General features: G+C 67.9%; 104 protein-coding genes, 1 tRNA gene and 1 other RNA gene (1 of these 106 running past the window's edge). 44 read left to right on the top strand and 62 right to left on the bottom strand.

What is annotated here, in order from left to right:
- The first annotated feature begins 118 nt into the window (after positions 1-118).
- Positions 119-364: a DUF1194 domain-containing protein gene (locus DDE23_RS20135; protein WP_107754889.1), complete on the top strand. Its 246-nt coding sequence runs from the start codon at positions 119-121 to the stop codon at positions 362-364.
- Here DDE23_RS20135 and DDE23_RS20140 read toward each other — a convergent pair.
- Positions 356-1,108, bottom strand: a complete 753-nt coding sequence (locus DDE23_RS20140) for a DUF4336 domain-containing protein (protein ID WP_107754890.1) — start codon at positions 1,106-1,108, stop codon at positions 356-358. The two genes, DDE23_RS20135 and DDE23_RS20140, sit on opposite strands and share 9 nt — an antisense overlap.
- 65 nt (positions 1,109-1,173) lie before the next feature.
- Positions 1,174-2,754 (bottom strand): lysine--tRNA ligase, encoded by a 1,581-nt coding sequence (locus DDE23_RS20145; protein ID WP_107754891.1) that lies wholly within the window; start codon positions 2,752-2,754, stop codon positions 1,174-1,176.
- A 106-nt stretch (positions 2,755-2,860) separates the two neighbouring features.
- Between DDE23_RS20145 and DDE23_RS20150 the strand changes: the two genes are divergently transcribed.
- On the top strand, positions 2,861-3,283 hold the full coding sequence (locus DDE23_RS20150; RefSeq protein ID WP_107754892.1) for a tellurite resistance TerB family protein: 423 nt from the start codon (positions 2,861-2,863) through the stop codon (positions 3,281-3,283).
- A 22-nt stretch (positions 3,284-3,305) separates the two neighbouring features.
- On the opposite strand, the gene DDE23_RS20155 is transcribed toward DDE23_RS20150, so the two are convergent.
- From DDE23_RS20155 to DDE23_RS20175, 5 genes are all read right to left on the bottom strand, one after another.
- Entirely contained in the window at positions 3,306-4,418 is a 1,113-nt protein-coding gene (locus tag DDE23_RS20155) for a hypothetical protein (protein ID WP_107754893.1), read from the bottom strand.
- A gap of 52 nt (positions 4,419-4,470) precedes the next feature.
- Positions 4,471-5,967, bottom strand: coding sequence for a D-alanyl-D-alanine carboxypeptidase/D-alanyl-D-alanine endopeptidase (dacB, locus tag DDE23_RS20160; protein ID WP_238150069.1), 1,497 nt, complete (start codon positions 5,965-5,967; stop codon positions 4,471-4,473).
- 151 nt (positions 5,968-6,118) lie between these two features.
- Positions 6,119-6,715 carry a nicotinate-nucleotide adenylyltransferase gene (locus DDE23_RS20165; protein ID WP_107754895.1) on the bottom strand — a complete coding sequence of 199 codons (597 nt, stop codon included), beginning with the start codon at positions 6,713-6,715 and terminating at the stop codon, positions 6,119-6,121.
- A gap of 72 nt (positions 6,716-6,787) precedes the next feature.
- A complete protein-coding gene (locus tag DDE23_RS20170) occupies positions 6,788-8,326 on the bottom strand; it encodes a trimethylamine methyltransferase family protein (RefSeq protein ID WP_107754896.1) in 1,539 nt (512 codons plus the stop codon).
- A gap of 91 nt (positions 8,327-8,417) precedes the next feature.
- A complete protein-coding gene (locus DDE23_RS20175) occupies positions 8,418-9,308 on the bottom strand; it encodes a LysR substrate-binding domain-containing protein (protein ID WP_157958093.1) in 891 nt (296 codons plus the stop codon).
- Positions 9,309-9,414: 106 nt separating this feature from the next.
- Here DDE23_RS20175 and DDE23_RS20180 point away from each other — a divergent pair, with 106 nt between their 5' ends.
- The 13 genes from DDE23_RS20180 (at position 9,415) to DDE23_RS20235 (ending at position 20,564) form a co-directional block, all read left to right on the top strand.
- Positions 9,415-11,454, top strand: coding sequence for an NADH:flavin oxidoreductase (locus tag DDE23_RS20180; RefSeq protein WP_107754898.1), 2,040 nt, complete (start codon positions 9,415-9,417; stop codon positions 11,452-11,454).
- Between the two features lie 223 nt (positions 11,455-11,677).
- Complete coding sequence (locus DDE23_RS20185) at positions 11,678-12,721, top strand: aldo/keto reductase (RefSeq protein WP_107754899.1); 1,044 nt, start codon at positions 11,678-11,680, stop codon at positions 12,719-12,721.
- A gap of 7 nt (positions 12,722-12,728) precedes the next feature.
- Positions 12,729-13,139, top strand: coding sequence for a hypothetical protein (locus tag DDE23_RS20190; protein ID WP_107754900.1), 411 nt, complete (start codon positions 12,729-12,731; stop codon positions 13,137-13,139).
- A 38-nt stretch (positions 13,140-13,177) separates the two neighbouring features.
- Positions 13,178-13,572, top strand: an RNA gene (rnpB, locus tag DDE23_RS20195) — RNase P RNA component class A.
- 134 nt (positions 13,573-13,706) lie between these two features.
- Positions 13,707-15,236, top strand: coding sequence for an undecaprenyl-phosphate glucose phosphotransferase (locus DDE23_RS20200; RefSeq protein ID WP_107754901.1), 1,530 nt, complete (start codon positions 13,707-13,709; stop codon positions 15,234-15,236).
- Positions 15,237-15,353: 117 nt separating this feature from the next.
- Positions 15,354-15,521, top strand: coding sequence for a 50S ribosomal protein L33 (gene rpmG / locus DDE23_RS20205; RefSeq protein WP_068303983.1), 168 nt, complete (start codon positions 15,354-15,356; stop codon positions 15,519-15,521).
- A 257-nt stretch (positions 15,522-15,778) separates the two neighbouring features.
- Positions 15,779-16,780: a tryptophan--tRNA ligase gene (gene trpS / locus DDE23_RS20210; RefSeq protein WP_107754902.1), complete on the top strand. Its 1,002-nt coding sequence runs from the start codon at positions 15,779-15,781 to the stop codon at positions 16,778-16,780.
- 71 nt (positions 16,781-16,851) lie between these two features.
- Entirely contained in the window at positions 16,852-16,977 is a 126-nt protein-coding gene (locus DDE23_RS25770) for a hypothetical protein (protein WP_272947891.1), read from the top strand.
- 175 nt (positions 16,978-17,152) lie between these two features.
- On the top strand, positions 17,153-17,569 hold the full coding sequence (locus DDE23_RS20215) for a secondary thiamine-phosphate synthase enzyme YjbQ (RefSeq protein WP_107754903.1): 417 nt from the start codon (positions 17,153-17,155) through the stop codon (positions 17,567-17,569).
- Entirely contained in the window at positions 17,566-18,090 is a 525-nt protein-coding gene (locus DDE23_RS20220; protein ID WP_107754904.1) for a DNA-3-methyladenine glycosylase, read from the top strand. The genes DDE23_RS20215 and DDE23_RS20220 overlap by 4 nt, the downstream gene beginning before the upstream one ends.
- Positions 18,091-18,137: 47 nt before the next feature.
- Complete coding sequence (locus tag DDE23_RS20225; RefSeq protein ID WP_107754905.1) at positions 18,138-18,581, top strand: Rrf2 family transcriptional regulator; 444 nt, start codon at positions 18,138-18,140, stop codon at positions 18,579-18,581.
- A 3-nt stretch (positions 18,582-18,584) separates the two neighbouring features.
- Entirely contained in the window at positions 18,585-19,487 is a 903-nt protein-coding gene (locus tag DDE23_RS20230) for an NAD(P)/FAD-dependent oxidoreductase (protein WP_107754906.1), read from the top strand.
- Positions 19,488-19,634: 147 nt separating this feature from the next.
- On the top strand, positions 19,635-20,564 hold the full coding sequence (locus tag DDE23_RS20235; protein ID WP_107754907.1) for a class I fructose-bisphosphate aldolase: 930 nt from the start codon (positions 19,635-19,637) through the stop codon (positions 20,562-20,564).
- Between the two features lie 66 nt (positions 20,565-20,630).
- On the opposite strand, the gene DDE23_RS20240 is transcribed toward DDE23_RS20235, so the two are convergent.
- Together DDE23_RS20240 and pheS are read right to left on the bottom strand one after the other, a co-directional pair.
- A complete protein-coding gene (locus tag DDE23_RS20240; protein ID WP_238150070.1) occupies positions 20,631-22,076 on the bottom strand; it encodes an MORN repeat-containing protein in 1,446 nt (481 codons plus the stop codon).
- Between the two features lie 244 nt (positions 22,077-22,320).
- Positions 22,321-23,382, bottom strand: a complete 1,062-nt coding sequence (gene pheS / locus DDE23_RS20245; RefSeq protein ID WP_107754909.1) for a phenylalanine--tRNA ligase subunit alpha — start codon at positions 23,380-23,382, stop codon at positions 22,321-22,323.
- A 117-nt stretch (positions 23,383-23,499) separates the two neighbouring features.
- Here pheS and DDE23_RS20250 point away from each other — a divergent pair, with 117 nt between their 5' ends.
- Positions 23,500-24,678: a YbfB/YjiJ family MFS transporter gene (locus tag DDE23_RS20250; protein WP_107754910.1), complete on the top strand. Its 1,179-nt coding sequence runs from the start codon at positions 23,500-23,502 to the stop codon at positions 24,676-24,678.
- Between the two features lie 86 nt (positions 24,679-24,764).
- On the top strand, positions 24,765-26,132 hold the full coding sequence (locus tag DDE23_RS20255; RefSeq protein WP_107754911.1) for a GGDEF domain-containing protein: 1,368 nt from the start codon (positions 24,765-24,767) through the stop codon (positions 26,130-26,132).
- A 44-nt stretch (positions 26,133-26,176) separates the two neighbouring features.
- Here DDE23_RS20255 and DDE23_RS20260 read toward each other — a convergent pair whose 3' ends face one another.
- The 9 genes from DDE23_RS20260 to DDE23_RS20300 all read right to left on the bottom strand — a co-directional run bounded on the left by DDE23_RS20260 (position 26,177) and on the right by DDE23_RS20300 (position 37,649).
- Entirely contained in the window at positions 26,177-26,554 is a 378-nt protein-coding gene (locus DDE23_RS20260; RefSeq protein ID WP_107754912.1) for a hypothetical protein, read from the bottom strand.
- A 2-nt stretch (positions 26,555-26,556) separates the two neighbouring features.
- A complete protein-coding gene (rpoD, locus tag DDE23_RS20265; RefSeq protein ID WP_107754913.1) occupies positions 26,557-28,548 on the bottom strand; it encodes an RNA polymerase sigma factor RpoD in 1,992 nt (663 codons plus the stop codon).
- Positions 28,549-28,660: 112 nt separating this feature from the next.
- On the bottom strand, positions 28,661-30,631 hold the full coding sequence (gene dnaG, locus DDE23_RS20270) for a DNA primase (protein ID WP_107754914.1): 1,971 nt from the start codon (positions 30,629-30,631) through the stop codon (positions 28,661-28,663).
- 170 nt (positions 30,632-30,801) lie between these two features.
- Positions 30,802-31,704 carry a DUF4167 domain-containing protein gene (locus DDE23_RS20275; RefSeq protein ID WP_107754915.1) on the bottom strand — a complete coding sequence of 301 codons (903 nt, stop codon included), beginning with the start codon at positions 31,702-31,704 and terminating at the stop codon, positions 30,802-30,804.
- Positions 31,705-31,943: 239 nt separating this feature from the next.
- Complete coding sequence (prmC, locus tag DDE23_RS20280; RefSeq protein WP_107754916.1) at positions 31,944-32,771, bottom strand: peptide chain release factor N(5)-glutamine methyltransferase; 828 nt, start codon at positions 32,769-32,771, stop codon at positions 31,944-31,946.
- Between the two features lie 28 nt (positions 32,772-32,799).
- Positions 32,800-33,855 carry a peptide chain release factor 1 gene (gene prfA, locus DDE23_RS20285; protein WP_107754917.1) on the bottom strand — a complete coding sequence of 352 codons (1,056 nt, stop codon included), beginning with the start codon at positions 33,853-33,855 and terminating at the stop codon, positions 32,800-32,802.
- Positions 33,856-34,054: 199 nt separating this feature from the next.
- Entirely contained in the window at positions 34,055-36,154 is a 2,100-nt protein-coding gene (locus DDE23_RS20290; RefSeq protein ID WP_107754918.1) for an HlyD family secretion protein, read from the bottom strand.
- 293 nt (positions 36,155-36,447) lie between these two features.
- Positions 36,448-36,894 carry a tellurite resistance TerB family protein gene (locus tag DDE23_RS20295; protein ID WP_107754919.1) on the bottom strand — a complete coding sequence of 149 codons (447 nt, stop codon included), beginning with the start codon at positions 36,892-36,894 and terminating at the stop codon, positions 36,448-36,450.
- An 86-nt stretch (positions 36,895-36,980) separates the two neighbouring features.
- Entirely contained in the window at positions 36,981-37,649 is a 669-nt protein-coding gene (locus tag DDE23_RS20300) for a GntR family transcriptional regulator (protein ID WP_107754920.1), read from the bottom strand.
- A 163-nt stretch (positions 37,650-37,812) separates the two neighbouring features.
- On the opposite strand from DDE23_RS20300, the gene DDE23_RS20305 reads away from it, so the two are divergent.
- From DDE23_RS20305 to DDE23_RS20330, 6 genes are all read left to right on the top strand, one after another.
- A complete protein-coding gene (locus tag DDE23_RS20305; RefSeq protein WP_107754921.1) occupies positions 37,813-38,991 on the top strand; it encodes a pyridoxal-phosphate-dependent aminotransferase family protein in 1,179 nt (392 codons plus the stop codon).
- A complete protein-coding gene (locus DDE23_RS20310; protein WP_107754922.1) occupies positions 38,988-40,391 on the top strand; it encodes an FAD-dependent oxidoreductase in 1,404 nt (467 codons plus the stop codon). The genes DDE23_RS20305 and DDE23_RS20310 overlap by 4 nt, the downstream gene beginning before the upstream one ends.
- A 46-nt stretch (positions 40,392-40,437) precedes the next feature.
- Complete coding sequence (locus DDE23_RS20315; protein WP_107754923.1) at positions 40,438-41,508, top strand: type 2 periplasmic-binding domain-containing protein; 1,071 nt, start codon at positions 40,438-40,440, stop codon at positions 41,506-41,508.
- A 202-nt stretch (positions 41,509-41,710) separates the two neighbouring features.
- On the top strand, positions 41,711-43,669 hold the full coding sequence (locus DDE23_RS20320; protein WP_107754924.1) for a tripartite tricarboxylate transporter permease: 1,959 nt from the start codon (positions 41,711-41,713) through the stop codon (positions 43,667-43,669).
- A gap of 170 nt (positions 43,670-43,839) precedes the next feature.
- The gene (locus tag DDE23_RS20325) at positions 43,840-45,198 is read left to right on the top strand and encodes a DUF1800 domain-containing protein (protein ID WP_107754925.1); all 1,359 of its coding nucleotides are present in this window, start codon (positions 43,840-43,842) and stop codon (positions 45,196-45,198) included.
- Entirely contained in the window at positions 45,195-46,547 is a 1,353-nt protein-coding gene (locus tag DDE23_RS20330) for a DUF1501 domain-containing protein (RefSeq protein WP_107754926.1), read from the top strand. Before DDE23_RS20325 ends, DDE23_RS20330 begins: the two co-directional genes overlap by 4 nt.
- 43 nt (positions 46,548-46,590) lie before the next feature.
- On the opposite strand, the gene DDE23_RS20335 is transcribed toward DDE23_RS20330, so the two are convergent.
- From DDE23_RS20335 to DDE23_RS20370, 7 genes are all read right to left on the bottom strand, one after another.
- Entirely contained in the window at positions 46,591-47,040 is a 450-nt protein-coding gene (locus DDE23_RS20335) for a hypothetical protein (RefSeq protein ID WP_133239597.1), read from the bottom strand.
- Positions 47,041-47,591: 551 nt separating this feature from the next.
- Positions 47,592-48,692 (bottom strand): tyrosine-type recombinase/integrase, encoded by a 1,101-nt coding sequence (locus DDE23_RS20340; protein WP_107754928.1) that lies wholly within the window; start codon positions 48,690-48,692, stop codon positions 47,592-47,594.
- A 163-nt stretch (positions 48,693-48,855) separates the two neighbouring features.
- Entirely contained in the window at positions 48,856-49,431 is a 576-nt protein-coding gene (locus DDE23_RS24960; protein WP_133239598.1) for a hypothetical protein, read from the bottom strand.
- A gap of 431 nt (positions 49,432-49,862) precedes the next feature.
- Entirely contained in the window at positions 49,863-50,255 is a 393-nt protein-coding gene (locus DDE23_RS20350) for a twin-arginine translocation signal domain-containing protein (RefSeq protein ID WP_107754930.1), read from the bottom strand.
- Complete coding sequence (locus DDE23_RS20355; RefSeq protein ID WP_107754931.1) at positions 50,252-50,440, bottom strand: hypothetical protein; 189 nt, start codon at positions 50,438-50,440, stop codon at positions 50,252-50,254. Before DDE23_RS20355 ends, DDE23_RS20350 begins: the two co-directional genes overlap by 4 nt.
- A gap of 1,147 nt (positions 50,441-51,587) precedes the next feature.
- Positions 51,588-53,690, bottom strand: coding sequence for a YecA family protein (locus DDE23_RS25655; RefSeq protein WP_133239599.1), 2,103 nt, complete (start codon positions 53,688-53,690; stop codon positions 51,588-51,590).
- Between the two features lie 314 nt (positions 53,691-54,004).
- Positions 54,005-54,892: a LysR family transcriptional regulator gene (locus DDE23_RS20370; RefSeq protein WP_107754934.1), complete on the bottom strand. Its 888-nt coding sequence runs from the start codon at positions 54,890-54,892 to the stop codon at positions 54,005-54,007.
- Between the two features lie 117 nt (positions 54,893-55,009).
- Between DDE23_RS20370 and DDE23_RS20375 the strand changes: the two genes are divergently transcribed.
- The 3 genes from DDE23_RS20375 to DDE23_RS20385 all read left to right on the top strand — a co-directional run bounded on the left by DDE23_RS20375 (position 55,010) and on the right by DDE23_RS20385 (position 57,598).
- Complete coding sequence (locus tag DDE23_RS20375) at positions 55,010-55,879, top strand: SDR family NAD(P)-dependent oxidoreductase (RefSeq protein WP_107754952.1); 870 nt, start codon at positions 55,010-55,012, stop codon at positions 55,877-55,879.
- Complete coding sequence (locus tag DDE23_RS20380) at positions 55,879-56,736, top strand: SMP-30/gluconolactonase/LRE family protein (protein ID WP_107754935.1); 858 nt, start codon at positions 55,879-55,881, stop codon at positions 56,734-56,736. Before DDE23_RS20375 ends, DDE23_RS20380 begins: the two co-directional genes overlap by 1 nt.
- A 229-nt stretch (positions 56,737-56,965) precedes the next feature.
- Positions 56,966-57,598 (top strand): tyrosine-type recombinase/integrase, encoded by a 633-nt coding sequence (locus tag DDE23_RS20385; RefSeq protein WP_107754936.1) that lies wholly within the window; start codon positions 56,966-56,968, stop codon positions 57,596-57,598.
- A 320-nt stretch (positions 57,599-57,918) separates the two neighbouring features.
- On the opposite strand, the gene DDE23_RS20390 is transcribed toward DDE23_RS20385, so the two are convergent.
- The 11 genes from DDE23_RS20390 to pheT all read right to left on the bottom strand — a co-directional run bounded on the left by DDE23_RS20390 (position 57,919) and on the right by pheT (position 69,553).
- Positions 57,919-59,175: an ATP-binding protein gene (locus DDE23_RS20390; protein ID WP_107754937.1), complete on the bottom strand. Its 1,257-nt coding sequence runs from the start codon at positions 59,173-59,175 to the stop codon at positions 57,919-57,921.
- Positions 59,176-59,558: 383 nt separating this feature from the next.
- On the bottom strand, positions 59,559-60,545 hold the full coding sequence (locus DDE23_RS20395) for a GlxA family transcriptional regulator (RefSeq protein ID WP_107754938.1): 987 nt from the start codon (positions 60,543-60,545) through the stop codon (positions 59,559-59,561).
- A 398-nt stretch (positions 60,546-60,943) separates the two neighbouring features.
- Positions 60,944-61,186: a hypothetical protein gene (locus DDE23_RS20400; RefSeq protein WP_133239600.1), complete on the bottom strand. Its 243-nt coding sequence runs from the start codon at positions 61,184-61,186 to the stop codon at positions 60,944-60,946.
- A gap of 136 nt (positions 61,187-61,322) precedes the next feature.
- Positions 61,323-62,864, bottom strand: coding sequence for a phage/plasmid primase, P4 family (locus DDE23_RS20405; RefSeq protein ID WP_107754940.1), 1,542 nt, complete (start codon positions 62,862-62,864; stop codon positions 61,323-61,325).
- Positions 62,857-63,264 (bottom strand): hypothetical protein, encoded by a 408-nt coding sequence (locus DDE23_RS20410; RefSeq protein WP_107754941.1) that lies wholly within the window; start codon positions 63,262-63,264, stop codon positions 62,857-62,859. The genes DDE23_RS20405 and DDE23_RS20410 overlap by 8 nt, the downstream gene beginning before the upstream one ends.
- Before the next feature lie 156 nt (positions 63,265-63,420).
- Entirely contained in the window at positions 63,421-64,197 is a 777-nt protein-coding gene (locus DDE23_RS20415) for a hypothetical protein (protein WP_133239601.1), read from the bottom strand.
- An 11-nt stretch (positions 64,198-64,208) separates the two neighbouring features.
- Positions 64,209-64,547 (bottom strand): hypothetical protein, encoded by a 339-nt coding sequence (locus tag DDE23_RS20420; protein WP_107754943.1) that lies wholly within the window; start codon positions 64,545-64,547, stop codon positions 64,209-64,211.
- 111 nt (positions 64,548-64,658) lie between these two features.
- Positions 64,659-65,219: a hypothetical protein gene (locus DDE23_RS20425; protein WP_116548259.1), complete on the bottom strand. Its 561-nt coding sequence runs from the start codon at positions 65,217-65,219 to the stop codon at positions 64,659-64,661.
- Positions 65,220-65,722: 503 nt separating this feature from the next.
- Positions 65,723-65,799, bottom strand: a tRNA-Pro gene (locus DDE23_RS20430).
- A 66-nt stretch (positions 65,800-65,865) separates the two neighbouring features.
- Complete coding sequence (locus tag DDE23_RS20435) at positions 65,866-66,903, bottom strand: DMT family transporter (protein ID WP_107754945.1); 1,038 nt, start codon at positions 66,901-66,903, stop codon at positions 65,866-65,868.
- A gap of 232 nt (positions 66,904-67,135) precedes the next feature.
- A complete protein-coding gene (gene pheT / locus DDE23_RS20440) occupies positions 67,136-69,553 on the bottom strand; it encodes a phenylalanine--tRNA ligase subunit beta (RefSeq protein ID WP_107754946.1) in 2,418 nt (805 codons plus the stop codon).
- Between the two features lie 166 nt (positions 69,554-69,719).
- Between pheT and DDE23_RS20445 the strand changes: the two genes are divergently transcribed.
- Positions 69,720-70,109 (top strand): hypothetical protein, encoded by a 390-nt coding sequence (locus DDE23_RS20445; RefSeq protein WP_202863301.1) that lies wholly within the window; start codon positions 69,720-69,722, stop codon positions 70,107-70,109.
- A gap of 55 nt (positions 70,110-70,164) precedes the next feature.
- The gene (locus tag DDE23_RS20450; RefSeq protein WP_107754948.1) at positions 70,165-70,587 is read left to right on the top strand and encodes a hypothetical protein; all 423 of its coding nucleotides are present in this window, start codon (positions 70,165-70,167) and stop codon (positions 70,585-70,587) included.
- Positions 70,588-70,618: 31 nt separating this feature from the next.
- Here the strand turns inward: DDE23_RS20450 and DDE23_RS20455 are convergent, their stop codons facing one another.
- Positions 70,619-71,389 (bottom strand): DUF1013 domain-containing protein, encoded by a 771-nt coding sequence (locus DDE23_RS20455; protein WP_107754949.1) that lies wholly within the window; start codon positions 71,387-71,389, stop codon positions 70,619-70,621.
- A gap of 137 nt (positions 71,390-71,526) precedes the next feature.
- Here DDE23_RS20455 and DDE23_RS20460 point away from each other — a divergent pair, with 137 nt between their 5' ends.
- From DDE23_RS20460 to DDE23_RS20475, 4 genes are all read left to right on the top strand, one after another.
- Positions 71,527-72,177, top strand: a complete 651-nt coding sequence (locus DDE23_RS20460) for a ribonuclease T2 family protein (protein WP_107754950.1) — start codon at positions 71,527-71,529, stop codon at positions 72,175-72,177.
- Positions 72,138-73,361 carry an L-2-hydroxyglutarate oxidase gene (gene lhgO, locus DDE23_RS20465; RefSeq protein WP_238150071.1) on the top strand — a complete coding sequence of 408 codons (1,224 nt, stop codon included), beginning with the start codon at positions 72,138-72,140 and terminating at the stop codon, positions 73,359-73,361. The genes DDE23_RS20460 and lhgO overlap by 40 nt, the downstream gene beginning before the upstream one ends.
- 68 nt (positions 73,362-73,429) lie before the next feature.
- Entirely contained in the window at positions 73,430-74,542 is a 1,113-nt protein-coding gene (gene dinB, locus DDE23_RS20470; protein ID WP_107754951.1) for a DNA polymerase IV, read from the top strand.
- Positions 74,543-75,251: 709 nt separating this feature from the next.
- A complete protein-coding gene (locus tag DDE23_RS20475) occupies positions 75,252-76,778 on the top strand; it encodes a Hint domain-containing protein (RefSeq protein WP_116548260.1) in 1,527 nt (508 codons plus the stop codon).
- A 348-nt stretch (positions 76,779-77,126) separates the two neighbouring features.
- On the opposite strand, the gene DDE23_RS20480 is transcribed toward DDE23_RS20475, so the two are convergent.
- A complete protein-coding gene (locus tag DDE23_RS20480; protein WP_107751645.1) occupies positions 77,127-77,681 on the bottom strand; it encodes a 5-formyltetrahydrofolate cyclo-ligase in 555 nt (184 codons plus the stop codon).
- The gene (gene mgtE, locus DDE23_RS20485; RefSeq protein WP_107751646.1) at positions 77,678-79,117 is read right to left on the bottom strand and encodes a magnesium transporter; all 1,440 of its coding nucleotides are present in this window, start codon (positions 79,115-79,117) and stop codon (positions 77,678-77,680) included. Before mgtE ends, DDE23_RS20480 begins: the two co-directional genes overlap by 4 nt.
- 114 nt (positions 79,118-79,231) lie before the next feature.
- Here mgtE and guaD point away from each other — a divergent pair, with 114 nt between their 5' ends.
- Positions 79,232-80,521 (top strand): guanine deaminase, encoded by a 1,290-nt coding sequence (gene guaD, locus DDE23_RS20490; RefSeq protein ID WP_107751647.1) that lies wholly within the window; start codon positions 79,232-79,234, stop codon positions 80,519-80,521.
- A 50-nt stretch (positions 80,522-80,571) separates the two neighbouring features.
- Here the strand turns inward: guaD and DDE23_RS20495 are convergent, their stop codons facing one another.
- Together DDE23_RS20495 and DDE23_RS20500 are read right to left on the bottom strand one after the other, a co-directional pair.
- Positions 80,572-81,354, bottom strand: coding sequence for a Bax inhibitor-1/YccA family protein (locus DDE23_RS20495; protein ID WP_107751648.1), 783 nt, complete (start codon positions 81,352-81,354; stop codon positions 80,572-80,574).
- Between the two features lie 123 nt (positions 81,355-81,477).
- Positions 81,478-81,702, bottom strand: a complete 225-nt coding sequence (locus tag DDE23_RS20500) for a DUF1127 domain-containing protein (RefSeq protein WP_107751649.1) — start codon at positions 81,700-81,702, stop codon at positions 81,478-81,480.
- A 122-nt stretch (positions 81,703-81,824) separates the two neighbouring features.
- On the opposite strand from DDE23_RS20500, the gene DDE23_RS20505 reads away from it, so the two are divergent.
- The gene (locus tag DDE23_RS20505; protein ID WP_107751969.1) at positions 81,825-82,709 is read left to right on the top strand and encodes a LysR family transcriptional regulator; all 885 of its coding nucleotides are present in this window, start codon (positions 81,825-81,827) and stop codon (positions 82,707-82,709) included.
- Positions 82,710-82,712: 3 nt separating this feature from the next.
- Here the strand turns inward: DDE23_RS20505 and DDE23_RS20510 are convergent, their stop codons facing one another.
- Positions 82,713-83,678 carry an NADPH:quinone oxidoreductase family protein gene (locus DDE23_RS20510; RefSeq protein WP_107751650.1) on the bottom strand — a complete coding sequence of 322 codons (966 nt, stop codon included), beginning with the start codon at positions 83,676-83,678 and terminating at the stop codon, positions 82,713-82,715.
- A 489-nt stretch (positions 83,679-84,167) separates the two neighbouring features.
- On the opposite strand from DDE23_RS20510, the gene DDE23_RS20515 reads away from it, so the two are divergent.
- Together DDE23_RS20515 and DDE23_RS20520 are read left to right on the top strand one after the other, a co-directional pair.
- Positions 84,168-84,530, top strand: a complete 363-nt coding sequence (locus tag DDE23_RS20515) for a helix-turn-helix domain-containing protein (protein ID WP_107751651.1) — start codon at positions 84,168-84,170, stop codon at positions 84,528-84,530.
- Between the two features lie 93 nt (positions 84,531-84,623).
- Entirely contained in the window at positions 84,624-85,442 is an 819-nt protein-coding gene (locus DDE23_RS20520) for an inositol monophosphatase family protein (RefSeq protein WP_107751652.1), read from the top strand.
- A gap of 75 nt (positions 85,443-85,517) precedes the next feature.
- Here the strand turns inward: DDE23_RS20520 and rplT are convergent, their stop codons facing one another.
- Together rplT and rpmI are read right to left on the bottom strand one after the other, a co-directional pair.
- On the bottom strand, positions 85,518-85,883 hold the full coding sequence (rplT, locus tag DDE23_RS20525) for a 50S ribosomal protein L20 (RefSeq protein WP_107751653.1): 366 nt from the start codon (positions 85,881-85,883) through the stop codon (positions 85,518-85,520).
- A gap of 17 nt (positions 85,884-85,900) precedes the next feature.
- Positions 85,901-86,101, bottom strand: coding sequence for a 50S ribosomal protein L35 (rpmI, locus tag DDE23_RS20530; protein ID WP_107751654.1), 201 nt, complete (start codon positions 86,099-86,101; stop codon positions 85,901-85,903).
- A gap of 227 nt (positions 86,102-86,328) precedes the next feature.
- Between rpmI and DDE23_RS20535 the strand changes: the two genes are divergently transcribed.
- A complete protein-coding gene (locus DDE23_RS20535; RefSeq protein WP_170121830.1) occupies positions 86,329-86,790 on the top strand; it encodes a hotdog fold thioesterase in 462 nt (153 codons plus the stop codon).
- Here DDE23_RS20535 and DDE23_RS20540 read toward each other — a convergent pair.
- Complete coding sequence (locus DDE23_RS20540) at positions 86,787-87,017, bottom strand: hypothetical protein (protein ID WP_107751655.1); 231 nt, start codon at positions 87,015-87,017, stop codon at positions 86,787-86,789. The genes DDE23_RS20535 and DDE23_RS20540 overlap by 4 nt on opposite strands.
- 30 nt (positions 87,018-87,047) lie before the next feature.
- Complete coding sequence (gene pyk / locus DDE23_RS20545; protein WP_107751656.1) at positions 87,048-88,490, bottom strand: pyruvate kinase; 1,443 nt, start codon at positions 88,488-88,490, stop codon at positions 87,048-87,050.
- A 233-nt stretch (positions 88,491-88,723) separates the two neighbouring features.
- Here pyk and DDE23_RS20550 point away from each other — a divergent pair, with 233 nt between their 5' ends.
- From DDE23_RS20550 to DDE23_RS20560, 3 genes are all read left to right on the top strand, one after another.
- Complete coding sequence (locus tag DDE23_RS20550; protein WP_107751657.1) at positions 88,724-89,038, top strand: DUF1244 domain-containing protein; 315 nt, start codon at positions 88,724-88,726, stop codon at positions 89,036-89,038.
- 222 nt (positions 89,039-89,260) lie between these two features.
- Positions 89,261-90,412, top strand: a complete 1,152-nt coding sequence (locus tag DDE23_RS20555; RefSeq protein WP_107751658.1) for a calcium-binding protein — start codon at positions 89,261-89,263, stop codon at positions 90,410-90,412.
- Positions 90,413-90,564: 152 nt separating this feature from the next.
- Complete coding sequence (locus DDE23_RS20560) at positions 90,565-92,010, top strand: calcium-binding protein (RefSeq protein ID WP_107751659.1); 1,446 nt, start codon at positions 90,565-90,567, stop codon at positions 92,008-92,010.
- Positions 92,011-92,092: 82 nt separating this feature from the next.
- Here the strand turns inward: DDE23_RS20560 and DDE23_RS20565 are convergent, their stop codons facing one another.
- The 5 genes from DDE23_RS20565 to DDE23_RS20585 form a co-directional block, all read right to left on the bottom strand.
- A complete protein-coding gene (locus tag DDE23_RS20565) occupies positions 92,093-92,956 on the bottom strand; it encodes a D-amino-acid transaminase (protein ID WP_107751660.1) in 864 nt (287 codons plus the stop codon).
- A 51-nt stretch (positions 92,957-93,007) separates the two neighbouring features.
- On the bottom strand, positions 93,008-93,736 hold the full coding sequence (locus tag DDE23_RS20570; protein WP_107751661.1) for a metallophosphoesterase family protein: 729 nt from the start codon (positions 93,734-93,736) through the stop codon (positions 93,008-93,010).
- Complete coding sequence (dgcA, locus tag DDE23_RS20575) at positions 93,733-94,695, bottom strand: N-acetyl-D-Glu racemase DgcA (RefSeq protein WP_107751662.1); 963 nt, start codon at positions 94,693-94,695, stop codon at positions 93,733-93,735. The genes DDE23_RS20570 and dgcA overlap by 4 nt, the downstream gene beginning before the upstream one ends.
- A 108-nt stretch (positions 94,696-94,803) precedes the next feature.
- Positions 94,804-95,805: an N-acetyltransferase DgcN gene (dgcN, locus tag DDE23_RS20580; RefSeq protein ID WP_107751971.1), complete on the bottom strand. Its 1,002-nt coding sequence runs from the start codon at positions 95,803-95,805 to the stop codon at positions 94,804-94,806.
- Positions 95,806-95,945: 140 nt separating this feature from the next.
- Positions 95,946-96,560, bottom strand: coding sequence for a methyltransferase family protein (locus DDE23_RS20585; protein ID WP_107751663.1), 615 nt, complete (start codon positions 96,558-96,560; stop codon positions 95,946-95,948).
- A gap of 192 nt (positions 96,561-96,752) precedes the next feature.
- Here DDE23_RS20585 and DDE23_RS20590 point away from each other — a divergent pair, with 192 nt between their 5' ends.
- Complete coding sequence (locus tag DDE23_RS20590) at positions 96,753-97,712, top strand: L-malyl-CoA/beta-methylmalyl-CoA lyase (protein ID WP_107751664.1); 960 nt, start codon at positions 96,753-96,755, stop codon at positions 97,710-97,712.
- An 87-nt stretch (positions 97,713-97,799) separates the two neighbouring features.
- Here the strand turns inward: DDE23_RS20590 and DDE23_RS20595 are convergent, their stop codons facing one another.
- The 3 genes from DDE23_RS20595 to DDE23_RS20605 are packed head-to-tail and all read right to left on the bottom strand — an operon-like array spanning position 97,800 to position 99,613.
- Positions 97,800-98,186, bottom strand: coding sequence for a DUF1801 domain-containing protein (locus DDE23_RS20595; protein ID WP_238150072.1), 387 nt, complete (start codon positions 98,184-98,186; stop codon positions 97,800-97,802).
- The gene (locus tag DDE23_RS20600) at positions 98,179-98,769 is read right to left on the bottom strand and encodes a GyrI-like domain-containing protein (protein ID WP_107751665.1); all 591 of its coding nucleotides are present in this window, start codon (positions 98,767-98,769) and stop codon (positions 98,179-98,181) included. Before DDE23_RS20600 ends, DDE23_RS20595 begins: the two co-directional genes overlap by 8 nt.
- On the bottom strand, positions 98,762-99,613 hold the full coding sequence (locus tag DDE23_RS20605; RefSeq protein WP_107751666.1) for an AraC family transcriptional regulator: 852 nt from the start codon (positions 99,611-99,613) through the stop codon (positions 98,762-98,764). Before DDE23_RS20605 ends, DDE23_RS20600 begins: the two co-directional genes overlap by 8 nt.
- A 114-nt stretch (positions 99,614-99,727) precedes the next feature.
- On the opposite strand from DDE23_RS20605, the gene DDE23_RS20610 reads away from it, so the two are divergent.
- Positions 99,728-102,175 carry a DEAD/DEAH box helicase gene (locus tag DDE23_RS20610; RefSeq protein ID WP_192883745.1) on the top strand — a complete coding sequence of 816 codons (2,448 nt, stop codon included), beginning with the start codon at positions 99,728-99,730 and terminating at the stop codon, positions 102,173-102,175.
- 5 nt (positions 102,176-102,180) lie between these two features.
- Here DDE23_RS20610 and DDE23_RS20615 read toward each other — a convergent pair whose 3' ends face one another.
- From DDE23_RS20615 to DDE23_RS20650, 8 genes are all read right to left on the bottom strand, one after another.
- Positions 102,181-103,431 (bottom strand): NAD(P)/FAD-dependent oxidoreductase, encoded by a 1,251-nt coding sequence (locus tag DDE23_RS20615; protein WP_107751667.1) that lies wholly within the window; start codon positions 103,429-103,431, stop codon positions 102,181-102,183.
- 125 nt (positions 103,432-103,556) lie between these two features.
- Positions 103,557-105,035 carry an amidophosphoribosyltransferase gene (gene purF, locus DDE23_RS20620; RefSeq protein WP_107751668.1) on the bottom strand — a complete coding sequence of 493 codons (1,479 nt, stop codon included), beginning with the start codon at positions 105,033-105,035 and terminating at the stop codon, positions 103,557-103,559.
- A 111-nt stretch (positions 105,036-105,146) separates the two neighbouring features.
- Positions 105,147-105,767, bottom strand: coding sequence for an FMN-binding negative transcriptional regulator (locus DDE23_RS20625; protein WP_107751669.1), 621 nt, complete (start codon positions 105,765-105,767; stop codon positions 105,147-105,149).
- 81 nt (positions 105,768-105,848) lie between these two features.
- Positions 105,849-107,015: a hypothetical protein gene (locus DDE23_RS20630; protein WP_107751670.1), complete on the bottom strand. Its 1,167-nt coding sequence runs from the start codon at positions 107,013-107,015 to the stop codon at positions 105,849-105,851.
- An 88-nt stretch (positions 107,016-107,103) separates the two neighbouring features.
- Positions 107,104-107,607: a 30S ribosomal protein S9 gene (rpsI, locus tag DDE23_RS20635; RefSeq protein WP_107751671.1), complete on the bottom strand. Its 504-nt coding sequence runs from the start codon at positions 107,605-107,607 to the stop codon at positions 107,104-107,106.
- 2 nt (positions 107,608-107,609) lie between these two features.
- A complete protein-coding gene (gene rplM, locus DDE23_RS20640; RefSeq protein ID WP_107751672.1) occupies positions 107,610-108,074 on the bottom strand; it encodes a 50S ribosomal protein L13 in 465 nt (154 codons plus the stop codon).
- Between the two features lie 148 nt (positions 108,075-108,222).
- Complete coding sequence (locus tag DDE23_RS20645; RefSeq protein WP_107751673.1) at positions 108,223-108,990, bottom strand: YiiX/YebB-like N1pC/P60 family cysteine hydrolase; 768 nt, start codon at positions 108,988-108,990, stop codon at positions 108,223-108,225.
- A gap of 4 nt (positions 108,991-108,994) precedes the next feature.
- Positions 108,995-109,819: an SseB family protein gene (locus DDE23_RS20650; protein WP_107751674.1), complete on the bottom strand. Its 825-nt coding sequence runs from the start codon at positions 109,817-109,819 to the stop codon at positions 108,995-108,997.
- 263 nt (positions 109,820-110,082) lie between these two features.
- Between DDE23_RS20650 and DDE23_RS20655 the strand changes: the two genes are divergently transcribed.
- On the top strand, positions 110,083-110,742 hold the full coding sequence (locus DDE23_RS20655; protein ID WP_107751675.1) for an ABC transporter ATP-binding protein: 660 nt from the start codon (positions 110,083-110,085) through the stop codon (positions 110,740-110,742).
- Positions 110,720-111,854 carry the 5' portion of a KpsE/RkpR family capsule polysaccharide export protein gene (locus tag DDE23_RS20660; RefSeq protein WP_107751676.1) on the top strand. It continues 653 nt past the right edge of the window, so only the first 1,135 of its 1,788 coding nucleotides appear in the window; its start codon is at positions 110,720-110,722; its stop codon lies beyond the right edge, outside the window. Before DDE23_RS20655 ends, DDE23_RS20660 begins: the two co-directional genes overlap by 23 nt.

A 111,854-nucleotide genomic window follows, 5' to 3' on the forward strand; every position in this document is an offset into this window, starting at 1 on the left:
CGACGACGGCCGGTATCAGAGACCGACAAAACTTGAATACGGCGAGTGTCTTCGTGTGCGTCCATAAGGACACTCGATAAACGTTCTGCCCGCTCAACAGCCAGACGGCCCTCCGCGAATGCTTACCCAGCGCGTCTACGCGGCCGAGGATTTCAGCGCGATCACCGTCAACGGTCTGGCCATCGGCGCCCATGAATCGAGCGTCTTGCGCTGGTTTCGGGCCAATCTCCTGCACGGGCCGGGCGCCTTCGCCGAATACGCCCCCACGCATGAGGCCTTTGCCGAGACCTTCCGCCGCAAGCTGATCCGCGAATTGTCGGAGCAGTTCATCGGCGCCCTGCCCGACCGCCTGCCCTCAGGCTAGCCAGCGGAAGGCCCGCGTCAGTTCCGCCACGCCGTTCTCGGAATACCAGCGGCCATGCGCCAGGATCACCCGCTCGGGGCCCCAGTCGATCACCCGGGCGATGGCCTGCCGCGCCGCCTCGCGCCCCTTGCGGAAGGTGCGGCGCATGTCGATGGGCGCCTTGCCGTCGGGGTCGAGGTTGCCGGCCATGAACAGCAGCGGCACCATCCAGGCCGCGACCGCCCGGCGTTCGAAATTCTCGATCAGGTCGGTCAGGATCAGCGTCTCCGTCGGCCGGTGGAAGAAAACCGCCTCGTGATGCGCGGAACTGCCCGGGATGACCAACTGGTCGATGATCCCGGCCCATGCAGCGGGCGCCTCGTCCGACAGCTCGGCGTCGATGCGGATCGCCACGTCGCGCGAGGCGGCGCGCTCGCGGACCCCGGGCGCGGCATGGCAGCGGGCCTCCGGGTAAAGCGCCTGCCAGGCGCCGACGAAGGCGTAATGGATCCAGTTGGGCGCGATCAGAGTACGGACCGGGCCCAGCGCCCCAACCTCGGCCATCAGACCGGGATCGGGGGCGATGGGCGAATGCACCCAGAGCCCGCCGTCCGGCAGGCGGATGATGGTCATGCGGGTGGTGAAGGGCAGGCCGTAGAAACGGATCGGCGGGCCGTCGACGATCCAGACCTCCTCGGCCACCCGTTTCAGCACGTTGAGCGGGGCATAGGGCGGCGGCGGGGCGTGCGCGGGATCAAGGCTCATGCCCCGTCCTAACGCAAACGGGGAGGAAGGTCTCCCCTCCTCCCCCTGCTTTTTCGCAAGCGGCCTCAGGCGGCCAGCGCGCCCGACAGACCCTTCTCGATCAGCGCCACCGTCTCGGCCACGCCGTAAAGCGCGATGAACCCGCCAAAGCGCGGCCCTTCGGAGGCACCGAGCAGCACCTCATAGAGCGCCTTGAACCAGTCGCGCAGGTTCTCGAACCCGTGCTCCTTGCCGACCGCGAAGACCATGGTCTGCAGGGCCTCGGCGTCGAGCCCCCCGTCCCAGACCTTGAGCCGGGCGACCAGATCCTCCATCGCCGCGCGTTCCTGATCCGTGGGCAGGCGGAACACCCGCTTCGGCGCCACGAAATCGGCGAAATAGCGCACCGCGAAACCGGCCGCCTGATCGAGCTGCGGGTTGGCCTCGGGGCTGGCCTCGGGCGCGTAGCGCTTGATGAAGCCCCAGAGCCCCGCCGCATCCTTCGCCCCCGCCACCGAGGCGAGGTTCAGGAGCATCGAGAACGGCACCACCATGTCCGAGGCGGGCGGGTTGCCGCCGTGGATATGCCAGACCGGATTGGCCAGCTGCTGGTCCAGCGTCTGGCCGGGATAGGCGCGCAGCTGCTGGTGGTATTCGTCCACCGCCTTGGGGATCACATCGAAATGCATCCGCTTGGCGGTCTTGGGCTTCAGGAACATGAAATACGACAGGCTCTCGGTCGAGGCATAGGTCAGCCATTCGTCGATGGTCAGCCCGTTGCCCTTGGATTTCGAGATCTTCTCGCCGTTCTCGTCGAGGAACAACTCATAGGTGAAATGCTCGGGCTTCTTGCCGCCGAGGATCTCGCAGATCTTGTCATAGATCGGCGTGTTGGTGCTGTGGTCCTTGCCGTACATCTCGAAATCGACGTCGAGCGCCGCCCAGCGCGCGCCGAAATCGGGTTTCCATTGCAGCTTCACCTGACCGCCGGTGACCGGCAGCGTCCATTCGCGCCCGTCCTCGTCGTCGAAGGTGATGGTGCCCGCCTTGGCATTCACCTCCTTCATCGGAACATAAAGGACGCGCCCGGTCTCGGGGTGGATCGGCAGGAAGCAGGAATAGCTCTGCTGACGCTCCTCGCGCAGCGATTTCAGCATGACCTCCATGATCGCGTCATAGCGTTCGGCGGCGCGCAGCAGCACAGCGTCGAACTGGCCGGTCTTGTAGAACTCGGTCGCCGAATAGAATTCGTATTCGAACCCGAAGGTGTCGAGGAACCGGCGCAGCATGGCGTTGTTATGCCCGCCGAAACTGTCGAACTGCCCGAAGGGATCGGGCACCGAGGTCAGCGGCTTCTGGATATTGGCGCGCAGCATCTCCTGGTTCGGGACATTCTCGGGCACTTTCCGCATGCCGTCCATGTCGTCCGAGAAACAGATCAGCCGCGTCGGAATGTCCGAGATCACCTCGAAGGCCCGGCGGATCATCGTGGTCCGCGCCACCTCGCCGAAGGTGCCGATATGCGGCAGGCCCGAGGGGCCGTAGCCGGTCTCGAACAGGACATAGCCCTTCTCGGGTGCCTTCTTCTCATAGCGTTTCAGCAGGCGGCGGGCCTCTTCGAAGGGCCAGGCCTTGGAGGTCATCGCGGCGTCGCGCAGAGAAGTCATGATCACGATCCTGTGGCGGGGGGGATCCCCGTAAGACCCCGGCTTCCTATTGCCGCCCCCCGTCCCAGTCAATATTCTGTCTCCCATGACCGAAACAGGACCCCAGATGAACGAAGCCGCCCCCCCGATGTCGCCGCAGGATTCGCTCGTTGCGGTGATGCTCACGGTTTCCGTGGCCGATTCGGCCATCCGCACCGAGGAATTGCTGGCCATCGAGCAGGTGGTCAACCAGCTGCCGGTCTTCGCCGGCTATGACGCGGACCGCATCAAGATCGTCTCGCAGACGGTTTTCGACCTGATCGAGGAGGAGGACGGGCTCGACGCCCTGTTCGGCCTGATCCGCGCCGCCCTGCCCGAGCGGCTCTATGAGACCGCCTATGCGCTGGCCTGCGATGTCGCGGCCTCGGACGGGATGCTGCGGCAGACCGAACTGAGGATGCTGGAAGAGATGCGGCACGAGCTGAACCTCGACCGCCTGCACGCCGCCGCCATCGAACGGGGCGCGCGCGCCCGTTTCGCCCATCCCTGAGGGGGTTCAGGCCTGAGGGGGTTCAGGGCCGTGACCAGACCAGTGCCGGGGTGCCCTGCCCCGGCCCGTCGTTGATCGCGGCACCCGGCAGACGCTGACGCAGCAATGCCGCCAGCCCCGGGGCGCTGGTCAGCACCACCTCCTCCCCCGCCGCCAGACAGGAACGCAGCGCCCCGGCCAGCGCGTTGACGCCCGCCGGATCGCCCGGCGGCGCGGGGCTGAGCGCGCCGGGCAGCGCAGCCTCGGCCCCTGTCCGGCAATCCGGCCCCCCCGGCACATCGGGCAGCCAGAAGCCCGCCGATTGCACCTCGACCCCGCCTGCCAGCGCCCGCAGTCGCCGCTCGCCGCGGGCAAAGACCGCGTCCACCGTCAGCGTGACGCCGGGCAGAGCCGGGGCGAGCGCCGCGCGCACCGCCTCAGGCTCCCAGCCGCGGCCCAGCCCCAGGGTGAGCGCGCTGCCCGCCTCGGTGACCGACAGATCCAGCGTCTCGACCCGGGGCAGCCAGTCGCGCAGCACGGCGACGGCCGGGGCCAGCGTTCCGGGCGCGCCCTCCAGCGCGGTTTCCGAGCCATCGTCCAGATCGGCGATGCCCAGCGCCCGCGCCACATCCGCCGCCCCGATCCCCACGGGCAGCTTGCCCGAGAGCGTGACCCCGGTCTCGACCGCATAGGTCAGACGATAGGCGGGCGGTGTCAGATCATCCGCCACCGCCAGCGTGAAGTGCGCCTCGTAACCTGCGGGCAAGACGGCCAGAACCGCCCGGCGCAGCGCCTCGGCCTCGACCGGCGTGCGGGCGGTCCCGAGGATCGAGAGCAGCCGGTCGCGCAATTCGAACTGCCCGACCATCAGCAGCCGCAGCCCCGCCACCCCGGCCAGCGCCGCCCGGTCCCAATCGGGCGCGGGCGGCCCCTCAAGGCGCCGGGGTCCCTGCACCCCCTCGGCCGCCAGCGCCGCCAGCACCGCCCCGGGCACCACGCCCCGCGCGACGAAACCGCCGCGGCGGATGTTGATGTTCAGGACATAGGGCAAGGGCGGCGCCGGGCTCTCGGCCAGAAGCGTCCCCCCGCGACTGGTCGGCAGCCCCGGGGCAGCGGCACCAAGCGCCAGCATCATCAGCAGAATGACCGGACGCATCCCGACCCATCCGACGTTGCGCAGATCAAGCCCTCCCTGCGGCGCGCGCGGCTCAGCCGTGCAGCCCCGCCCAGCGCTCGATCAGATCCTGTTGCAAGGTCCGCGCCCGTCCGGTCCAGGCCCGCGCCCCGGCGGGACGCTCGCTTTCCTCGCTGCGGGTGCTTTCGCGTCGCGGCAGATCGGCGCTGACGATGGCAAAGGCGATGGGGCGCCCGCCCCGGGGCTGGGCATAACCCGCCAGGGCCGAGACGAAATCCAGCGTCCCGGTCTTGGCGCGGACCTCGACCGGGTGGTTGGTCTGCGGGCGGCCATTGGCATCGCGCATCTGGTGGTCGCGCAGCAGGCCCGGCAGGATCCCCTCGCGCCGCGCCGCCACCAGATAGGAAGCCATCGAGCGCACCGACACGCGCGAGGCCTCGGCCAGCCCCGAATGATCCTGCAGCGCCAGCCCCGAGGCGCCATAGCGCTCCGCCACCCAGGCATTGAGCCGTGCGGCCGAGGGCGCCAGCCCCTGCACCGCCCGCCCCTGCCGCAAGGTCGCGGCCAGCCCGGCGCATTCGGCGGTGATGTTGGTCGAATAGCGCAGCATGTCGCGCAACACGCCCGGCAGCGTCTCGGACCGATGCTCGGCCAGGATCTGCCCCGCAGGCACCGATTGCAGCCGGGGCTCTGGCAGCTGACAGCCGCGCGCTGCCAGCAGCATGCGGAACACATCGCCCGCATAGGCCGCGGGCCGGCGCACCGGCAACCAGCGCGAGCCCGACTGGTTCAGCGCCGAGGCAGCGACCGTCCAGCGCTCGCGCCCGCCGCGGCTGGCATAGGTATAGACCGGCAGGTCGCGCGACACCGCCTCGATGCCGATGACCGAGACCGGCGGCACCTCGCGGTCCGAGCGCGCGTCCATCGACAGCTGGGCCCGGCCATTCGCAACCTCCCAGCCGAAATAGACCCGGTTGAAATTGAGGTTCAGCCCGGCGATCCCGGGGTTGTAGCCCGCCGCGACCGGCTGTTCGGGGTCGATCTGCTCGATGGCGGGCAGTGCCTGATCGTCGACGATGAACCGTCCCTCGATCCGCCGCAGCCCGCGTTCCACCAGTTCCGCCGCCAGCCGCGCCAGATGGTCGGTCTGCAAGGTCGGATCGCCCCCGCCCCTGAGCACCAGATCGCCCCGGAGCGTGCCATTCTCGATCCGCGCGCCCGCCCCCGTCTCGACCCGGGTCGTGAAGCGGAATTCGGTGCCCAGCGTCTGCAACGCATACATCGTGGTCAGCGCCTTGGCGGTGCTGGCGGGCGGCACCCGCAGATCGGCGCGATGCTCCTCGATCACCGCGCCCGTCTCGGCATCGACGGCAATCACCGTGGTGTCGCCGGTCAGACCCGCGCGCTCCAGCACCGCGCTCAGCGCCCCGGTCGGCACGCTGCGCGCGGCCCCGGCCTCGGGCGCCAGCGCGGCGATCTGCGCCGACGCAGGCCGCGCAGGCGGGCGCGGGGATCGCAGCGGGGCTGTCGCCAGGACGGGGGTTGCGGCGCCGGCCAAAAGGCCTGCCAAAACGGATCTCCGGCTCAATGCCGATCGGTCGCGAAGCATTTCAATACCTTGACGTCAACCAATGCGTGTGGGTCCGCAACGGACCGCTTGCATCCATCTTACATGAAATTTCGTCGCGCAAATCGGTTAATCTGCGGCGCAAAGCGGGCGGTCACGGGGCATTTCGCCGCGCGCGCCGGATCGCGGTCGAGGATTCGGGCCGCATCGGCATGTCGAGATAAAGCCAGACCGGCGGCGCGATCCGCCCCAGCCGCTCGGCATCGCGGGCGGGCAGCCGTTCCAGCCGGAAGCGCTGCGCCGCGTGCGAATGCAGCGCCCGCATCCGCTGCCCGGGCCGGGCCAGCACGGCGACGGGCACCCGGGCCATGATCTCGGGCCAGCGGTCCCAGCTGTGGAACTGCGCCAGATTGTCCGCCCCCATCAGCCAGACGAAGCGCACCAGCGGATAGGCGCGCTGCAATTCCCTGAGCGTATCGGCCGTGGCCCGCGTGCCGAACCCCGCTTCCAGGTCGGTGACCTTCACCTTGGGGTGGCGCATGATCCCCCGCGCCGCCGCCATCCGCTCGGCCAGGGGCGCGGGCGGGTTCGGCTTCAACGGGTTGCCGGGGCTCACCAGCCACCAGACCTGATCCAGCCGCAGCCGCTTCAGCGCTTCCCGCGTCAGATGCACATGCCCGGCATGGGGCGGATCGAAGGATCCCCCCAGCAAGCCCACGACCTGACCCGGTGCCGCCCAGGGTTTTCCCATGCCAAACTCCCGCCTCTGCGGCGAAGATGGCCCGGATCGGCGGCGGCGCCAAGGGCTGCTGTCACGAAAAGGTCAATACCATTGGTCCGCAACGGCCTGTTTTCGCTGCCGAACGAAGTCTTTCAGCGCCTCGTCCAGCCCCTCGTCCAGCGCGGGCGCCTCGTAAGTGGCAAGCTTGCGCTTCCACAGCGTATTGGCCCGCGTCGCCGCATCCGTCTGCCCGGCCGCCTCCCATTTCTCGAAGGGCTCGTTGTCGGAAAGCTCGCTGTCCCAATAGGCCGTCTCGTAATGCCTGAGCGTGTGCTGGGTGCCGAAGAAATGCATGCCCGGCCCGGTCTCCTCGAACGCATCCATCGCCAGATCCTCGTCCCCGACCGGCACGCCCTTCAGGTAGGCATGCATCGCCCCGCAGAGGTCGCAATCCAGCACGAATTTCTCGTAGGACATCGACAGCAGCCCGTCGAGGAACCCGGCCGAATGCAGGACGTAATTCGCCCCGCATTGCACCGCCGCCAGCATCGACATCGTGCCCTCCATCATCGCCTGCGCATCGGGCAGTTTCGAGTTCGAGAAATTGCCCGAACACCTGAGCGGCAGGTTCAGCCGCCGCGCCAATTGCCCCACGACCATGGAGCCAATCGCCGGTTCCGGCGTGCCGAAGGTGGGCGAGCCGGACCTGAGCGCGGTCGAGGACAGGAAGTTCCCGAAGATCACCGGCGCCCCCGGCCGTTCCAGCTGGGTCAGCGCGCAACCGGCCATCGTCTCGGCCAGCGACTGGGCGATGGCGCCCGCGTTGGTCACCGGCCCCATGGCCCCGCCCAGGATGAAGGGCACGATCACCACGCCCTGATTGGCCCGGGCATAGGCTCTGAGGCCCCGGGTCATGGTCCCGTCCCACACGAGCGGCGAGTTGACGTTGAAATTGCCCATGATGACGCAATTCTGGTCGGTGAAGTCGCGTCCGAACAGCAGCCGCGCCATCTCGATACTGTCTTCGGCCCGTTCCTCGGCGGTGACCGAGCCCAGAAACGCCCGGTCGGAATACTTGATATGGGCATAGACCATGTCGAGATGGCGCTTGTTCACGGCGATATCCGTGGGCTCGCAGATCGTGCCGCCGGAATGGTGCAGCCAGGGGCTCGATTGCGCCAGCTTCACGAAATTCTCGAAGTCATGGAGCGTGCCGAAGCGCCGTCCCTTGTCCAGATCCATGACGAAGGGGCTGCCATAGGCCGGGGCGAAGACCACATTGCGGCCGCCGATCCGCACGTTGTTGGCGGGGTTGCGGGCGTGCTGGGTGAATTCGGCGGGTGCGGTTTTCAGGATCTCGCGCAACAGCCCCGGCGGGAACCGCACCCTCAGCCCGTCGACCTCGGCCCCTGCCCGGCGCCAATGGTCCAGCGCGACCGGATCGTCGCGGAAATCAATGCCGATCTCGGCCAGGATGCGGTCGGCGGTGGCCTCGATCCTGAGCAGGCTTTCCTCGCCCAGAATGTCATAGGTCGGGATCCCCCGCACGATATAGGGCGCGCGCAGCACCGAGGGCGCGGCGCGTTCGGCCCGGCGGGCGGCGCGGCCGGAGCGGGAACGGGGGGCTTCAGTCACGGTCATGGGGGCACCTGGCGCAAGGGGATGGCTCAGGCTAGACCCCCGCCCGCCCCCTGTGACGCGCAGAAATGCGCCCGCCATGAATGACCTGGGCTTATGCCTGCGCCGCCTCGAAGGCCCCGACCAGCCAATCGGTGAAGACCTGCGCCTGCCGGGAAGCCCGCCGCTGGGTCGGAACCAGCAGCATGTCGGCCTCGTCCGGCACCACTTCGGCGCTCCCCAGCCGCACCAGCCGCCCCTCGGCAAGATGGCCGCCGACCAGCGCCTGCCAGCCCAGCGCCACCCCCTCGCCGCCGATCGCGGCATAGATCGCGTCGGAATATTGCGTGAAGCGCAGCGCGCTCGGCCGGGTGATCGGCGGCAGGCCGGCCAGTTGCGCCCAGCGCCGCCAGCCCAGCCACGAGGGCTCGACCCATTCGCAGGCGATGAGCGGCAGCGATTCCAAGGGCTTGCCCGCCAGTGAGGGCGCGCAGACCGGAAACACCCGCTCGGGCAGCGCGGCGAGGCAACGCGCGCCCTCGACCGGCGGCTTGCCGTAATGGATCAACACATCCACCGCGTCGCGCCTGAGGTCAAATCCCGTGTCCTGCGAGACGAGCCTCAGTTGCACCTCGGGATGCGCGGCACGGAAGGCGGGCAGCCGGGGCAACAGCCAGAAATGGGTGAAGGCCAGCGTGGCCGCCACCGTCACCACCTTGCCCGCCACCGGCCGGCGGATGGTTTCCAGCGCCTCGGCCACCTGGTCGAAAGCCCCGGTCAGCGCCCGCGACAGCACCAGCCCCGCCGGCGTCAGCTCCACCCGCCGGTGGCCGCGCACGAAGAGGGGCATGTTCAGCTCGGCCTCCAGCAGCTTGATCTGGCGCGAGACGGCGGCCTGCGTCACGCCCAACTCCTCGGCGGCGCGGGTGAAGCCCATGAGCCGCGCCGCCGCCTCGAAAGTGGCCAGCGCCCCCAGCGAGGAAACCTCGCGCCGAAAACCCGCCATCTGCCGCCCCTCGCATAAGCCCCACTCATGGCAGTCTGGCGCGGATTTCGGCTTGAGGGAAGGGCCGCGCCGCGCCAGTCTGGCCGCAGACCAGCAAGGAAGCCTCATGTCCGCCGCCGACCCCCTGCTCCAGCCCTTTCAATTGAAGCACCTGACGCTCAGGAACCGCGTCTTCATCTCTGCCCATGAACCGGCCTATGCCGAGGACGGGATGCCCAAGGGCCGCTACCGCGCCTATCACGCCGAACGGGCCAAGGGCGGCGTGGCGCTGACCATGACCGCGGGCTCGGCCAGCATCTCGCGCGACAGCCCGCCGGTCTTCAACAACATCCTCGCCTGGAAGGACGAGGTGGTGCCCTATATCCGCGACCTGACCGATGCGGTGCACGAACACGGCGCGGCGGTGATGATCCAGATCACCCACCTCGGCCGCCGGACCCGCTGGGACAAGGGCGACTGGCTGCCGGTCCTCAGCCCCAGCCACGAACGCGAACCCGCCCACCGCGCCTTTACCAAGCAGATGGAGGACTGGGATATCGAGCGGGTGATCCGCGACTATGCCGATGCCTGCGAGCGGATGAAGGCGGGTGGCATGGATGGGGTCGAGTTCGAATGCTACGGCCATCTGATGGACCAGTTCATCTCGCCGCTGACCAACCACCTGCCCGCGCCCTGGGGCGGCGATCTGGACGCGCGGATGGCCTTTCCGCTGGCCGTGCTGACAGCCTGCCGCGAGCGGGTCGGCCCCGATTTCATCCTGGGCGTGCGCTATGTCGCCGACGAGCGCCTGCCCGGTGGCGTCGATGCCGCCGAGGGGATCGAGGTGGGCCGCCGCTTCAAGCAATCGGGCCTGGTCGATTTCCTGAACGTCATCCGAGGCCATATCGACACCGACCCGGGCCTGACGGATGTGATCCCGATCCAGGGCATGCCCTCGGCCCCGCATCTGGACATGGCGGGGGCGGTGCGCCAGGCGGTCGACGTGCCGATCTTCCATGCCGCGCGGGTGCCGGATGTGGCGACCGCCCGCCATGCCATCGCCGCGGGCAAGGTCGACATGATCGGCATGACCCGCGCGCATCTGACCGAGCCGCATCTCATGCGCAAGATCCGCGAGAAACAGGAGGACCGCATCCGCCCCTGCGTGGGCGCAAATTACTGCCTGGACCGGATCTATCAGGGGGGTCTGGCGCTTTGCATCCACAACGCCGCCTCGGGCCGCGAGGAGAGCCTGCCGCAGGCGATCCAGCCGGCCCCCGAGGCCAAGCACGTGGTCATCGTCGGCGCCGGTCCCGCCGGGCTGGAAGCCGCGCGTGTCGCCGCCGCCCGGGGCCACCGCGTGACGGTCTTCGAGGCCGCAGACCGGCCCGGCGGCCAGATCCGGCTGACCGCCCAGAGCCACCGCAAGAAGGAAATGATCGGCATCATCGACTGGCGCATGGCCGAATGTAGCGCCGCGGGGGTTAATTTCCGGTTCAATACCTATGCGGAAGCCGGGACGGTGCTGGCCGAAAACCCGGATATCGTGATCGTCGCCACCGGCGGCCTGCCGAACACGGAGATCCTGGAACGCGGCAACGACCTGGTGGTCAGCGCCTGGGACATCCTCTCGGGCGATGCCAAGCCCGGCCGCACTGTGCTGGTCATCGATGACGCAGGCGATCACGCCGGCATGCAGGCGGCTGAAATGATTGCTGAATCGGGCGCACGAGTCGAGATCATGACCCCCGACCGCGCCTTCGCGCCCGAGGTGATGGCGATGAACCTCGTCCCCTATATGCGCAGCCTGCAGGCCAGGGACGCGACCTTCACCGTCACCTGGCGGGTCACGGCGGTCGAGCGCGCGGGCAACCAGCTCAGAGCGGTGATCGGCAGCGACTACGGGCCGATGCGGCAGGAACGGCTGGTCGATCAGGTGGTGGTCAACCACGGCACGCTGCCGCTCGACGAGCTGTATCTGGCGCTGAAGCCGCTTTCGTCGAACCTGGGCGCGCTGGACCACGAGGCGCTGGTGGCGGGCCAGCCGCAGGCCCGGGTCGACAACCCCAAGGGGCGATTCACGCTGTGGCGGATCGGCGACGCCGTGGCCTCGCGCAACACCCATGCGGCGATCCTCGACGCGCTGCGGCTGATGGCGGTTCACTGAACGGACCGGGTCAGGGGGGCCGTCTGCCCCCCTCGCCCTGCGGGTTCACCCCCCGAGGATAGTTGAAGAACGAAGAGGGCGTCAGGGGGCGCGTTAACCTTAACGGTGGTCATCCGGCGACTCCCTCCGGCCCGCGGCGGCGCGGCACCGGGACCGCGCCGACGGCCGCCCCGCGCTTGCCTTTCGTCCTGTCGCCGCTAAGGTCCTGGGCAAAGGATGTTCCATGCACCAACTGACCCTCGGCCGCGACGGCCCCGCGATCCCCGATTTCTGCTTCGGCACCATGACTTTCGGCCGCCAGACGCCCGAGGCGGAGGCCTTCCGCCAGTTGGACATGGCACGCGAGCGGGGTCTCATCTTTCTCGACACCGCCGAGATGTACCCGGTCAACCCGGTCGAGGCCGGGACCCGCGGCCTGACCGAGGCGATCCTCGGCCGCTGGATGGCGGCGCGGGGCGGGCGCGAGGGGCTGGTCCTCGCCACCAAGGTGACCGGCGAGGGCAGCGCGGTGATCGAGGGGGGCGCGCCGCGGATCGACCGGGCGCGGCTGCGGGCGGCGGTCGAGGAGTCGCTCGGGCGGCTCGGCACCGATCATATCGACCTCTTTCAGCTGCATTGGCCGGACCGGGGATCCTATCACTTCCGCAAGCATTGGTCCTACAAGCCGGGCGCCGATGCCGCGGGGTTCCGCGCCCATGTCGAGGAGGTCCTGACCGAGGCGCAGGCGCTGATCGCCGAGGGCAAGATCGGGCGGCTGGGGCTGTCCAATGAAACCGCCTGGGGCCTGGCGCAATGGATCCGCGCGGCCGAGGAGCGGGGCCTGCCGCGCATCGCCTCGATCCAGAACGAATATTCCCTGCTGTGCCGGCTCTTCGACACCGATCTGGCCGAGGCGAGCGTCATGGAGGAAGTGCCGCTTCTGGGCTTCTCGCCGCTGGCCACCGGGCTGTTGACCGGCAAATACGCGGGCGATGTGACGCCCGAGGACTCGCGCCGCGCGCGCAACCCCGACCTTGGCGGACGGATCACGCCGCGGGTCTTCGAGGCCGTCGCCGCCTATCGCGGGCTGGCGCTGGACTGGGGAATGGATCCGGTGGTCATGGCGCTGGCCTGGTTCCGCAGCCGCCCCTTCACCGCGATCCCGATTCTGGGCGCGACGACGGCCGCGCAGCTGGAACAGCAACTGCCCGCGCTGGAGACCAATTTGCCAGAGGCGCTGGTCGCGGCCATCGACCAGGTCTACCGCGCCCATCCCCTGCCCTATTGAGCGGCCGATGCGGGGGGTTCTGATCGCGCTGCTGGTGGCGGGCTTGCTGGCCGGATGCCGGATCGCCGGGCCGGGTGGGGATGCGGCGGCGCCCGCGGACAGCGCGATCACCGAACAGGCCTTGCCGCCCCAGACCGAGGCGCCCGTGCCAGAGGCAGAACCCGAGCCCGAGCCCGCTTTTCTGGCCGAACAGCGCCGTCTTTGCGAGCAGGGCGGCGGGCAATTGGCGTTCCGGGGCCGCGGTGTCGTCGCCTGTCTGCGCCCGACCCGCGACGCTGGCCAGCGCTGTCAGGCCGCCGCCGATTGCGAGGGCCTGTGCCTGGCCCGCTCGGGCAGCTGCGCGCCGATCTCGCCGCTGTTCGGCTGTCAGGAGGTCTTCACCGCCCGGGGCCTGCGCGAGACGCTCTGCACGGAGTGATTGACGCGCCCGCGGGCCAAGCGTAGGACACCCCTCGCGCGGATGGCCGGACGGCCGCGGGTCCTCGGATCCGAGGAAAGTCCGGACTCCATGAGGCAACGGTGCCGGGTAACGCCCGGCCGGGGCAACCCGAGGGAAAGCGCCACAGAGAAGAGACCGCCCAAGCCGCAAGGCGCGGGTAAGGGTGAAACGGTGGGGTAAGAGCCCACCGCGGGACGGGCAACCGGACCGGCAAGGCAAGCCCCACCGGGAGCAATGCCGAATAGGGGCCTCGCGCGGGCATGATCGGCTCTCGCCGATATCGCCGCAGGGACGTCTCAGCCCAGAGGCCCGGGTTGGCAGCTCGACCCCGCCGGTAACGGACGGGGCAGATGAATGGCCGTCGAAGGGGGCAACCCCGGAACAGAATCCGGCTTACAGGCCATCCGCGCAAACCGGCTTTTCGTCGAATTCCAGCCAAATGCCACATTTGTGCCCGATGGCCTGCTTAGCGTTAAGGCGTTCAACGGGGGCTGGCCGCGATTCGGCTTGGCCCGGCCCTGTCATCGCAGGGTGGAAGGTGAGTTCATGTCCGAGACCGCATCGCGCAAACGCCTGTTCACCGAAGCCAACCGCCGCCGGCCCTGGACCGGCCGGGCGCGGCCGCGTCTTCTGGGCGGTCAGGCACAGGCCGCGGCGCAGCGGCTGAGCCGCCCGTCGATGAAGCCGCAGGTGCTGGGCTATCTGCAGTTCTGCGTCGATGTGCTCACCGTGGGACTGGCCGGGCGTCTGGCCTTCCCGCTGGTCGAGGAGGCGATCTTTTCCGACCTGCAACGGCTCGAGGTGATCTGGCTGGGCGCGCTCAGCGTGGCGCTGGTCGGCCGCATCGCCGGGGCCTATGGCTTTCGCTGCATGCGCAGCCTGTGGCGGGCGACGGCCACCGCGCTGGCCTCGCTGATTATCGGTCTGATGCTGTTGGCGGGGCTGCTCATCCTGGCGGGCCTGCCGCGCGGCATGGTCGAGGCCTGGATGCTCTTCTGGTTCATCGCCGCGGCCGGGTTCATGCTGACCTCCCGCGTGGCGATGGAATTGCGCATCGCCCATCTGGTGCAGACCGGGCGGCTGGAACATCGCATCGTGCTGGTCGGCGGCGGCGACACGCTGGAGCCCCTGGTGCGCGAGATCGACCGCGAGCGGCGGCGCGGCCGCAGGCTCTGTGCCTTTTTCGACGAACGGATGGACGACCGCTCGCCCGCCATGGTCGCGGGTCACCACAAGGCCGGGGATGTCGACGATCTGGTCGAATTCGCCCGTCTGGCCAAGATCGACACGGTCATCATCGCCATCCCCGCCGCCTCGCAACAGCGGATCCGCGAATTGCTGGGCCGGCTCTTCGTGCTGCCCGTGGATATCTGCGTGCTCGACGACGCCGAGATCCCGGAATTCTCGCGCAAGCGGCGCTCGCGCATCGGCCCGTTCAAGCTGATCGAGATCTACAAGCGCCCGATCGGCGGATTCGCCGCCGTGCAGAAACGGGCCTTCGACATCGTGCTGTCCCTGATCGCCATCGCCCTCTTTGCGCCGCTGATGCTGGCGGTGGGCATCGCGGTGCGGCTGGAAAGCCCCGGTCCCGCGCTCTTCCGCCAGAAGCGGCATGGCTACAACAACAAGCCCATCGAGGTGCTGAAATTCCGCTCGATGTACACCGACCAATGCGACCCCACCGCGGTCAAGGCGGTGCGGCGCGGCGATTCCCGCGTGACCCGGGTCGGGCGGTTCATCCGCCGTACCTCGATCGACGAATTGCCGCAGTTCTTCAACGTGCTGAAGGGCGATCTGTCGATGGTCGGACCCCGGCCCCACGCCCTGACCGCGCGCACCGGCGACATCGTCTATGACCAGATCACCGAGGCCTATTCGGCCCGCCACAAGGTCAAGCCCGGCGTCACCGGCTGGGCCCAGATCAGCGGCTGGCGCGGCGAGATGAACTCGCCCGAGAAGATCCGCGCCCGCATCGAGCATGACCTTTACTACATCGAAAACTGGTCGCTCTGGCTGGATCTGAAGATCGTTCTGCTGACACCCTGGAGCCTGGTCACCACGAAAAACGCCTATTGAGCGAAAACCCCGTCCCGGGCCCCATTCGCCCGTTGACTCTGGCGCTTCCATGCGTAAAAGGCGGGCTTCATAGGAATTCATCGGCAGCTGTTCGACTGCCGTGCGCAGGAGATACCGATGGCGAAGCCGACGACGATCAAGATCCGTCTGAATTCGACGGCGGGCACTGGCCACTTCTACGTGACCAAGAAAAACGCCCGGACGATGACTGAAAAGATGACCATCCGCAAATTCGACCCGGTGGTCCGTCAGCACGTGGAATACAAGGAAGGCAAGATCAAGTAAGATCCGCCTCCACTTCCGACTGGGGCCGTTCCTTCGGGGGCGGCCCTTTTCGTTTGCTCTGCCCCCCGATTGACGCCCTCCCGCCCGGGCGCTAGGACGGGCCCATGGAAAACACCCTGATCGTCGCATGCTTCTGGTGGCTGGCTCCCTGACAAGGCGGCCGGACCAGCAGATGTATCCCGAGGCCGCCGCTGGGGCGGCCTTTTTGTTTTCCTCGCGTCCCCCGCGGCCCTCTTCGTACCAAAGAGAAACGCACCATGGACAAACCCGTCATCCTCACCGGCGACCGCACCACCGGGCCGCTCCACATCGGCCATTACGCCGGATCGCTCGCCAACCGGCTGCGCTGTCAGCAGACGCATGAGCAATTCCTGCTGCTGGCCGATACCCAGGCGCTGACCGACAACGCCCATGACCCCGGCAAGGTGCGCCGCAACGTGATCGAGGTGGCGCTCGATTACCTCGCCGTCGGCATCGACCCGGCGCAATCGACGATCTGCCTGCAATCGCATCTGCCGGCGCTGGCCGAGCTGTCGATGCTCTACCTCAACTTCGTCACCGTCGCCCGGCTGGAGCGCAACCCGACCATCAAGGACGAGATCCGCGCCCGGGGATTCGGCCGCGACATTCCCGCGGGCTTCCTGTGCTACCCCGCCGCGCAGGCCGCCGACATCACCGCCTTCAAGGCCACCGTGGTCCCGGTGGGCGAGGATCAGGCGCCGCTGATTGAACAGACCAACGAGATCGTGCGCCGCATCAACGCCACTGCGGGCTGTCCGGTGCTGCCCGAGGCGCAGGCGGTGATCCCCGCCGCGGGGCGGCTGCCCGGCATCGACGGCAAGGCCAAGATGTCGAAATCGGGCGGCAATGCGATTGCCCTCTCGGCCTCGGCCGACCAGATCCGCAGCGCGGTGCGGGCCATGTTCACCGACTCCGACCACCTGCGCATCGAGGATCCGGGCCGGGTCGAGGGCAATGTCGTCTTCGCCTATCTTGACGCCTTCGACCCGGACCCCGACGGGCTGGCCGAGCTGAAGGCGCACTACCGGCGGGGCGGGCTGGGCGATGGCACCATCAAGGCCCGGCTCGAGGAGATCCTGCAGGCCCTGCTGGCGCCGATCCGCGCGCGCCGGGCAGAGCTCGCCACCGATCCGGGCTTTGTGGTCGAGGTGATCCGCCAGGGCACCGCCCGGGCCCGGGAACGGACCGAGGCGACGCGGCAGGAGGTGGTCGCGGCGCTGGGGCTCTTCCGGCTCTAGCCCCCCATGCGGAACCCGGCCCCCGGCTCGCGCGTTTTCCCCCATCGCAACCACTCTCAGGGAGAGAGAAAATGCCGAGCCAAGCCAAACCCGGATCGCAGACCAAGAAACCCGCCGAGGGCCAGCCCAAGGGCAAGGCCAAGATCATCTCGGAAGAGAACAAGGAAACCGGCAAGGGCAAGGGCGCCAAGCGCTGAGGCCCCGGTTCAGGGGCGGCGACGGGCCTTCCGCCGCCGCCTCCGAGCGGCTATGATAGCACAGGCATCCCCGGTGGGAGAGTGTTGACGAAATCTGAACGGCACAGAACAAGTCCCTGAATTCGCTGAACCCGCCACCCTGTCCCACACCTGGGACACTTGTTTCCGGCAGCCGATGCACAGCAGTTTCACCCTTCAGACCCAAGGCCCCGGCCTTTATGATCTCACCCCCCAGGTCGCCGCCTGGGTCGGCCGTTCGAAGCCCGACGAGGCGCTTCTGACGCTCTTCATCCGCCACACCTCGGCCAGCCTCCTGATCCAGGAGAACGCCGATGCGGATGTCCAGCGCGACCTCAAGACCTGGCTGAACCGGCTGGTCCCGCCCTCGAACGATCCCTCGATGCGCTGGATCACCCATACGCTGGAAGGCCCCGACGACATGCCCGCCCATATCAAGGCCGCGCATCTGCCGGTCAGCCTGCAGATCCCGGTGATCTCGGGCGAGATGGCGCTGGGAAGCTGGCAGGGGATCTATCTGGTCGAGCACCGGATGAAGCCCCACAAGCGGCAGGTCGTCGCCCTGTTGCGGTGAGCCTGGCCCTGCCCGCCCCTGCGCTGGCGCCCCTTTTGCTGGGCGCCAGCCTCACCGTCCGGGGCTGCACCGGCCGCATCGTCGAGACCGAGGCCTATACCCCGGACGACCCCGCCTCGCATTCCTTCCCCGGCCCGACCAGGCGCAACGCCGCCATGTTCGGCCCGCCGGGGCATGCCTATGTCTACCGGATCTACGGGCTGCACTGGTGCCTCAACGTGGTGGGCCTGCCCGGGCATGCCGTGCTGATCCGGGCGCTGGAGCCGCTGTCAGGGCTGGAGGCGATGCAGGCCCGCCGCGGTCCCGGCAAGCCGCTCTGCAAGGGCCCCGGCATGCTGGCCGAGGCGCTGGGGATCACCGGCGCGGATGACGCGCGCCCCTTCGACAGCGCCGATTTCAGCCTGACTCTGGACCCGCCCGAGGCCTACCTGACCGGCACCCGCATCGGCATCACCAAGGCCGCCGACTGGCCGCTGCGCTTCGGCCTCACGGGCTCGCGCCACCTGTCGCGGGGCTTTTGACGGCGGCCCCCTTGCCTTTCCCGACGAATCGTAATAGTTGAAGTTACATGAACCGCGACAGCCGCCTTTCCAACGTCCTTCACGCGCTCCTCCACATGGCGGAGCATGAGGGGCCGATGACCTCGGAAACCCTGGCCCTATGCATGCGCACCAATCCGGTGGTCGTGCGCCGGACCATGGGCCTTTTGCGCGACAAGGGCATCGTGGCCTCGGCCCGGGGCAAGGCGGGCGGCTGGACCATCGCCGCGGATCTGGCGCAGATCAGCCTGCGCGACCTCTACGACGCGTTGGGCGAACCGGCGATCTTCGCCATCGGCCACCGCAGCGACAACCCCGATTGCCTGGTCGAACAGGCGGTCAACGCGGCCCTGGGCGACGCTTTCGCCCAGGCCGAGGCGCAATTGATGACACGGTTCGGCGCCGTCTCTCTGGCCGATCTGGCCGAGGATTTTGCCCGGCGCCACCGACAGGTCCGACAACACAGGGATTGACCAATGTACGACGTGATCGTGGTAGGCGGCAGCTATGCCGGGATGGCGGCTGCGCTGCAATTGCTGCGCGCCAGACGCCAGGTGCTGGTGATCGACGCGGGCCAGCGGCGCAACCGCTTTGCCAGCCATTCGCACGGTTTCCTGACGCAGGACGGCGAGGATCCGGCGGTCATCGCCGCCACCGCCCGCGCGCAATTGCAGCGCTATCCCACGCTGTCCTGGCGCAAGGGTGCCGTGACCAGCGTCAGTGGCGCCAAGGACCGGTTCGAGGTCACAACCGAAGACGGCGAGCGTCTGGCCTCCCGCCGGGTGATCCTGGCCACCGGCCTTGCCGACACGCTGCCCCAGATCCCGGGACTGGCCGAACGCTGGGGCAAATCGGTGTTTCACTGCCCCTATTGCCACGGCTATGAGCTGGATTTCGGCCGCATCGCCCTGATCGCCAACGGGCCCGAGGCGATCCATCACGCCCCGCTCTTCACCGAGTTCGGTCAGGCGACGCTGCTGACCAACGCCCTCGTCCCGCTGGAGCCCGAGACCTGCCGCACCCTCACCGACCGGGGCCTGACGCTGGAGGGCCGGGCGATCCTCGAGGTGGCGGGCCCGCTGGAGGGGCCGGTCGAGGTGCGGTTCCAGAGCGGCGAGCCCCTCAGCTTCGCCGGCCTCTTCGTCGCCACCAAGACCCGGCCCGCCAGCCTGCCCGCCGAAGCTCTGGGCGTGGCGATGGAAGAGACGCCGATGGGCGTGCAATACCGCACCGACGGGTTCAAGGAGACGTCGATCCCCGGCCTCTATGCCTGCGGCGACGCGGCGCGCGTGCCGCATTCCGTCTCGCTGGCGGTCGGCGACGGGGCCTGGGCGGGGGCGATGGTGCACCGCTCGCTGGTCTTCGATCCCGCCCTCTGAGCCGCAAGTGGCGGGTTTCCGGCGCGGATTCCCGCCGCTGGCGCAGATTTTTGCGCCTGTGGGCGCTAACGTCCCGACGCCGCCATTGCCGCGTCACCAAGGCCCGCGTATCCAAGGCGCCAGCAGTCAATCCAAAGGGGACCCGCCATGCGCGCCACCAAAACCGTTCAGCGAATCCTGGCCAATTACGAGGGGGAAACCCCCGGCGTGAAGGCCAATCTGGCCCGCATGCTGATGGAGGGCAAGCTGGGCGGCACCGGCAAGATGATTATCCTGCCGGTGGACCAGGGTTTCGAGCACGGGCCCGCCCGCAGCTTCGCCCCGAACCCGGCGGGCTATGACCCCCATTACCATTACCAGCTGGCCATCGACGCGGGCCTCAGCGCCTATGCGGCACCCCTGGGGCCGCTGGAAGCGGGCGCCGACACGTTCGCCGGGCAGATCCCGACCATCCTGAAGGTGAACTCGTCCAATTCGCTGATGTCGTCCTCGGCGCCGAAGAACCAGGCGGTGACGGCCTCGGTGGATGACGCGCTGCGCATCGGCGCCTCGGCCATCGGCTTCACCATCTACCCGGGCTCGGACAGTGCTCTCGACATGTTCGAAGAGATCGTCGAGATGCGCAAGGAAGCCGCGGCCAAGGGCATCGCCACGGTGATCTGGTCCTATCCGCGCGGCGAGGGCATCTCGAAGGACGGCGAGACGGCGATCGACGTGGCGGCCTATGCCGCGCATATCGCGGCGCTCTTGGGCGCGCATATCATCAAGATCAAGCTCTCGACCGACCATGTCATGCAGCCCGAGGCCAAGAAGGTCTACGACAAGGAAGGCATCGACATCTCGACCCTGTCGGCGCGCGTGAAGCATTGCGTGCAATCCTCGTTCAACGGCCGCCGGATCATCGTCTTTTCGGGCGGTGCGGCGAAGGGCACGGACGCGGTCTATGACGACGCCCGCGCGATCCGCGACGGCGGCGGCAACGGCTCGATCATCGGCCGGAACTCGTTCCAGCGCTCGCGCGAGGATGCGCTGGCGATGCTGGGCAAGCTGGTCGACATCTACAAGGGCAAGGCCTGAGCCTTCCCGACACCATGCGAAAGGGGGCCGCGAGGCCCCCTTTTTTCATGCCGTGACCTGTGGGTGTCAGCCGCCGTTGCCCTCGGCCGGCGCGTCCGCGGCGGGCGCCGTATCCGGCTCGACCAGCACCCCCTGATCCCAGCGGCCCGAGACGATCTGCCCCGCGGCATAGGTCAGCCGACCCTGCCCCACGCGCTGGCCATCGACGAACTGGCCGACATAGACATCGCCCGTGGGATAGGTGGCGGTGCCCTGCCCCTCGATCCGGCCGCCGCGCCAGTCGCCGGTATAGGTGAAGCCATCGGCAAGGGTGATCGTGCCCTGCCCCTCGCGCTCGCCCCCCACGAAACCGCCCTCGTAACGGGTGCCGTCCGGGTAGGTCATGACGCCCTGCCCCTCACGCAGACCGGCCTCGAAGGCGCCGACATAGACCCGGCCATCGGGGTATTCCATGCGGCCCTGGCCCTGCGGCTGACCGGCGCGGAAGCTGCCTTCGTAGATCAGCCCCTCGGCCATGCGGGCGCGGCCCTGGCCCTCGATCCGGCCCTCGGACCAGGCGCCGGTGTAGCCGGTGCCATTGGCATAGGTGATGGTGCCCTCGCCATCGGGCACGCCGTCACGGAACCGGCCATCGTAGCGCGCGCCATCGGGGGCGGTCATCACGCCGGCGCCGGTGATGCGGTCGGCGACCCATTCCCCGGAATAGACATAGCCATCCGCCGTGGTCAGGCGGCCCCGGCCCTGGCGCAGGTCATCGACGAAATCGCCCTCGTAGATCGCGCCATCGGCCATGAGCAGGCGCCCCACGCCCTGCAGCATGCCCTGCACGAAGCTGCCCTCGCGCCGGTCGCCGCCGGGCAGCGTCAGGACGCCCGCGCCGTTGAGCATCCCCTCGGACCATTCGCCGTCATAGATCGTGCCATCGGGCCGCGTCAGCCGCCCCTCGCCATGCCGCTGATCGGCGAGCATGCCGCCGGTATAGACCGAGCCGTCCGGGTAGGTGATCGTGCCCTGCCCCTCGCGCAGGCCATGCTGCCACTCGCCATCGTAGCGCAGACCACCGGGGCGCTCCATCACGCCGCGCCCATGCGGCTGGCTGTCGTCGAAATTGCCCGTATAGACCACGCCCGTCACATAGCGCCGCGTGCCTTCGCCCATGATACGGCCCGCGTCCCAATTGCCCTCGTAGGACGAGCCATCGGCAAAGACCATGCGGCCCGCGCCATGGGGGCGTCCGTCCTCGAACAGCCCCTCATAGACCGAACCGTTGGGATAGCGCGCGGTGCCGGTGCCGGTGATCTGGCCGTGTTCCCACGAGCCGGTGTATTCGAACCCGTTGGGCAGCCGGTAGGTCCCCTGCCCGTGCTGCAGCCCGTCGAGGAAGGTCCCCTCGTAGATCCCGCCATCGGCGTATTGTCGGGTGATGACCTCGGACAGATCCTGCGACAGTGCGGGCCCCGCCGCGGGCAATGCGAGCGCGAGCATCAGGGCAGTGACGAGAGGTGCTTTCATGGTCCTTGCCATCGTGGCGCCCGGGAGGCTCCCCGCGGCGTCTCAAACCTAGTGTAAAGGCTGATGAAAAGACAAGCGGGCAGGCCGCGATTCACCGGTGCCCGGTCGGGAACCCGCCTGCCTGCCGGTGCAACCGGCCGGCCGAGCCCCGGTTCCTCTGGCGCCGCCCGCAGCAGATCCCGAAAACACCGCGGCCGCCCTTCGCAACGAGGGACGGCCGGGGAAGATCGGGTCGGAAGGCGGTTCAGCCCGCGTGAACGCTCGGCGCTTCCAGCGCGCCGAAGCCGTAATGCCTGAGCCAGCGCAGGTCCGATTCGAAGAAGGCGCGCAGGTCAGGGATGCCGTATTTCAGCATCGCCATCCGGTCGATCCCCATGCCGAAGGCGAAGCCCTGCCATTGGTCGGGGTCGATCCCGCCCGCGCGCAGCACCTTGGGATGCATCATGCCCGAGCCCAGCACCTCCAGCCAGCCATCGCCCTCGCCCACGCGCAGCTGCCCGTTGACCCAGGAACACTGGATATCGACCTCGGCCGAGGGCTCGGTGAAGGGGAAATGCGAGGCGCGGAAGCGGGTCTTCACCTTGGTGCCGAAATAGGCGGTGAAGAATTCCTCGAGCACCCACTTGAGGTTCGCCATCGAGATGTCGCGGTCGATGGCCATGCCCTCGATCTGGTGGAACATCGGCGCATGCGTCTGGTCCATGTCCATCCGGTAGACCCGGCCCGGCGCAATCACCCGGATCGGCGCGCCCTGCTCCTGCATGGCGCGGATCTGCACCGGCGAGGTATGGGTGCGCAGCACATGCGGCGGACGGTTGTCGCCGGGCGCGCGATGCATGAAGAACGTGTCATGCTCCTGCCGCGCCGGATGCTCGGGCGCGATGTTGAGCGCGTCGAAATTGTACCAGTCGGTCTCGATCTGCGGCCCTTCGGCCACGGCAAAGCCCATATCGGCGAAGATCGCCGTGCATTCCTCGGTCACCTGGCTGACCGGGTGGATCGTGCCGCGCGGACGGTGGCGGGCGGGCAGCGTGACGTCCAGCCACTCGGCCTTGAGCCGCTCGTCGAGCGCCGCATCCTCCATCGCCGCCTTGCGCGCGCGCAGCGCCGCGTCCAGCTCGTCCTTCAGGACGTTGAGCGCCTTGCCATAGGTCTGGCGCTCCTCGGGCGACATCTGGCCCAGCTCGCGCATCTTCAGGCTGATCTCGCCTTTCTTGCCCAGGGCAGCGAGGCGGACCTCCTCCAGCTGGGCGGCGTCGGCGGCACCGGCAATCCGGGCGAGATAGGTGTTGCGCAGGTCTTCCATCCGAGCCTCCTGAACTCCGCGCCCCTGCTATCCGTGACGTGGCGTGATTGCAAGCGCACAGCCTTGTTGCCGCGGGGGCGGCGGGCAAGAATGGCGCGGTTCGGGCAGGAGGATCCCATGACGCACCCATCCAAGGTTCCGGCCAATCCCTGGCTGGTGCTCGCGGGCCTGTCGCTGGGCGTGCTGGTGACCAACGGCTTCGGCCGCTTCGCCTATGGGCTGATCCTGCCGGCGATGCGCGCCGATCTCGACTGGACCTATGCTCAGGCGGGCTGGCTGAACACCGCCAATGCGCTGGGCTATATCGCCGGGGCCGTGGGCACCATGCTGGCGCTGAGGCGCCGCGGCCCGGCGGGGCTGTTTGCGCTGGGGCTGGCGGTGACGGCGGTGGCGCTGGTCGCGACCAGCGCCCTGCCCGCGCTCTGGTGGCAGAGCCTGTGGCGCTTCCTGACCGGGCTTTTCGGCGCGCTGTCCTTCTCTACCGCCGGGGCGCTGGCGGCGCGGCTCTGGGCCGACAACCCGCGGCTCAACGCGCTGGGGATCGCCATCCTCTTCGGCTCGGGCGGCGGCTCGGCCATCGTGCTCTGCGGCGCCACCCTGCCGCCGATGCTGGCCGCATGGGGCGACGGGTCCTGGCGCTGGGCCTGGGTGATCGTCGGCGTCCTGAGCCTGGCTATGGCGCCACTGGGCCTGTGGGCGGCGCGTCGCGCCCCCGTGCCCCCCAGGCGCGAGGTCAGCGCGCCGCCTCTGCCCTCCGGGCGGATGCTGGCGGAATACGCGGGCTACGCGGGTTTCGGGCTGGGCTATATCGTCTATCTCACCTTCCTCTCGGCCTGGATGAAGGAACAGGCCGCCTCGCCCCTGCAGGTGGCGCTGGTCTGGGTGCTGCTGGGCGGCTGCATCACCCTCTCGCCGATGCTCTGGCGGGGCGTCTTCGCTCGACATGCCTCGGGCCGGCCGCTGGCCATGGTCCTGAGCGGCATCGCGCTGGGCTCGGCCCTGCCGGTCCTCTGGCCCACGCTGCCGGGGCTGGTGGTTTCCGCCGTGATCTTCGGCAGTTGCGTATTCATGGCCCCCTCGGCGGTGACCAATTTCTCGCGCAAGAACCTCCCGCCCGAGAGCTGGGGCAGCGCCATCTCGCTCTTCACCGTGGTCTTCGCCGTGGCCCAGACCATCGGCCCCTATGCCGCGGGCGCATTGGGCGATCTGACGGGCAGCATCGGCACCAGCCTCCTCGCCGCCTCGGCGATCCTCCTGGCCGGCGCGGCGGTCGCGGCGCTGCAAAAGCCACTCTAGCCCCGCCGAGCCCGTTCACGGCATCTTAAGACGCCGCGTGTTCTCCTGATCCCCCACCGATGGGAGAGCTGAAGGGAAGCCTGCGCATGCCTGACCGGACGAGTGATCGCCTGCTCCAACTCGCGCCCTTCGTGACGATCGGGCTGGTCGTGGCCGGGTTGATCGCCAATCTGGCCGGCGGGCCGCGCCCGGGACCGGCCCTGTCGCTGCCGACCGCGCTGGCCTATGCCCTGCTGGCAATCCTTTGGCATCAGGACCTGACACGGCCCGCGCATCGGCGCCACCCGCGGCTGACCCTGATCCTGGCCCCGGCCATCGCCGCCCTCTGCCTGCTGACCCTCGCCGACCGCTGGACCGGGATCCTCGGCGGCACGCTCGACGCGGCGGTACGGACCGCCGAGCTGGGCCAGTTCGGCCTCAACGGCCATGTGTCGAGCAAATCGCTCCTCTTCATCGCCGCCTGCGCTCTTGCGCTCCTCGGCACGCGGCGCAACCGTCCTCTGGCGAGCCTGTTCGTGCTGGCGCTGCTGGCGATCTGCAACGTGGCGGTGGTCGATCTGGCGATGGCCGGGGCGCTGTGGGACCGCGAATTGTCGGTCTGGTCGACGCTGGCGGCCTTCACCCTGACGCTCGCCGCCACCCTGCGCCTGCGCGAGCGCAGCCTCTTCTCCCCCCTCTTCCTGCCCGGCCCCGCCGGCATGGCGCTGCGCCTCATGGCCGGGCTCTCGCTGGTCATGCCGATGCTGGCGGGCTGGATCTATGCCTATCTGATGGCCCCCAAACCGCAGGAGGTCGATCTCATCGCCAAGCTTCTCGGCGGGCTGGGCTGGGTGATGTTCCAGATGACCTTCCTTCTGGGCTTGATCATCGCCCGTCAGCTGCGCAAGACCGAAGCGACCGCGCAGCGGGACCCACTGACCGGGCTGCTGAACCGGGCCGGGATCGCCGCGGCAGTGCGGGGGGTCAAGGCGGATGTCGCGGGCGTCCTGATGACCGAGGTCGATGGCTTCGCCGGCCTGAACGACGCGCTCGGTAATCCGAGGGGCGAAACGCTCCTGCGCGATATCGCGGCGGCGATCCGGGCCGAGATGCCGGAAGACGACGCGATCATCGGCCGCCTGTGGAACGACGAATTCCTGATCGTCGTGCCGAACCTGGTGCTGCCCCAGCTGGAGCAGCGGGCCGAGGCATTGCGGCAGGCCGTCGCCCGCCTGCCGCCTCTGGCGACCGGCGAAGGGCTGCACCACCCTCGGCTCACGGTCGGCTGTGCGACCTACATTCCATCCAGAATGTCTTTCAACGCGCTGCTGAACGACGCCGACAGTGCCCTGCACTGGGTCACCACCGCCCGCCGCGACTGGTTCACGGAGGCGGAAGCGACGGATCAGGCCCCGCCTGCCTCCCCGCCGGAGGACGCAAGCGCGGTCCCCGCAGCGGCGGCCCGGGCGCGCTGAGGGCTAAGGGGCCTCGGCCATCAGGGTCTTGGCGCGGGCAGGCCTCAGCGCTGCGGCGCGCTCAGATGGGCGATCACCGCTTGCGCGGTCTCCGCGTCACGCACGCGGAGCGAGACTTCGCCCTTCGGCGTGACATGGGCCGTCGGGAAGGCGGCGCGCACGGCGTCGGTTTCGACCAGGCGGTCGCGGAACGCGGGCTTGCGGAAGTACCACAGCACCCATTCCTCGTTCAGCACGGCCGAGAAATACCAGAAATCCCCGTCCTCGATGCGCAATTCATGGGCGATGAAGCCCTTGGATGTCGCCCGCGCGGTCAGCCCGCCCGGATACTCGGCATGGGCGAAGGCGGTGAAAGCATCGCGCACGCCCCCCGCAGGGGCATGCGCGACATGGGTCTCGAAGTCGTCGGGATTGAGGAGCAAGGTCACTGATCCAGGAACGAGCGCAGCTTGCGGCTACGGCTCGGATGTTTGAGCTTCCGCAGAGCTTTGGCTTCGATCTGCCGGATCCGTTCGCGGGTCACGCTGAACTGCTGGCCGACCTCTTCGAGCGTGTGGTCGGTGTTCATGCCGATGCCGAAGCGCATCCGCAGAACCCGCTCCTCGCGCGGGGTGAGCGAGGCCAGAACCCGCGTCGTCGTCTCGCGCAGGTTCTCCTGAATGGCGGAATCGAGGGGCAGAACGGCGTTCTTGTCCTCGATGAAATCGCCAAGCTGGCTGTCTTCCTCGTCGCCGATCGGCGTCTCCAGGCTGATCGGCTCCTTGGCGATCTTCAGCACCTTGCGGACCTTGTCGAGCGGCATCTGCAGCTTCTCGGCCAGTTCCTCGGGCGAGGGCTCGCGGCCGATCTCGTGCAGGATCTGGCGCGAGGTGCGCACCAGCTTGTTCATCGTCTCGATCATGTGGACCGGGATACGGATGGTCCGCGCCTGATCGGCGATCGAGCGGGTGATGGCCTGCCGGATCCACCAGGTGGCATAGGTCGAGAACTTGTAGCCGCGACGATACTCGAACTTGTCGACGGCCTTCATCAGGCCGATGTTGCCTTCCTGAATGAGATCAAGGAATTGCAACCCGCGGTTGGTGTATTTCTTGGCAATCGAGATCACCAGACGCAGGTTGGCCTCGACCATTTCCTTCTTGGCCTGACGCGCTTCCTTCTCGCCCTTCTGCACCTGGCTGACGATGCGGCGGAATTCCGAGATGTCGACGCCGACGTAGCGGCCGACCTCGGCCATGTCCTCGCGCAGCTCGACCACCTTGTCGCCGTGCCGCTCGAACAGCGTCGCCCAGCCGCGGCCCTTGGCCTTGGCCATCCGGTCGCACCAGGTCGGGTCCAGCTCGTAACCGCGGTATTCGTCGATGAATTCGCGGCGGTTGATCCGGGCGGCATCGGCAATCTTCACCATCGCCGAATCGATGGTCATGATCTTCTTGTTGATGCCGTAGAGCTGGTCGATCAGCGCCTCGATCCGGTTGTTGTGCAGGTGAAGCGAGTTCACCAGCTCGACGATTTCCGAGCGCAGCTTCTGATAGGCGGTCTCTTCGGCGGCGGAAAAGCGGGCCTTTTCCTGCAGCGTTGCCTGCATCCGCTGATGCTGCATCTCTTCCAGCATGTCGTAGTCGCGGGCGATCTGGTCCAGCGTCTCCAGCACGCGGGGCTTGAGCGAGGATTCCATCGCCGCAAGCGACATGCTCGACTGGTCGAAATCGTCGTCGTCCTCGTCCGAACTGGAGATCGGATTGCCGTCGGCGTCGAGTTCGGGTTCCGCCCGGCGGGCCGCGCGCGGCTGGCCGTCGCTGTCGGCGCCACCGACGCCTTCGACCACCGGGCCGTCCTCGTCGTCGTCCAGCGCATTGCCGAAGGTCGCCTCGAGGTCGATGACCTCGCGCAGCAACACCTCTTCGGACAGGAGTTCGTCGCGCCAGATGATGATCGCCTGGAAGGTCAGCGGGCTTTCGCAAAGCCCGGCAATCATCGTGTTGCGACCGGCCTCGATCCGCTTGGCGATGGCGATCTCGCCCTCGCGGCTCAGCAGTTCGACCGAGCCCATCTCGCGCAGGTACATGCGCACCGGGTCATCGGTGCGGTCCAGCGTCTCGCTGCCGCCCGAGGCCACGACCAGTTCGGTCGAGCCCGAAGCGGTGGCTTCCGGCGCGTCGGGGGTTTCCCCCTCTTCGGCTTCTTCTTCTTCGACGACGTTGATGCCCATTTCCGAGAGCATGGACATGACGTCCTCGATCTGCTCGGACGAGACCTGATCCGGCGGCATCACCTGGTTGAGTTGCTCATAGGTGATGAACCCCCGCTCGCGTGCGGCGGCGATCATGCGCCGGACCGAGGCCTGGCTCATGTCGAGGGTAAATTCGCTGTCCTGATCTTCGGGCTTCGCGTCGTCGGTATCTTTGGCGACCATGGTTCCTCCGGGCAGGGGACGAGGCGTGATTCGGCTTTTTCACAGAGATAGCCCTTGGGCGGGCCGAATCACAGGGGGCGTGGCAAGATTCACTGATTCGGGGGCCGCCGACTCACGGCGGCCCGGGTCTTCGCTTCTTTTTCACCCAGACCTGGGCGTCGATAAGAGACTGAAGTTGCGCCGCAAGCTCGGCGCGGTCCTCGCCCAGATCGGTCGTTGATTCGTTGCTCGCACCGCGTCCGGCACGGTCCAGCGCCGCCGCCGTCTGGCCAAGCCGCCAGGTCAGCGTGTCGTCGGGGATGTCCTCGATCTCGGCGGCGAGTTCGTTCAGCTCGCGCTTGAGAGCGCGGCGCGAAAGCAACACCTGGAAGTCCTCGGTCAGGCAATTGCGCACGAAATCGGGCGCAACCTCGGGGCGCAGCATCGGTGCGATGGCCACATGCGGCAGCGCATGCAGTGTCGCCAGCGCCTCGCCCGCGCGCTCGGCCAGCACCTCGCGGCTGGGGGCCGGGTCCTCGTGTGCGGCGGCAAGCAGCACGGCCTGCAGGCGGCGGTGATCCTCGCGCCGGGGCTCCAGATCGACCAGCGGTCCGTCAAAATCGGTAATCAGGACGGGATGGGCGAACAGCGTGGCCAGGATCAGCGCCTCGCGCAGATCCTCGTCCGCGCCCTCGGCCCCGGCGGCCAGCAACGAGCCGCGGGTGCCGGGCAAGGGGGCGGTGGATCCCCCGCCCTTCTTGTCCCAGCCCTTCTTGTCCCAGCTGCCCTTGCGACCCGGACGGAACCCGCCGCCGCTGTCGCCGGAAAAGAGCGTCCGGCGCTGCTGGCGGAAATCCTCGGCGTAATGCTCGCGCAGGTTCGGGTCGGTGATGCGGTTCAGCATCTCGCGCAGGCGCCGGTCCAGCGCCGCGCGCCGTTCCGGGCTGTCGAAGACCTGGCCCTGGATCTCGCGGTCCCACAAGAGCCGGGCCATGGGCACGGCACGGTCGAGCACCGCCTTCATCGCGCCCGCGCCCTGCGCCTTTATCAGGTCGTCGGGGTCCTGCCCGCCGGGCAGCAGGGCAAACCGCAGCCCCTGCCCCGCCGTGACCAGCGGCAGCGCCAGATCGGCCACCCTGAGCCCGGCCCGCAGCCCTGCCGTGTCACCATCGAGCGCGATCACCGGCTCTTCATGGAGGCGCCACATCAGGCGCAGCTGATCCTCGGTCACCGCGGTGCCGAGGGGCGCCACCGCGCCCTCGAAGCCCGCGTTGACCAAGGCGATCACGTCCATATAGCCCTCGGCCACGATCAGCGGCTGGCCCTTGCCGGTGGCATTGCGGGCGGGCGCGTGGTTGAAGAGCGCGTTGCCCTTGTGGAAAAGCGGCGTCTCGGGCGAATTCAGATACTTGGCCCGCGCATTCGGGTCCATCGACCGGCCACCGAAGGCGATGCAGCGCTCGCGCCCGTCGCGGATCGGGAACATGATGCGGCCCCGGAACCGGTCATAGGGCGCGCCGCCGCCGTCGGGCGTGGCGCAGAGCCCGGCCTCGATAATCAGCTCGGGTGCGATCCCGGCCTGCGTCAGGTGCTGGAACAGCGCCTGCCGCTGATCGGGGGCAAAGCCGATCTCCCAGCGTTCGCGCTGCTGGGCGCTGAGCCCGCGCCGGTCGAGATAGGCCCGCGCCTCGGCCGCCTGGGCACCGTTCAGCTGCATGCGGTAGAAGCGGACCGCCTTTTCCATCACCTCGACCAGCGTGGTGCGCCGGTCGTCGCGCTGGCGCTGGCCGGGGTCGCGGGCGGGCATGGTCATCCCGGCCTCGCGCGCCAGCGTCTCCACCGCCTCCATGAAGCCGAGGTTCTGGGTTTCCTGAATGAACTTCAGCGCGTCACCCTTCGCCTGACAGCCGAAGCAATAGTAATAGCCCTTGCGGTCGTCGACGTGGAACGAGGCGGTCTTTTCATGATGGAACGGGCACGGCGCCCAGAGGTCGCCCTTGCCCTGGTTCGACTTCCGCAGATCCCAGGTCACGGCACGGCCGACCACCTGCGCGATGGACACGCGCGAGCGCAGTTCCTCCAGAAATCCGGGCGGCAGCGACATGAATTCCGGCTCTCGGGGTTGTTGGACCCATCATATAGGACGCGGCGGGCTGCCGCGCCACCATTGTGCGATCACGCTTTCCGCCGCGCCCTGCATCCGGGCCCCGGGGTGGCGGCAGAGGCTCAGGAAACGAACGGGGACCCGAAGGTCCCCGCAGCGTCCCGGTCCGGTCATTCCGCCGCCGCGTCGGGGGCGGGCTCGGTCGGTGCCTTGGGCTTGCGACTGCGCGGGGCGCGCGGCTTTTTCGGCGCGGCCGCGGCATCCGAGGGCGCCTCGGCTGCCGGAGCCTCGGGGACCTCGGCCTCGGGGGCCTTGGCTTCGGGAGCCTTGGGTTCGCGGACCCTGGGTTCACGGGCCCGGCTCTCGCGGGGCTGAGTTTCCCGGGCCTGAGCCTCGCCCGGAGCCGCCGTGGGCGCCATCACCTCGGGCTGGTCGCTGCGCCGCGATTCCGGCGTTTCGACCAGCATCGACTCGGGTTCGGCGGGGGCATCGTCGCGCGGATCGCTCGATTCGCGCTGCTGGCGGCGTTCCTCGAAGCGGCGGTTGCGCTCCTGCTTCCAGGACGGGCGCTGGTCACCCTCGCCTTCGCCACCCTCACCGCGCTGATCCCGCGGCTCGTTGCGGCGGTTCTGCTGGTTGTTCTGGTGGCCCTGGCCGCCGTTGTTGTTCTGGTTGCTGGCGTTCTGGCCGCCATTGTTCTGGCCGTTGTGGTTCTGGGCGTTTCCGCCCTGCCCACCGCCATTCTGGCCGTTGTTCTGGCCGCCGTTGCCGGGGTTCTGGCCGCCCTGGAACTGCTGGTCGCGCCGCTGTTCGGCCTCACGCGCCAGTTCGGCCTGGGCCTCGTTCAGCATGCGGGTGTAATGCTCCGCGTGCTGGAGGAAATTCTCGGCCGCGACCCGGTCACCCGAGAGCTGGGCATCCCGCGCGAGCACCGAATACTTGTCGATGATCTGCTGCGGAGTGCCACGCACCTTGCCCTCCGGGCCCGACGAATCGAACACCCGGTTGACGATGTTGCCCAGCGAGCGCGGACGGTTCTGTTTGGAGCGCGAACGTTTGTTCGATGGTCTCATGAAATCGAGTTCCGGCCTTGGTCGGGTCGCTTGACCCCAAGGCTTCGCCCGAAAGGGCGCGTCAGGGTCAGTCAGTCTGGATTAGCGTGCTCTGGGGCGAAGCGACAAGCGGTGCGACCACTCCCGGCACACCCCGGACTAACCACGCGCCCGGGATCGAGACAAGCCCGAAAGTGGAAAAAACCTGTGAACATCGGCGTCTTTTCGCACAAACGTGGCGGAAAAGGCGCAGAACCGGCCTAGCGGGGCCAATGCGCCGAAACCACGCGGTCACGGCCGTCGAAATCGGGGTGCAGGGCGATTCCCTGCAATCCGGCCGCCGCCATCAGCCCGGCGACCGCCGCGCCCTGGGTCGGCCCGATCTCGACCATCAGCCGACCGCCCGGGGTCAGATGCGCCCCGGCGCCCCGGGCAATGGCGCGATAGGCATCGAGCCCGTCGCCCCCCGGGGTCAGCGCCATCCGCGGCTCGCGCAGCACTTCGGGCGAAAGCTCCGCCATCTCGGCCTCGGCGATATAGGGCGGGTTCGAGACGATCAGATCGAACCGCCCCTCCACCGGCCCGAACCAGTCGCCCTGCCGGAACGCCGCGCGCGCGCTCAGCCCCAGGGTGGCGGCATTCCCCTCGGCCACGGCCAGCGCCGCGGGCGACAGGTCGCAGCCCAGCCCCCGCGCCGCGGGACGCTCGGCCAGCAGCGTCAGCAGGATCGCCCCCGACCCGGTGCCGAGGTCGAGGACCCGCGTGAAGGGCGCGCCCAGCGCCTCGGCGATCAGCGTCTCGGTCTCCGGGCGCGGGTCCAGCACATCGGCGGTGACGTGGAACCCGCGCCCCCAGAAGAGCCTGCGCCCGGTGATATGGCTGACCGGCTCGCGCGCCGCCCGGCGGGCGATGGCCTCCCCGAACGCCACCTGTTCCGCCCCGGCCGGATCGCGCAGGACCAGCGTCAGGCGGTCGGGCGCGATGCCCAGCGCATGGGCCAGCAGCAGCCGCGCATCGCGGGGCGCGTCGGCGATCCCGGCGGCGTCCAGCCGCTGGATGGCCTGCGCCAGCGCCTCGCGCAAGATCATCGGGCAATCCCTTGGAAACCCGGGGCGCTCATGCCTCCAGCTCCGCCAGCCGCTCGGCCTGGTCCTGGGCGATCAGCGGCTCGACGACACCATCCAGATCGCCGCCCAGGATCTGCGGCAGCGCATAGAGCGTCAGGTTGATCCGGTGATCGGTCAGCCGGCCTTGCGGGAAATTATAGGTGCGGATGCGTTCCGAGCGATCGCCCGACCCCACCTGCGCCTTGCGGTCGGCGGCGCGGGCATCGGCCTGCTTGCGGCGCTCCAGATCAAAGAGCCGGGCGCGCAGCACCTCCATGGCCAGACGCCGGTTCTGGTGCTGCGATTTCTCGGCCGAGGTGACGACGATGCCGCTGGGCAGGTGGGTGATCCTGACCGCCGAATCGGTGGTGTTGACGTGCTGGCCGCCCGCGCCCGAGGCCCGCATCGTGTCGATGCGGATGTCGCTGTCGGGGATCTGCAGGTCGACCTCGCTCGCCTCCGGCAGGACGGCGACGGTCGCGGCCGAGGTATGGATGCGCCCGCCCGATTCGGTGACCGGCACGCGCTGCACCCGGTGGACACCCGATTCGAACTTGAGCCGGGCAAAGACCCCCTCGCCCACCACCCGCATCACCGCCTCGCGCAGGCCGCCAAGCTCGGTCGCGGTCTCGGAAATCACCTCGCAGCGCCAGCCTTTCAGATCGGCATAGCGCTGGTACATCCTGAGGAGATCCGCGGCGAAAAGCGCCGCCTCCTCGCCGCCGGTGCCCGGCCGGATCTCCAGGATCGCGGGCCGCCCGTCGGCGATGTCACGCGGCAGCAGGGCGATCTTCAGCTCGGCCTCCAGCGCCGGGATCGTCTCGTCCAGCGCTGCCAGTTCCTCCTGCGCCAGCGCTTTCATCTCGGGATCGGCCAGCAGTGCCTCGGCCTCGGCCTTTTGCGCCAGCGCAACGCGCCAGGCGGCAATCGCCGCGACCACCGGCTTCAACCCCTGATATTCGCGCCCGATCTCGGCAAGCGCCGCGGGGTCGGCCCCGGCGGCGAGCTGCGCTTCGAGATACTCGAAGCGCCGGGTGATCTGGTCAAGCGTGTCACGGGGCAGCATGGGCCGGGTTTGCCGCCCAAGCCCCGGCGCGTCAAGGGGCCAGCCTGCCGCCTTCTTTGTTCCCTAAATATCCTCGGGGGTATCCAAAGGGGGTGGAAAACCCCCTTTGGCGGGGGGTGCGGGGGGCTGGCCCCCCGCCGCCGGTCGCCCGAGAAGCCCGCGCCAGCGGGGGCCGAGGGCGAAACCCCTCGGCGCCGCCTCACATCCCGGCCAGAGCCCGCAGCGCACCCCAGATCTGGCTCGATTGCACCGTGACCTCGGCCGTGCTGCCGACCGGCGCGGTCAGCGGGCGTTCGGGGCGGATCTCGACCCGGGCGTAGCGACCGGCGGCAAAGACATCGTCGTCGAGCCCGGCATAGCCCGGCCAATGCGGATCGAAACTCACCCGCTCGACGGTGCCTGCCATCGAGGTGCCATCGGCCAGCCGGATCCGCGCATGGTTGCCGACCGCGACCTCGCGCGCCTCGTTGCCCAGCAGCAGCGCATGCACGCTCGCCGCCTCACCGGCGGTCAGGACGGCCAGCGGCATGCCGGGGTCGACCCAATCGCCGTTGTGATGGTTGAGCGTCAGCACCGTGCACTCGCAGGGCGACAGGATCGGCGCGCCGGGCTGGCCCTCGCCGGGCGGAACCGGCATGGCGGCGAGTTCGGCGGCGATGACGGTGAGGCGCAGATCGGCGGCGTCGAGCGCGCGTGCATTCTCCTGCGCCGCGCCCTCGGTCTCGCCCAGCGCCGCCTGCACCGCGCGCTCGCGCAGCGTCTCGCGCTCGGCGCTGAGCGTCGCCTGTTCGGCCAGCAGCGCCTGACGGCGGCGGCCGGTCTCGGTCAGCGAGAAGTCGATATCGGTCTGGCGGATGGTGCCCAGACGCTCGCCCAGCGCCACGGCCCGGCCCTCGGTCACGCTCAGATCGGTGACGAAGCCGGCTTCGGGCGCCCCCATCTCGGTGGCGGCGACGGTGACCGCACCGAAGCGCGAGGCGATCGAGGATTGGGCGTTCCAATAGACCCCGCCCGCGATCAGCGCGGCCAGCGCCAGCGACAGCCTGAGGCCGATGGCAAAGCCGCTGCGGGGCTTGCGGGGGTCGGCTTGCGGCGCCTCGGCCACCGGCGCAGCGGCGGCGGCCGGGCTTTTCGGCTTCGGCTGCAGGACCGGCGAGGGATAGGGCCAGGCCTCGGCTTCGGGCTGACGGGGGGCAGGCGCGGGCGGCGGGGCGTAAGGCGGCGGCGGGGCGTAGTGTTGCGGAGCCTGGGGCGGCAGGGCGGCGTCGGTTTCCTCGAACATCTCGGCCAGCGCCCGGGCCTGATTGGCCAGCGCGTGTTCGGCGATGCGGCGCAGGACTTCGGCCTGCGCGGGTTCGAGGTCGATGAAGGCATAACGCGCCGGGCGCACGCCGGGATCGGTCTCGGCCGCGACCTGCACCTGCAGGGCCAGCCGCGTCACCCCCCGGGCGATCATCAGCGTCACGTCGGTGATCGGCGCCTCCTCGGCGCCCGGCAGCGGCGCGGCGAGGGTGAAGCCGTAGACGCTCCAGGTCTGGGTCGCGTATTCGAGGCCGCGGAAGGCCACCGCCATCGGCTCCCGCACCAGACCGGCGCCGCGCTGGGCGGCGGCACGGCGCGGTGAGGCGGGCTGGCGGGCAGCGCTGCGGGCTTCGGCCGCGTCGTTTTCCCAATCCTGCAGCGAGGCGCCGCGCGGAGCGGAGGACGCGGCAGAGGACGGGACCGCATGGCGAAACGGCGCCTGCTCGGCGAAGCTCGGGGCGGGCATGGCGCCGGGATAGGCGGCCTCGGCCTCGTATTCCGGCTCGAAGCCCGCTTCGGGCACGGAGCCCGGGTAGCTCGCCTCCAGCCCCGCGGGCTGGGCGGCCACGGCCTGCCCCCCGGCGTGGCGGTGATAGACCGGACCGGCGATGGCGTGGTCGTAGCCGGTGTCGCCCCCCACGGCCAATGCCTGGCGCTGGAAGCCGTAGCCGGGAATGTAATGCTCGACCGGGGCGCGCAGGGCCTCGGCCTGCGGTGCCTGCGCGACCGTGCGGACCATCGGGCGCGATGCGGCGAGGGGCTGCAGCACCGGATCGGGCGCCGTCAGGCGCGCGGCGATCTCCTGCTCGGCGCGTTCGGGGGTGCGGGGCGTTTCGGGCGCGCGGGCCACGGGCGCGGCGGCGCGGGGCGCCGGGGCGGGCTGTCGGCGCGGATAGACCGGCGGCTGCACGATGGGCGGCAGCTCGCGCGTCGGCCGGTCGGGCTTGGCGCCGCCCAGATCGAGGAAATCCTCGGGATCGAAGGGATCACGCCCCATGGCGGCCTCCGATCGCAAGGGGGGCAGAGGGGCGCAGCCCCCCCAGGCAGGGGCCCGCCATGCGCCGCCCGGTCAGGCACGGACCCTGGCGGAGGAGATGGATCGAAAGCGCGGCCATGCCCGAACTCGCCTCAAAGATGTGGAAGCCCGGGCGACTCACCCGGAATCGCTTCCCTGTTCATCTTGTTCTCGTCACCAATCGGGGCGAAATTGAGACACAGTATCGAAAAATGCGTGAACGATCCCGCAGGCATGGCCGATGTCGCCGCAGGGCCGAGCCCGGGGGATTGCGGTCAGCCCGCCGCCAGCCGGGCCAGAACCCGCTGGCGGCCCAGCGCGCTGTCATGGTCCGAAACGGCGAGCAAGGGCGCCAGACGGCGCAGCAGCGCGTCTTCCTCCGGGTCTCGGTCGCGGTCGATCAGCACGATCTCCCACAGCGCCTCCATCAGCCGGATGCGCTCGTCCTCTTCCATGGCGAATTTCACCACCCGGGTGAAGCGCACGATATCGGCGGCGGCGGCCTGTGCGGCCTCGCCCTTTTCGCACAGCAACTCGGCCTCGGGATGTTCGAGCCCGAACATGTGTTCCAGAAGCGCGACGACAGCGCGGCGCTCCTCGGGCTTGTATTGGTCGTCGGCGCGGGCGGCATCGACCAGCAGCGCGGCGACGGCGACATCGGCGGAAACCTCGGACCGCGGGGCGGCATCGGGACGGAACAGGCTGCGAAGGGCGTCAATCATGCCCCCAAGATGCGCGTTCCGGCCGCCGGGGACAAGCGCCCCCGCGACACGCCAGCGTGAGGCCCCTGCCCCGCCGGACCTGGCACCTAGGCGCGGGAGGACGGCAGCGTCTCCTGCAGAGAGCGCAGCTTGCCCTCCAGATGCGCGGCCAGCAGCTGCCCCAGCCCCTCGGCATCGCGGGCGGTGAGCGCCGCCAGGATCTCGCGGTGTTCCTCGATCGCGTGCTGCCAGCGGGTGCGGGACATGTTGGCCATGAAGCGCGCGCGCCGCACCCGGCCCGAGAGCGAGCGATGCGTGCCGATCAGCGCCTCGTTGCCGCTGCCCTGCAGGATCGCCTCGTGAATCGCCTGGTTGGTGCGGAAATAGGCGCTGATGTCGCCCGCCTCGTATTCGGCCTCCATCCGGGCCTGAAGATCGGCGATGGCGGCGATGCCCGCCTCGGTCATCCGGGCCGCGGCCTTGCGCCCGGCCAGCGATTCCAGCGCCATCAGCACCTCGAAGACCTCGGCCAGCCCCTCGGCGCTGATCTCGGCCATGCGCACGCCGCGGTTGGGCGTCCAGGTCAGCAGGCCTTCGGAGGCGAGCACCTTCAGCGCCTCGCGCAGCGGCGTGCGCGAGACGCCATAGGCACTGGCCAGCGCCTGCTCGTTCACCTTCTCGCCCGGCTTCAGCGGGCCTTCGGTGAAATAGCTGCGCAACTGCTCGACCAGCTGGTCATGGAGCGAGGGGCGGTGGATCGGCTGGAGCAAGGTCATCGGGTCCGCTGGGGCTGCGATCATTGTTTCCTGCATTTCCGGGCAAGACAAGGGGAGCCCGTCGCGAATTGAATGCTTGATTCTGTATTTTGAATACAATATGCACGATTCTCAGGGAAGACAAGACGATCCGGCCCGTTGCGGCCGGAGGGGGAGCCAAGACATGACCGGACGCCATCACCTGTTCATTCCGGGGCCCAGCGCCCTGCCCGATGACGTGATGCGGGCCATGGACCGGCCGACCATCGACCACCGCGGCCCGGCCTTTCAGGCGCTGGCCCATGACGTGCAGGACGGCCTGCGCTGGATCTTCGGCTGCGCGGGGCCGGTGGTGACTTATCCCGCGTCCGGCAGCGGCGCCTGGGAGGCGGCGCTGGTCAACACGCTGTCCCCGGGCGATCAGGTGCTGATGTATGAAAGCGGGCAATTCGCCAGCCTCTGGGCCGAGATCGCCGGGCGCCTGTCGCTCAAGGCCGAGATCCTGCCGGGCGACTGGCGCCGGGGCGCCGAGGCCCAGCGCATCGAGGACCGGCTGCGCGCCGATCCCGGGCACAGGATCCGCGCCGTCTGCGTGGTGCATAACGAGACCTCGACCGGCTGTACCGCCGACATTCCGGCGATCCGCGCCGCCCTCGACGCGGCCGGGCATCCGGCGCTGCTGATGGTCGATACGATCTCGTCCCTGGGCTCGATCCCCTACCGCGCCGATGACTGGGGCGTGGATGTGACGGTCGGCGGCTCGCAGAAGGGGCTGATGCTGCCGCCCGGGATTTCCTTCAACGCGCTGGGGCCGAAGGCGCTGGAGGCGGCGAAGACCGCCACCCTGCCCCGCTCGTACTGGGCCTGGGAGCCGGTGATCCGCCTGAATGCGGACGGCTTCTTCCCCTACACGCCCGCCACCAACACGCTGTTCGGCCTGCGCGCCGCGCTTGCCATGATGCGGGCCGAGGGGCTGGAGGCGATCTTCGCCCGCCACCGGCGCCTGGCCCGCGCGACGCGCGCCGCCGCCACCGCCTGGGGGCTGGAGCTGCAATGTGCGGTGCCGTCCGAATATTCCGCGGCCCTGACGGCGCTTCGGGTTCCCGAAGGCGCCTCGGCCGACCGGCTGCGTCAGGTGGCGCTGGCCTCGTTCGATCTATCCTTGGGTAACGGGTTGGGAAAACTCGCCGATCGCGTGTTCCGCATCGGCCACCTCGGGCATCTCAACGACCTGTCGCTGATCTCGGCGCTGGCGGGGGTGGAAATGAGCCTTGGCCTCGCCGACATCGCCCACCAGCGGGGCGGCGTGGCGGCGGCCATGGGCGTCATGGCCGAGGCACAGCGGCAGGGAGAACCGGCATGAGAACGCATCGTCTGGTCCGGGAAATCCCCGTCGAAAGCCGTTATGACATCCTGGTGGCGGGCGGCGGCCCGGCCGGCACGGCGGCGGCCATCGCCGCCGCGCGGCTGGGCGCCCGGGTGCTGCTGGCCGAGGCGCAGGGCTGCATGGGTGGCATGGGCACCTCGTCCTATGTCACCACTTTCGGGCCGATGGGCGACGGCGAGAAGGCGCTGGTCGGCGGTTTCTGCCGCGAGCTGGTGGAATCGATGCACCAGCGCGGCTATCTCGGCCCCGGCGTGACGCCCGATTTCTGGCACAAGCATTACAACCGCTGGATCCCCTTCCACCCCGAGGGGCTGAAGCGCCTTCTGGACGAAAAGGCCACCGAGGCGGGTGTCGACGTGCGCTATTTCACCCGGGTCATTGATTGCGAGACGGACGGCCAGCGGATCACCGGCGCCGTGCTGAGCAATGTCGAGGGCTATAGCTTCGTCGAGGCAGGCGCCTTCATCGATTGCACGGGCGATGCGGCGCTGTCGGCGCTGGCCGGGGCGGAATGCAAGGTGGCGGGCATCGACTGGCCCGATACCGCACCCGGCACCCTCTGCTCGCTGGTGGGCGGGGTCGACTGGGACGACCCGGCCTATCAGGGCGGGGTCGAGGCGATGGATGCGGTGAAGCTGCGGGTCCGCAAGGAGATCCTGCCGCAGGCGGTGGCGGACGGCCATTTCTCGGAACATTTCCGCTTCATCCCCGGCATGAACAAGCTGGGCGAGAGCATCGCCAACATCAACGCCGGCCATGTCTACGGGCTGAACGGTCTGGACAGCCAAAGCCTGTCCGAGGGGATGATGCGCGGCCGGGTCGTGGCGCAGGAGTTCGTGGATTTCTACCGCAAATACGTGCCGGGCTGTCAGGATATCGAACTGGTCTCGACCGCGCCGGTGATGGGCGTGCGCGACACGCGGCGGATCGTCGGCGAATTCACCCTGACCATCGAGGATTATCAGGCCCGCCGCCAGTTCCCCGATCAGGTCTGCGTCTACAACCGCCCGCCTGACAATCACCCGACGAACACCTCCGAGGCCGAATTCGAGCGTTTCAAGCGCGATTTCGAGGGCAACGGCAAGCTGGACCGCGGGGCCTCGGTCGGGATCCCCTATTCGATTCTGGTGCCGAAGGGGTGGGAGAACCTCTGGGTTGCCGGGCGCTGCCATTCCAGCGGGCACGCCGTCCACGGCTCGATCCGGGCGCAATCGGCGGCCTATATGATGGGTCAGGCGGCGGCGACGGCGGCCAAGCAATCGCTGGAGACGGGGCAGCCCGGCTGCGATCTGGATACCGAGGCGCTGGTCGGGCGCCTGCGCGCGCAGGGCTGCTACCTGCCGCAGACCGAGCTGAGCAAGACGATGACGCGCTGAAGGCAAGAATCACCCGCAGGGGTGAGGCATAAGGGGAGGAGACCACATGCCGAGAACTACCGTACTGGCCGGTCTGGCCGCGCTGACGCTGGGGGCGCCCCCGGCGCTGGCCGAGGACCGCTACGAAGGCGAGACGATCCGCATCGTCATCAACCTTGGTGCCGGGGGCTCGACCGGGGTGATGGCGCAGCTCTTCGCCAATCACTGGGCCGACCATATCCCCGGCAACCCCGATTTCATCGTCCAGCCGGTCACCGGCGGGGCCCAGATGGCCGGCATCATCGAGGCCCGCAACGCCCGCCCCGATGGCCTGACGCTGGCCTGGGTCAGCTGGTCGGGCCCGACCCGCGCCATCGGCCCGGCCTCGCAGAACGTCGACTGGTCGGATTTCGAGGTGATCGCCGGGATGGGCGTGCCGACCATGGCCTATATGCGCAACGACGTGGGCGGCGCCACGGTGACCGGCCCCGCCGATCTGCCCGGCCTCTCCGGGCTGCAGCTGGGCGGCTACCGGCCGGGCTCGTATCTCGACCTCATAGGGCGGATGTCGCTGGACCTGCTGGGGATCGAGTATGGCTACACCACCGGTTTCGGCGACGGGTCGAGCATCGTGGCGGCGCTCCAGCGCGACGAGGTGAATTTCCACGTCACCCCGGCGGGCAATTACTTCGGCGGGATCGAGGACAACGTGGTCGGCGCCGGGATCGGCCTGCCCTTGTGGTATTACGAACTGGCGGGGCCGGATGGCCAGCCGGTCGGGCTGGAGGGTTTCGGCGACATGCCGAGCTTTCGCAGCGTGGTCGAGGATCTGACCGGCGCCCCGCCCGAGGGTCCGCTCTATGACGCCATCGAATGGCTGAACCAGGGCATGGCGGGCACCACCTGGCTGATCGCCGCACCGCGCGGCGTCGATGCCGAGACGCTGGCGCTGCTGCGCGAAAGCTTCGCCGCCACCGTCGAGGAGCCCGCCTTCCGCGAGGCGGCGACGGCGACCGCGGGCTCGGTGCCGGTCTTCACCGGCCCGGCGCAGATGGAGACGATGATCGACGGGCTGCGGGCGGTCGATCCGGCGATTGCCGAAACGGTCACCTCCTATATCGCCAGCGGCACGCAGTAGGCGGGCCGCCGATGCGGCGCGGCCCCGCCCGTGCCGCATCGACGCCCTGGCAGGGGCCGGGACCGGGCGCGCGGCCATGGTGGGATGAAATCCCACCCTACGGGCGCCTGTAGGGTGGGATTTCATCCCACCGTCGCCCGCCCCGCAGCGGCCGCGCACCGGGGCACCACGACTTTCACCACGGGCAGGGGAGGCCCCGAGCATGATCGACGCATTCCTGAGCGGTCTGGGGCTGGTCTTCACCTGGCCCACCCCCCTCTATCTGGGTCTGGGGGTGCTGTTCGGCCTCTGGCTGGGCGCGGTGCCGGGCCTGGGCGGGATCACCGGCGTGGTCATCATCCTGCCCTTCACCTTCGGCATGGACACAGTGCCAGCGCTGGCCCTGATCCTCGGCGTCTTTGCGGTGACCGCCACCTCGGACACCATCGCCTCGGTCATGCTGGGCATCCCCGGCACCGCGGCCTCGCAGGCGACGGTGATGGACGGCTATCCGATGGCGCAGAAGGGTCAGGCGGCGCGGGCCTTCGGCGCGGCCTTCACCGCCTCGGCCATCGGCGGCGTGCTGGGCGGGCTGGCCATGGCGGCCTCGCTGCCCCTGATCCGGCCCTTGATCCTGTCTTTCGGCACGCCCGAATTCTTCCTGCTCGGCGCCTTGGGCCTGACCATGGTCGCCACGGTTTCGGGCGGCGCGGTCTCCAAGGGGCTGGCCGCCGCCGCCGCGGGCCTGCTGCTGAGCCAGGTCGGTTTCCCGGTGGCCAGCGAGGAGCCCCGCTACTGGTTCGAGATCATGTATCTGATCGACGGCTTCCCGCTGATCCCGGTGGTGCTGGGCCTCTTCGCCCTGCCCGAGATGCTGGACCTCGCCGTGCGCAATGCCTCCATCTCGCGCGTGGACCGGGACGAGACGGAATCCCTGACCGCCGGCATCCGCGACGCGCTGAGGAACTGGTGGCTGGTGATCCGCTGCTCGTGGATCGGCATCTATATCGGCATGCTGCCGGGCCTCGGCGGGATGATCGCCGATTGGGTCGCCTATGGCCATGTCGCGCAGAGCAAACGCGCGCCGGGCGAGCCGGAATACGGCACCGGCAACGTCCGCGGCGTCATCGCGCCCGAAGCCGCCAACAACGCCGTCCTCGGCGGGGCGCTGATCCCGACCGTCGGGCTGGGCATCCCCGGATCGGCCTCGATGGCGATCCTGCTTGGCGCCTTCACCATCCTCGGCCTCGCACCGGGCCGGGCGATGCTGAGCACCCAGCTCGACATCACCTTCTCGCTGGTCTGGATGCTGATCGTCGCCAATATCTTCGGCGCGGGGCTGCTGATGATCGTCAGCCGGCAGATGGCGCGTCTGTCGTTCGTCAGCGGGCATCTGATCGTGCCGGGGGTGATCCTGTTCGTCTTCATGGGCGCCTGGCTCGACACGCCCAGCATCGCCAGCTGGCTGACCGTGCTGGGCTTCGGCGCGCTGGGCTATCTGATGAAACGCGGCGGCTGGCCGAGGCCGGCGCTGGTGCTGGGCTTCGTGCTGGGGCCGGTGATGGAAAGCTCGCTGGTGCTGTCCTGGCAGAGCTTCTCGCCCGCCGACCTGCTGGCGCGGCCCCTGTCCATCGCGCTGGCGGTACTGCTGGTCGTGGCGCTGGTCTTCGCCATCCGCTCGACGCTGAAGGCGCGCGACGTGTCGTCGCTGCGCGCCGCCAGCCGGGCGTTGGGGGGACATCCGGCCTCGATCTTTCTGGGTCTGGCGCTGAGCGCCACCTTCCTTGCCGCCATCGCCCCGGCGCTGGGCTGGCCGCCCTCGGCCCGCCGCTTCCCGCTGGTCATCGCCCCGCTGGGCGCGCTCTTTGCCGCCGTGGCGCTGGTCACCGACCTGCGCGCCTGGCCCAAACGCCCGGCCAGCGAGGGCCGCGGCCCCGACCCCGAGACGCTGAAAAGCGCGGGGTTCCTGCTGGCCATCGGCGCCATGATCGCCACCGCCTGGGCCTTTGGCCAACCCGTGGCGCTGGTGGGCTTCGTCGCGCTCTACCTCGGCCTGGCCACCCGCCACCGGATCGGCTGGACGCTGCTCTATGCGGCCGGGGCGGCGCTGGCGCTCTATGTCATCTATCACCGCGTGCTGCATGTCCGCTGGCTGGAGCCCGCGCTGGCCCTCTGGGGCTGAGGCCGGGACCACCGGCATTCGTGGCAAATTCTCCGCATTCTCCGGCGAGGTGTTGAGACTTCGTAAATGACGACCGGCGATAAGGGGACGGTATCCCGCGCGGAGGGCCAGAAGGCCCGACTGCCATAGCCCGGGACGGCGACCGCATCCTTCACCCCCGGCCCTGCCCCATGACCCTTACCGACCCCATTGCGCGCGCCGCCCTGGCCGCCAGCCGCTTCGGGCTGGGCGCCCGTCCCACGACCCTGCAGGACATTGCCTCGGACCCGCGCGGGGCACTGGTGCAGGAACTGACTACAGGCTGGGTGCGGCGCCTGCGCGGCACCCAGTTGCCCGATCCGGCCCAGGCCGCCGCGACCGGCGCATCGGGCAGCTTCACCGATTACGAAGCGATCAACCGGGCCGAGACGATCGCCGCCTTCCACAAGCGCGTCTTCGCCCCGGTCGGCTTCTTCGAGCGGCTGGTCATGTTCTGGTCCAATCATTTCAACATGTCGGTCGAAAAGGCCGCACTGGTGCGCGGCATGCGCGGGGTGGTCGAACGCTACGTGATCCGCGGCACGGCGACGGGCCCGTTCGAGCGCATGCTGACCGCGATCCTGACCCAGGCGGCGATGCTGTGCTACCTCGACAATCAGGACTCGATCGGCCCCAACAGCCTGATCGGACTGCGGCGCGGCGCGGGCGTCAATGTCAACCTGGCGCGCGAGGTCCTGGAACTGCACACGCTGGGCTATGGCGCGGGCTATACCGAGGGCGACATCCTGCAGATGGCCTATATCCTCAGCGGCCACAGCTATGTCCGCGGATGGGAGGCCGACCGCAACCTGAACGGCGGCAGCGATGCGACCCGCGGCCAGTACATCTTTCGCGACGACTGGCACGAACCGGGGCCGCGGCGCGTTCTGGGCCGGCGCTATACCGGGCGCGCGGGGCAGCTGACCGCGGTGCTGACCGATCTGGCCCGGCATCCGGCCACGGCACAGCACCTCGCCTTCAAGCTGGTGCAGCATTTCCTGACCGACACCCCCACGCCCGAGATGGTCGATCCCATCGCCCGCGCCTATCTCGACAGCGAGGGCGACCTGATGCAGACGGCGCTGGCCCTCATCGACCTGCCACAGGCCTGGACCCTGCCCCAGACCAAGCTGCGCACCCCCTATGAGCTGATGGTGGCACAGGCCCGGGCGCTCAACCGGATGTGGCACGATGACGACCTCTGGCTGCTGTTGCAGATCCTCGACGCGCTGGGCCACCGGCCCGGCTTTTGGGAGACGCCGGATGGCTTTCCCGACGAGACCGCGCATTGGCTCTCGCCCAACGGGCTGCGGATCCGGGGCGACGCGCTGCAGAAGGCCACCCAGATCCTGCTGAACCGCGCGCCCCTGACCCTGCCGCCGCGACGGCTGGCCGCCCGGGTGCTGGGCCCGGCGCTGAGCGTCGAGACCGCCACCGCGCTGCGCGCCGCCACCGATCCCGTGCAGGCGCTGACCCTCCTCTTCATGGCCCCGGAGTTCCAACGGAGATGACCCGCCCCCTGCCCTTGCCCCATGACTGTGCCGACCACCTCCTGTCGCTGACCCGGCGCGGGCTGATGGGGCTGTCGGTCGGCCTGTTTTCGTCGGCCTTCCTCGGCGAGCGGGCCCGCGCCAACACGCTGAGCGAGGCGCGGCTGCTGATCGTGATCCTGAGGGGCGGCATGGACGGGGCGTCGCTGCTGGTCCCGGCCTTCGACCCGGCCTATTACGCGGCGCGGGGCGCGCTCGCCGTCCCGCCCGAGGCGGCGCTGGCCCTGTCGGGCGGCTTCCTGCTGCATCCGGCGATGCGCGACCTGCAGGCCCTCTATGCGGCGGGTGAGGCCGCCTTCGTGCCCGCCGTCGGCCTGCCCCTGCAGACGCATTCGCATTTCGAATGCCAGGAGGTGCTGGAAAACGGCCTCGCCGGGTCGCGCCCCGGGGCCTCGGGCTGGGTCAACCGGCTGCTTTCGGTCCTGCCCGGGGGCGAGCCCCTGCGCGACGGACGGGTGCTGGCCATCAACAGCAACCCGCTGATCGTGCGCGGCAGCGAGCCGGTGCTCGACTGGTCCAGCACCTGGTTCCCGCGCCTCAGGCCAACGGCGCTGGAGCCCCTGCACCAGATCTATGCGGCCCGCGACCCCGAACTGCTGGCGATCCATCGGCTGGGGCTGGAGGTCGATGCCATGGCCGGGGCCGGTGGTTACCAGAACGACCCGACCCTGCCGCCGGTCGTCAACGGCTTCCGCGGCGCAGCGCGGCTGCTGACCACGGCGGGAGGGCCACGGGTGGCGGTGCTGACCATCGACGGCTGGGATACCCATGCCGATCAGGGGGTGCTGGAGGGGCACTTCGCCGAACGCCTCTCGACCCTTGACCGCGCTTTGGGGGTGCTGCGACACGATCTGGCCGGGGTCTGGGACAGCACGGCGGTGGTGGTGACGACCGAATTCGGCCGCACGATCCCCGCCAATGGCACCCGCGGGACCGACCACGGCGTTGGCATGCCGGTGCTGCTGGTCGGCGGCGCCGTGCGCGGCGGCATCCATGGCGACTGGCCGGGCTGCCGCCCGGCCGAGTTGCTTGACGGCTACGATCTGCGCCCGACCCTCGACCTGCGCTCGGTCTTCAAGGGGGTGCTCAGCGGTCATCTGGGGGTGGATCAGGCGCAACTCGACACCGTGGTTTTCCCCGACAGCGCCCAGACTGCCCCCACCCTGCACGGGCTGATCGTCGAGACCACCAGCCGCCGCCCGGCGCCGGCCGCGGATGCCCCGGTCCCGAGGCCGCTGACCGACGCCCAGTTGTCCGTGCCGACGCCGATCCTGGCCTATCGGCAGCAAAACGGCATCTTCGTGCCGTGACCCTTGGCAGGCACCGCGCCCGGCGGCGCCCGGCAGGGTCCGCTCAATTGGCGCTGATCGTCACCCCGCGCGAAAGAAAGACCTCGCCGATATCCATGAAGCGGCAATGGTAGCCGACAATGAAGCGCGGGCTCGTGGTAAATCCCGGAACCGCGCGTTCCTCATGGACGAGGAATTGAATCCCGGGCGGCTGAATCCCCTCGGCCGCGATGGCGAAAGCACGCCCGGCCACGTCCCGGACAAAGACATCGGCCTGATCCCGGTCCAATCTGATGCGGCGGAAATTCCGACTGGCGAGGCCTTCCTCCGACGAGGTCGCGGGCGCGACCACGCCGATCACCGACCAGACCGTCCGGGCCTGTTCCACCATCTCGTCCTGCAAATTGTCGAGGCAGAGGGAGATCAGCGTTTCCCGTTCGGGCACCGAGGCATGGATCAAGGCCGCGCGCCGCCGCTCTTCCTCGTCATGCAATTGTTCCCGGTAGGACTGCATCTGCGGTGAACCGCCATCGCTGGCGGAGATACCGGCACCGTCGCGCGGATCGGAAAACCAGAACAGAAACGCCGTCAGAATCGCGAGACCGACAAGAGAAACCTTCACGTTGCACCCAAACACCAAATACCAACACAGGTTGAGCTAATCGCATCCCCGATACGCGAACAAGAAGTATTTGTCGCAGGCGGCGGGGTTTCGGATCGGGGGTCGACGGCGGGAAAACCAGGCCGTCCATGCCCACAACGCCGGGACGACAGCCGAAATCGCCCGGTGAGATGCCGCAGCCCGCGCGCCGAGATCACGAGACGGGGGCGGTTCCGCGCCAGCCTCGGCCGGTCCTTGTGGCGAACGACACCAGGTCAGCTGACCCGGGCCACATCTTCCACGCGGGAAATTTTCTGGAAATACTGGTCGGAGTGAGAGGATTCGAACCTCCGGCCCCTGCCTCCCGAAGACATGGACAAGCCATTTGTTCCTGTTTTGGTCATTCTTTTCACCTGCTTTTGTTCACCCAAGCGCTCGCCGTTTTCCGCTGAAACTGTGCGGCCTCACAGTTTCCGACCCCGGGCTTCCAGGGCTCGCACTGTCGTTTGCTGATGGTCGGGATGATGGTGCGCATAGGTGCGCATCATCGTCTCGATGCTGACGCCGAAGAAACCGGCCGTCTCCCAGATGTCCGCTCCGGCTTGCATCGCCCAGGTGATTGCCGTGTGCCGCAGCGTGTGCGGTGTGACGCCGGTTTCGCCGAGCCCCGCTGCCTCGACCGCCGTCGCCCAGGCGGTCTTGATGCTGGCGACGCCATGTCCCTCATAGTCTACCACCCACCGCGCGCCGCGCTTCTTCCAGCGCCCCGCGTGCGCGACTATCTGGCGTGGAAGGCGAACAGGAGGTTGCTTCTTCGCTGTCTCGGCCTGTCCCTGCCCGCGCCGATAGAGCTTCCCTTGGTCAACATCGATCCAGCCGCCTGAGGTGTTCGGCATGTAGCGCAGCCGCAGAACTGCCGTCTTGCGGGTGCCAGTGTAGAGCGACACCAGGATGAAGCGCGAAAGGTGCTTCGCATCAGGATTGCGCCAGGAAGCCCAGATGAGCGCAGCCGCCTCCTCGCGGGTTAGCCAGCGGTCTTTGGGGTCTGGCTTGGCAGGTAGATGCACCTTCGGCGGGTTCAGCAACTGCCCCTCGCCCATGCAGAAATTCAACGCCGCCGCCAGGGTGCCCAGCTCACGGCGGGTGGTGCCCTCCGCCACCGGCAACCATTCCAGAACCTCGCCGGTGTCGGGGTGGCGCTTGCCGGGCTTCCTGCGGCCTCGGACATAGGCGCGGCACGTCTCTTTCGTGATGGCTGAGACCGGACGCTCGCCCCACCAGCGCACCAGCGCTGCAATGGCGTGGCCGATCCTCACCGGGTCTTTCGTCTCGCCCGCATGCCCCTCGCCATAGAGAGTTAGGGCCTCGGCCACCGTCATTTCGCCCGGCTGAGCGGGACCACCGGGGCGCTTGTCGCGGTCCGAGAGGTAGAGCGCGAGCGCCCTTTCAGCTTCGCGGCGATCCCGAGTGCCTGTTGAACGGTCCCCGCGTCCGGTGTCGCGGATGACCCAAAGGCCGGTGTCCTTGCGCTGGTACAGGCGCGGTCCCTTCGCTCGCTGCGGCATGAGTTCATGATCTCCGGAAGGTCGTTTGGATCGATGCGTTTGCGATTGCCAGCCATGATGAGCAACCCCAGGTCGCGCGCCACCCGCTCTGTCGTGGCGATCGGGAACGCCAGCCTTTCGGCAGCTTCCCGAACGGTGATGGTAAGCGGGGCAGTCATGACAATTAGTCCATTTCGTTTTCTTCAACCCAGTCGAATATGGGCCGCGGCAGTCTTTCAGCGAGAGCCCATCCTGCGAACCCAAACCCCATCGTTACATAGGGACCCCAGAGCTTCCTTTCCCTCGGCAACTTGCTGCCAGGCGCCGCAATGAATTTCGGACTGATTTCGAAGTCACCGTTTGCCCACACAATAAGCCCTTGCATGATAGAGGGCCGCTCGTATTCAAACGGGAGGAGACCGATCAAATCACGATGAACACCAACCACGCGGCCACCGATTCCCATTCCTGGATAACGACTTCGCGCTGCCCACGACCATGCCTCTGGCTGTCGGATCAAAGTCCTCGCAATCGCGTTGCCCGCATCGTCCGCAAAGCGAACCGAACTAGCCGGTCCAATTCCGAGCTCCGCGAAGCTCTGGATCACATAGTTCCGAGCCACGCCGATCAAGTCAAAGCGCGCATGCCCATGATGCCGCGGCGCATAGCCAGACCTGCGGTCATTTCGCTGATTGACCACCGTGCGCCCTGTGGCGATGGCGACCTCAGCAGGAGTATAAGGGGTAATGCGGATCGGCATGGGATAGTCCTATCGTGTATGAAAGCACATTCCTTTACATCCCGACCCGCGGTCAATGACACGCGTATCAATACACGGTTAATGTCTTTGACGTGCGCACCGTGCTCAGAACAGCTGGTCGGGATGCCTCAAGTCCCAAAAGCCTAGGCCTCGGGTCACGTACAGTCCGCCGCGCCGAAGCCTCGCGTCCGCCTGCCATTCATCGCGCTCGAAACTACCCTGCACGCTCCAATTGCCAGGAGTTCCGAGCGGGGCCGACCTGACATGCACGGCGACTCTGTTCGCGTCGTCAGGCCCATGACGCCGCACCAGGTCATGCAGAGCGCGGGCGTGATACTCGATCAGCTCGGCCGCGCTTGCTTGACCAGTGCGAGCAAGCGAGGGCATCGCCAGCGACAGGGCGGCGGCGCCCCTCAGGAGCTCACGCCGGTTCATGCGAGATCCCAGGCCAGCTGGTGCCAGCCTGCCCGGTCCTCCTGGTGAACGGTCTTCACCCAGCCGATGACCTCGGGGTCCAGGGATTGGTTGGGGATATCGACCCATCCCCGCCCGTCGCCCATGTTCACCCTTGTGGTGCCGAACTTCTCACCCCGGATAAGACGCCCGTCGCGCAAGACGTACTGATTGCCGTGGCTGATCCGATCGCAGGGATAGCAGAAGGCATAGGTGCCGGGACGACCTCGAACCTCGATCACGAAAGGTATTGTCGGGCTGGTGGCAACCTCGACGACCTCGCCGGTGAGGGCCAAGACTTCGCCGGGAGCCAGGACCGCCCCGCCAGCGGCGGCGAGCGCGCCAGCGCGCAGAAAGTCTCGCCGGTTCATGCTCCGTCCCCCATCAGCTTGACCGTGTGCCTCAGGGCGGTGCGCATATAGCTGCGCGCCTCGCGGATCGGCTGGGGGTAGCCCTTGGTGTTTTCCGTGGCGTCCAGCGCCAGGGCAAGCATGTCGTGGATTTCGAGCAGTCTTGCGGCAGGCAAGCCCTGTCCGCTATGGCTGGTGATAGCCATTCGCTGTTCCTCCTAAGAACAGGGTTTCGGTTAGGATCAGGGGGAAGGTGCAACTTTCCTCTGATCCGTTTCCGTGATAACTCGGTTTCTATGGTCGAGCAACAGAAAACTGTGATAACCCGAAAAGGCAAGCGCGGCCCCGCCCCAACCGGCAAAGGGACGCTGATAGGCCTACGGCTTCAGCCTGAACTTCTTGCTTGGGTCGACACCGAACGCGCCAAGCTCGACCCGGAGCCCAGCCGCCCGGAGTTCATTCGGCAGGTATTGGAAGATCACAGGGGTTGATCGAAGTCATGTCAACCAAGGCAGAATGTGAAGCGATGATCTGCCGCTGGGCACCTGTCTGGTGGGCTGACGCACAACGCAAGGGACGGGCTGACGAACCGCCAAGCTATTTTGCCTTCAGGGAGTGGATGGATCGCCGCCACCCCGCGCACCTTCGCTTCAGGTCCCGCACCGACCCCGAAAAATTGCTCTTCCAGTGGTTCCACGACACGCTCGGGAGAACAGACCTGCTCTAACCCCCTCCTAACTTCTTGCGCCGCGGCGCAATGATCGGAGAAAACGCGCGCTGGGAATGCAGAGCTGACCTAGTACCCGAAAAGGAAGGCAGCACTCGAGACAGCCATCTTTGCCCAAATCCCACCTTGGGGCCGTGTCATGATCCGAATCGGACCCGCTGGCGAACGTCACCTCACCGAGCGCATGGCACGGCGGCACTTCGAAGAGGCGCGGGCTGCAGGCCGCACGACGCCGACCGAGCATCGGGTTGCGGAGCAAGAAAGGCGCTAAGCGAACGGCAAGGTAGTGCGAGTCCGCGCGCACAAGCGCGGCAAACCAGGAGCTCGCGAGTTACCCGTCCGAGTGGTGGGGCCGCGGATAGAGCACTGAACGAACCGTCGACTCAGGTGTATTGCCCCAAGCCTGCGATAACAGGCCGACACACGATTCAGGCATCCACTGACGTTCGGACCAGGCGTGCAGCGTGAACTCTCCCGGCCCTTTCCAGACTTTCGGGCCGGGGGCGATGGATGGCCGGGGTCAGCCATTCTGCTACCAACGCGCCGAGGGTGGCGCCACCGTATGCTCAACGCGCGAAGGGCGACAGCCATTGCGTTCTGTCGCGCACTTTATCGAAGGCCAGAGTCTAGCCCTTGCCGCAGCAATGCTTGTACTTTTTGCCGCTTCCGCACGGACACTTCTCGTTCCGCCCAACTTTTCGCCGTGCCGCTCCTCGCAAGACATCCTTGGTTTTCACCAAGGGCGGCGCTGAAGCCATCAATGCTTCCAGTTCATAGTCGAATACGTGCTTCTGCCGCACATATGCGCCGAAACGTACCAGCTTGGTCGATGGATCAACATTGAGACCCAACCATTTGTCAGCCTTCTGATGATACTTGCGAAGGACCATGTGCTTTCGCAGAGAAGGCTCTGCAATGTATTGGGGATCAGAGTTGCAGTGGATGGTCAGGCCTGACGACCGATTTTCTATAGGTAGCGTTACGTCACCCCGTCCTCGTGCCGACATCCGTGAGACCAATGCCTCAACATCGTTGATCCCATCCTCTCCCATCTCCAGTAGAGACAGCCCCAACTCAACACAGAGCGCGTTTGGGTTTCGATCAACATCATCGATCACATGGCCGACAAAAGTATCTTCGAAACGCGTCAGCAGTCCTTCGGGAGTATCTTTGCCGGGAAGACCTTCCCGCCGCACGATCATGGCGGAATCAATATCGCTTGCCAGACTGTCATCTAGGTTCAAGAAATCATTTTCACTTTCGAGCCAAAGGTTCACTCTCAGGAAATACCCAAGCACCCCCAATTCGTTAGTCGTCATTATCCTATCGTAGTATAAGGAACGGCGCTCTAGGTAGGCTAAGACCCGAATGGGAGAGGGGACCAACTCCGAAATCACGTCCAAGGTGAATAGATCGACGCAAAGCGGATTTTCAAAGCATTCAGCAGTATTGGTTGCCAGGAACTGCCGAACTTGAATGCTCAGTGCCGGAAAGTGATCTGAAATAACCGTAATCGGGAAGACACGCTCTGGCCTCTGCAAGTCCACGACATTTCCGGCAGCGTCCTTTGCAACTACATCCGGATCTAGAAGCCCATCAAAACACACCCGGCACTGATCATATGCCTCCTGAATTGCGAGCTGGAAGTCTTTCTTGATTCTGACTAGGTTGCCGCTTCGGGAGGCGACCGTTAGCTTTTGTGACTTGCACTGACAGATGATCCCAACCTCACCAAACGATACGTAAACATCTATTTCGCCAACTTTGTTCACGCCTTTGTAAAGGTCCAAGTTCTGGAAGACATACTCCTCGCCGAAAATCCTTTTTAGGAAATCGAAGGTCATGGCCTCTGTGAAGTGGCCCTTATTCTGGGATGCCGCCGCTCTGTATGCCTCGTCTTGGTACATCCAGTGAGCCGGACACTCATAAATCGCTTCCATAAGGCTGACGTACTGAAAGAGAAAGTACTGTCCTTCTAAGAGGACGATGGGCTTTGCCGAAGTGATATTGAAGTCCGTTACTGATCGAAAGTTCGCATTTTCACTTTTGACATCACACGAGAATGCGGCGAAGAACCTCTTAATAGTTTTCAGGGGCAAACCCGAAGCACCACTCACTTCTTCCGGTACCAGCTCGAATGCCGGGAGCATCGTCCAAAGCGTAGGGTCAGTCTTCCTCAGATTTGCGAGGTGATCCATCGCCTTTCTTGATTGGATATCAACGATTGCATCGGCGATTAACTTGGCGTCTTTCAACGTGAAGCCCACGTTGCCTGCCAGCCATTGCTCATCCTGCTGGTAGCGAACTTCCGCGAAATCTTTGTACTGGAATGCATATGCGCTTTCGCTCGCATAAAACGCTGCTTCTCTAATTGCCACTCCGCTAGAAAGGGGTGAACTATGCGCCTTCAAGTCAGAGAAAGCGTCTGCGACCATGCATTGATGAATTTCTTCAAGCAAGCGCTCTGTTTGCTCTAGATAATTCACCATCACCGCTTGATCTGGGAGTTCAGTCGAACCTGCGCCTCCGAGTAGGCCGCCGATTAACGACGCGATTTCAGTTCTTATTAGACGCTCCGAAGTCTTCTTGTCAGCAAACAACTTACCGGTCATCTGATCTTTGATGCCGATCCAATTGTCCCGGAAACAGAACATCGCGATCGCATGAGCAAAGCCAGGAGCTCGGCAAACTTCCATCAACTCTTGAAAGCACTGTTCTTCGGATCGCACTAGCGCTGTTTCCCTATCTACAATTCATGCATCATTTGCTTACTATGGATCGTAAGCAAGTCGTTCGGGGCGGTGACGTTGCAGCCACAATCCACGGTGTTGCTTCGTCACGCAACTGCAAGCTTACTGTCCGGCACGGTCAGTTTAACCCCGCGACCGGTAGCTGACCTCCACGACCGGCGCAGCGAATGACCGCTTTCCGCCCATAGCCGCCGCTCATGAACGATGCAGCTAAGGTCGTCTTGGAGCCCACTCTACTGGATACCGCCGAGCGCACGAACGGCAGCTTTCTTTCTCGGGGACCGTCAGCGTAGCTATTCGGAGCCGCCGAAGGAGGCGATCTCTTTAAATGCCACAGTCGCAGGACCTGGCTGGTGGAGAGCCAGACACAGCGGAAAGTCTGCTCCGGCTTCGGCAATGGGCTGGTAGGTGATCTGATCCGGCCGGAACTGCCTCATACTCTCCGGAACCACCGACACACCTGCACCGACCGCGACAAGGGACAGGACTGCATGCATTCCATGCGCCTCTTGCGTGACTCGCGGTACGAACCCGGCTTCCGTACAAAGGCGGATGACCTGAAGGTGGAAGCCGCGCCCCTCGACCATCGGCCACAGCACGAAATCCTCGTCCGCTATGTCGGCAAGACAAAAATCGTCTTTACTCGCCAGAGGATGGCCTAATGACATCGCGATGCAGAGCCGATCCTGGTCGAAATGGTGAAGCTCGATACCCGTAGGCTCCGCGATCGGGGGGATGACGATGCCTGCGTCGAGCGTGCCGTCCCGAAGCCCGACAATTTGGGCAGCTGTCGTTGCCTCGCGCAGTTCCAGGCGCACGTTCGGTCTTGCCCTTCGGAACGTTCGGATCGTATCGGGCAATCGCCCATAGAGCGCGCTTCCGACATAGCCGAGCCGGATGAGGCCTGTGCGCCCGGCTGCCGTTTCGCGCGTCGTCGCGATCGCATGATCGGCTTGGCGCAGCGTCTCGCGCGCCTCATGCAAGAAGGTCAGTCCGGCTTCGGTCAGGCCAAGAACGCGATTGCCGCCCCGCTCGATCAAGTCGACGCCAAGATCCTCTTCAAGCCTTCGGATCGCCACCGTCAAAGGCGGCTGAGACATTCCGAGACGCTGAGCCGCGCGGTGAAAATGACGCTCCTCGGCCACCGTGACGAACTGCTCCATCTTGCGAAGGTCAATCATCCCGCGCGTCGACAGTGAACCTGTCTTCGATACCTTTATCATATCAAGAGACCACTCAGATAATATTGGCAGTATCATACCGACATCGCCATCTTCCCCGCAACCAAGGAGGCGATGATGAAGGAACCAAATTTCGAAGGGCAAACCGTACTCGTCACCGGTGCGGGTCGCGGCTTGGGCCTGGCCTATGCCCGCGCCGTCGGTCAGCTCGGGGCGACGGTCCTGGTCCATGACGTGGGTGCGGATTCCAAAGGCCAAGGCCAGGACTGCTCGGTTGCTGAAACCGCGACCGCCGCGCTTAGCTCGGAAGGGATCGACGCCCATCCCTTCAGCAGCGCGATCGACACGAAGGACGAATGCCGTGAGCTTGTTCGAGACTGTCTGAGGGTGCGAGGCCAACTGGACGCGGTGATCCATAATGCCGGTTGGGTGGCCTACGAGCAGGTCGAGGACCTGCGGGAGTCGTCCTTCGACCACATGATGACGATCACGGCGAAGGCACCGCTCTGGCTTGCTCAGGCCGCGTGGCCGGGCATGCGTGAGGCCGGCTATGGCCGGATCGTTCTCACCACCTCGTGCCGGGCGCTCTATCCGCAATACGTCCAGAAGGGACTTGCCTCTTACGCGGCGGCCAAGATGGCAGCGGCGGGGATCGTGAACGTCCTCGCGAACGAGGGCTCGGAGCACGGCATCTTCGTCAACGCAGTCTCACCAGTCGCCAAGACCCGCATGTGGGGCGTCGAGGGCGAGCCGGAGGACCTGAAGCCTCAGGCCGTCGCACCGGGCGTTGCGTTCCTTGCGTCCGGCGCCTGCACCGAAGGAGGTTGGGTGCTGCGGGCGGCGAACGGGCAGTTCCACGCAGTCCGCGCCCTCGAGGCGGAGGGTGTTGACTATCCCCGCGATTTGCGCGCGGTCACTGCCGATAGTCCAAGCGCGGTTGCTGCCGCGTGGGACAAGATCGCATTCGCCGCCCCGGAGGCAAGGTGATGAAGGATGTCATTCCCGATATAGCCGTTGCGGTCCGGGCCAGTGCGACCATCGGGGAAAGCCCGCTATGGAGCGCGCGGCGCGAACGTTTTCTATGGATCGACATCATGGGATGCCAGCTCCACACCTACGATCCTGCAACCGGGCGCGACGAAGCCACCGAAACACCTGCCGCCGCTGGCGTGCTGGCGGAAGATCCATCGGGCGAGATCGTCTTGGGGTTGGAAAACGGGCTTGCCCGCCTGGGTCCTGATGGTGAAATCGAGCGTATTGCCCATGCCCCACATGCCGATCCGGCCTTCCGCTTCAACGACGGGAAGTTCGATCCTCAGGGCCGGTTGTGGACCGGCCTCATGAACAAGGAAGGGGAGAAGGGCAGCGGCGTCCTCTATCGGTTCGATCCCGATGGTACATGGCACGTTGCCGATACCGGCTTCGACCTGCCCAACGGGCTGGAATGGAGCCGTGATGGCAGATCTTTCTATTTCACGGACTCGCACAAGGGTGAAATCTACACCTACGATTTCGACCCTGTCTCTGGGCGCGTCGAGAACCGACGACAGTTCTTCGCCATGAACCCAGCGGATGGAAAACCGGACGGTCTCACCATGGATCCCGATGGCTATTTGCTCAGCGTCCTGTTCGATGGTTCAGCGATAGCTCGGATCGCGCCGGACGGTTCGCTCGAACGCACGATCCGTCTGCCGGTGCCGCGCCCGACGAGCTGCGTCTTCAGCGGCGATGGCCGCACGCTATTCGTTACGACGGCCCGGATTGGCCTGTCCGACGCGCAGCTCGACGATGCGCCGTTATCCGGCTCGCTCCTGCAAATGGATTACGATGACGCCCTGAGATGAAAGCCACGCCGCTCGTGTCCGTCGCATAGAACTTCGCTGCTAGTGAAGGGGGCGGACCTTGGACAAGGTGCGGCGAACGGCCGAAAAGTCCCGCTTGTCCGACTCTCGCGCTTGGTGCAGCGAAGGGTCGCTTCCCGCCCGACGCCCCCACTCCCGTCCCGATAGGTGGTATCCTTTGGTGGTCGGCATGACCGAAGAAGGGTGGGCCCGGTGGACTGGAGGTATACTCATGTCCGCCGAATTTCTCCCCGCCCTTCGTCCTGCTCGCGTTGTCTGGAACAAGGGCCGCATTATCGGTCAGAAACGCCCGCTCCTCCCCCGGCACGTCTGGTCCATCCGGGTCCGACTCGAGATGGCGGGCAACCCGCGCGACCTCGCGCTGTTTAACATGGCCGTGGACAGCAAGCTTCGCGGATGTGACCTCGTCGCCCTGCGGGTCCGGGACGTGTTCGCCGCCGGACGGGTCAAGGAACGCGCCTCGATGATTCAGAGCAAGACGGGCAAGCCAGTCCGCTTCGAGATCACCGAAACCACCCGGCTGTCGCTCGAACGTTGGATCCGCGACCCCGAAATGATCGGGCTCGATTTCCTGTGGCCCAGCCGGATCCATGGCAGCCCGCATCTGTCCACGCGACAGTATGCGCGGATCGTCCGGGGTTGGGTGATCTCGTTGGGCCTCGAACCGAGCGCCTACGGCACGCATTCGATGCGGCGCACCAAGGTCGCGCAGATTTACAAGAAGACCGGCAACCTGCGCGCCGTCCAGTTGCTGCTGGGCCACACGAAGATGGACAGCACGGTGCGCTACCTCGGCGTCGACATCGAGGATGCGTTGGCCCTATCGGAGGGGATCGACCTGTAACTACTTCGCCGACCGTCGTTCCATGCGTCGGTCGGCCCATTTCGGACGTCGACGCGACTCTGCGGTAGCCATTGAGCAGCCACTCGGGCTTACTGCAGCAATCTTTTGCTTGCCAGCGACAACGATGCGGCGGTCTCGTCCCCGTTTCACCGGACGAATCGGACGACTGGCTTCAATTCCGAATCAGACCATCGACGGGTACCAATCAGCAATCAGCGGTACCTCAAACTGGAAGTTCCGCTGTCCATCCCGTATTCAGAGCCAGAGGCTGTCTGCAGCAGGGGGCGTGCACCATCCAAGAATCGCGCCCGGAAACACCGTCATGGCGGCGAATTGCCGAGTACAAGCCGTATCTTCGTACCAGTTTGAGGTTGCGGAACGGCGACCTCCAGCTCACCGCCGTGCAATTGCGCGATCTTGCGTGCGCGGGCAAGCCCCAGGCCGACTCCGGACCAGCGACGCGCGAAGCTTGCGTCTCCCGGCAGGAATGGCGTCCCGAGGTTGCGACGCACGATGTCGGGTAGGCCAGGCCCAGTATCGCTAACGTCGACCATGACATGACCGTCATCGGCCCTGTGGGCGGTGATCCGCACCTTTGCCCCTGCGGGGCCAGCCTTGATCGCGTTGTCGACAAGTTCGCTCAAGGCTTCGGCGAGGAGGTCCGGTGCCCCTATGGCAAAGAGGTCATCCGGGCAGTCGATAGCAAATGCCGCACCCTCATTGACCGTGTCCTTGGGCAGCTTCTGCAATGCCGCAGCAATCAGGTCGACGAGAGCTAACCGACACGACTTGGCCTGTGCCTGCCGTCGGTCGGCGTCAACATAGGTCAGAATTCGGTCGATGATCGCGCAGAGACGCTCTGCGCCATCGCGGATCAGACCCGCCGATTCGCGAACGTCTTCGGGGCGGAGATCTGTCGAGGTCAGCAGGATGTCGGCAAGTCCGACAATCGGAAAGAGTGGCGTCTTCAGTTCGTGGCTGATGACCGCCAGCAAGTCCCGGCGGGCCGCACCCGCGCTTTCAGCCAGAGCGCGGTTCATGTCTTCGGCATCGCGGAGGGCTGCGGCCAGACGCAGTCTCATGGCTTCTCCCACAGCCACACGCTGCTCAAGCTCGTCCAGCATGGATTGATGCTGGCGGCGGCGTCCAGCGGCCTGATCGGCGGCAGCGACCAGTTTCACCAAATCAGCGCGAAGTCGTGGCTCAATCGGGTTGCAGACAAGGTGGTCCGGACCGTCCATCATCGAAGCGCCGTTGGGTGCGTCCATGAGGTAGACACACTCTATCGCCCTTCGCTCGGGGCGGGATTCCGCTAGTGCCCTGGAGGGGTCGAATCCGTTTTCGTCCGTCAGGTGGCAAGGGAAAACCGCGACCGTTATCGATGGATCGGAAAGCAGCACCGCCTGAGCCTCGGTGACGGAGGCTGCGGTGACTGTCGTCCAGCCGGCGTTTGCCAACTGCAATGCGACTGTTTCGCTCACCAGCCTGTCGTCCACGACGATCATCGCCGTGCGTGAAGGCGCAGAGTCTTGGCAGACAGCTGTCGCAGAATCAGGGTCGTCGCGGCGGATCTTCATGGCGGGCACTCCGCTGAAGGAGAATGAACCTGCGACCGGGACGAGGAACGGGAGCGGCAATTCTTTTGGTCGACGGATGGCGAGCGGTCGCAATGGGCGCGACGGAGCCCGTGACGCCTACCTACGAGCGAGCCTTCCGCGGACGGCGCGTTGCCGTCTGTGACCCGGGCGATTGCGATACCGTCGGGGAACGCCTCGACCCGATCCCGGAGAATCGACGCGGGCACAGATCGCCCGCGCGTATCGGCTTCTATGCCGACCTGCGACCGCCTGCGCATTGTGGGATCGGTTCGGAGGTGGTCAGGGAGAATATCCATGTCCCGACTCTTCGCGCAGTCCTGCCACAGCGGCAAGGAGCGGCCACTGCGCTTTCAGGACAACTGTCAGACGGCTTCGGACAAAGTGGGTCTCGCTCCGGTCCCGGAGGTCTGGAAGCGTTCCCGGTAGTGGGACGGGATCGCGCCGATATGCGACAGGAAGGCCCGGCGCATCGCCCGCGGCGATCCGAAGCCGCTTTTGGCCGCGATCGCGTCCATCGAGAGTCGACCGCTTTCGAGCAGAAAGCGCGCGACATCGATCCGGGTGAGGTCGACATACTTGGAAGGCGAGACCCCGACCTCCTTGGTGAAGACCCGCGTGAAGTTGCGCGGGCTCATTGCGGCAATCCTGGCCAGGGCAGTGACGGACAGATCGGCAGTGGGATGGTTGAGGATGTACCTCTGGACGTCGTACAACCGGCTGTGTTCGACGGATTGCGCCGCCAGATGCACGCTGAACTGCGACTGGTCACCGGGCCGTTTCAAGAACACGACCAAACGCCGGGCGACATAAAGCGCGACATCGCGACCCAGATCCTCCTCGACAAGCGATAGGCCGAGGTCGATCGCGGCACTCGATCCGGCAGAGGTGATCAGGGCACCATCGCGGACGAATACACGGTCGCCGTCCACCTTCGCATCCGGGAACCTTTCGGCCAGCAGGGGCGCATACTGCCAGTGCGTCGCCACCTTACGGCCAGCCAGCAGTCCGGCGTCACCAAGCAGAAAGGCCCCTGTGCATACGGAGCCATGCCGCCGCGCCTTGGGCGCGATCCGGGCCAGCCAATCGATGACTCTCCTGCCGGGGGCCGTCGGAACGCCGACGCTCCCCGCAACAAGTAGCGTATCGGGGGCCTTCGGGACGTCGAGGTAGGTGGCGTCCGGGAGGACCCTCAGACCCGAGGCGCAGCGGATCGGCCGGTCTTCCTCTGCGGCAACCGTGACATCGTAGATTGTGTCGGCGGCACGCGCATTCGCTTCGGCGAACACGTCCGTGAGCCCGGCCAGCTCAAGCGAGTGAACGTTCGAAGGAGCGAAGATGACGACCTTCACCTGGGTAGCTCCTCATCGGGCAGCACGAGCGCCCATCTAGAGGGGCAGACAAAAGTGGGTCGTCCGCCACCTGTCGCAAGGCAAAGAAACGCAGCCAAGTCTTAGCGTAGTCCAATTTCGGCCTTTGGGAAAGGCATCACCTCACGGGGACGGTGGATGCCATCCCGGACTTGAAGCGGTCATTGAGGCTTACTGCAGCGACCGTCCGCTGTCCGCCCTTTGCACTATCTGCCCCCAAGGTCTCCGCCCCCTAACCAAGTCCCCGGTGTCTCCTCCCTCAACTTATGGCAATCGCGCCTGCCTCCTTGGCGTCAACCGAGCACACTTCACCACCCCATGTCCTTGTTAAGTTTAGGCTTTCCTTAGAGTTAAGCGGGGCCTGACCACCGGGGTGCGAATTACCCGCGGAGGGGGTTTGCCTGGGAAGGACCCGCTCGCATTGGCAGGTCGATGCGGGCTTCGCCCTCGATTGTGTAGCGCAGGTGGCGGAGCCTGGTCTGCATCTTGACCAGCTCGCCCGCCCCTTTCACGGTCATGTCGTCCTGGTAGGTCATGACCAGCGCGATCAGCTCGCGGTCCAGGTCTCGCACCCGCTCGCACAGCGCGACCGCGCGGCCCTGATCCGGGTTCTTCCTCATCATTCCCATGGTCTTTCCTTTCACAGCTCCCGGGGTGTAACGGATGTAACGGATACTTCGGTAACTCTGCCGCGCGTGCACGCGTGCGCGCGTGAGGAAGTTACAAATCGATCCGTTACATCCGTTACAGCCCCTTGTTTCATTGACCTTCCAGCCCCAGCCGATGGAGCATCACCCCGCGCCAAATGCGCGTCACCTTGCCCTGAACTCGCGCTAGGTCTGCTCCGAACCCCTTCGCCTTCAACAGCTCCGCGAAGGCCTTTGAGCTGCCCGGCGCGGCGTTGCGGGCTTCGGCGAAGGTCTTCCAGCTCTGGAACAGCTCCAGCGCCACGTCCCAGCAATGCGGGTCCCGGCTGTCCACCCGGCAGCATTCCGAGATCCATTGCCCGAAGGTGTCCTGCTCCCCGAAATACTCGTCGGTCTCGGCCGCGATCACCTGCGGGCGCGACAGGCCTTCGCTCTGCCATTCCAGGCAGCCGAGGATCATCCAGTGCAGGATGCCCGGCCATTCCGGCCTCAGCCGCTCGAACAGGTCCGGATCGGGGCGGTCGGGCTTGTGGGTGAAGGGGATGATGTTCATCCGCCGCCGCATCGCCTCGTTGACATTGCCCAGCTCGGGCTTGTGGTTGCCGACCACCCAGAGCTTGAACTTGGGGTGATACTCGAACTCGTCCTGCCGCATGAAGCGGGCGCGCACCTTGTCGCCGCCGGTCATCTGGGTCAGCCGCTGCTGGTTCCAGCCCACCCCCTGGGCGACCTCGGAGACGGCCACCACGCGCGCGCCCCGCATCGCCGCGAGGTCCGTCGAATGCCGCTCGAAGGAGGAGGCGGCGAAGGTGTCCATGCTGGCGGTCTGGGCGTACTCGCCCAGGATGCCCACCAGGGTGTTCAGCAACAGCGATTTGCCGTTCCCGCCGCCGCCGTGGAAGAACACCATCTGATGTTCCTTGACCGATCCGGTCAGCGAATACCCCGCGAAGACCTGCAGGAAGCGCTCCAGCGCGTCGTCCTCCCCGGTCGCCCGGCGCAGGAACTCGCGCCAGATCGGGATCGGCAGCGTCGGGTCGGGCGCCACGGCCGCCAGCCGGGTGAGCATGTCCTCGGGGCGCGGCGCCTGGTGACGCCCGCTGCGCAGATCCACGGTCACGCCCGGGCAGCCCAGGAGCATGTCGTCCGGGTCCCAGACCTCATGCGTGACGGCATGGGTCGGATCGGCGCGGCACATGGCCTCGACCCCGGACAGGAAGCTGCGCCGGCGCACCCGTTCCAGCACCTTGGGCGCCTCGCCGTCGCTGGCCTCGCGGGCCAGCTCGCGGCACCAATGCGCCGCCGTCTGCCGCTTGTCCCAGCGCCAGCGCCGGGCCTCGGCATCCCAGATCGCCCATGTGCCCAGCTCGTGGTCATAGCGCGCGCTCTGGCCATGCGCGGCGGTGAAGAGGAGCGCCACCGCGTCTTCGGTCAGCACGCCCCCGGAGGGCGCCGCCGGGGCGGCAGGCTTGCGCTGTCCTTTGGGGGCACCGCCGCGCGGGGGCTTCGGCCTCCCCGGGCGCCCTGTGGCCCCCTTGGGCGCGCTGACTTCGGCCGTCGCGTCCCCGGTGTTGCCCGGTGCCGCGCGCGCCTTGCCGCCGCCGCCCTCGATCACCGTCAGGCCGGAGGCCCGGTCTAGCGGATCGTCAGTCATGGTTCCTCCGGATCACCAGGCCCTCGGGGTCGATCCGCTGCACGAACCGCAGCCGCTCCGCGTCGGAGAAGCTTTCCCAGAGGGACACGAAGAGTTTCTTGCGCGTGGTCGGCGCCAGGGCCGTGCCGCGCAATCGGTCGAGCGCGGCCATGCCATAGGCGACCAGCTCGTGCGGCGGGGCGATGTCGGCCCACCAGCGGGCATCCCCGACCGACAGCCGGTCCTGGGCGGCCAGCGCCGGGCCGCCGGTCTCCCGTTCGGCCAGGAAGGCGGCGCAGATCGCCGCCGCATCCCGGGCGTGGCATTGGCCCAGGGCGTAGCAGAGCGCCTCGGCCCAGGCCCGGCGCAGATCCGCCTTGTCGGCGATGCCGCCTGCCCGGCTATGGAAGTCCTGTGCCACAATCGGCCCCTCGAGGATGCAAAGGACCGCCCCGGCGCGGTGCCGGGTCGATCAGTGTCGTCAGAATGGGTGTGTCCCGGTCCGGGACCTGTCCGGGACCGGCCCGGCGCGCTGGGGGCCTCAGGCCCCCGTCACGCCGGGCCGGTCAGCGGCGCGCTAGGCGGGATCGTCGAAGGTCGGCGGCGCCTTGAGCGCCAGATTGGCGGCCAGCTCGGCGCCCTTGCGCATGTCGGCGCTGCTCGGCCAGGAGCCATGCGGGGCAAAGCCGTCCACGCTCGCGGCACTCACCACCTGCGACCCGTCAATCGGCCAGGCGTAATAGGTCGCCGGGGCGAAGGGCGCGACAAGCGAGTTCATGATCCGCACGACCGGCCGCCGGTGCTTGGTGCCGGTGCAATCGTTGAAGCCGCGCGCCAGCCCCTCGGGACCCTGGAGCGGCGCCCTGCCCTCGGGCAGATCGCGGTTCACGGCGACCACCTGCTCGGTCGCGCTGCGGATCTTCTCGATCAGCGCCATGAGCTGGCGCGACAGCTCGGGATACTCGGCGGTGATCTGGTCGGCCACCGCCTGCGAGCCGCGGGCAGCGGCCTCATAGGCCGCCACCCGGTCGGCCTCTTCCTCGGCGGCTTCCAGCGCGGCGACCTCGGCGCGCAGGGCCGCCGAGGCGGCGATCAGGCGCTCGGCCTGGAACTCGGCATCGGCGCGGGCGCGGCGCAGCTCGGCCACGTCCTTGCTGGTCAGGCACGGGTCGAGCGCCGCGCTGCGGGCGCGCTCGGCCTCCTCGGTCGCCCGGTCGGCGGCGGCATCGACCTCGTCCGACAGGGAGGCCATGCTGGACGCCGTCCGCCTGGGATCGGACAGCAGGGCCGCCACCTTGTCGGAGAGCGTGGCATGCGCCACGAGGGGCGTTTGTTTCTTCTGAACTGCAGACATGTTCCGGGCCTTCACTTCTGGGGATGACGGATGAGGCGTTGCTGGACCGCCTTGAGTTCGGGCGGCAGGGCATCGGGCGCGCGCGCTTCCTTTCGTGCCCTGGCCGTGGCGCGTTTGCGGGCGGCCATCAGATGCAGGCCCGCCTCCTCGGCGGTGGTATCGGTGAAACAGGCCAGCCTGGCGGCCTCGGCCACCGTCAGCGGGCAGGCCTGGGCGAGGATCGCCGCGACCCGGCGCCGCTCGGCCAGGACCACCTTGCGGGCCTCCTTCCTGTCCGGCTGTTTCTTGCCGGGCGGCTCCTTCGCGGCGCCGGTCGACGCCTGGTTGAACGTGAATTTCCTGGGGCTCATTCCAATGCCTCCTGTGGCTGTCTTTCCTTTATGGCGATGCTTGGTGGGCAAAAGAATCCGGGGACCCTTTTATTGTCCACCAAACCCCGAAAATAATTGGATTCCGGGGCGTTATTCCTCGAAATTACTGGTCATGAGTTTCTGAATCGCGCGCTTTCTGGCCTTTGCGGCCTCGGCATTGCGGAGCAGGAATTGCCATTCCCATTCCGCCTGGATGCGGGATTTGCGGGTGGCGAGCCGGATCGTGGAATAGCCAAGCGCGCTGCGGGTGCGCCCGTCGATGACATGGCCCTTCAAGGCATCCGCCACCGCGTCACAGGCGCTTTGCCTCGGCGCATCCGCCGCCCTGGCGCCATCGCGCCGATAGAGGCTGAGGCCATAGACCTCGCGCACCGCGATGGCGCAGAGCGCGAGCGTCCGGTCGCGATCCTCAAGCGCCAGGCGGTTCTTCCTCGGCCGCCCCGGCCGCTCGGGCGCGGGCAGCGCGGAGAGGAGCGCCTGGCGATCCCCGGCCGACAGCGCCTGCCCCGCCGCCAGCTTCGCCCGCACCCGCGCCAGCTCCTGGGCATCCCGCCCCGCCCCCTCCTCAAAGGCGCAGGACGGCGGCTCCTCAAGCCAGGACAGTCGCCTGCGCCCATAGATCGAGGCGTCGAGCGACAGCATGAAGTCCATCAGGTCGTTGACCAGCGATGACCAGGCGTCAGGGGAAAGCGGCGCCGCCCGTCGGGATGACCGCCTGGGTATCCGGTCAGGCTGCATGGCGAGGCGTTTCCGTGAGAGGCGCTTGGCAGATCGTGCGAGGCGAAAGGCTGATGGTGCGAGAGCGCTCGCCGCATCTCGCGCGCATGACAAAGCCCTCCGGTCCCTCTGTGGAGGAACCGAGAGCACTGTCGCGGAATTCGGGGGAGAGACGACCCTGAGCGATTGCCGACACGGCCACCGCTTCCTCGGGCTGGCATTCACAGCATGCGACGATCAAGGCACCTGCTGCCTCGAATCGCTTCCAACATGCCTCTGCCTTGACGACCGGCCCTTCGGCCTCGGCCCCCGTTTCGCCTACCAGCGCACCGGGGATTTCCGTTTCCAAACCAACGCAAAAAGCCGCAATCTGTGCGGCTGCACAGTTTGCGGTTAGCCCCGGAGGGGCAAACTTGCTACTAACTTGTTGGAAATACTGGTCGGAGTGAGAGGATTCGAACCTCCGGCCCCTGCCTCCCGAAGACAGTGCTCTACCAGACTGAGCTACACTCCGACCGTGGGGCGGGGATTAACCCGGCGCGGCGGGGTTTGCAAGGGCAGATCGCGCGCCAAAAGCAGGTCAGCGCAAAGGATTTTCCGCCTCGGCGATGGCCTCGGCCATGGCGTCGGCCAAGGCCTCGCCGCGGTCCTCGTCCGGCATGACCGGACGGGGTGCCGCAACCGATTCGTTGCGCAGGCGGGTGCTCTGCACCGGGCGGTTGGCCGAGACGTCGCGCCGCGATTCCCGGAACACGATATAGAGGCCCGAGGCGATGATCAGCGCGGCCCCGGCCACCGTCCAGCGGTCAGGCGATTCCCCGAAGAGGAGCGCGCCGTAGAGCGTGGCCCAGACGATCTGCGAATATTGCATCGGCGCGACCAGCGCGGCCTCGGCCCGGCGATAGGCGCCGATCGAGAGGTTCATCGCCCCGAAGGCCAAGAGCGCGATCAGCGCCACGATGCCCAGATGCGGCAGTTCCATCGGCACATAGACCAGCGGCAGGGTCGCGGCCATGATGACCACATTGGCCAGCATCGGATAGAGCAGCAGCACCGCCGGGCGCTCGTCCCGGCCGATCTTGCGCACGATCACCCCGTTCATCGCCGCGGTCATCGCCGAGGCCAGCGCCGCCAGATGGCCGAGGCCCAGCGCCTCGCCCCCGCCCGGGCGCAGGACCACCAGCACGCCCGCCAGCCCCACCGCGACGGCAAGCCCGCGGTGGATGCCGACCTTCTCGCCCAGCATCGGGATCGCCAGCAGCGTGACCAGCAGCGGCGAGGCGAAGAGGACGGCATAGACCTGGGTCAGCGGCAGCACGGTGAAGGCATAGAACGCCCCCCCGGCCGAGATGACCACGCAGCCGGTCCGCGCCGCCGACCAGCCGGGATGGACCGCGCGAAGCGTCCCGGGCTCGGGGTCGCGGATCAGCATCAGCACCAGCAGCGGGAAGCTCATCAACCCCATGAAGAACATGATCTGAAAGACGCTGTAGCTTTCGCCCAGGATACGGATCAGCACGTCATGGGTGGCGTAGAGCGCGAAACTGCCCAGCGCCATGACGGGGCCGATCGGGCCCGAGGCGGCCCGGATCGGCGCGTCGCTATCGGAATGACTCATGGGCGAGGAACTCAGGGGCCGGGATCGGCAGCGGCGGGAAGTTAGCGGTCACATCGCAACCCTAGGGCCGCGAGAGGGCCGGGGCAAGGGAGGGGGGCCAGCCCCCCTCTTCGTCCCCGCAGGCGGGGCCGAATTCACCCCCCGGGATATTTGTGGCGCAAAGAAGCGAGAGGGCCGGGATGGCAAAAGGGGCCGCGCGGGCCCCTTTTGCGTTGGTCTTTCGTGCGAGGGCTCAGCCGCGCAGCGTGCCGCCGGTGGCCTTGGCGACCTTGTCGACGATCTTGGCCGAGACCGCCTCGATCTCGTCCTCGGTCAGCGTCTTGCCCTGCGGTTGCAGGCGCACGGCGATGGCCAGCGATTTCTTGCCCGGGCCCATCTGCTGGGCGGCCTTCTCGCCGGTGAATTCGTCGAAGACCCGCACCGCCTCGATCAGCGCCTTGTCGGCGCCCTGGGCTGCGTTGACCACGGCCAGCGCCTCGACCGAGGTGTCGAGGACGAAGGCGAAATCGCGCTCGACCGCCTGCAGGTCGTTGAGCGCCAGCGCCGGGCGGGTGGCGGAGGCGTTCTTCGGCATCGGCGCCGCCGCCACCGGCAGGGTGAAGGCCACGGCCGCACCCTTGATGCCATAGGCTTTCAGGATGCGCGGATGCACCTCGCCGAAGGTGGCGAGCGCGTTCTTGCCCAGCGTCAGGCGCCCGGCGCGGCCGGGGTGGAACCAGCCCGCGACATTGCGGTCCGATTGCGTGCGGGAAGGCGCGCCGATGGCGGCCAGCACCGCCTCGGCATCGGCCTTGGCGTCGTAGAGGTCCACCGCCCGGCGGGCATGATGCGGATCGCGCGGGCCATTGGCGCCGATCAGCAGGCCCGTGGCATGGATCGCCTGTTCCCCCGGCTCGCCGCCGTGGAACACCGGCCCCAGCTCGAAGAGCGCCATATCGGCGAAGCCCCGCGCCTGATTGCGGGCCGCGGCCTGCAGGAGGCCGGGCAGCAGGTCGGGGCGCATATGCGTCATCTCGCTGGAGATCGGGTTCTCCAGCTTCAGCGCATCCTCGCCGCCGCCAAAGAGAGTGGCCGAGGCCGCGTCGATGAAGGAATAGGTCACGCATTCATGGTAGCCGAGCGCGGCCAGCGTGCGCCGCATCAGGCGTTCGCGCTTTTGCAGCGGCGTCAGGATCGGCGCCGGCACACCCGATTGCGGGCGGCGCAGGGGCTTGCCCTCGAGCTTGGTCAGCGAGGCGACGCGCGCCACCTCCTCGACCAGATCGGCGTCGCCCAGCACGTCCGGCCGCCAGCTGGGCGGCGTGGCGCGGTCGCCTTCCAGCCGGAAGCCCAAGGATTCAAGGATGCGGCGCTGTTCGGCCTCGGGGATCTCCATCCCCACAAGGCTGGAGCAGCGGGCAGCATTGAAGCGGTAGTCGCGGGTGGTATCGGGCACGGCGCCGTCCACGACCACCTCGGAGGCCTCGCCACCGCAGAGGTCGAGGATCATGCGGGTCGCCAGTTCCAGCCCCGGCAGGGTGAAGTCCGGGTCCACGCCGCGCTCGAACCGGTAGCGCGCATCCGAGTTGATCTTCAGCGCGCGGCCGGTGGTGGCGATGGTGATCGGGTCCCAATAGGCCGATTCCAGGAAGACATCCGTGGTCGCCTCGGTGCAGCCCGAATGCTCGCCGCCCATGATCCCGGCGATGCTTTCCACGCCTTTGGCGTCGGAAATCGCCATCATGCCCGGCGCCAGCGCATAGGTCTTGCCGTCGAGCGCGAGGATCTCCTCGCCGCCCGCGGCCGGATGGATGCGGAGCGCCCCGCCCTCGACCTTGGCCAGATCGAAGACATGCAGCGGGCGGTTATGGGCGAAGGTGAAGAAGTTCGTCACGTCGACCAGCGCCGAGATCGGCCGCAGGCCGATGGCCTTCAGCCGCTGTTGCAGCCATTTCGGCGAGGGGCCGTTCTTCACGCCGCGGATCACGCGCCCGGCGAACAGCGGGCAGCCCTTGTCCTTCAACGCCGGGTCGATGCGGACCGAGACCGGGCTGGGGAACGCCCCCGCCACCGGCTGCACGTCGAGCGGCTTCAGCGTGCCGAGGCCGCGCGCCGCCAGATCCCGGGCGATGCCGCGCACGCCCAGCGCATCGGGGCGGTTCGGGGTGATCTTGATGTAGATCATCGGGTCGTTGAGACCCGCATAGTCGATATAGCGCAGGCCCAGCGGCGTGTCGGCGGGCAGGTCGATGATGCCGTCATGATCGTCCGACAGCTCCAGCTCGCGTTCCGAACACATCATCCCGTTCGACGCCTGCCCCCGGATCACGCCCGGTTTCAGATCGACCCCGGTGCCGGGAATATGCGTGCCCACCGGCGCGAAGACGCCGACCAGACCGGTGCGGGCATTGGGCGCGCCGCAGACCACCTGCACCTCCTGCGAGCTGCCGCCGGGGCCGTCCAGAACCTCGACCCGGCACAGGTTCAGCTTGTCGGCATCGGGGTGCTTCACCGCCTCGATGATCCGGGCGATGCGAAAGGCGCCCAGCGTGGTGGCGGGGTCCGCCACCTCCTCGACCTCGAGGCCCAGATCGGTCAATGCCTCGACGATCGCGTCGAGCGTGGCCGTGGTTTCCAGGTGCTCCTTGAGCCAGGACAGGGTGAATTTCATCGCCGGACCTTCGCGGTTGGTTTCGGCGCCCTGTTAGCCGATTGCCGCGGCCAAGGAAAGCCACCCGGCCCCGCCCGGCCTGACCGTGTGGCCCGGCGCGCTGAAATGAATTGGCAGGGGCGCCCCGACGCGGCACGATGGCGCCTCAGTCCTGTCGGAGGTTCCCGTGAAGCATCCCGCCGTCCCGGTCATCGTCGCCGCACTCTGGATCATGACAAGCGAATTCATCCGCAACGAATTCCTGTTCAAGGCCTATTGGCAGCGCCATTACGAGGGGATGGGGCTGGCCTTCCCCGACGCTGCGCTGAACGGCGCCGCCTGGGGGCTGTGGTCGCTGTGTCTGGCGGCGCTGCTCTGGCTTCTGCTCCGGCGCTTTTCGCTCATCGAAGGGGTCGGCGTCGCCTGGTTCGCGGGCTTCGTGATGATGTGGGTGGTGACCGGCAATCTGGGCGTCCTGCCCTTCGCGCTGCTGCTCTATGCCGTGCCGCTCAGCCTGCTGGAGGTGCTGGTGGCCGCCCTGATCCTGCACTACTGGCCGCGCGAGCGGCGCGTTTGAACCGGCGGGCGCTGGCCGCGGACCCATGGCTGGTCCCTCAACCCCGGAGCCCCCGATGCTGCGCCTGACCCTCGCCCTCGCCCTCGTTGCCAGCCCCGCGCTGGCCAGCAACGAACGCGCCTTCGCGCCGAACCCCGACGGGACGACCTCGTTCATCATGCCCTCGGGCAATGTCGGCTGCACCTACATCCCGGCCGGTGGCACGCCAGTCTACCAGACGATGACCGGCATGGCGGAACTGCATTGCACCATCGTCGAGCCGGTCTACACCACCGTCGTCCTCGAGGCGCATCTGGGCGCGCCGCAGCCGATCCGGGGCGGCGAGGCGCCGGGACTGCCGATGGCGGGCGCCCTGCCCTATGGCAGCTTCTGGCAGGCCGGGCCCTTCACCTGCCTTTCGTCGCGCAACGGCCTGACCTGCACCAATGCCTCGGGCGCGGGGCTCAGAATGGCAAGGGCCGGGGTCGTCACCTGGTGACGCCCCGGCCCCTTTGGCCAAAAGACAGAGATCAGCGGCGCGGATCGTCGCTGTCTTCGTCGTCGTCCTCGTCGTCCGCGTCGGGCAGGTTGAAGAAGCTGTCGGCGTTCGAGTAATCGACCGGCTTCTTGTGCTCGTTCTCGTCCGAGCCGCCCAGGGTGAAGTTCTCCAGCCCGGCGATGCCGCGCGGCAGACGGGGTTCGGGCGCCATTTCCAGCGATTGCTCGGTCGAGACCAGCTTGCGACGCTCGTCGTCGGTCATCACCGAGCCCTCGGCTTCGCGCTTCTTGGCGGCCTTCTGCACTTCCATGTCCAGTTCCGACTGGCGGCACAGACCCAGCGCGACCGGGTCGATCGGGGTGATGTTCTGGATGTTCCAGTGGGTCCGCTCGCGGATCGCCTGGATCGAGGGGTTGGTGGTGCCGACCAGCTTGCGGATCTGGGCATCGGCCAGTTCCGGGTGGAACTTGACCAGCCACAGGATCGCCGCCGGACGGTCCTGACGCTTGGACAGCGGCGTGTAGCGCGGGCCACGGCGCTTTTCCTCGCCGACCGCGGCGGGGTTGTACTTCAGCTTGAGGGTGTAGCGCGGATCGGCTTCGCCCTTCTTGATCTCGGTCTCTTCAAGCTGGTTATGGGCGATGGGGTCGAAACCCTTCACACCCGTGGCCACATCGCCATCGGCGATGCCCTGCACTTCCAGCTCGTGCAGACCGCAGAAATCCGCCACCTGTTTGAAGGTCAGGGTGGTGTTGTCGACCAGCCAGACGGCAGTCGCCTTGGCCATCAGGGGTTTTGCCATCGTAATCGTCCTTCAACCTGCGAGAACCGCAAACCGCGGCACTCGCCGGTGGGACCGGCCGCGGCCGCGGGCCACGCATCCTCGATTTCGGGGAATGGAGCGTATATAAGCGCGCCGTCGATCCGAGGAAAGAGAAAATGCACCGTCTGACCGCCGCCTTTGTTGCCCTGCTGCCGATTTTCGCCGCGGGGGCCGCGCCCGCGCAGGACCGCGCCGGAGACTTCGATTCCTACCTGCTGGCGCTCAGCTGGATCCCGGCCTATTGCGCCACCGACGGCGACGAGCGCGACGATCCGCGCTGCCAGGACGGGCGGCGGGTCGGCTGGGCGGTGCACGGGCTCTGGCCGCAGCACGATGACGGCACCTGGCCCGAGTATTGCCACACCAATCAGCGCTCGCCCTCCCGGCAGGAGACGGCGGCGCAGGCCGGGCTCTTCGGCACCTCGGGCTCGGCCTGGCACCAGTGGAACAAGCATGGGCGCTGCACCGGGCTCTCGGCCGCCAATTACTACCGGCTGGTGCAGGCGGCGCTGGACCGGATCGCCCTGTCCGAGGTGTTCGAGGGCATCGACCGGGAACTGCGCGTCGATCCCGATGTGGTCGAGGCGGCCTTCATCGAGGCCAATCCCGCGCTGGATCGCGACATGATGGTGACCTCCTGCCCCGGCGGCGATCTGGTGGAGCTGCGCGTCTGCCTGACCCGCGACCTGGAGCCCGAGGTTTGCGCCCCCGCCCTGACCCGCCGCGAATGCCGCCGCGACGCGGCCACCCTGCTGCCGCTGCGCTGATGCGGGATTTCTGCGTCATCGGCGGGGGGATCGTCGGGTTGGCAACGGCACGCGCGCTGCTGGCGCGCCATCCCGGCGCCAGTCTGGTGCTCTTGGAAAAGGAGGACGGCCTCGGCCGCCACCAGACCGGGCATAATTCCGGCGTGATCCATTCCGGCATCTATTACGCGCCGGGCAGCCTGAAGGCGCGTCTTTGCCGCGAGGGCGCGGCGCGGACCAAGGCCTTCTGCCGCGATCACGGCATCCCTTATGAGGACCGCGGCAAGCTGATCGTCGCGACCCGGCCGGATGAAATCCCCCGGCTGGACGCGCTGCACGCAAGGGCTGGCGAGAACGGCATCCGGGCCGCGTTGACCGACGCAGGCGAGATCCGCGCCCGCGAACCCGCCATCACCGGGTTGAAAGCGATCTTCGTGCCCGAGGCCGCCATTGTCGATTACAAGCGCGTCCTTGCCGCGCTGGCCGACGAGATCACCGCGAAGGGCGCCGAGATCCGCTTCGCCACCGCCCCCAGTGCGATCCGCGAGACGGACAGCCAAGTCGAGGTCACGACCGGGGCCGAGACCCTGAAAGCCCGCCGCCTGATCGCCTGCGCCGGGCTGCAATCGGACCGTCTGGCGCGGATGGCGGGCCTGCCGATCCGTCATCGCATCGTGCCCTTCCGCGGCGAATACTGGCGGCTCCGGCCCGAACGCTCGGGCGTCGCTCGGGCGATGATCTATCCGGTGCCTGAACCGGGGCTCCCTTTCCTCGGCGTGCATCTGACGCCGATGATCGACGGCTCGATGACCGTGGGCCCCAACGCCATGCTGGGCCTTTCGCGCGAAGGCTATCCGAAATTCTCGATGAATGCCCGGGACATGCTGGACATGGCGGGATTCCCGGGCTTCTGGCGCTCCTTGGCGAAGAACATCCGCCCGGGGCTTGATGAGGTCGGCAATTCCCTCTTCAAACGCCGCTATCTGGCCGCCTGCCAGCGCTATTGCCCCTCGCTGACGCTGGAAGACATGCAGCCGATGGAGCCGGGCATAAGGGCGCAGGCGGTGGGGCCGGACGGGTCGATGGTGCAGGATTTCCTGATCGAGGGCACGGCGCGGATGCTGCATGTGCTCAACGCCCCCTCGCCCGCCGCCACCTCGGCCTTGCCGATCGGCGAGATGATCGCCGACCGCCTGCCCGGCTGATTTTCCCCTTTTGTTCTTCCCTCCCGCGCCCCGACGCGCTATCCTTCGCGCAGCCTTGGGGGCGGGGCATGAGCGACGAGAGCGAAGCACAAAGGCCGCAGCGCAAGATCATCCATGTCGATATGGATGCCTTCTATGCCTCGGTCGAACAGCGCGACAATCCCGAGCTGCGGGGCAAGCCCGTGGTGGTCGGCGGCGCCGGGCCGCGCGGCGTGGTGGCCGCCGCCAGCTACGAGGCGCGGGAATTCGGCGTGCGCTCGGCCATGCCCTCGGTCACCGCCCGGCGCAAATGCCCTGAGCTGATCTTCGTCCGGCCCCGTTTCGAGGTCTATCGCGAAGTCTCAAACCAGATCCGCGAGATCTTTGCCGAACACACCGACCTGATCGAGCCGCTGTCCCTGGACGAGGCCTATCTCGACGTGACCGAGAACAAGCAGGGGATCGCCTCGGCCACGGAACTGGCGCGGCAGGTGCGGGCGCGGATCAAGGAAGTGACCGGGCTCAATGCCTCGGCCGGGATTTCCTACTGCAAGTTCCTCGCCAAGATGGCCTCCGACCTCAACAAGCCGAACGGCCAGGCGGTCATCACCCCCAGACGCGGCCCGGGTTTTGTCGAGGCGCTGCCGGTCGCCAAGTTCCACGGCGTCGGCCCCGCGACGGCGGCCAAGATGGGGCGGCTGGGCATCGTCACCGGCGCCGACCTCAAGGCGCAATCGCTCGACTTCCTGCGCGAACATTTCGGCAAATCGGGCGGCTGGTACTATCGCATCAGCCGCGGCATCGACGACCGCGCCGTCCAGCCGCACCGCGAACGTAAATCGGTGGGCGCCGAGGACACGTTCCTGGAGGACATCCACAGCCCCGACCCCGCGCGCGAGGAAGTGGCGAAGCTGGCCGCCCGCGTCTGGCGCCATACCGAGGACAAGGGGCTGAAGGCCCGGACCGTGGTGCTGAAGGTGAAATACGCCGATTTCCAGCAGATCACCCGCTCGCGCACGCTGTCGGTGCCGCTGGCCTCGGCCGCGCAGATGGAGGCCCTGTGCTTCGCCCTCCTCGACCCGCTGTTCCCGACCGCCAAGGGTATCCGCCTGCTGGGCGTGACCCTGTCGACCCTGTCGGGGGACGAGGCCGAGGGCGCCGAAAGGCTCCCCCCCGAAGGCACGCAGCTCTCGCTCTTCTGAACGCCGCCCGCCGCCGCAACGCCGGTGCGCGGGTGCGGGCGGCGCTGACCGTCACAACCCTTGGGCGATCACGGCGTCAGCGGCGCAAGGAGCACGGGAAGCTGCCGGACCCGACGCGAATCAGACGAGTTTCATAAAATGCGAACAATCCCGTCAAACCGCGTCAATCGGCACTCGGTCAAGAAACGCCCCCCAGAACGGCCTGTCGCCGGAACGGGTTCACATCCTTGTGTGGCGGTGGTTCGGAGGCGGCGACAATGACCGGCAGATCTGGCCCCGAAATGGCGGAATTTCGGCAAGAATGGCGCAAAGGTGGCCTGTAGCGGGCGAAAATATGGCCAAATTGGGGCGAAAACCGTTTCCAAAATCGCAACACTTTACTTTTCCCGCTCGGGAGGGCGCCGCAACCTCCTCCGGTCCCGCGCCGCTTTTCCAGTGATTTCTTTTTGTTTTCCAGACCCCTCTGCTATATTGAACCTCGACCCGAAAAGGGGGCCGGACCATGGGGGTGGTCTGGCGAGATGCTGCCAAGGTTAAACCGGGGTAAAGATCGACGCTTGCTCCCGTGGCGACAGCCGCGCGGCGCCCCGTGTCCTCTGCATGCATCGTCCCGGGGGCGGCGTCCGTGCCGTCCCCTCCGGCGCCAGACCACCGATGGTCGGGCGTGATTTGAGACAATGGTCCGCGCAAGGACCCGAGGAGATGCAAGATGCCGCCGAGAAACGACACTCCCCTCACCCCGCCCGCCGCCGACCCCGGTGTCTTCGACGGCACCGACGGCGATGACGTGATCCGCTACGGCGATACCGACGGGGACGGCGATCAGGTCACCGACACCGGCAACGCGATCAACGCGGGCGCCGGCAACGACACGGTCTATGCGGGCTATGGCAACGACACGATCGACGGCGGCGCCGGCAATGACTGGCTGTTCGGCAGCCAGGGCGACGACATGCTCTCGGGCGGCGAGGGCAATGACACGCTCTGGGGCGACGAGGGCAATGACACGCTCCATGGCAACGACGGCGACGACAAGCTGATCGGCGGCGCGGGCGACGACCTGCTGATCGGCGGCGACGGCAATGACCTGCTGATCGGCGACGGCAACCCCGGCGACCACGGCGGCCTCTCGTCCGAGGATCCGGCCGAACCCGGCTTCGGCAACGACACGCTGGTCACCTCGACCGGCAACGACACGGCCTTCGGCGGCTCGGGCGACGACGTGTTCCGCGTCTTCGACGAATTCGGCCATCACGTGATCACCGGCGGCGAGACGGGCGAGACCGAGGGCGACACGCTCGACGCCTCGGCGGTGACCGCCGACCTGACGATGTATTACACCGGCGACGAGAAGGGCACCTTCACCGATTACGGCGCAACGGTGAACTTCTCGGAAATCGAGAAGATGTATCTCGGCACCGGCGACGACCGGGTCGAGGTGATCGACACGACCACCGGCTATGTCCACGGCGGCGACAGCTTCGACACGCTGATCCTGCCCGAGGGCGACGATGCGCCGGAAGTGGTCATCACCAGCGAAGTTCCCTTCCCCGACGTGCCCGGCGCCACCTCGAAGACCGGCTACGTGATGTTCAAGGACGGCTCGCGGCTCGATTTCGAGAGCTTCGAGAAGATCGAGAACAAGTGCATCTGCTTCACCCCCGGCACGCTGATCGACACCACCCGCGGCCGGGTGGCGGTCGAGGAATTGGTGGCCGGCGACCGGGTGCTGACCCGCGACCATGGGTACCAGCCGCTGACCTGGACCGGGCGCCGCGACCTCACGATGGCCGATCTCGCCGGCAGCCCCGAGGTCGGGCCGGTGCGGATCGCCGCCGGATCCCTCGGCCGCGGCCTGCCTGAGCGCGACCTCGTGGTCTCGCCCCGCCACCGGATGCTGGTCACCGGCGCCCGGGCCGAGCTGATGTTCGGCGAGCGCGAGGTGCTGGTCGCGGCGCAGGATCTGCTGGGCCTGCCGGGCGTCAGCCGCGCCGGGCTGGAAGCCGTCAGCTACATTCACGTCATGTGCGAACGCCACGAGATCATCCGCGCCGAAGGCTCCTGGACCGAAAGCTTCCAGCCCGCGGAAGCGGTGGTCGACGCGCTGGAGGACGGCACCCGGGCCGAGCTGCTGGCGCTCTTCCCGGCGCTCGCCACCGAAGCCGGCCGCGCCGGTTTCGCCGCCGCCCGCCCGGTCCTGTCCGGCGCCGAAGCCAAGACCCTCTTCGCCGCCTGACCCCATCGAAGACCCGCCGACAACCAAGGGCCGCCCCTCAAAGGCGGCCCTTCCTCTTTCGGCCCAAGGCGGCGGGAGGCACGCTCCCACCCGCCCACCCCGCGCGCCTCCCGCCGCGGAGAGGTCAGCGCTTGTGGAGGCCCCGGGGGCCGTCTGCCCCCGGACCCCCGAGGATATTTGCAGAACGAAGATGAGGGTCAAGCGCCCTCTGTTTCCTATCTTTGTTCTGAAAATATCCTCGGGTGGATTTTCAAGGAGGGTGGAAAACCCTCCTTGAAGCAGGGGGTGCGGGGGGCGGCAGCCCCCCGCCTCCGGTCGCCCGAGGCACGAGGGCGAAACCCCTCCCCGTCAGCAGTAGAGCCGCAGGCCGCTTTCGGTGACGATGCCGTCGAGCGGCTGGTCGAACTGGTCCGTCGGAACCTCCGCCTGTTCCTGCGCGTCGAAGGCGAAGCCCAGCGCGGTGACGGGACCGGCGGCGCGCAGCCGGGCCAGCGTCCGGTCGTAGAAGCCGCCGCCATAGCCCAGCCGGTAGCCGCGGGCATCGAAGGCGAGCATCGGCACGATGACCACGCGCGGCGCCATTGTCACGCCCTCGGCCGGGACCTTGGCGCCGAAGGGTCCTTCGACCAGCGCGGCCTCGGGCGTCCAGAGGTGGAAGTCGAGCGGTTGTCCGGCGCCCAGGATGACCGGCACGCCGACCGGGCCGGGATGGCTGGCCATCACCGGCACAGGGTCGATCTCGGTGCGGATCGGCAGGTAGCCCGAGAGCGGCGCCGCGCCGAACGGGGCCAGCGCCGCCGTCAGATGCGCCTGAGCCGCCGCATCCCGGCCGCTGCCGAAAACCGCCTTGCGGGCGGCGAAGGCGGCACGGCGGGCCTCGGCCTTGATCTGGTCGATGCTCACAGCAGCACCAGCGTGGCGAGGCCGAGGAAGACGAAGAAACCGACCACATCGGTGAGTGTGGTGACGAAGGTGCCCGAGGCCAGCGCCGGGTCCAGTTTCAGCCGGTTCAGCGCCAGCGGCACCAGCACCCCGCCCAGCGCCGCCACCGTCAGGTTGATGATCAGCGCCGCGCCGATCACCGCCCCCAGCCAGACATCGCGCCCATAGAGCGCCCAGGCCACCACCCCCATGACCATGGCAAAGCCCAGGCCGTTGATAAGACCGACGACCAATTCCCGCCGCACCACCCGGGCGGCGTTCGATTCGGTCAGGTCCTTGGTCGCCAGCGCCCGCACCGCCACGGTCAGCGATTGCGTCCCGGCATTGCCGCCCATCGAGGCGACGATCGGCATCAAGGCCGCGAGTGCCACTAGCACGGCGATCGTGCCCTCGAAAAGCCCGATCACCGCGGCGGCGATATTGGCGGTGACCAGGTTCACGGCCAGCCAGGGGAAGCGCTGGCGCACCGTCTCCCAGACCCCGTCCGACAGGCTCGATTCGTCGCCGACCCCGGCCATGCGCAGCATGTCTTCCTCGTGCTCGTCATCGAGCACGACCATGGCGTCGTCGATGGTGATGACGCCGACCAGCCGCCCCGCCCCATCGACCACCGGGGTCGAGATCAGATGGTACTTATTGAACATCCGCGCCACCTCGGCCTCCTCTTCGGTGGCCTCCACTGTCATGAAACTGTCCTCGACAATGTCAGACAGCGCGGTGTCGCGTTTCGAGGCCAGCACCCGGCCCAGCGTCGCATAGCCGGTCGGGCGGTGGCGTTCGTCAACCAGGATCACGTGGTAGAACTGATCCGGCAGCCAATCAGCCGAGCGCAGGTGGTCGATGGTCTGCCCCACATTCCAATCCTGCGGCACGCTGACCGTTTCGGATTGCATGAGGCGGCCGGCGGAATATTCGGGCCAGGCGAGCGAGCTTTCGACCGCCGCCCGATCGTCCTTTTCCAGCGAATCGAGGATGAAGGCCTGATCGTGGTCCTCCAGATCCTCGAGGATGTCGACCACGTCGTCGGTGTCGAGTTCGCGCACCGCTTCGGCCAGGGCCTCGCGCGGCATGGCCTCGATGACCTCTTCGCGCACCGCCTCGTCGAGTTCGGACAGAACGTCGCCGTCCACCCCTTCGGGATAGAGCGTCAGCAGCGCCTTGCGCTCCTGGCTGGAGATCTGTTCCAGCAAGTCCGAGATATCGGCCGGGTGCAGCGTGTCGAGCGCCGCGGCGACAGCCCGGGCATCGCCAGCGTCGACCGCTTCCAGAACCGTGTCGATCCGCTCGGCGTCCAGCTCCTCGACCTCGCGGTCCTCCTCGGGCGGCTCGGGCCGGGGCGTCGGTTCGGGTATCGGATTCTCCGGGTTCCCGGTCTTGTGGTGTTCCGGTTCCGTCATCGCCGCCTCCCGTTCCCGTTTCGGCCTGCGCCCGGGTCGAATCGTCCCGTGCCCGTGGTTGTTAAGCGCAAAAGGCCGCGCGATAAAGGGTCAGCCGCCCCCTCGGAGGATCCCATGCGCGACCTGCTTATCGGCCAGGTGCTGAGTTTCGATGACGACCCGTTCCTTGAGGGCCCCTCGGCGGCCCGGATCGAGGCCGAGGGCGCCGTTCTGATCGAAGACGGGCGGATCCTGGCCGTCGGACCGGCCGCCAGCCTGCGGGCCGCACATCCCGAGGCGCGGCGTCACGATTACGGCAAGGCGCTGATTTCGCCGGGTTTCGTCGATGCCCATGCGCATTACCCGCAGACCGGGATCATCGCCAGCTGGGGCAAGCGGCTGATCGACTGGCTGAACACCTATACCTTCCCCGAGGAATCGCGCTTTGCCGATCCGGCCCATGCAAGGCTCGCGGCGGAAACCTGCCTCGACCTGATGCTGGCCCATGGCACGACCAGCGTCTGCAGCTTCTGCACCATCCATCCCGAGAGCGTTGACGCCTTCTTTACCGCGGCGCAGGCGCGGGGCATGCGGGTGATGGCGGGCAAGACCTGCATGGACCGCAACGCACCCGACAACCTGCGCGATACGGCGCAGGCGGCCTATGACCAGTCGAAGGCGCTGCTGGAACGCTGGCACGGGGTCGACCGGCTGGGCTATGTCATCACGCCGCGCTTCGCCCCGACCTCGACGCCCGACCAGCTGGCGGCGCTGGGGGCGCTCTGGGCCGAGCATCCGGAGGTGGCGATGCAGACGCATCTCTCGGAACAGAAAGAGGAAATCCTCTGGGTGGCCAAGCTCTTCCCCGAGGCGCGCGACTACCTCGATGTCTATGAGCGCTTCGGCCTGCTGGGCGCCCGGGGGCTTTACGGCCATGCCATCCACCTTGAACCGCGCGAGCGGGACCGGCTGCGCGAGGTCGGCGCGGCGCTGGTGCATTGCCCGACCTCGAACGCCTTCATCGGTTCGGGTCTGTTCGACATGGCGGGGCTCAAGGCCGGGGGGCAGCGGATCGGGCTTGCCACCGATATCGGCGGCGGCTCCAGCTTTTCGATGCTGCGGACCATGGCCGCCGCCTATGACATCGCGCAGCTGAACGGCGCGGCGCTGCATCCGGCGCAGCTGTGGTGGCTGGCCACGGCGGGCTCGGCCGGGGCGCTGGGGCTGGGCGAGCGCATCGGGCGGATCGCGCCGGGCTATGAGGCGGATCTGACGGTGCTCGATCTGGCCTCGACCCCGGCCATCGCCCAGCGCGCGGCCCGGGCCGAGGATCTGTGGCAGGCGCTCTTCCCGACCATCATGATGGGCGACGACCGGGCGATCCTTGCCACCTGGGTCAACGGCAAGCCGATGCATCGCGCATGAAAAAAGGGCCGGTCCCGCAGGACCGGCCCCCTTCTTTTCCGACCGCCCGCTTATTCCCGGTTGCCCAGGAACATCAGCAGGAACTGGAACATGTTCAGGAAGTCGAGATAGAGGTTCAGCGCGCCGGCGATGGCCGACTTTTCCAGCCATTCGCTGTCGCCCTGCGCCGCATGGGCGATGTAATTCGCCTTGATCGTCTGGGTGTCGAAGGCGGTGAGGCCCGCGAAGATCAGCACACCGATCACCGAGATCGCGAAGGCCAGGGCCGACGAACCGATGAAGATGTTGACTACCATGGCGACCAAGAGGCCGATCACGCCCATCACCAGGAAGGTGCCCATCCCCGACAGGTCCCGCTTCGTGGTATAGCCATAGAGGCTGAGACCGGCGAAGGCGATCGCGGTGATGAGGAAGGTCTGGGTGATCGAGAAACTGGTGTAGACGAGGAAGATCGAGCTCAGCGACACGCCGATCATCGCCGCGAAGACGAAGAAGCCGACCTGCATCGCCGCGGCCGAGGCATTGCGCATCAGCGCGCCGAAGCCGAAGAACAGGAAGGCGAGCGGGGCGAACATCACCACCCAGCGGAACGCCGAGGCATAGATCAGATAGCCGAATTGCGACAGATACGTCCCGTTCGGCAGCATCGCGGCGGCCGTGTTCGGGTCGGTCGTGGTGGCAAGGCCGGAAATCGCCCAGGCGCCCGCCGCCGTAATCAGCATGCCCACGGACATCGTGCCGTAGACCTTGTTCATATGCGTGCGCAGGCCGGCGTCGATCCGTGCGCCAAGCGCGCCAGCGTCAGACGTGCGCACCGACTGGTAGTTGGCCATGTAACCCTCCGTTGGAACCATCTTGTCACGAAGGCCCGGTTCCCCGGGCCCCCGCGAATGGTTCCAATATCGGGATTACCGAGCCCTATTTCAAGACTCGCCTTAAGCGGTTTTGTCGGGATTTCAACGCCAGTAGCTGGGCGCGTCCCACAGGGGCCGCCTGGCCTCGCGTTGGGCCTCTTCGCGCGAGAGGCCGATATCGGCCAGCATCTGGTCATCGAGCGCCGCCAGGTCCACCCGTTGGCGACGCAGGGCGCGGGCGGTGGCCAGAGCCTTCAGCACCCGGGCCAGGACCGGACGCCGGGGGGCGGCAACGGAAACGGGAGCGGTGCAGGTCGAGCTGGCCATCGGATCATCCTTTCAGAGCGGCTATGAGTCCCGCGCTTTGCATCACGGGTATTGATCGGATACCGGGAATGCGGGTATGATGGAAACGAATGTTTCTGATGGCCACGATCACGGATGCTGATATGCGACGCAATCTCGACCTCTCCGCCCTGCGCGCCCTGGCCGCCATCGCCGATTTCGGCGGGGTGACGCGGGCGGCGCAGCTCTTGAACCTGACGCAATCGGCCGTCTCGATGCAGATCAAGCGGCTGGAGGAATCGCTGGGGCTGACGCTGCTGGACCGTTCAGGGCGCGGCGTCTCGCTGACCTCGGCCGGCGAGCAGCTCCTCAGCTATGCCCGCCGGATCATCGCCCTGAACGACGAGGCGGTCGAGCGGCTGACCGACAGCGAATACGAAGGGGGCATCACCGTCGTCGTGCCCCATGACATCGTCTATCCGCACGTGCCGCAGGTGCTGCGGCATTTCCACTCCATGTATCCGCGCATGCAGGTGCAGCTGCTGACCCAGAACACTCTCCGGGCCAAGGAGGCCTTTGCGCGGGGCGAATGCGACCTGATCCTGACCACCGAGCTGCATTGCGACGCGGGCGGCGAGACGCTGACCCGGCTGCCGCTGCTGTGGATCGGGGCGCCGGGGGGCAACGCTTGGCGTCAGCGGCCGCTCAGGCTGGCACAGGGGCGGATCTGCGCCTTCCGGGCCGGGATCGTCGCCGCGCTCGACCGGGCAGACATCCCCTGGGAGACGGCGGTGGAATCGGAAAGCGACCGCACGCTGGAAGCCGCGGTCAGCTGTGACATGGCGATCCATGCGCTCCTGGCCGGGACCGAGCCGCCGCATGTCGAGCGGATCGCCCATGGCGGCGCCCTGCCCGACCTCAACAGCTATCTCATCAACCTCTACATGCGCCCGGGCAACGCCACGCCCGGGGTCGCGGCGCTGGCCGATCTCTTGCGCAAGGCCTGGGACAGCGACGGCCGGATCCCGCAGGGGATGGCCGCCGAATAGGGCCTAGTCGCCGATGGTGATGACCACCTTGCCGGTCGAGGCGCGGCTGCGCATCAGCTCCATCGCCTCCGCCACCCGGTCGAGCGGCAGGGCATGGCTGACATGGGGATGCAGATCGCCCCGGGCGTACATATCCATCAGATCGGCAAGCGAGCGGGTGATGACCTGCGGCGCGAAGCTGTTGTAGCCGCCCCAGTAAAGGCCGATCACGTCGATATTCTTGACCAGCAGGATATTGGCCGGGAATTGCGGCACGCCGCCGCCGGCGAAGCCGATGACGACGAAGCGCCCCTCGGGTTTCAGCGCGCGCAGGGCGGCCGAGGCGGCGGGCTCGCCCACCGCGTCATAGACCACATCGACCCCGCCCAGCGCCTTGAACGCGGCCTTGAGGTCGGCGCCCTCGCTGTCGATCAGGACCGAGGCCCCGGCGGCCCGCGCTACCTCCAGCTTCTCGGGGCCACGGGCCACGGCGACGACCTTCGCCCCCAGCCGCGCGCCGATCTCGACCGCGGTCAGCCCCACGCCACCGGCAGCGCCCAGCACCAGCAGCGTCTCGCCCGCTTTCAGCCGCGCGCGATGGGTCAGGGCCAGATGCGAGGTGCCATAGGCCACCATGAACCCGGCCGCCTGATCGAAAGGCATCGCCTCGGGCAGCGGCAGGCAGCGCTCGACCGGGAAGCAGCCATATTCCGCCAGCCCGCCCTGCCCGGCGAAGACCGCCACCTTCTGGCCGGGAGTGAAGCCGGTGACGCCCGCGCCCAGCGCATCGACGGTGCCGGAAAGCTCCATGCCCATGACGAAGGGCATCGGCGGGATCTCCTGATAGGTGCCCTTGGCCATCAGCAGATCGGCGAAATTCAGGCCGCAGGCGCGGATCTTCACCCGCAGCTCGCCCGGCCCGGGTTCGGGCATCGGCAGATCGGTAAGGGCGGGCGGGGTCTCGGTCGAGGCGAGGACGAAGGCGCGCATCGGCTGGCTCCGGCTAGAGGAATCGGGACGGCCACGATGGGCTGCCCCCCGCGCAAGGACAAGGCCGCGGCGGACCGGCGCCGACGTGACATAGCGTCCCGCGCATGAAACTCCCGCGAAAACACGTTTGCATTTTGCGAATACACGCAAAGGTTGTTTGCGCATTGCATTGCATTTTGCAAAACACGTCTTGATGGAATGAGCGAGGGATGCTTACATCCTTCCGGGTGTACGGCCGCGACTCGGCTCCTGCCGCTACGTCAACCGTGACGTTAGCGTAAACGACGGGGACATCTGTTGCGCGATCGGCGACGCGCGGCCCTTCCCGACGCTCCTAAGTCCCGTTTTCGGGACACCCCTATGTGTGAGGCGAAAAAAATGACTCGTGGTGCAGAAGTTGGCACGGAAATTGCTTCTCTTGGTTTCGAAGGGCTTGGTCCCCGATGGCCTGATCGGTCCCGGGGATTGATTGACAAGAGGAGTCAGGAAGTGAAGCACCCGGTGGATGTCCATGTTGGCAAGCGGATCCGTCATCGTCGCTGGATGGTGGGCATGACCCAGCAGCAGCTGGCCGATTCGGTCGGCATCAAGTTCCAGCAGATCCAGAAATACGAAACCGGCATGAACCGCGTCAGCGCCTCGCGCCTGTGGGACATCGCCCGCACGCTGGGTGTGCAGATCGGCTTCTTCTTTGAAGGCCTCGCCGGTGAGAATGCGGGCGAAGCGGCGCCTGCCGCCGATATCCTGGCCAACAAGGAAGCGATGGAACTGGTCCGCGCCTATTACTCGATCCCCGAAGCGCAGCGCAAACGCCTGTTCGACCTGGCCCGCGTCCTCTCGGACGCCGCCTGACAGCCCCGGGTCCCAGGGGGCGGGCACACTCTTGCCCGCCCGCGCCGGCACGCCTAGACAGGGCTCTCACGCCCGGTTGAGGAGACGCCGCCGATGACCCGATCCCCCCTCCGTTCCCGTTTCTCGCCGGCCGAAATCGCCGCGCTCTGGCAAGCCGCCGATGCCGTGGCCGATGTCGCGCGCCCGGCGACGCTGGCGCATTTCCGCGCCGAGGGGCTTTCCGCCGACAACAAGGCCAGCGCCGGTTTCGACCCGGTGACCGCCGCCGACCGCGCCAGCGAAGCGGCGATGCGCGCGGTTCTGGCGCAGCTGCGCCCCGATGACGCCATCCTCGGCGAGGAGGAAGAGGCGCGCCCCGGCACCTCGGGCCTGACCTGGGTTCTGGACCCGATCGACGGCACCCGCGGCTATCTGTCCGGCACCCCCACCTGGGGCGTGCTGATCGCGCTGGCGGATGAGGACGGCCCCTTCCTGGGCATCATCGACCAGCCCTATATCGGCGAACGGTTCCGCGGCGGTCTGGGCGAGGCCCGGGTTGACGGCCCGCTCGGCCAGCATGCGCTGCGCGCCCGCCCTGCCCGGCCGCTGTCGCAGGCGATCCTCTTCTCCACCTTCCCCGAAGTCGGCACCGCCGAGGAGGGCGCCGCCTTCCGCCGTGTCGCAACCCGGGCGCGGCTGACCCGCTACGGCACCGATTGCTACGCCTATGCGCTCTTGGCGGCGGGGCAGATCGACCTGGTGATCGAGGCGGGTCTGCAACCCTATGACGTGATGGCCCCCATCGCGGTGATCGAGGCCGCGGGCGGCGTGGTCACCGACTGGCAGGGGCGTCCGGCGCATCAGGGCGGGCGGATCCTGGCGGCCTCGTCCCCCGAACTCCACGCCGAGGCGATGGCGCTTCTGCAGGGCTGAGCCCGCCACCGGACCACGAAAAAACCCGCCAAGCGCAAGCCCGGCGGGTTCTTTGTCTCAGCGATGACGCTCCGCTCAGGCGGTGGCGCCGGCCTTGGCCTGCTCGACGATCAGCGCGAAGGCTTCGGGCTCGTGCACGGCGATATCGGCCAGAACCTTGCGGTCCACTTCGATCCCGGCGACGGCCAGCAGGTTGATGAAGCGCGAATAGGTCAGGTCGGGATCGACCAGACGCACCGCGGCGTTGATCCGCTGGATCCACAGGGCGCGGAAGTTGCGCTTGCGGGTCTTGCGGTCACGGGTGGCGTATTGGTTCGCCTTGTCGACCGCCTGGGTGGCGGTGCGGAAGTTGCGCGAACGGGCGCTGTAATAGCCAGCGGCCTGCTTGATCACCTTGCGGTGACGGGCGTGGGTCACCTTGCCGGATTTGACGCGTGCCATGTGTGTCTCTCCTCAGCTCAGCGGGCGTAGGGCATGTAGGTCTTGACGATCTTCGTATCCGGCTCGCTCAGCACCATGGTGCCGCGGGCGTCGCGGATGAATTTCGTCGTACGCTTGATCATGCCGTGGCGCTTGCCGGCCTGGGCCGATTTGATCTTGCCGGTAGCAGTGACCTTGAACCGCTTTTTGGCGGCCGATTTGGTCTTCATCTTGGGCATTTCCGTCTCCTGTCTCTTCGAGAGGTCATAACGCGCGACTCGGCATGCCACACCGGCCGGCCGCGCGGGCTCAGAGGGCGTCCCAATACCCCGCCCCTCCCCGCTTTGCAAGGGCCCCCGAACCCAGCCCGGACGCCCCGAACCCTGCCCCGACGCAAGGTCACGCGCGCGCGGGACTTGCCCCCCGGCGTGCGACGGCGCAGGTCCGGGGCAACGAGGAGAGAGCCATGACCGACAGCATCTGGAAAACCCCCTTCACCATCGAGATGGCCAATGCCTATGGCAAGGGAACCGCGAACGCCCGGCTGGGGATCGAGATCCTGGAAAAGGGCGCCGATTACCTGACCGGCCGCATGCCGGTCGATGAACGCACCAAGCAGCCCGGCGGGATCCTGCATGGCGGTGCCTCGGTCCTTCTGGCCGAGACGCTGGCGAGCCTGGCGGGCGCCTTCTGCGTCGACATCGCGCGCGAAAGTGTCGTCGGGCAGGAGATCAACGCCAACCACCTGCGCCCGGTCAGCGGCGGCTGGGTCACCGGCACGACGCGGCCGGTGCATATCGGGCGGCGCAGCCAGGTCTGGGAAACCCGGATCGTCGACGAGAACGGCAAGCTCGTGTGCATCTCGCGCATGACGCTGGCGGTGACCGACCGGCCCGCGCGCGCAACGTCCACGGTGCCCCTGCCCTAACGCTGCCAGTAGCGGCCCACCGTCTCGACTGCGAGCTCCGGGATCAGGCGCCAGTCATAGGGCCCGGCGGGGTTGGTGAACGAGGCCCAGGCCGCCACCCCCAGCCCCACCGCCACCAGAATCAGCGCCGCCCAGGGCCGCCGCCGGTCGGCCCAGGCCGAGACCAGCGCGACAAAGGCCAGCGGCAGGAACACCAGCCCGACAAGGAACAGAAGGTCGCGGTCCATGGGCCCTCCGGGGTCACGGCGCCGAGGAGGTCATTCCTCGGCGCGGAAGATCAGACGCTCGTCGCAGGGCGCCACGCGCAGGATATTGGTGGTGCCGGGCTGGTTGAAGGGCACACCGGCGGTCACCACGATCTGGTCGGTCTGTTCGGCGAAACCCAGCTCACGCGCGGCACGCGCGGCGCTGACCACGGCCGATTTGAAGCGGTCCACGCTGCCGGTCGCCACGCAGGTCACGCCCCAGACAAGGCACAGCCGCCGCAGCGTCGCCACCTTGGGGCTGAGCGCCAGGATCGGCACCTGCGGCCGTTCGCGCGCCACCTTCAGCGCGGTGGTGCCGGATTCGGTGAAGCAGCAGATCGCCTTGATATTGGTCGATTCCGCGATTTCCCGCGCCGCCGAGACGATGGCATCGGCGACCGAGGTGCGCTCATAGGTGCGGAAGGCGGCGATGACCTGACGATAGGTCGTGTCCTTCTCGACCGAGAGGGCGACGTTGTGCATGGTGCGCACCGCCTCGACCGGGTAATTGCCCGCCGCCGATTCCGCCGACAGCATCACCGCATCGGCGCCCTCGTAGATGGCGGTGGCCACGTCCGAGACCTCGGCCCGGGTCGGCATCGGGCTTTCGATCATCGATTCCAGCATCTGCGTCGCCACGATCACCGGCTTGGCCAGCGCCCGCGCCCGGCGCACCAGACGCTTCTGGATCGGCGGAACGGCATGGACCGGCAGCTCGACCCCCAGATCGCCCCGCGCCACCATGATCCCGTCCGAGACCGCGGCGATGGCGTCGAAGGCATTGACCGCGGCCGGTTTCTCGATCTTGGCGAGGATCGCGGCCCGGCCCCGGGCCAGTTCGCGCGCTTCCTCGACATCCTCGGGGCGCTGCACGAAGCTCAGCGCCAGCCAGTCCACGCCCAGATCGCAGACGAATTCCAGATCGGCCTTGTCCTTGGGGCTGAGCGCGCGGAGCGGCAGCACCACGTCGGGCACGTTGACGCCCTTGCGGTTCGAGATGACGCCGCCGACCGCGACGGTGCAACTGGCGTAATCGGCGCCGCAATCATCGACCACCAGCTTGATCTTGCCATCGTTCACCAAGAGCCGCGCGCCGGGTTCGAGGGCGGCGAAGATCTCGGGATGGGGCAGCAGGACGCGGGTATGATCGCCCTCGGCCTCGTCGAGGTCGAAGCGGAATTTCTGCCCCTCCTCCAGCTCGACCGAGGTGACGCCGAACGTGCCCACCCGCAGCTTAGGCCCCTGCAGGTCGGCCAGGAGCGCGATGGGCCGCCCCGCCTCGCGCTCGACCTGCCGGACGATGGCGTGGCGGGCGGCGATTTCCTCGTGCGAGCCGTGGCTCATGTTCAGCCGGAAGACATCGGCCCCGGCCTCGAAAAGCGCGCGGATCGTGGCCAGATCGGACGAGGCCGGGCCCAGCGTGGCGACGATCTTGACGTTGCGGTTGCGGCGCATGATGCCCTCTCTCTCGTGTCCTTGACCGGCCCTTGGCGGCCGCTTTCTTCCCGTATCGCGCAAACGCGCCCCTGCGGCAACAGGTCGGGCCGCCTTTTGCGGTATCGCTAACGCGAATAGTTTACGCGACTTGCGTTGACGATGGCGTGACGCGTGCCAACCCTGCGGCTTGACCCCGTGGCGGATGCAGCACAGTTCTGGGGCAAAGCGATCACCGTTTCAACGAGGAAGCCATGGACGAGGCCACCAGAACCCGCATCGAGGCCGCGACTTTTCGCCGCCTGCTCCAGCATCTGATGCACGACCGCCCCGACGCCCAGAACATCGACCTGATGAATCTGGCCGGTTTCTGCCGCAACTGCCTGAGCCGCTGGTATGGCGAGGCGGCGGCCGAGGAAGGCATCACGCTGGACAAGGAGCAATCGCGCGAGATCGTCTATGGCATGCCCTATGACGCCTGGCGGGCCGAGCACCAGCGCGAGGCCTCGGCCGAGCAGGTCAAGGCCTTCGACCAGAGCTTCGCCGAGAACGTCGGCAAGCGCGACTGAGTCTCGTCCACCCGGATTTCCGCCCCCGGCCGACCCGGATTCCCGGTCGCAGGCGGGGTGGTGACGGAATTGTTTCCAGACGCGCAACTGTCCGTCAGGAAAGGAGGAATTGACCCCGGCCTCCGTCCTGCAAACGGCGAAATACCTAAGAATACCTTGACTCTAGCGGACCCAAATGTCGTAAACAGACTGTTAATGTACGCAAGTTAAAGAGGTGTGCCGATGGGGCTTCTTGCGCTGATCCTGGCGAGCTTCGTGGTTATGGGCCTGGGCAATCAGGATTCCACGGACCCGGTGGTCGACAACGAAGACGATGTGCTCGACGGCACCGACGGCGCGGATCTGCTGGAAGGCCACGCTGGCAATGACCTGCTGAACGGCCTCGAGGGCAACGACACGCTGGCGGGCGGGCCGGGCGAGGACACGCTGAACGGTGGCGGCGGCGCCGACGAGCTCTATGGCGGAAACGGCAACGACACGCTGCATGGCAACGACGGCTGGGACCGCCTTTCCGGCGGGCGCGGCGACGACGAGCTTTACGGCGAACAGGGCAACGACCGGCTCTGGGGCAACGATGGCCAGGACACGCTCTGGGGCGGGGCCGGCGACGACACGCTTCTGGGCGGTGCCGGCAACGACTATCTCGGCGGCGGCCCCGGCCGCGACATGATGGACGGCGGCAACGGCAACGACACGCTGTTTGGCGGCGATTGGGACGACACGCTGCTGGGCGGCGACGGCAATGACCGGCTGTTCGGCGGCAACGGCCAGGATTCGCTGGATGGCGGCGAGGGCAACGACCTGCTCGATGGCGGCGACGGCGACGACACGATCCTCAGCGGCATCGGGCTTGACACGATCCGCGCGGGCGAGGGCGACGATAGCGTCAACGCGGTCTTCGACGGCGACAAATGGGTCGACGGCGGCGCGGGCAACGACGTGCTGGAGACCGGCGAGGGCAACGACACCGTCCTGGGCGGCGAGGGTGACGACATCCTCCGCAGCTTGGGCGGGCGCGATTCCTTCGACGGCGGCGAGGGCAACGATTCCCTTTATGGCGATGCCAACGACACCTACACGGGCGGCGCGGGCGAGGACCTCTTTGTCATCGAGCAGAAATTCGGCGAGGGCGTCACCTATGACGGCGTCGGCGAAGTGGTCGATTTCGAAGCGGGCGTCGATCAGCTGCACCTGACCATCCCCTATCTTGAGGGCACGACCCCGCCCGAGGTGACGCTGGAGCCCGATGCCGAGAGCGGCGACCTGAACGTGATGATCGACGGCACGCTGGTCACGGTAATCACCGGCGGCGCCACCATCGACGTGGAGGCCGATGTCGCGGTCTATTTCAACCCGGTCACCACGCTGGATTGATCGCGAAACATCAAAGCTGAACCGACTTCCGATCCCGTTGTTTCGATATCCGAAACGACGGGATCGCCATTTTCCCCGACAAGTTGATTAAACTTGACCGGAACGCCCCACGCACCGCAGGGTTGTATCCTGTTGTTGCGTAGGGGGTGAAAATGCTGATCGGCCTGATGATCATTGGCGTGCTGTTCACGCTGTCCATGCCGGGAACCGGAGGCATGGCGATCCCCGACACCGGCGAACCCGGCAGCCCAGGCGACGGCGACGACAGCCTGACCGGCGGCGACAGCGACGATCTGATCGACGGGCTGGGCGGCAGCGACACCATCGACGGCGGCGCCGGCAATGACACGCTCAGCGGCAATGAGGGCGACGATTGGCTTCTGGGCAGCGAGGGCAATGACCTGCTGTCCGGCGGCCTCGGCATCGACACGCTGGAGGGGGGCGAGGGCGACGACACGCTGACGCTGTCCGACGGGTTCGAGACGCGCTGGCATTATGACGAGGACGGGCGGGTGACCGACCTCGAACGCTCGCATCTCGACGGCGGCGACGGCGGCGAGACCGAGGGCGACCTGCTCGACGCCGCGGCGATGACCCAGGCGCTGCACCTCTATGTCGAGGGCGATCTGTCCTTCATCGCCACCAGCCCCCGCGGAGAGAGCGCGGCGACCGTCGACGGATTCGAGCGCTATGCGCTGGGGTCGGGCCATGACGTGATCGAATATTACCGCGAGGGCGAGAGCCTGGTCTTCGACACCGGCGCTGGCGACGACGCGCTCTATCTCGCCAATGGCGGCCATCAGCTGCAGGCGGGCCGCGGCGAGGACCGGGTTTCGCTCTTCGCCGAGGGGGCTTTCGGTGACGGCCTGTTCCTCGATGGCGGCCAGGGCGAGGACGGGCTCGGCGACCAGCTCGAGGTCGAGAGCGACCAGAGGCTCGACATGGCGATCGACAGCTCGGGCAGCGGCACGATCACCGACGGCGCCGGCGGGACCTTGCGCTTCGCCAATTTCGAGCGCTTCAGCGTCAACGGCACCGAGACCCACATCGATGCCTCGGCCGCCGGTCTTGACCTGGTGATCGAAAGCCGGGGCGAGATCAGCACCGTGATCGGCGGCAGCGGCAACGACAGCCTCGGCGGCAACGAGCTGTTCGGCGGTGACGGGAACGACGAGCTGTCCGGCGGGGCCTATGCCGATGGCGGCGACGGCAACGATATCGTCAGCGCCGATCGGGCCTTCGGCGGCGCGGGCGACGACACGGTTCTGGGCGGCGAGATGACCGGCGGCTCGGGCATCGACAGCTTCCTGGCCCGCGCCGGGATCGGCGATGGCATCGACAGCCGCTACCAGCCCGACATCATCACCGATTACCAGGCCGGCGAAAGCGTGGTGCTGTCGGTGAATTACCACACTGTCGATTCCAACGACCCGTCGATCACCCATCCCGAACCGACCGTCAGCATCGAGCGGATCGAGGGCGAGACCCGCGTCAACCTGCTGGTCGACGGTCAGGTCGTGCTGGTGATCGAGGGCGACAGCATCCCCGACGAGGCGATCGAGATCGTCATCCGGGGCAGCAATCCCTGGCTCGCCTGATCCCGGGATACGCCAGCCCCGGACAGGAAAACGCCGCCCGACCCTTCCCGGGCGGGCGGCGTTTCTGTCGCTTGGGTGGCGCTCAGATCGCGGCCTTGCGCATCTCGTCCAGATAGATCTCGCGCATGCGGCTGGCGACCCGGCCCGGCTTGCCATCGCCCAGCGTCGCGCCGTCGATCTCCACCACCGGCATGACGAAGGCCGAGGCCGAGGTGATGAACGCCTCGTCCGCCTGCTGCGCCTCGGCGATGGTGAAGGGGCGCTCGACCACCTCCATCTGCGCCTCACGGGCGAAGGTCAGCACCGCCGCGCGGGTAATCCCATGCAGGATGTCGGTCGACAGCTGGCGGGTGATGATCTGGTTGCCCTTGACGATATAGGTGTTGTTCGAGGTCCCCTCGGTCACCAGCCCGTCCTCGACCAGCCAGGCATCGTCGGCACCGGCCTTCTTGGCCATCATCTTGCCCATCGAGGGATAGAGCAGCTGCGTGGTCTTGATGTCGCGCCGGCCCCAGCGGATGTCGGGGATCGAAATGACCTTCATGCCCACCTTCGCCGCGGGGCTGTCCGCCAGACCCGGCTTGTTCTGAGTAAACAGCACCACACCCGGCGGGCAGGTGGCGGGATCGGGCCAGGCGAAATCGCGGTCGCCGGGCGCACCGCGGGTCACCTGCAGATAGACCAGCCCCTCGTCGATGCCGTTCACTTCGACCAGCTTGCGGTGAATGGACAGCCATTCGTCGTCGCTCAGCGGGTTGACCATCTCCAGCGCGTCCAGCGAGCGGGCGAGGCGCTTCAGGTGGCCGCTGAAATCGATCAGTTTGCCGCCGAGGACCGAGGTCACCTCATAGACCCCGTCGGCCATCAGGAAGGCGCGGTCGAAGATCGAGATCTTGGCCTGATCCTCGGGCAGGAATTCGCCGTTGACATAGACGGTGCGGGTCATGGGGGGCTCCTTGGGTTCGTGCAGGGTTCATCCGCGAGGCCGCGCCGCGCGTCAAGAGGCGATCCAGCCGGTGGCCAGCGCCCGGGCCCATTCCGGCCGACCGGCGGACCGGGCCCGCGCCGCCATCCGGGCGCTGTCATAGGGCACGCGGCGGAAGGTGACGGTGGCGCCGTCCAGGATCGCGTAAGAGGCCTCGGAGAAGCCCGCCTCGACCGCATGCGGCACCGGGGTGGCATCGGTATAGGCCGGGCAGCCGACCGACCCCGGGTTCACCACCCGCCGCCCGTCCGGCAGCCTGAGGGCGCGCGGCAGGTGCGAATGGGCACACAGGATCAAGGGCGCCTCGATCCCGGCCAGCAGCCGGGCGATGGTTCCCGCATCGCGCTGCGCCACGCCCCCGTCCGGGGTGATCCGCTCGCAGAGATAGGTCTCGTCCGAGGCGGGCGTGCCGTGGCAGGCGAAGAAATCCCCGCCCGCCAGCGTCGGCGGCAGCGATGCCAGCCAGTCCAGCGCCCCGGGCGGCAGATCGTCATGCGCCGCGGCATCCGAGCGGCCCATGGCCCCGCGCGGCACCTCCAGCAGATAGCGGTCGTGGTTGCCCCGGATCGCCCGCGCCTTCAGGTCTTTCAGCAGCGCCCAGGTTTCCCGCGCCGCCAGCGGCCCGCTGAAATGATCGCCCAGGATCAGAACCTCGTCCACCCCCTGCCCCGCCAGATCCGCCAGCACGGCCGCCAGCGCGTCGGCATTGCCGTGGATATCGGCCAGAATGGCGCGTTTCACCCCCAGAGCCCCGGCTCCGAGGGATGCACGCCGGCCTCGTCATAGACCAGCGGCAGATCGCGATCCTCGGCCAGCAGCAGGGGCCCGTCGAGGTCGGTCACCTCCGCCCCCTGCGCCACCAGCACGGCGGGCGCCATGGCCAGCGAGGTGCCGACCATGCAGCCGACCATCACCCGGTAGCCCTCGGCCCGCGCCGCGTCGCGCAGCGCCAGCGCCTCGGTCAGCCCGCCGGTCTTGTCGAGCTTGATGTTCACCATGTCATACTTGCCCCTGAGCCCGGGCAGCGAGGCCCGGTCATGGCAGCTTTCATCGGCGCAGACCGGCAGCGGCCGGGCGATCCCGGCCAGCAGATCGTCCTGCCCGGCCGGCAAGGGCTGCTCGACCATCGCCACACCCAAGCGCAGCAGATGCGGCGCCAGCTCGGAATAGACCTCGGCCGTCCAGCCCTCGTTGGCATCGACCACGATCCGGGCCTTCGGCGCCCCCGCGCGGACCGCTTCCAGCCGCGCCATGTCGTCGGGCGTGCCCAGCTTGATCTTCAGCACCGGCCGATGCGCGTGACGCGCGGCGGCGGCCTGCATCCGCTCGGGCGTGTCCAGCGACAGGGTGAAACAGGTGATCTCGGGCCCCGGCGCGGCCAGTCCCGCCAGCTCCCAGACCCGCTTGCCCGCGCGCTTGGCCTCCAGATCCCACAAAGCGCAATCGACGGCGTTCCGCGCGGCCCCCGGCGGCAGCGCGCCTTGCAGGGCCATCCGGTCGATCCCCTCGGGCAGCGCCCGGATCTCCTCGGCCACGCTCTCCAGCGTCTCGCCATAGCGCGCATAGGGCACGCATTCGCCCCAGCCGACCAACCCGTCCCGCTCGATCCGCACGGTCAAGACCTTCGCCTCGGTGCGCGACCCGCGCGAGATGGTGAAAACCTCGGCCAGCCGGAAACTCTGGGGCGTCACGCTGATCATCCGCGCCTCTTCATCTTTGTTCTAGAAATATCCACGGGTTTCCAAAGGGGGCGTGCCCCCTTTGGCGAGGGGAGCTCGAGGGGGCGAGCAGCCCCCTCGACCCTTCTCTCAGACCGCCGCCAGCGCGTCGACCAGTTTCCCCGCGCCATAGCGGAAGGGGTCGGTCGCGGGCAGGCCGGTCTCGGCCTCGACCTCGGCCAGATAGGCCTTGGCCTCGGCATCGGCCATGTGCTGGGTGTTGATCGAGACGCCCACCGCCACGCAGGCCGGGTTCGCCACCCTCGCCAGCGCAAGCGCCGTGTCGCGCACCTGGGCAATCGTCGGCAGCTTGTAGCCCGGCAGGCCGCGCATATGCGGCCGGGTCGGCTCGTGGCAGATGACCAGCGCGTCGGGCTGGCCGCCATGGACCAGCGCCAGCGTCACACCCGAATACGAAACGTGATAGAGCGAGCCCTGCCCCTCGATCAGGTCCCAATGATCGGCGTCATTGTCCGGCGTCAGGTACTCGATGGAGCCCGCCATGAAATCGGCGATCACCGCATCGAGCGGCACGCCGCCGCCGGTAATCAGGATCCCGGTCTGACCGGTGGCGCGGAAGCTGGCTTTCATGCCGCGCTCGCGCATTTCCTTCTCCATGCAGAGCGCGGTGTACATCTTGCCGACCGAGCAATCGGTGCCCACGGCCAGCATCCGCTTGCCGGTGCGCTTCTCGCCATTGGCGATCGGGTATTTGACCGAGGGGATGCGCACATCGTGCAGCTGGCGCCCCGTGGCCTTGGCCACGGCGGCCAGATCTTCCTCGTCGCGCAGCAGGTTATGCAGGCCCGAGGCCAGGTCGAAGCCCTCCTCCAGCGCCTCGACCAGCACCTTCTTCCACGACTGGCTGACGATCCCGCCGCGGTTGGCCACACCGATCACCAAGGTCTTGACGCCCGCCGCCTTGGCCTCGGCGAGGGTCATGTCGGGCAGGCCCATATCCGCCTTGCAGCCGGGCAGGCGGAACTGGCCCACCGCATATTCCGGGCGCCAGTCCTTGATGCCCTGCGCCACTTTGGCCGCCAGCATGTCGGGCGCGTCGCCCAGGAACAACAGATAGGGGGTTTCGATCATGGCGGACTCCATCGCGCTTCTGGCGGGAGGATGCCGCGTTTGTCGGCGAATGTCCTTGATATCTTGCGTGCATTCCGCGGGATATGACGAAGATTCCCCGACACATCCCGAATTTCGCGCAAGAAACGTGCGTCAGCCCGTCAGAAGATCGGAAAAGCGCCGGCCAGATGCAAGTCGCGAATCCATTCGATCACCTCGACCAGCGGCAGCACCAGCAGGAAGCCCAGCGCATCGCCGCCATTGGTGCGCAGGATCTTCGGCACGAAAGTCACCTCGTCGGGCGTGGTGAACAGCCCCGGCTCCGGCAGCACCCGGTTGCGCACCCGGTTGGCATAGGCCTCGTAATCCGGGCCGAATTCGGCGCGCAGGAAGCGTTCCTCGCGCGAGGCCGTGGCGACCAGGATCCCCAGCGTCAGCGCCCCGAAGAGCGCCGCCAGCAGCACCGAGCCCAGCATCAGCCCGAAGCCCAGCGCGCCCAGCGTGGTGCCGAAATAAAGGGGGTGGCGGCTCATGGAATAGGGGCCTTCCTGCACCACCCGCTGGTTCTTGCGCCCGCCGATGTAGAGGATCGCCCAGAAGCGGTAGAGGATCGCGGCGATGACCAGCAGCGTGCCCAGCAGCTTGAGCAGGGCGGCGATGCCCGACCACCAGACCGGCACGCCCAGCAGGATCACCGGCAGGCAGGCGAGAAAGGCCACCCGCACCGTCCAGTAACGGATGCGCTGGTCGAAAGGCTGAACGGCGGTCTCATTCATCGGGCTACTCCTTGATCGCCCCGGGATAAACCCCGCAGCCGTCCCCAGTCAATCAAGCCCGCCGTCATTCAGGCGCCATGCTGCACCAGCACCCGGACCCTTCGCGCGTGCAGAAATCGGCTTGCATCCGGCGGCGCAACATTATAACCACCATCCAAGCCAAGACGTAATTTCCTTAGCCCAAGGCCCTGCATGTCCTTCCGCATCCAGCCCCCCGCCCCGGCCCGTCCGAACCGCTGCCAGCTTTTCGGCCCGGGCTCGCGCACGGCACTGTTCGAGAAGATGGCGGCCTCGGCGGCGGATGTGATCAACCTCGACCTCGAGGATTCGGTGGCGCCCTCGGACAAGGACAGCGCACGGGCCAATATCATCCAGGCCACGCACGAGGTCGACTGGGGCACCAAGTACCTCTCGGTCCGCATCAACGGCCTCGACACGCCCTATTGGTACAAGGATGTGGTGGATCTGCTGGAGCAGGCCTCGGACCGGCTCGATCAGATCATGATCCCCAAGGTCGGCTGCGCGGCGGATGTCTATGCCGTGGACGCGCTGGTCACGGCGGTCGAACGCGCCAAGGGCCGCACCAAGCCGATCAGCCTTGAGGTCATCATCGAAAGCGCCGCCGGCATCGCCCATGTCGAGGAGATCGCCGCCTCCAGCCCCCGCCTGCAGGCGATGAGCCTCGGCGCGGCGGATTTCGCCGCCTCGATGGGGATGCAGACCACCGGCATCGGCGGCACGCAGGAGGCCTATTACATGCTGCGCGAGGGGGCGAAATACTGGTCCGATCCCTGGCACTGGGCGCAGACCGCCATCGTCGCCGCCTGCCGCACGCATGGCATCCTGCCGGTCGACGGGCCGTTCGGCGATTTCTCGGATGACGAGGGGTTCCGGGCGCAGGCCCGCCGCTCGGCCACGCTGGGCATGGTCGGCAAATGGGCGATCCATCCCAAGCAGGTGGCGCTGGCCAACGAGGTCTTCACGCCGTCCGACGAGGCCGTGGCCGATGCCCGCGCCATCCTTGCCGCCATGGAAGAGGCCAAGGCCCAGGGCCAGGGCGCCACGACCTACAAGGGCAAGCTGATCGACATCGCCTCGATGAAACAGGCGGAAGTCATCGTCAAGCAGGCGGAGCTGATCGCCCGCGGTTGAGTTACCCGGCCCGGCACCGGGGAGGGTCGCCGGGCATTGGGGAGGAGGGGCGCGCGCCGGACAGGGGTCTGGCGCGCGCTCTGCGTTTCAGCGTTGGTGCCATGTCAGGGCGCGCCGGATCAGGAAGGCGAGCGCCGCCTCGTCCAGTCTCTCGCCCTGGCGGAACAGCACCGCCCGCGTGCCCTCGACCCGCATCCCGGCGCCGGGACCGCTTTGGAATTCGGCGATCAACGGCGTCTGGCAATGGACATAGAGCGCGAAATCCGCCTGTTCCTTCATCGCCTTGGAGGGCGCGCCGATCCGCAGGCTCGCGCCTCTAGCGGCCAGAAAGGCGGGCTGCCCCCAGCGTAACCCCTCCTCAAGCGCGACGCCCTCGGCCAGGGCCACCCGGTGGATCAGCGCGCGCAAGGCCATGAGGCCCGCGCGCGCCCTCTCCGGCGCGGCCGCGATGGCGGTGTCGACCGGATCAGTCACCCGCCCGCACCGGCTGCCGCAGAATGGTCTTCAACTTCTCGGGCGCGACGCGGCGCGGGTCCGAGAGGTAGATCTCGTGATGAAGCCCGGTCAGCGCCAGCCCCTCGGCCGCCGCCTGATCGTGGATCCGGGCGATCAGCGGACCTTCCTCGGCATAGGGGCCGAGATGCAGCGCCTGCAGGCATAACCCCTCGTCGAAGGGCCAGAGCGTGACGCGGGCGAAGACCCCCGCGCCCTTCTTCGCCATCACCGCCCGGCGCAGATCCTCGAACGCCTCCGCCCCCAGCCAGCCCGGCGCCCGGATCATCATCCGCCAGCGCCAGGCCTCACGGTCGCCGCCCGGCTGGAAGACCGCGTAATCCTCGGACCACCAGAGCCCTTCCAGCGGCCCGACCTTCTCGTCATGGCCCTGCGCCTTGCCCGCGAAGCGCGCACCATAGGCCAGACCATAAAGCGCCTCGACCGCCGGCCGGTGCTCGGCCCCGCCGGGCGCGCCCTGCCCCTCGATGGCGAAGAAGACCATCGGCGGGACGGTCACCCGGTCGATCCGCCCCGGTTTTCTGGTCAGCAGCGGGTCAGTCATGGCTGTCCTCCAGAGGCAGGTAGATGTCGGTGGCCAGATCCTCGGGCGCGGCGCTCTGCGGGGTGTTGAGGTAGAGCTCCCAGCAGGGCGCGCTGCGCGGCGCCTCGCCACTCGCCGCCAGCCAGGACCCGTAAAGCCACTCATAGGCCAACCCCATTCCGGCATAGGGGCCGCGGAAGGCCATCCGCGCATGGCGCCCGCCCGCCAGCCGATGCTCCTGCATCCCCTCGGGCAGCGGCAGATCCTCGGCCACCAGGACCCCCGCGAAACTGCGCAGCGCCTCGGCCGGAACCGCGCTGGGATCGTCGAGATAGACCCCGACCATGCCGCGGGTCCGGGGCCAGAGGCCCAGCGCACCGATCTCGGCCGCGAGCCGGTCGAAGGCGGCCCCGATCTTCAGATAGGGGCCGGTGAAAGGCAGGCCGATCAGGCGCTGCGGCGCTGTGGTTTCCAGAGTGACGGGATACATGCTTCCTCCTTCCCGGGTGATCCGGCGCAAAGTCTCGGGCAGCGCCCTGCCCTGCCGACGGAATTCGCCGGGGCTCAGGCCATAGGCGGCGCGAAAGGCCCGGCTGAATCCGGCGGCATCGGCATAGCCATGGGCGCGGGCCAGCGCCGCCAGCGGCGCCTCGCTGCGCACCAAAGCCTCGGCCGCGCGATGCAGCCGCACCCGGCGCACGGCCTCGGCCAGCGTCTCGCCGGTCATCGCGGCAAAGACCCGGTGGAAGTGGAAACGCGACAGCGCCGCCACATCGGCCATCGCATCCAGCGAATGCTCGCCCGCCGGATCGTCGTGGATCGCCGCATAGACCCGGCGCAGCCTTGCTCTGTAATCGACGCTCATCTGACCCTCCAAAGCCCTTCTGACATGGCGTCGCTTTGCCTGTCTTGCTATTCTTCCCCTATACAGCGCGTCCGCCGGGGCGTATGGGGGCGCGTTCAGTCTCAAGGATCTGCCATGACCGCCGCCCTGCCGCCCCTGCCCGCCCCGCTCTCGCGAGCCCTCGCCGAGAAGGGGTACGAGACGCTGACGCCCGTGCAGGCGGCGGTGCTGGAGCCGTCGCTTGCCGGTCATGACCTGCTGGTTTCGGCGCAGACCGGATCGGGCAAGACCGTGGCCTTCGGTCTGGCCATGGCCGACAGCCTGCTGCCCGACGGCGCCATGATGCCGCCGCCCGATACCGCCCGCGCCCTGGTCATCGCCCCGACGCGCGAACTGGCGCTGCAGGTGCGGCGCGAGTTCGAATGGCTCTACGGCCCGGCGGGTGGCGTCATCGCCTCCTGCGTCGGCGGCATGGACGCCCGCAGCGAGCGCCGGGCGCTGGAGCGCGGCGCGCATATCGTCGTCGGCACCCCGGGCCGTCTGCGCGACCATATCGAGCGCGGCGCGCTGGATCTGTCGACCGTGGGCTCGGTGGCGCTGGACGAAGCCGACGAGATGCTGGACCTCGGTTTCCGCGAGGATCTGGAATTCATCCTGCAGGCCCTGCCCGAGGAACGCCGCACGCTGCTCTTCTCGGCCACCGTGCCGCCGATGATCGAGCGTCTGGCCCAGACCTATCAGAAAGACGCCAAGCGCATCGCCACCGAGGCCCCGCGCGAGTCGCATGCCGACATCGCCTATCAGGCGCTGATGGTCGCGCCTGAGGATGCCGAGCACGCCATCGTCAACGTCCTGCGCTTCCACGAGGCGCGCAATGCGCTTGTCTTCTGCAAGACCCGCGCCGCGGTCAACCACCTGACCGCGCGGCTTTTGAACCGCGGCTTCTCGGTCGTGCCGCTGTCGGGCGAGCTGGCGCAGGAGGAACGCGCCCGCGCCCTGCAGGCGATGCGCGACGGCCGGGCCCGGGTCTGCGTCGCGACCGACGTGGCCGCCCGTGGCATCGACCTGCCGGGGCTGGAGCTGGTGATCCACGCCGACCTGCCGTCCAACAAGGAAACCCTGCTGCACCGCTCGGGCCGCACGGGCCGCGCCGGGAACAAGGGCACCTCGGTGCTGATCGTCCCCGCCTCGCAGCGCCGCAAGACCGAGCGTCTGATCGGCTTTGCCGGGGTTCAGGCCGAATGGGGCACCGCGCCCACCGCGACCGAGGTTTCGGCCAAGGACAGCGAGCGTCTGCTGACCGACGCCACCCTCTGGGGTCCGGCGACCGAGGACGAGGCCGAGGCCATCGCCAACCTGACCGGGAAATTCGACGCGGCCGCCCTTGCCGCCGCCGTGACCCGCATGTATTTCGCCGCGCGTTCCGCGCCCGAGGATGTGACCCCGGTCAGCATCGACGGGCCGAAGCCCCGCGCGCGGGCCGAATTCGACCGCTCGTTCTGGGTCAAGATCGGCGTGGGCCATGCCCAGCGTGCCGAAGCCCGCTGGCTGCTGCCGATGCTCTGCCGCGCCGGCGCCCTGACCCGCTCGGACATCGGCGCGATCCGCATCTTCGAAGAGGCGACCTTCGCGCAGCTGCACGAGGATGCCTCGGACCGTTTCTGGAGCGCGGTCGGCAACACCGGCATTCTGGAGCAGGACATCACCCTTGAGCGCACCGAGGCCCCGGCCGAGGGCGAGCGCCCGCCGCGTCCGCCGCGGTTCGAGGGCGAGCGCCCGGCCCGGGCCCCGCGTCCGCGCCGCGAGGACGGCGAGGGCGAGCGTCCCTACAAGCCCCGCGCCCCCCGCGCCGAGGGCGAGGAGCGCCCCTATACCCCCCGTCCGCCGCGCAGCGAGGACGGCGAGCGTCCGTTCAAGCCGCGCGCGCCCCGTGCGGAAGGCGCCGACCGGCCCTATACGCCCCGGCCCCGCGCCGAGGGTGCCGAGCGTCCCTACACCGCGCGCCCGCCGCGGACCGACGACGGCGAGCGTCCCTACAAGCCCCGCGCGCCCCGCGCCGAGGGATCGGACCGCCCCTATGCCCCGCGCCCGCCGCGCGGCGAGGAGGGCGAGCGCCCGTTCAAGCCGCGCGCACCCCGTCCCGAAGGCGGCGAGCGGCCCTACAAGCCGCGTGGCGAGGACGGCCCCCGCCCCTACAAGGCGCGCTCGGAAGACGGGCCGAAGCCCTACAAGGCCCGCGGTCCCCGGACCGAGGACGGCCCGAAGCCCTACAAGCCCCGTGCGCCGCGTGACGATGCCGGTGAGCGGCCCTTCAAGCCGCGCGCCGCGCGCCCGGCCGAGGGTGGCGAGTTCCGCGCCCGGCCCGACAATGGCGAGCGCCCGTTCAAGCCCCGCACCAAGCCCGATGGCGCCAAGCCCCGGTCGCCGAAGCCCGAAGGCGCCGGCAAGCCCGCGCGGCCGCGCATCGACCCCGATGCGGCCCGCAACCCCTCGGCCCGTCTGGGTGGTCCGGCCCGCAAGCCCGCCGGCAAGCCGCCGCGTGGTGGCGGCGCCGACCAGCGGCCGACGCGCCCGAAACGCTGAACCGCTCAGTCGCGGCGGTCGATGAGATGCATCGCCGCGGCCCCGGCCCTGAGCCCCAGCGCCCGTAGCCCCCGCAAGGGATCGGGCTTTGCCGGGGCCAGCGGCGGCAGTTTCTCCTCGCCCAGCGCCGCCCGCGCCAGCGCCCGGCCCAGCACCGTCCCGGGCGCAATGCCGCGCCCGTTGTAGCCGGTGATGCCGAAAGCGCCCTCGCCCGCCTCGAACAGCCGCGGCAGCGCGTCGGGCGTGGTGCCGATCCGCCCGTACCAGCGATGGGCGAAGCCCTGCCCCCTCAGCTGCGGATAAAGCTGCGCCATCATCCGCCGCGCCCAGCCCTCGTGCACCGCCAGATCGACGCCCAGCTGCCCGATCGAGCCGATGACGAAGCGCCCCGCCGCATCCAGCCGGAACGAGCTGAGCACCGTCGCCGTGTCCCAGGCGCCCTCGCCCCCCGGCAGGATGCTGCGGCGCAGATCCTCGGGCAGCGGGTCGGTGGCGAAGTTGAAATAGGGCATGATCGCCACGGCCTTGTTCGCCGCCGGTCCCTGGCCGTAAGCATTGCCGGCCCAGATCACCCGGGGCGCTGTGACCCTGCCGCCGGGCGTTGTGAGTATCCACTCACCGCCCTTTCGGTCGGCCGAAACCACCGGGCTCGGCGCATGGATGCGGGCGCCTGCGCTGAGCGCCGCCTGTCCCAGCCCCCGGGCATAGGCCAAGGGCTGCACCGTCCCCGCCCGCGGATCGAACAGCGCGCCGTGGAAGCGGTCCGAGCCGGTGCGCGCCCGCGTCTCCTCGGGCGAGAGCAGCCGCACCGCCACCTGCCGCGCCTGCCATTGCCGCTCGCGCTCGGCCAGCGCCGCCAGCCCGGCGGCATCGGGGGCGCAATGCAGCGTGCCGACGGGACGCGCCTCGCAAGCGATCTGGTGACGCTCGATCATTGCCCAGACGGCGGCGGGTGCGTTGGCCAGCAGCCCCGGCAGCGGATTGCCGGGTGAGAGACGCGCCTCCACCTCGTCCGGCATGATCCAGAGCCCGGCGTTGACCAACCCGACGTTGCGGCCAGAACCGCCCGCGCCGATGCCCTCGGCCTCCAGCACGACGACGCGGGCGCCCGCCTCGGCCGCGGTCAGGGCGGCGGAGAGGCCGGTGTAGCCCGCGCCGACCACGGCGAGATCGGCCGTGGCGTCCCCCGCAAGCGGGGTCAGCGCCGGGGCGGCGGGGGCGGTGACGGCCCAGAGGCCGGGGGTGTCGAGACTCATGGAAGACCTGCGCTGCAAAGGCCCCGGAGGTTCAGCCCGCCCGCCCCTCGCCGTCAAGGGGCGCCAGAACGCAAAAGCCCGGCGCACTGGGCACCGGGCTTTGAAATCCTTGCCTTGTCAGCGGCTTACTCGGCAGCCGTCGCCTTCAGCTCGAACCCGGCCTCGATCATGTCCGAGGGCGCGACCGGATATTCGCCCGAGAAACAGGCGTCGCAGAATTGCGGCTGGGCGGGGTTGCGGCCCTCGACCGCGCCCGCGGCGCGATAGAGCCCGTCGAGCGAGACGAACTTCAGACTGTCGACGCCGATGAAATCGCGCATCTCGTCCTCGGTCATCCGCGCCGCCAGCAGCTTGGAGCGCTCCGGCGTATCGACGCCATAGAAGCAGGGCCAGGTCGTCGGCGGGCTGGCGATGCGGAAATGGACCTCCTTCGCCCCGGCTTCGAGGATCATTTCCTTGATCTTCTGGCTGGTCGTGCCCCGCACCACGCTGTCATCGACCAGCACCACCCGCTTGCCGGCGATCAGCGCGCGGTTGACGTTCAGCTTCAGCCGGACGCCCATGTTGCGGATCTGCTCGGAGGGCTCGATGAAGGTGCGGCCCATGTACTGGTTGCGGATGATCCCCATGGCGAAGGGGATGCCCGATTCCTGGCTGTAGCCGATGGCCGCGGGGGTGCCGCTGTCGGGCACCGGGCAGACGAGATCCGCCTCGACCGGGGCCTCGCGCGCCAGCTCAACGCCGATCTGGCGGCGGGTTTCATAGACCGAACGCCCGCCCAGGATCGAATCGGGGCGCGAGAAATAGACCTGCTCGAAGATGCAGAACCGGGGCGAGACCCGTTCGAAGGGCCGCGACGAGACGACGCCCTTCTTGTCGATCACCACCATTTCGCCGGGCTCGATCTCGCGCACGAAATCGGCGCCGATGATGTCGAGCGCGCAGGTCTCGGAGGCCAGCACCCAGCCGCCCTCCTTCTCGGCGCCGATCCGGCCCAGCACCAGCGGCCGCACGCCCAGCTTGTCGCGCACGCCGATCAGCTTGGTGCGGGTCATGGCGATGACCGAGAAGGCGCCCTCGCAGCGGCGCAGCGCATCCTTCAGCCGCTCGGCATGGGTACGCTGGATCGAGCGGGCCATCAGGTGGATGATGCATTCCGAATCGCTCGACGACTGGAAGATCGAGCCGCGCTCGATCAGTTCCTTGCGGATCGCATTGGCGTTGGTGATGTTGCCGTTATGCGCAATCGCCGCGCCGCCCATCGAGAATTCGCCGAAGAAGGGCTGCACGTCGCGAATCGCGGTCGCGCCCTTCGAACCGGCGGTGGAATAGCGCACATGGCCGATGCCGATGGAGCCGGGCAGCGTCTCCATCAGCTTGGCCGAGGTGAAATTGTCCCGCACCAGCCCGAAGCGATGCGCCGACTGGAAGCCGCGCGAATCGTCATAGGTGATGATGCCGCCCGCTTCCTGTCCGCGGTGTTGCAGCGCGTGCAGGCCCAGCGCGACGAAATTCGCCGCATCCTGGACGTTGACGGCGCCGAAAATCCCGCATTCCTCCTTCAACTTGTCGTCGTCGAAGGGATGGCTGAGCCAAGGCTCCATGGTTCGGGCCCCCGATAGCTGCGATGCGCACCCTTTAGGCGCTTGGCCGCGCCGGGGCAAGGGCCATGGCACGGGCGGGGCGGGAATTGCGACAGGGCGGTGACGCGCGGCTCACGCCTTGGGCGGACGGCGCATGGCGGCGGCAATCCCGGGTCGGCCCTGACCGTCGAAGGCGGCCGCGACCGAGGCCACATCGGCAGCGCTGCGGTTCTGGTTGAGCTTGAACTTCGCCTCGATCCTCTCGACGCTGAGGCGGAAGGCGACGATCCTGCCCAGCATATCGTCGAGGAAATCGGCAGGTGCATCGCCCATCTTCCAGGCGGCGGCGCCGTTCACCGCCTTCTCGTGCCGCGCGGTCAGCAGCGCCACGGCGCGGCGCTTGTCCTTGGCGGCATGCGACCAGGTGATCCGGGCATGGACATGGACTACCTGATAGTTCCAGGTCGGCACCGCCTTGTGGGTCTCGGCCTTGGACGGATACCAGTTCGGGCTGACATAGCCCTCGACCGCGCGGAAGATCGCCAGCACCGGGGCGCCGTCCGGCACCTCGTGGTGCAGGGGATTGGCCAGCGCGACATGGCCCAGGAACCCCTCGCCGTCGCGCAACAGCGGCAGGTGGTTGGCGTCGAGCCCGGCCGCCCCCTGACTGACCAGCGCCGCCAGCGGATTTTCGTGCATCAGGCGCTCGATCTCGTCCTGCTCGGTTTCGGTGAAATGGGCGGGGGAATACATGGCGGGCCGCTCCCGGGGATGACGCGGCACGAACGGTAGCCGCCCGCCGGGATGGCGACAAGCGCCACCGCGACCGGCGGGTCACGGGCCGCCTTGCGGAGGCTGCGCGCGATCGGGCGACGGCCCGGCCGGAGGGTCAGGGCCCGCCTGCCCCAACGCCGGATCACCGCCGGGGAGAAGGAGCGCGCCCGGGTCCGGGGCGGTGCCGGGCGTGGCGGGGTGCAACGGCGGCGGAGCCTGCGGTGGCGGGGGGAGCGGCGCCCCGTGGCTCCAGCCGAAGACCGCCAGCAGGGCCAGCGGCGCCACGGCCGGGCGGCGGAGTTGCAGCAGATAGGCGGTGATCGCCAGCGCCAGCGGGGTGGCGTCCTGAAACCAGCCGCTGCTGCCGGACAGCAGCGGCACAAGGATCCCCGCCAGCGCAGTCCAGACGACGGCGTTGCGCGCGCGGTTCGGCCGGACCAGCGCCAACAGCGCCAGCAAGGCCGCCAGCACCGCCAACAGCACCCCGGGCAGGTCCCGCAGCGCGACGACGACGCTGACCGCGACGGCCACCAGCACGCCGTCGACATCCCCGGTCAGGGCGGCGGCGAGGGGTTGGGGTGGCAGCCAGGGCGGCAAGCCCAGTGCCGGGGGGACCAGCACGGCGGAGGCACCCAGCGTGCCCAGCCCCGCCAGCGCCAGAAGCGCCGCCAGCCGATGGCCGAGAAAAAACAAGGCGATGACCGCGGCGAGGGCCAGTGCAGCACCCTCTGCCCGGAGGGCGGCGGCCGTGAGGATCGCCAGCAACAGGAAACCCGGCGCCCGTCCCTTCGCCGCACGCGCCAGCCCCACCAGCACCGCGACCGAGGCCGCCACCGGCAAAGCCCCCTCCCCCCCGGCGAACGGCAGGGCGAAGCCGTTGACCGCCTGCACCAGCAGCGGCGCCCCCACCACCGCCGAGGCCGGACGCCCCGCCACCGCCGGGCCGAACGCCCCGGCCAGCAGCCAGACCGCCACGCCCTGCCCTGCGACGGCCAGCAGCAGCCCCGGCCAGTCCCCCAGCCGCTGAAGCGGCACCAGCAACAGCGCGGGAAGGCCCGGGATATGGCCGAGTTGGTCGCGCAGCCTCTCTCCGGGCAGGACCAGCTGCGGCGCGGGTGCCTCGCCGGTGACGCTCACCCCGTCCGGCCCCAGCCGCAGCGCGACCAGCAGGCCGACGCCCGCCAGCATCACCATCAGCGCATAGATCTGGAATATCCGTGCCGGCATGATCTCTCCTGCGCGGGCAGGCTACGCGGCAGGAGTAAAGAAAAAGGCGCGGCCGAAGCCGCGCCTTTGGTAAAAATCGCGAAAGCGATCAGCGCTTCGAGAACTGGAAGCTCCGGCGCGCCTTGCGCTTGCCGTATTTCTTCCGTTCCACGGTCCGCGAGTCGCGGGTCAGGAAGCCCGCGGCCTTGAGGACGCCGCGCAGCGACGGATCGTAGAGTTGCAGCGCTTTCGACACGCCGTGCTTCACCGCGCCCGACTGACCCGAGAGGCCGCCGCCGACCACGGTCGCCACGATGTCGAACTGGCCGACGGTGTTGGTGATCTCGAACGGCTGCTTCAGGATCATCTGCAGCACGGGACGGGCGAAGTATTCGGCCATCGGCTTGCCGTTGACGGTGACCTTGCCCGAACCCGGCTTGATCCAGACGCGGGCGACCGCGTCTTTCCGCTTGCCGGTGGCATAGGCGCGGCCCTGGGCGTCGCGCTGGGGGGTCCGGGGCGCAGCGGCCTCGGTCTCGGCGGCCGGACGGGCAGCCGCGGCGCCGGCGACGGCGTCTTTCAGCGCGTCGAGGGACTTGATCTCATCGGCCATGATCAGGCGCTCCGGGTGTTCTTGGGGTTCAGCGACTTGACGTCGAGGACGGTCGGCTGCTGGGCCTCGTGCGGATGCTCGGCACCGGCATAGACGCGCAGGTTGGTCATCTGCTGACGGCCCAGACGGTTGCGGGTGATCATGCGCTCGACGGCCTTGATCACGACGCGCTCGGGATGGGCGCCGTCAAGCACCTGACCGGCGGTGCGGAACTTGATCCCGCCCGGGTGGCCGGTGTGCCAGTAGTAACGCTTGTCGGCGCGCTTGTTGCCGGTCATCTGCACCTTGTCGGCGTTGATGATGATGACATTGTCGCCCATGTCCATGTGCGGCGTGAACGTCGGTTTGTTCTTGCCACGCAGGATGTTGGCGACGATCGTGGCGAGGCGGCCCAGAACGACGCCCTCGGCGTCGATCAGGATCCACTTCTTCTCGATCTCCGCCGGTTTCGCGGTGTAGGTTTTCATGGTCCAGCCCTGAAAGTGAGAAGCGAGTCGCAGCCGGGCGGAACCCGGGAACGGAATGCGGCTGTTCTAGCGGATTGCGCGGGTGGGTCAAGCGGCGTCAGCGCCAAATAATGAAGCAAAATCAATACCCTGAAAAATAGGTATTATATTACCCCAGCAATCTCTCCCCCGGCCACCCGCCTTCGTCCCCCGGCGCCCAGGGAATCCGCCGGTGATCGAAGCCGCGCTGGATCGTCGGCTTCACCACGGCGAAATAGGGCGACAGGTCGAAATCGCGCGGCACGATCAGCGTGGCGTGGCGGTGGCGCCAGATCGTGCCCAGCGGCCGGCCCGAGCTTTCGCGCAGCATCTCGATCTGCGGCAGGATCGGGTAGCCCACCGACTGGAAGGCCTGCGCCACCAGCGAGGAACAGATCGCCCGCGTCGGATCGCCCGAGCCCAGCGTCAGCAGGCTGCGCCGCCAGCGCACCGGGATCGGCGGCGTCGGGAACAGGTAGCGCGCGAGGTCGATGATGTTGCGCGTGTCGTAGCGCATGCCGATCCGCTCGACCATGTAGCGGGCAACCGCCGCGCGTTCGTCCATCGACAGGCCCGCGGCGCGGCAGAGCCTGGTGTTGAAATTGGCGTATTTCGCCAGGGGCACCTGATGCGCGCCCTCCTGGATCGTCGCCTCGACCAGCAGCACCTCGCCGGTGCCCGCGCTCAGGTCCTGCACGCAGAGCGCGGCATGCGACCAGGTGCTCTGCGTCAGGTATTTGATCGCGGTCGAGACCTTGGCCCGCCCCTCGACCAGCAGCACGTCGCCGACGCGGATCGAGGCGGTCAGCGCCGCGTGATCCTGCGCCACGACGGGCTGGTCCCCGGGTTTGTCCCGTTCGAGGATGCGTCCGAGAAGGCGGCCGAGACGGGCAAACATGGCGCTACCGGAGGCGGGGCGGGCGCGCGGGGTCGAGCCCGGGGTTGGCGCCGGGCGTCAGGCGCTGTTCTTCGGGCGGGGCAAAGGGCGCGGGCGACATGGCAAGGCCCACGCCGGCGATGGCGGCCATGGCACGCCCCTCGGGGAAGATCACGTCCAGCGCGCCGCCCTCCAGCCCCGACAGCGCCAGCGCCTCGGACACCGCCCGGGCGACGGGGGCCTGCGCGGCCTCGGGCAGGCCCGCCAGCGCCAGCACATGGCCGCGCCCGCCGCCCTGCCACTGGACCGCGGCCAGCACCGCCCCGCTCAGTCCCGGCGTGCCCGACAGCCGCCGTTCCAAGGCCGCGACGAGGGGCGCGCGCACCGCATCCGGCAGATCCGGCGCACCGAAGGCCAGCGGCACGCCCTGCCCCTCGGCCGGGGCCGGGGCGGCGAGCGTGTCGGCCAGCCAGCCCAGCGCCTCGGGCGGCAGAAGCGCGGCGTGCTCGGTATCGGGATTGACCATCAGCGACAGCCCCTCCGCCGCCTCGGCCAGCATCGCCACCAGCACCCGGCCCGGCAGCGCGGCATAGGCCGCGGCCTCGCCGGCGAAACCGGCCAGCCGCAGCTCGCTGTCAAAGGCCAGCACGGCGCGCACGTCCGACAGGTCAAAGACCTTGGGCGCCATCATGCCGCCCGTCACCTCGGCGGTGAGCAGCACGAACAGCTCGGCCCGGCTCAGTTCGGCGTGGAAGGCGAGGCGCGCGGCAACCTCGTCGGCGCTGTCGTCCGGGGCCTGCGCCAGGCGGAGCATGGCGGCGTTGAGCTCGGTCTCGGGGGTATTGTCCATGGGGGCCTGGCCTGGGTCTTTCTCGGTCGCTGCCGCTGGGCGGCACTGGCGCGGATGTCGGCGGTTTGCCGCACAAAGTAAAGGCGGACACGATTGCGCAACAGTCTTAACACGTAGTTTTCACTACCCCCGCCCGGGCTTCTGCGGCATAATCGGCCCAATCCCGGCCTGCCCGATCCGTGGACAGCCGCAAGAAACAGCCCGTAAACACCCGCATGCGATGCTTCGCTGACGGATGGGCGACCTGGGGCGTAATGTAGCAGATGCTGGAGTTCTACAACGTCAGCAAGTCCTTCTGGACCGGGAAGACCCGCAAGGTCATCCTGCACAAGGCGTCGTTCCGCATCGAGCTGGGGCAATCCGTCGGCATCCTCGCGGCCAACGGCACCGGCAAGACCACGATCATCAACATGATGGCCGGGCTGGAAAAACCCGACGAGGGCACGATCACCCGCACCTGCCGCGTCTCGTTCCCGCTGGGCTTCATGGGCGGGCTCAATCCGCGCCACACCGCCACCGAGAATGCGCGCTACATCGCCCGGCTCTATCAGCTCGACCCCGACGAGGTTGAGGCCTTCTGCCGCTGGATGTGCGATATCGGCGATTATTTCGACATGGCGGTCGGCACCTACAGCCAGGGGATGCGCGCGCGTTTCGCCTTTTCGCTGATGCTGGCCATCGAATTCGACCTCTATCTGGTGGACGAGGGCATGCCCGCCACGACGGATGTGAAATTCAACAAGCGCGCGGGCGCGATGCTGAAGGAACGGCTGGAGAAGGCGACCGTGCTCATCGTCTCGCACCAGGCCGAGACGCTGGAAAAATACTGCAAATCCGCAGCGGTCCTCAGGGACGGCAGACTCAGCTTCTACGAGTCTCTGGAAGAGGCGAAGGCACTTTATGACTACGAAACCCAAAGCTAGGCGGTTCCGGCTCAGGCTGGGGGACGAGGCCTCGGACACGCTGCGCACCAATGTGGCGCCCCAGCGGGCAGAGGGCGCACGCGCCCCCGCCGCGCAGCCCGGGACCGGGACGGCAGCCCCGGCCGCCGCCGCCCGACCGGCAGACCCCCAGCGCCCCGGCAGCGCGGCGGCAGCGGCGGCAGCGGCGGCAGCGGCGGCGATGCCGCCCCGCGACACGCTGTTCGACGAGGAGGCTGCGGCACCCCGGCCCGCGTCTTCGCCCCCCGCCCCCCGGGCCGAGGCCCCGGCCACCCCGCCCGCCATCCAGGGCGAGGCGGAGAGCGGCGAGGAACTCTCGGGCCGGCAGCTGCGCATGGCGATGCGCGTGGCCCAGCGCAACGGCATCAAGGCCAGTTCCGGGCTCGAGGCCGTGCGGCTTCTGCGCAAGCAGGGCATCGACCCGTTCGAACGCTCGACGCTCCTGGACATCGTCAAGGAGGAAGGCTCGAAATCGCGCGAGCTGACGACGACGGAAGAGGCCCGGCCGCAACTGCCCAAGGCCTATCGCCAGCCCGGCACACCCGCCACGATCACCCCCGCCCCCCAGAACACCGAGAAACAGCGCCGGGCCGAGATCTCGAAGATCCAGCGCGACATCGCCAAGCGGCGGCGGCGGCGCATGGCGCTGCTAGGCGCGCGGCTGGGGGTCTTCGTGACCCTGCCGACGCTGCTGGCGGCCTGGTATTTCTATTTCGTGGCCACCCCCCTCTACGCCACCAATTCCGAATTCGTCATCCAGCAGGCGGACGGCGGCGGCGGCGCCGGAATGCGCGGCGCCGGGGCGCTGGCAGGCATGTTCGGCGGTGCGGGACTGGGCACGACCAACGATTCCATCACCGTGCAAAGCTACCTGCAATCGCGCGACGCCATGCGGCAGTTGAACGAGCAGGAGGGCTTCAAGGCCTATTTCCAGCAAGACACCATCGACCCGCTGCGCCGCCTGCCCCCCGATGCCACGGACGAGGCCGCTTACCGCCTCTATCAGGACATGGTGCAGGTCGCCTTCGACCCGACCGAAGGCATCATCAAGATGGAGGTGATCGCCGCCGATCCCGAAACCAGCGAGCGGTTCG

The sequence above is a fragment of the Pararhodobacter aggregans genome (assembly GCF_003075525.1).
GTDB lineage: Bacteria > Pseudomonadota > Alphaproteobacteria > Rhodobacterales > Rhodobacteraceae > Pararhodobacter > Pararhodobacter aggregans.

Excerpts from the sequence above, each read along its gene's own strand:
- DDE23_RS20135 (WP_107754889.1), top strand. The coding sequence starts at position 119 with ATGCTTACCCAGCGCGTCTACGCGGCCGAGGATTTCAGCGCGATCACC.
- DDE23_RS20140 (WP_107754890.1), bottom strand. The coding sequence starts at position 1,108 with ATGAGCCTTGATCCCGCGCACGCCCCGCCGCCGCCCTATGCCCCGCTC.
- DDE23_RS20145 (WP_107754891.1), bottom strand. The coding sequence starts at position 2,754 with ATGACTTCTCTGCGCGACGCCGCGATGACCTCCAAGGCCTGGCCCTTC.
- DDE23_RS20150 (WP_107754892.1), top strand. The coding sequence starts at position 2,861 with ATGAACGAAGCCGCCCCCCCGATGTCGCCGCAGGATTCGCTCGTTGCG.
- DDE23_RS20155 (WP_107754893.1), bottom strand. The coding sequence starts at position 4,418 with ATGCGTCCGGTCATTCTGCTGATGATGCTGGCGCTTGGTGCCGCTGCC.
- DDE23_RS20165 (WP_107754895.1), bottom strand. The coding sequence starts at position 6,715 with ATGGGAAAACCCTGGGCGGCACCGGGTCAGGTCGTGGGCTTGCTGGGG.
- DDE23_RS20170 (WP_107754896.1), bottom strand. The coding sequence starts at position 8,326 with ATGACCGTGACTGAAGCCCCCCGTTCCCGCTCCGGCCGCGCCGCCCGC.
- DDE23_RS20175 (WP_157958093.1), bottom strand. The coding sequence starts at position 9,308 with ATGGCGGGTTTTCGGCGCGAGGTTTCCTCGCTGGGGGCGCTGGCCACT.
- DDE23_RS20180 (WP_107754898.1), top strand. The coding sequence starts at position 9,415 with ATGTCCGCCGCCGACCCCCTGCTCCAGCCCTTTCAATTGAAGCACCTG.
- DDE23_RS20185 (WP_107754899.1), top strand. The coding sequence starts at position 11,678 with ATGCACCAACTGACCCTCGGCCGCGACGGCCCCGCGATCCCCGATTTC.
- DDE23_RS20190 (WP_107754900.1), top strand. The coding sequence starts at position 12,729 with ATGCGGGGGGTTCTGATCGCGCTGCTGGTGGCGGGCTTGCTGGCCGGA.
- DDE23_RS20200 (WP_107754901.1), top strand. The coding sequence starts at position 13,707 with ATGTCCGAGACCGCATCGCGCAAACGCCTGTTCACCGAAGCCAACCGC.
- rpmG (WP_068303983.1), top strand. The coding sequence starts at position 15,354 with ATGGCGAAGCCGACGACGATCAAGATCCGTCTGAATTCGACGGCGGGC.
- trpS (WP_107754902.1), top strand. The coding sequence starts at position 15,779 with ATGGACAAACCCGTCATCCTCACCGGCGACCGCACCACCGGGCCGCTC.
- DDE23_RS25770 (WP_272947891.1), top strand. The coding sequence starts at position 16,852 with ATGCCGAGCCAAGCCAAACCCGGATCGCAGACCAAGAAACCCGCCGAG.
- DDE23_RS20215 (WP_107754903.1), top strand. The coding sequence starts at position 17,153 with ATGCACAGCAGTTTCACCCTTCAGACCCAAGGCCCCGGCCTTTATGAT.
- DDE23_RS20225 (WP_107754905.1), top strand. The coding sequence starts at position 18,138 with ATGAACCGCGACAGCCGCCTTTCCAACGTCCTTCACGCGCTCCTCCAC.
- DDE23_RS20230 (WP_107754906.1), top strand. The coding sequence starts at position 18,585 with ATGTACGACGTGATCGTGGTAGGCGGCAGCTATGCCGGGATGGCGGCT.
- DDE23_RS20235 (WP_107754907.1), top strand. The coding sequence starts at position 19,635 with ATGCGCGCCACCAAAACCGTTCAGCGAATCCTGGCCAATTACGAGGGG.
- DDE23_RS20240 (WP_238150070.1), bottom strand. The coding sequence starts at position 22,076 with ATGAAAGCACCTCTCGTCACTGCCCTGATGCTCGCGCTCGCATTGCCC.
- pheS (WP_107754909.1), bottom strand. The coding sequence starts at position 23,382 with ATGGAAGACCTGCGCAACACCTATCTCGCCCGGATTGCCGGTGCCGCC.
- DDE23_RS20250 (WP_107754910.1), top strand. The coding sequence starts at position 23,500 with ATGACGCACCCATCCAAGGTTCCGGCCAATCCCTGGCTGGTGCTCGCG.
- DDE23_RS20255 (WP_107754911.1), top strand. The coding sequence starts at position 24,765 with ATGCCTGACCGGACGAGTGATCGCCTGCTCCAACTCGCGCCCTTCGTG.
- rpoD (WP_107754913.1), bottom strand. The coding sequence starts at position 28,548 with ATGGTCGCCAAAGATACCGACGACGCGAAGCCCGAAGATCAGGACAGC.
- dnaG (WP_107754914.1), bottom strand. The coding sequence starts at position 30,631 with ATGTCGCTGCCGCCCGGATTTCTGGAGGAACTGCGCTCGCGCGTGTCC.
- DDE23_RS20275 (WP_107754915.1), bottom strand. The coding sequence starts at position 31,704 with ATGAGACCATCGAACAAACGTTCGCGCTCCAAACAGAACCGTCCGCGC.
- prmC (WP_107754916.1), bottom strand. The coding sequence starts at position 32,771 with ATGATCTTGCGCGAGGCGCTGGCGCAGGCCATCCAGCGGCTGGACGCC.
- prfA (WP_107754917.1), bottom strand. The coding sequence starts at position 33,855 with ATGCTGCCCCGTGACACGCTTGACCAGATCACCCGGCGCTTCGAGTAT.
- DDE23_RS20290 (WP_107754918.1), bottom strand. The coding sequence starts at position 36,154 with ATGGGGCGTGATCCCTTCGATCCCGAGGATTTCCTCGATCTGGGCGGC.
- DDE23_RS20295 (WP_107754919.1), bottom strand. The coding sequence starts at position 36,894 with ATGATTGACGCCCTTCGCAGCCTGTTCCGTCCCGATGCCGCCCCGCGG.
- DDE23_RS20300 (WP_107754920.1), bottom strand. The coding sequence starts at position 37,649 with ATGACCTTGCTCCAGCCGATCCACCGCCCCTCGCTCCATGACCAGCTG.
- DDE23_RS20305 (WP_107754921.1), top strand. The coding sequence starts at position 37,813 with ATGACCGGACGCCATCACCTGTTCATTCCGGGGCCCAGCGCCCTGCCC.
- DDE23_RS20310 (WP_107754922.1), top strand. The coding sequence starts at position 38,988 with ATGAGAACGCATCGTCTGGTCCGGGAAATCCCCGTCGAAAGCCGTTAT.
- DDE23_RS20315 (WP_107754923.1), top strand. The coding sequence starts at position 40,438 with ATGCCGAGAACTACCGTACTGGCCGGTCTGGCCGCGCTGACGCTGGGG.
- DDE23_RS20320 (WP_107754924.1), top strand. The coding sequence starts at position 41,711 with ATGATCGACGCATTCCTGAGCGGTCTGGGGCTGGTCTTCACCTGGCCC.
- DDE23_RS20325 (WP_107754925.1), top strand. The coding sequence starts at position 43,840 with ATGACCCTTACCGACCCCATTGCGCGCGCCGCCCTGGCCGCCAGCCGC.
- DDE23_RS20330 (WP_107754926.1), top strand. The coding sequence starts at position 45,195 with ATGACCCGCCCCCTGCCCTTGCCCCATGACTGTGCCGACCACCTCCTG.
- DDE23_RS20335 (WP_133239597.1), bottom strand. The coding sequence starts at position 47,040 with ATGCAGTCCTACCGGGAACAATTGCATGACGAGGAAGAGCGGCGGCGC.
- DDE23_RS20340 (WP_107754928.1), bottom strand. The coding sequence starts at position 48,692 with ATGCCGCAGCGAGCGAAGGGACCGCGCCTGTACCAGCGCAAGGACACC.
- DDE23_RS24960 (WP_133239598.1), bottom strand. The coding sequence starts at position 49,431 with ATGCCGATCCGCATTACCCCTTATACTCCTGCTGAGGTCGCCATCGCC.
- DDE23_RS20350 (WP_107754930.1), bottom strand. The coding sequence starts at position 50,255 with ATGAACCGGCGAGACTTTCTGCGCGCTGGCGCGCTCGCCGCCGCTGGC.
- DDE23_RS20355 (WP_107754931.1), bottom strand. The coding sequence starts at position 50,440 with ATGGCTATCACCAGCCATAGCGGACAGGGCTTGCCTGCCGCAAGACTG.
- DDE23_RS20370 (WP_107754934.1), bottom strand. The coding sequence starts at position 54,892 with ATGATTGACCTTCGCAAGATGGAGCAGTTCGTCACGGTGGCCGAGGAG.
- DDE23_RS20375 (WP_107754952.1), top strand. The coding sequence starts at position 55,010 with ATGAAGGAACCAAATTTCGAAGGGCAAACCGTACTCGTCACCGGTGCG.
- DDE23_RS20380 (WP_107754935.1), top strand. The coding sequence starts at position 55,879 with ATGAAGGATGTCATTCCCGATATAGCCGTTGCGGTCCGGGCCAGTGCG.
- DDE23_RS20385 (WP_107754936.1), top strand. The coding sequence starts at position 56,966 with ATGTCCGCCGAATTTCTCCCCGCCCTTCGTCCTGCTCGCGTTGTCTGG.
- DDE23_RS20390 (WP_107754937.1), bottom strand. The coding sequence starts at position 59,175 with ATGAAGATCCGCCGCGACGACCCTGATTCTGCGACAGCTGTCTGCCAA.
- DDE23_RS20400 (WP_133239600.1), bottom strand. The coding sequence starts at position 61,186 with ATGATGAGGAAGAACCCGGATCAGGGCCGCGCGGTCGCGCTGTGCGAG.
- DDE23_RS20405 (WP_107754940.1), bottom strand. The coding sequence starts at position 62,864 with ATGACTGACGATCCGCTAGACCGGGCCTCCGGCCTGACGGTGATCGAG.
- DDE23_RS20415 (WP_133239601.1), bottom strand. The coding sequence starts at position 64,197 with ATGTCTGCAGTTCAGAAGAAACAAACGCCCCTCGTGGCGCATGCCACG.
- DDE23_RS20420 (WP_107754943.1), bottom strand. The coding sequence starts at position 64,547 with ATGAGCCCCAGGAAATTCACGTTCAACCAGGCGTCGACCGGCGCCGCG.
- DDE23_RS20425 (WP_116548259.1), bottom strand. The coding sequence starts at position 65,219 with ATGGACTTCATGCTGTCGCTCGACGCCTCGATCTATGGGCGCAGGCGA.
- DDE23_RS20435 (WP_107754945.1), bottom strand. The coding sequence starts at position 66,903 with ATGAGTCATTCCGATAGCGACGCGCCGATCCGGGCCGCCTCGGGCCCG.
- pheT (WP_107754946.1), bottom strand. The coding sequence starts at position 69,553 with ATGAAATTCACCCTGTCCTGGCTCAAGGAGCACCTGGAAACCACGGCC.
- DDE23_RS20450 (WP_107754948.1), top strand. The coding sequence starts at position 70,165 with ATGCTGCGCCTGACCCTCGCCCTCGCCCTCGTTGCCAGCCCCGCGCTG.
- DDE23_RS20455 (WP_107754949.1), bottom strand. The coding sequence starts at position 71,389 with ATGGCAAAACCCCTGATGGCCAAGGCGACTGCCGTCTGGCTGGTCGAC.
- DDE23_RS20460 (WP_107754950.1), top strand. The coding sequence starts at position 71,527 with ATGCACCGTCTGACCGCCGCCTTTGTTGCCCTGCTGCCGATTTTCGCC.
- lhgO (WP_238150071.1), top strand. The coding sequence starts at position 72,138 with ATGCCGCCGCGACGCGGCCACCCTGCTGCCGCTGCGCTGATGCGGGAT.
- dinB (WP_107754951.1), top strand. The coding sequence starts at position 73,430 with ATGAGCGACGAGAGCGAAGCACAAAGGCCGCAGCGCAAGATCATCCAT.
- DDE23_RS20475 (WP_116548260.1), top strand. The coding sequence starts at position 75,252 with ATGCCGCCGAGAAACGACACTCCCCTCACCCCGCCCGCCGCCGACCCC.
- mgtE (WP_107751646.1), bottom strand. The coding sequence starts at position 79,117 with ATGACGGAACCGGAACACCACAAGACCGGGAACCCGGAGAATCCGATA.
- guaD (WP_107751647.1), top strand. The coding sequence starts at position 79,232 with ATGCGCGACCTGCTTATCGGCCAGGTGCTGAGTTTCGATGACGACCCG.
- DDE23_RS20495 (WP_107751648.1), bottom strand. The coding sequence starts at position 81,354 with ATGGCCAACTACCAGTCGGTGCGCACGTCTGACGCTGGCGCGCTTGGC.
- DDE23_RS20500 (WP_107751649.1), bottom strand. The coding sequence starts at position 81,702 with ATGGCCAGCTCGACCTGCACCGCTCCCGTTTCCGTTGCCGCCCCCCGG.
- DDE23_RS20505 (WP_107751969.1), top strand. The coding sequence starts at position 81,825 with ATGCGACGCAATCTCGACCTCTCCGCCCTGCGCGCCCTGGCCGCCATC.
- DDE23_RS20510 (WP_107751650.1), bottom strand. The coding sequence starts at position 83,678 with ATGCGCGCCTTCGTCCTCGCCTCGACCGAGACCCCGCCCGCCCTTACC.
- DDE23_RS20520 (WP_107751652.1), top strand. The coding sequence starts at position 84,624 with ATGACCCGATCCCCCCTCCGTTCCCGTTTCTCGCCGGCCGAAATCGCC.
- rplT (WP_107751653.1), bottom strand. The coding sequence starts at position 85,883 with ATGGCACGCGTCAAATCCGGCAAGGTGACCCACGCCCGTCACCGCAAG.
- rpmI (WP_107751654.1), bottom strand. The coding sequence starts at position 86,101 with ATGCCCAAGATGAAGACCAAATCGGCCGCCAAAAAGCGGTTCAAGGTC.
- DDE23_RS20535 (WP_170121830.1), top strand. The coding sequence starts at position 86,329 with ATGACCGACAGCATCTGGAAAACCCCCTTCACCATCGAGATGGCCAAT.
- DDE23_RS20540 (WP_107751655.1), bottom strand. The coding sequence starts at position 87,017 with ATGGACCGCGACCTTCTGTTCCTTGTCGGGCTGGTGTTCCTGCCGCTG.
- pyk (WP_107751656.1), bottom strand. The coding sequence starts at position 88,490 with ATGCGCCGCAACCGCAACGTCAAGATCGTCGCCACGCTGGGCCCGGCC.
- DDE23_RS20550 (WP_107751657.1), top strand. The coding sequence starts at position 88,724 with ATGGACGAGGCCACCAGAACCCGCATCGAGGCCGCGACTTTTCGCCGC.
- DDE23_RS20555 (WP_107751658.1), top strand. The coding sequence starts at position 89,261 with ATGGGGCTTCTTGCGCTGATCCTGGCGAGCTTCGTGGTTATGGGCCTG.
- DDE23_RS20560 (WP_107751659.1), top strand. The coding sequence starts at position 90,565 with ATGCTGATCGGCCTGATGATCATTGGCGTGCTGTTCACGCTGTCCATG.
- DDE23_RS20565 (WP_107751660.1), bottom strand. The coding sequence starts at position 92,956 with ATGACCCGCACCGTCTATGTCAACGGCGAATTCCTGCCCGAGGATCAG.
- dgcA (WP_107751662.1), bottom strand. The coding sequence starts at position 94,695 with ATGATCAGCGTGACGCCCCAGAGTTTCCGGCTGGCCGAGGTTTTCACC.
- dgcN (WP_107751971.1), bottom strand. The coding sequence starts at position 95,805 with ATGATCGAAACCCCCTATCTGTTGTTCCTGGGCGACGCGCCCGACATG.
- DDE23_RS20585 (WP_107751663.1), bottom strand. The coding sequence starts at position 96,560 with ATGAATGAGACCGCCGTTCAGCCTTTCGACCAGCGCATCCGTTACTGG.
- DDE23_RS20590 (WP_107751664.1), top strand. The coding sequence starts at position 96,753 with ATGTCCTTCCGCATCCAGCCCCCCGCCCCGGCCCGTCCGAACCGCTGC.
- DDE23_RS20600 (WP_107751665.1), bottom strand. The coding sequence starts at position 98,769 with ATGACTGACCCGCTGCTGACCAGAAAACCGGGGCGGATCGACCGGGTG.
- DDE23_RS20605 (WP_107751666.1), bottom strand. The coding sequence starts at position 99,613 with ATGAGCGTCGATTACAGAGCAAGGCTGCGCCGGGTCTATGCGGCGATC.
- DDE23_RS20610 (WP_192883745.1), top strand. The coding sequence starts at position 99,728 with ATGACCGCCGCCCTGCCGCCCCTGCCCGCCCCGCTCTCGCGAGCCCTC.
- DDE23_RS20615 (WP_107751667.1), bottom strand. The coding sequence starts at position 103,431 with ATGAGTCTCGACACCCCCGGCCTCTGGGCCGTCACCGCCCCCGCCGCC.
- purF (WP_107751668.1), bottom strand. The coding sequence starts at position 105,035 with ATGGAGCCTTGGCTCAGCCATCCCTTCGACGACGACAAGTTGAAGGAG.
- DDE23_RS20625 (WP_107751669.1), bottom strand. The coding sequence starts at position 105,767 with ATGTATTCCCCCGCCCATTTCACCGAAACCGAGCAGGACGAGATCGAG.
- DDE23_RS20630 (WP_107751670.1), bottom strand. The coding sequence starts at position 107,015 with ATGCCGGCACGGATATTCCAGATCTATGCGCTGATGGTGATGCTGGCG.
- rpsI (WP_107751671.1), bottom strand. The coding sequence starts at position 107,607 with ATGGCCGATGAGATCAAGTCCCTCGACGCGCTGAAAGACGCCGTCGCC.
- rplM (WP_107751672.1), bottom strand. The coding sequence starts at position 108,074 with ATGAAAACCTACACCGCGAAACCGGCGGAGATCGAGAAGAAGTGGATC.
- DDE23_RS20645 (WP_107751673.1), bottom strand. The coding sequence starts at position 108,990 with ATGTTTGCCCGTCTCGGCCGCCTTCTCGGACGCATCCTCGAACGGGAC.
- DDE23_RS20650 (WP_107751674.1), bottom strand. The coding sequence starts at position 109,819 with ATGGACAATACCCCCGAGACCGAGCTCAACGCCGCCATGCTCCGCCTG.
- DDE23_RS20655 (WP_107751675.1), top strand. The coding sequence starts at position 110,083 with ATGCTGGAGTTCTACAACGTCAGCAAGTCCTTCTGGACCGGGAAGACC.